Raw genomic sequence first — 115,343 nt, forward strand, 5'->3', positions numbered from 1 at the left:
AAGTATGGTCACGTAAGCATCGGCATCTTCTACTGTATTTGCCAAATTTAATTCCTCCGATCCAGCATTAACAAGCTCTACACTTCCGTCTATGCAATAATTCCCTCCCCTTTGAGTCTTACGAGCTTGCACGGATTCAACAACTAAATCTGGTTCTTTAACTTCCGCGAGACCAGAACATTTTCTATGATCATTATTATTATCGTCATTCCATACGCCCGGCGTCCCGTTAGACTTTATTTCAGTCACATGTACTTCAAATTGGAAGAATCCCCACTTTTTCATGCCTAAATTAATTGGATAATTATCCTCCTTTTCTAATGGTGGACTGCCCTCCGCCAGATTGTACGAAGGGGCGCTCCAATGATAAGCTTCGGCACCGCCACCATAACATCCTTGGGGATCAGTCTGACCAGTTGGTTCCTTATCGAAGTAATACACAGTATAACTATAACTTAAATTATTAACATCTTCGGTGCCTTCATTAATAATTTGAAAATAACCATGTAAGATTCTAGCACCGCTCTGGCTATCTACACTGGCATAGCTTGCACCCTGCTTTATCCATTTTTGATATTGAATTGCTATATTTGTAATAGAAGGCTTTGGTTGGGGCGGTAGCGGAGCTGTGCATGCTGTGCCATCATTCTTTAATAATTGCGCGCCCAATTTCACAGGCAAGTTCGCGGCAATGATAAATTCTGTACCCGGTTTGTTTGGAGAATTATCCGCTTCCTTGCCTTTTAAGGTAAAGGTCAGAGTGTCGTTGTTATTATAAGGATGACCGGCTGTGTCATTCATCGGGATGGTAACATAAAAAAATAATTGTTTTGACTCCTTGGCATAAGAAACTATTTCGGGGGTAGTCAAATTGATGCCTGTTTTTGTTCCCGGACCGTCAGTTAAAGTAAAGGTGCTTTTCACATCTCTAGATGCTGTATTCATCAAATTGACGGTAAGTAACAAATATTCGCCCGGATTAGCTCTCCAATCACCTTCTGTGCTCGCGACACAGCTTGCGTGCAGAGAGCTGCATTTATCCGCCGAGGGGCAAGTATATTGGTATTGGAAAGGCGAAGGAGACGGCGTGCCGGTGGGGGGTTTATACCAGTCGCCTTTATCACCCACCATAATCTTGTAATCTGTGGCATTATAAAAACTATTCATACACATTGAGAGATAACGTGCTGGCTCGTATGTCGCTTGGGGGAAACTATTGCATTGGTCTTTGTTGTATAAAGTCAAATAAGCCGTATCCTGACCAGCTTCGCAGAAATAATCAGGCAGACCTGCTTTATTATTCCTTTCATTGAATTCTGGAATCACACCCTCTTTTTCGGTGAAATTAGCATCCACCTTTTCATCCGCAAAAACCGCAAAGCGCATATTTTTAGCCTCTCTGACTTCAAAATTAGGTATAATAAACTCTGCAATCCCTTTGCTGCCCTTTTTCTCATCGTAAAAATCAAACTCATCGGCGAGAGTCCAAGGGATTTCAGTAACTCGTTGATATTTTTTCTTGATGCAGTCAATATAATTTTTGTAAGAATCATCTGCCGCATTAGCGCCTGGTTGGTTGGTCTCGTCCGGATTCTCAAAATACTTGGCATAAGTTTCCAGTGCGCCGCTTGAGGCCGGTGATTTTGATTCACAGTAACATTCGTCAACCGACAGAATAGGATCTGTTGCGGGTGTGCCGCAATAATTGCCCCGATTCCAGCTCCAGTCCCAAGTCATATGATGTGTCTCTGTTGTCGGTTTGCCGTAGCAAACATAAACGCCCATGGGGATAACCGTGCCCTTTGGAATGGCGCGATCCCCTTGATTTTTAATTTTGAATTTTAAATCTAATTTTGATCCCTGAACCACGCCAGTAGTGCCAGCAGGAGATGTATTTATTTGAAAGTCTAACCCTGCCGGCACCAAATCCGGCTTTTTCAAAATATTGCCATCATCCTCGCTATTGTCGGCAGAGTTTTCGCAACCCCACACATCAGCCGGAAAATCAGTATACCCATCTTTATCATTATCCACGCCGTCGCTGCAGCGCGGAAATACCGGCACGGTCAAATCCTGATGGAAGATGATGCGCCCATATTGGTCCCGAAGGTATAAGGGAACCTTAGCGTTGCCGTCAGATTTAGCATCATCTTTCACGCGCAGGTTGAAATCCTTGTTTAATATTAGAGTTTGCCCCGAGACAATCATGCCAATCTTAATTGAACTTTTATTGTCTCCCGAATCATTCTTGCCGCTTCCGACATATTGAAAAACTGGAGAATTTTCTAAATCAATAAAAAGATCCAAACCGCTAAGACTGCCCGAGTGCAAGGGACGGATATCTTTTAAAGTAACCCCAATTTCAATTTCCTCGCCGGGATTCGCCACTCCTGTGTCATCGCCGTCCGGATGGTCGCCATCGCCGCGCAAATCAGCGGTCTTGAGTCCGTCACTTATTTTATATTCCGCGGTGACCGGTGAAGCCGACACATTCGCAATCTGGACAATGCGGTTATTGAGCTTATTTAAATCCTTATTTTTCGCATCTTTGTCAGAATCAAAAACCATCATCAAAGCGTGGGTGCCGGGCTCAACAGCGGTCCACGTAACTGTGGCAATATCACAAGCCGGCTTGTTGAACCAAGGCTCAGAAGAGCAGTTGATGGGCATTTCTATTGTGTCTTCGTAGACTTTTTTTGCTTTCACACTTGCGATTTCACTTCCTGCTTCATTAACAAGATCGCCAGTATAAAAATTAGCTTTCCCAAAGAAACCTTCCACGCCCCCTTCCACTCCTGCCAAATCATACAAGGTTACATGGACCTTATCCGCGGATTTGTCGAGACCATCATTTCTATAGCGCATTATAATCGGCACTTCCTGACCTTCATAAAATATAGGCGTAGGCGCGAATTGCCGGTCAAAAACATTCATATTCTGATACGGCGGCGGGTCTTGCGGCAGTTCCAGCATATAATTTTGGGCAAGGTAACCCCTGCCGCAGGGAGCGGGGTTAGAGCTATCTGAAGTGAAATATGTTTCTTGATGGCAATTTCTCGCCGCGGTGGTCGGATCAGGTTTATATTTCTCCCCGCTCCAAAGTTGTTTTTCTGTCACTTCGGGTAACTCATATCCTTGAAAAAATTCTGAAGCGCCATTGACTTCTTTTTTGAAAACAATATTAATATAAACGCTTTTTGTTATTTCGCTCCAAATCTGGTTCCTTTCGGCAAGACTTAAATCCGTGCTTAAATCCCAGCGGGCGATATGGACTCCTGCCGGCATATTATTAAAAACCAATTTGCGGTAAAGTTTAATATTTTCATTGGCTGTGTCAGTCGGCCTAAGATAGATTTCCACCGTAACATTGGATTTTTCAGTCAAGCGATAAGGAAATTCTAAAAAATCATAGCGTCCATCCGTGGATAAATTTATTGTTTCAGTCTTGATTTGATTTTCCTCGGGTTTTAAATTACAAAAATTCAAAAGCTCCAAAACCTTACGAATACCTGATTTAAAAGCATAAAAGGTTGCCAAATCGCCAAAAGTGTCTGTAACACCACTTTCAGAAGCCCAATTGCCAACTGCGTCTGTCACTTCTTCAACCACTCCTCCTAATCCTACCGTATCCCCCGCCCTAATAAGCAGCCATTTTGCTGCCCTTCCCAAAAGAGACACGCCTTTCTTTCCTGCTTCTGCGACAGATTTAGTTAAGAGAGGCTCAATTAACTCCTTGTAAACTACAAACTGGGCTAAAGTAGCAACAGAAAGCAAACTTTCTTTCTTATTAACAGAACTTGCTTGAGCTTGGAATTCACCTTGATTATTTTTGATCAAAAGAGACGTATAACCATTGGGGTCAGTCTTTGCCGCTTCCTCTCGGGTTTTATTTAAAGCCTCCAAAGATTCTAAATCTAACGCGCTGACTTGTTTTCTTAACTCTTCCGGCCAAGGATTGCCAACTGTTTCATCTTTATTGGGAACCATTATATAATTTTGCGTGTCAACCCCTTTTCCATCTATTGTCAATCGTTCTCCTTTTTTGTCTCCTACATCAAAAATCCAACAAATCAATTTCTTTCCAAGATCTGAAACCCAGCCCACTATCTCACCCAAAAAATTAGTGTCCACCTGTTTTAAGGCGGCGATTAAACACTGCCCGGCGCTTGGTCTTTGAGGTTCGCCCATTTTCCCCATCGTAGTCCCCAAGTCCGGCTCTATCACTTCAAAGCCGACAGGGCATCCAGCGAGAGCCCCTGTAGTCGCTCTTTTAACTTTAAAATTGACATTGGTAAGGTAAGTCTTGCCTAAATCATAGATAATGCGGGAGACGCCGGAGAGATCAGTGGCGTCGCCTGCGATTTTCAGTTTGCTCTCAATTAAATCATTGACCATCACCTTCACTTTCTGACCTGGCCTTTTAATTAAACCGGTCCAGCCCGAAGCCAAGGGATCAGAAATCGCCCTGGAAGTAAAGGCAATGCTCGCGGGATACACCTCTACAGGCTCTTGCCAAACATTGGGCTTCACTAAAGTTTCAATCACGTCAATCTTATATTGAATATCACAAAACAAAGCAAAGGGAAAATCGGCGTCCCAGCTCCAAATATCATAACGGTAGAAACCATTAGATAATGGATAAACATAATAAGTGCCTTTGCTGGCTAAATTATATCCAGAAATTGCCCCACTTGTTGCCGGGCTCTGAATTGGGGTGTATCCCCAGCCCTTGAGTTTACTATCAAGCTCGCTCTTTTTAAGATTTTCCCCCCTCTTCAGAAAATAAGATTCTATCGCCTCCGGCATATCGGTTACCTTGCGGCCGTCGTTATGACCCTCGGAAATTATATAATCCCGATTTCCCTCCGCTTCAGACGACGCCGCCACATCCATTGTCGTGCCCACGGCGCCCCAGAGCAATCCTTGAGGCGTAGACCAAATTCTTGCCATATTCTTGCTCCAATAATCGCGATCCGAAATAGAAGGGGGGCGGTCCTCTCCGCTCATCTCTTTGGAAACCTTATCCAACTCTTTCAAAACAGAATGGCTTAATTTATTGCCGGTCTCTTTAAGTCCGCGGTAGGCTAAATTCTCCAAGCCCAAGAAAGCGTTTAAGAGGGGCGCGTCTATCTTAGCGTCTCCCACTTCACTAGCGACCCAATTATGGAATTTAGCAAAGCCGAAATCCAAATAAGGCACAAAGACTTGGCGGTTGTAATCCTGCACTAAATATTCGTCTTCAAAGCTCTTGACCACTTGAGAATAAAAGCGGTCTACCACGGTATTAAGGGAATCCTTGATAATTAATTTCAAAAAATCTCCATAATTAAAAGAAGCGAGCCCCGAGAAAAAAGTTTTCATCGGGTCTAAAATCAAGCCTTGCAGCACTCCTTTAGATTGCGTGTCCCCTGTTGCCGCCGTCTCTGCAGCACGGGCTGGCAACGCCCCTCCCAAGGGGCTCCCCAAAAAACCAATCAGCAAAAGAAGCGCAATTCCCTTGCGATGTTTGTAAAGCAAATGATTGTGGAAGAAATTTTTGTCCATTATCTTAATATTGTCATTGCGAGGAGGGCCTTTAAGCCCGACGAAGCAATCTCATCAAGCTATATTAATACAGATTTAGGAGATTGCTTCGGTCGGCATCAGATGCCTCCCTCGCAATGACGACAATTCATTATTATTCTTTGTTATCAGCGCTATATTTCTTAGATAATTCATCTAAATTCTTCTGCATTAATACTTCTAAACTGTCAAAAGACTTCAATTTGCCGATAATAGCATCCGCCTGTCCGGTATCGCTGCTGCGCAAAGAATTTTCATCCGTCACCTCCTCATAGATGCGGATAATGGTTAAAAAGATTTTATGGATTTCTTTAGTATCCCGCGGCACGGCGATTTTCAGCAGCTCCGCATCAATATTCTTGAGCGCGTTATAGGTTTGGTTAATGACAGTATAATCATTCTGGGCAATCTGATTTTTTAAAGTAGCGGCGTCAATACTTTGTAAACCGGAAAAATTTTTTTCAAAAATACCATTGACATCTTGGAAATATTTTTGGATGTCTTCTGCTTTACTGGTATCAAAAATCTTGAGTTCGCTATCAGAGATTTCCGCGGGCGCGGAAACAGGAATCGCGTTAAACATATCCTGCATTGAACTTTGCATAGAGTCGGAACTTAAAATCTTTTTCTGCATTTCCAGTTTTCCCGAGACATCCACATTGCCGGACTGCGCCTTAGCAATATCTTCCTCAGACAAACCCAGCTTTTGCAGGGCGCTGTAATCATTGCCGGTTAAATTGCTAAAGTCCGTTTGCCCGCCTTGGTCCAGCGCGCATTTGCCGCCGGAAGCGCCGGCATCAACCGAACCAGCAGCGCACGAAGCGCTGGTCGTGGACGCGGAGGCAACAGCGGGAGCGGCACCAGAGGCGGAGGGGGTGGGAGCAAAACTCACCGCCGGATTTTTCTTCACGGCTGGAGTCAAAGGATCATAGCCATTTTTTACTTCCACGCCGTCAGGATAACCATCGCCATCCGTATCCTTCTGGAAAGGATTAGTAGCGAGTTTCTCTTCAATCTCGTCCGAGAGTCCGTCTTGGTCAGAATCAATGCTCAAAGGCAAAGAATTCGCGGTAACATTGTTATTGCCTGAAGTATTAAAAACACGGCTGTCAGTTTTGGCGGCGATTTGAGGCACGATTGCCCCTCCCTCTTCTTGCGCGGTCTCTGTCAAAGCCGCGGCTTGCACTGTCGAAATGGAATTTCCCTTTCCGCTTTCGCTCGCTAATGTTTCGCTCATCCTGTTTAAGGAAGCCTGCGTCTCTTCAAGATTAATTTTGCGGTCTAGAAAAATAAAACCCCCAATAGCGCCGGCGATTATGATTAAAATCGCGACAGTGACTACTTGGAGGGTTGACCTTAAAACTGTTTTGGTTTTTTGATTTTGAAGAAAATTAAAACCCCGCACCACTTTCGGTTCAGGGCTTGTAGGATTTGGTTCTTTAATACTCGCGTCTTCAGAATAACCGCGATACCAATTTTCTAAATAAGAAGGCAGTCCTCCCGGTAAAGCCGTTTCCGGCGCATAGCTTCCCGCGTTACTAAAATTGGGGTTCGGATTATTTAAAACCTCAGAATGCCCGGGATAACCCGAGAAATCAAAATGATTTTTCATTTTTGTTTTTGATCGCCTCTAATTTTGGAGGTGAAAAATTTTTATTTTTATTTTAGCGACTCTTGAAAAGCTAATTTTGGCTTCTCAAAAATCAGAGAAAAATCCCCTAGAAGCAGCTTATTTGCCCTCTAGTTATCTAAATATAGTATATCACATCTAAATCTTCAAGTCAATGGGGGGTAATGGGGATAAAAATGAATAATCCCCGCACCTTTAGGCGGGGAGATATCTGTTGGCTCCATAGTCCCCGAGTGAAGCGAGGGGTCCGCCCGCTAATGCCTGAAGCCGCGCCCGACAGCGCAAGACGCAGTCGTTGCGGGCGGGCGCAAGCGATGGCGGGCAGGCTGTGGAGCCAGAATGCAAGACGGAGGTATTAAAGATAAAAGTATTAGCAGAAAATGACGGTCTGCATTTTGGCTCCATAGGGCTAGCGCCACTATGGAGCCAACTATTCAAAAAAAGGCGCGAAAATAAAAAACCCAGTATATACTCTTGAAGTATTATACTGGGAATAAGAAAAATCATTTGGCGTCCATGGCACAACGAAAACCTCTGTCATAACCGGGTCGATCAGGAGTATCTTTATCCCGCCACGCCACGCGTAATAAAAATGGTATGGCGTCGCAAGAGCCTCCTCTTATAACCTTTTCTTTACCGCCGTCCGGACCTTTCGGATTAATCCGGGGTGAATTTGCATAATAGCGGCTATCGTACCAATCGGCACACCATTCAGATACATTGCCTGCCATATCATACAAGCCATAGCCATTGGGAGAAAAGCTACCTACAGGCGCTGTATCTTCATAGCCATCAATTAATTTTTTACCACCAATGGATCCCACGATCTCATATTTTATACCTCCAATACTAAAACTAGCATTACGGTCCCCAAAATTACATTGACTACCATCGGGGTTCTGATCACCCCAAGGGAACTTCTTCCCTACCAGTCTACCTCGCGCCGCTTTTTCCCATTCTGCTTCCGTAGGCAAACGTTTTCCAGCCCATTTAGCATATGCCGAGGCATCATACCAATTAACGCGTACCATAGGTTGATTGGGCGCAGAACTATTCCAAAAATCCGGTGCCTTATGTCCAGTCGCATCTATAAACTTCTTATACTGCGCATTGGTAACTTCATAAACATCTATGTAAAAGGCATCTAAAAAAACTTCATGTGCCGGTGTCTCTGTCTTGGCAACATCTAAAACCCCATTCCACTCCTGTTGAATCGTGTCCCTCCAGCCCGGGTCCTTAATGTCAGCAATCTTAAATTCGCTAAAATCACCATGCCCCATCTCCGACATAAACTCCTCCGCCAAAGTGTTGATATCAGAAGTATTAGTTCCCATCTGAAATTCACCAGCCGGGATTAAGACCATCGGCGCATCTTCTTTAATGACGGGCTCTTGGACTTTATCGTCCCCGTTATCTTTATTCCCATTTTCCACTACTGGGACATCTTTCCCATTTGCCTTTGTGTCATCTCCAATTTCCTTGCCACTGGCGACGGCTTGCTCAATCTCTTTTTGCACTGAAATTACAACCTGTCTATTTCCGTAAACCAAATTCCACTCCCCTATTGGTTCAAGAGGCACAACCGTGAATAAACCTACTAATTCCGTACTTTTTGGTTTAATGACAAACGTGATCTCATTATCTGAATTCAAAAGATAATTCATTGCCGTGCCGATGGATGATTCTACAGAAGTATAGTCAAAAACAAACACTTCTTTTTGGGAATAAATTACAGCGCCCTTCACATCATTTATAATGAACGAAGAGCCATCTATAGTGATCTCTTTGTTACCCAAATTACTGATAGAGACGAGGAACCATGCCTCATAACATTCTTCTCCTGCTATTTTTCCTAAAACAAAATCTGGTTTCGCTTCTGCAAGCACTATTGCCTGCACCTCTATCTCCACCTGCGGATTAGAGTCTTCGGACACTATCGGATTCAAATTATCTCCACAACCAACCAACAACACTGCAAGAAACAAAATAACGGAAAATTTTAATCTTAACATTTCAATCACCTTTTTATCCTTTATGAACTTCATTGTTAACGATAGTATAACTAAGACAAAAAATTGTTAAAAGAGCACCTCCCTAGCAAAAACTGCTAGGTAAAATCGGTAAAATCCTGAATCTTTATTAAGCTTTCATTATAGCACTTTTCATAGAATTTGTCAATGTTAAACCCTCTAAAGCTTTTTTGCGGTGGGAAATCTGGTTTTTCTCGGTTGCACTCATTTCCGCCCAAGTCTTGCGAAAGCCTTTAGGAATAAAGATGCAATCCCAGCCAAAATTATTCACTCCCCTCGGTTTCGGGCTAATACTGCCTGCAACCTTGCCTTTGCCGAAACAATATTTTTTGCCGTCATAATAACAGACAACGCATTGGGCATAAGCGCGGCGGTCTTTTAAATCCTTCAGCAAATCCGCGAATTTATTCCAGCCCATTGTCTTCTCCACCCATTTAGCCAAAGCGCCCGGAAAACCATTTAGGGCGCGGATATATAGTCCCGTGTCTTCCACCAAACAAGGCTTCTTAACCTTCTCATATGCCAGTTTTGCCTTGAAGCGCGAAATCTCATCCACCTCTACAGCTTGAATTTCGGGCAAATCCAAACTAATCTGCTTGAGCGGCATTTTAAGAATTGCTTTGGCTTCTAAAAATTTATTTCTGCTGCTAGTAACGAAGTATAGCATAGTATAAATTGTTCTAATTATTCTAATTGTTCTAATTTCTAAACAAATCCTAATAACTAATATCTAAATGTCCAAAAATTGGTCATTGGTCATTATTTAGGATTTAGGTCAATTAGAGTAATTAGAAATTATTTAATGATAATTACATTGTCTTTTTAAAACACATTTCTCGCATTTTGGTTTGGGATGGCAAAATTCCTTTATGTGTTTCACGATTAAAGCGTGGAATTCCTGATATAATTTTACCTTATTTCCTCTTAAAGTTAAATCTTTACGGACAAAATCCTGAATTGCCGCGTAAGTCGCTTTTCCAGGAATAAGACCCAAGCGCGAAAATAATCTTTTGGTGTAAGCGTCCACTACAAAACTTGGTTTTCCCAAGGCATAAAGAAGTATGGAATCCGCTGTTTCCTCGCCAATGCCTTTTATCGCGAGAAAATATCGGCGCAATCGCTCCAAAGAATCATTCTCCTGCCAAGGCTCCTTCAAAATTTTTTTGACCAAATTTTTAATATACCCTGCTTTTTGGTTATAATAGCCTGCCGGCTTAACGCACCTGGCAAGGCTGCGCTTGGGTGTATTTTGCAATTTATGCCAATCTAAGAGCCTTGCCCCGGATAAATTTGCTAAAGCGAGCTCTACATTTTTCCAGGCGGTGTTCTGCGTTAAAATCGCGCCGAGCATAATCTCAAGCTGGGCGCCAGATAAACCGCGTTCACTCTTCTTTCTTGTTCCGCAAGAAATAGGCCACCAATGCTGGGCGCCGTAATAACATAACAAAAGCGTATATAAATTATTTAAAGATATCTTCGTTGGCATCTATTGCGATAATTTTTAATTTCTAATTTTCAATTTTTATTCAATTTCTAATTACTTAATTTCTAAACTGGTTGCCATATTTAGAAATTTGTCACTTCTAACTGGGTTTGAAAATTTATTCATTGAAAATTTAATAGAAATTAGAAATTGAAAATTGCAAATTATTTCCTCCCCACCGTTACAAGATTCTGCCCCTTCCATCTATCCGTCTTTATTCCATCCTTTTCATAATAATTTTCTACAACCCGCAAGCCAGCATTTTGCAAAAGCCTCCCTATTTCCCTTTTAGTAAATCCGTGGTAATATCTTTTTTCTTTATAAAGGACATCATTAAAATCCATTTTATTTTTCCCCAACACTTTCTTTAAATTATAACGCAGTCGCAGGGAACAAAACTTGGTTTGGAAAAGATTCCAATTCGTGAGCAACACTAATCCGCCAGCTTTGACTAACTTTGCCGCATTGCAAAGAGCCTCTTGCCGCAACGCGCGGCTTGGGATATGGTGCAAAACCGCAATTAACACAGCTACATCAAAAGACTGCGGAGGCAGTTTTAGGTCTAAAATATTTCCTGCCTGGAATTCTGCGCTGCCGTAATCCCTTTTTGCTTCTTGCAATAATCTTTTACTTGCATCTACGCCAAGATAACTTGCCCCTTTCTGCGAAACTAAAGGATAAAGCCTGCCGTTGCCGCAGCCCAAATCTAACACTCTATCACCTTTTTTGATATAGTTAGCGAAAGAGATAAAAAGCGGCCAATCCCGCTGGCGCGAGGCGGAAAAATCCTGCGCCCGCTGTTCATAATAATCCTGGGTTTTTTCAATTAATTTTTGGGCGAAAACAGCATCCATAAATCATTGTTTCATTGTCCAATTGTTCCATTGCTTAAAAAATGACAACAATGAAACAATGAAGCAATAGAACAATGGCCAATAATTATGAATAAAATCAATCAATTAGCTATTGAACGCGCTATTGACGAAAAAATTAAATCAAAGGCAGAATTAAACGGTTTAAAGCGCAGAATTCTGAAAAAAACACACGGTCAATTTCCGCGCGATTTGGATTTATTGAAAACCTATCGCGCCCTTTTAAGGCAAAAAAAAATAAAAAGAAACCCAGCCTTAGAAAATTTATTAACCACCCGTGCTGTCCGCACGCTCTCCGGCATTGCCGCGATCACAGTTTTAACCAAGCCTTTTAAATGCAAGGGGCGATGTATTTACTGCCCGCAGGAAGAAGGGATGCCGAAAAGCTATCTTAAGAATGAACCGGCGGCGAGCCGCGCTTTTTTAACCGCTTTTGACCCCTCTCTGCAAGTCAAAACCCGGCTTGCTTCTCTCACTCTCACAGGGCACAATACGGAAAAAATTGAACTTATTATTTTGGGCGGCTCTTTCGCGGCTTACCCCAAAGCATACCAAAGGATTTTTATGCAAAGATGCATTGAGATGTTAAACGGACGGAAAAGCCGCAACCTTGCGCGAGCCCAAAAACAGAATGAAACTGCCTGCCACCGCTTGGTAGGTCTTTCTATTGAGGTAAGACCAGACGAAGTCAACCTGAAAAATCTAAAGTGGTGGCGCAGCTTGGGCGTAACGCGCGTGGAAATCGGCGTCCAGACCATTCACGACGATATCCTTAAAAAATGCCGGCGCGGCCACAGCGTCAAGGCGACGGCGCTCGCCACGCGACTGCTCAAAGACTGGGGCTTTAAGGTTGTTTATCACTTAATGCCTAATCTGCCCTGCTCCACGCCCCAAAAAGATTTAAAAGTATTCCAGACTTTATTTTCCGATGCCCGTTTTCAGCCAGACCAAATCAAAATCTATCCCGTAGTCGTTTTAAAGACCGCGCCCCTTTACAAGGTCTGGAAGGCTGGGTGTTTCCAGCCTTATTCCGCCGCCACGCTCAACCATCTGCTCATTAAAATCAAAAAGGGCGTGCCGCCCTATGTCCGCATTATCCGTTTAATCCGCGATATTCCGAGCAACTCAATCATTGCGGGCAATAAAATCACGAATCTGCGCCAGATTTTAAAAGAGAATAACGTGCAATGCCGTTGCATCCGCTGCCGCGAAGCCAAAAACGCGCCCTTGGGCAAAATCTATCCGCGCATACTAAAATATCCAGCCTCTTCCGGCACTGAATATTATTTAAGCTACGAAAATAAAAGTAAAACCACGCTTTACGCGCACCTCCGCCTGCGTTTTCCCTCGCTCAAATCTGCCTTCCATACTTGCGCCATTATCCGCGAGGTGCATACCTACGGTCAAGTAGCATCGCTTCAAACTCAAAATCAGTCTGCCACACAGCACCACGGTTTGGGCAAAAGGTTGATTAAAAAAGCAGAACAAATTGCGCAAAAGAATGGTTATCAAAGAATTATGGTGATCGCTGGAATTGGAGTAAGAGAATATTATCGGAGACTAGGATATAAATCAGGCAAATTTGGCTATATGGTTAAAAGCATAAAAACCCGATTCTTATAACTTGTAACCTATAACTCAAGTAATATCATCCTTGCGTTACAAGTTTCAAGTTACAAGAATAAGGTTTCCAGATTTTAGTAGTTATAGATTTGACTTTTTACTTTTTAATAAGTTTATCCAATCCACCACGCCCAGCTCCTGCGCCCTCGCTGTCCTTTTGACTCCCGCGGCTTTAAGCCAAGAGGTTACCTCTTCATCCGTTAAAAGATAACCATTTTTTAAATTATTATGGATTTGTTTTCTGGGACTCGCAAAGCCAATTTTAATTAAACGAAAAAACTCCGCTTCTTTGTTATCCATCTCCTCGGCAGTAACGCGCAAAAACCCGCGGCGATTATACCAGTGAAGTTCGCGGGCAAGCTCGGAGTGCGGATACATCCTGATCCTTAAAATCGCTGAATCTACCTCCGGCGGAGGTGAAAATTTATCGCGGCTTACATAATCCACAATTTCCGGGCTGCCAAAGGTCTGCACCGCGACTGTTAAAACACTCATTTTCCCAGGGCGGGCGCAAACCCGTTTCGCCACTTCCTTTTGCACCAACAAGACCATCATTTTAGGTCTTTTTTTACTGGCGGTAAATTTTCTTAAAATCTTCCCCGTGATGTAAAAAGGGATGTTGCCAATAACTTTATAATCTTTGGCAAACTTAAAATTGAAAATGGAAAACTTGATGATGTCGTCCGGAACTATTACCACGGCGCGGAAAGGCTTGAATTTGCGTTCCAACTCGCGAGCCAAATCTCTGTCTAATTCCACGGCGACAACTTTGCGCGCCCGCATCGCCAATTTTTGGGTAAGGTCGCCCTTGCCCGGACCAATTTCCAAGATGACATCGCTCCGCCGCACCTCCCCCGCGTCCACGATTTTATTTAAAATCGTCTCGTCAAACAAAAAATGCTGACCGAGTTTTGGTTTGATTGTTTTTTGTTTTCTGGAGTTAAAATTTTTCATAAAGTCAATAATGAATTGTCTATGTTCATACTAACAAAATCAGAATCAGGAAGCAATAAAACAGCTTTTTTAAATTTAAGCTGTTTTAAATGATTTTTTCATTTTTAATTTTTCATTTTACATTTGAACGTTAGCGATTGTGCCCGGGGCGGGACTCGCCCCGTCGCTAAAGCTCCTTGAAACCTTGCGGTTTCAATGCTTCCACATCGGGGAAACTACCGTTTCCCCGACCCCTTTCCCGGGTTCTCGTCCCTATTCCTTTAAACCTTGTATTTTTGAAAAAAACGAATAGACGCAAAGCGATATCTTTTTTGTGCCCGGGGCGGGACTCGAACCCGCAAGGTCTCGCGACCACAAGATTTTAAGTCTTGCGTGTATACCAGTTCCACCACCCGGGCGAAATAAATTAAAAATTGAAAATGAAAAATTTAAAATTGTCATCGCTTCGCGAGATCTCGTCATCAAGATCTGGCAAAGCCAGACACCCACGAATCACGGTTTTGTCCCGCTATGCGGGATCTCGCGCAGCGAGACAGACCGTTAATCTTTTGAGGCCTAGGTGGGATTTGCACCCACGAATCACGGTTTTGCAGACCGTTGCGTTAACTACTTCGCCACTAGGCCATATTCAACTTTCAGCAAATCCTTCTGTTGGTGAGTTTTATAGAATTTCTCCATTTCCATTGCCTCACTACGGGTCGGAAATTCCTTATAAACTAACAACCGCCACGGACAATATGCTTTAGTTGATTTTACCTTAACGCTGTTATGTCGTTTAAATCTAACTTTCACATTTTCCGTACTGCCTACATACAAATTATTATTTTTTAGGCTAAGTAAAAAATATACATAATACATAGAAATCACGGTTTTGTCCCGCTATGCGGGATCTCGTCATCAAGATCTGGCAAAGCCAGACAAAGTGAGACAGACTGTTGCCTTACTACTTGCCTACTCGCCAAATAAAAAAACAAAAGATGTCTCTTAAAGACATCTCCATTTTAGCATTTATACGGTTTTGGTCAAACAATAAAAAAGGAAGCAGGCAGTAGGAATAAGGAATTATGAATAATAAATAATTCCTTTATCTCTTTATTTCTAATTCATGATTCCTAATTCCTAATTCACATTTTCCAAGATCTCCACTTCCAATTTGCGCGCGCCAAAAAATTTTGCCTTCAAATAACTGGGAAACCAGACATCAACGCGACCCCAATGTCTTCCCGCCATCCGATCCTGGACTTCAAAAACCTGATCACCAAAAATGGATGGAATCTTAAACTTGGTGCCAAAGGGTAAAAAATTCGCCGCCGCGATCCCTTCACGCACTCTTTCGCCGGAAGCGGTAATAAAAGGCGTGGCGTCGCATTGAGCCACAGTAGACGAATAGCCAGTAACCACAATCGGATAGATGCCGGGGCTAACGAGGGATTCTTTACTGTAAAAACGCTCTTTGATAATACTGTCTACTGTTTTTTTGTCAAAATAAAACCTGCCTTCCACATCAATAGGCGTTAAAGGCTGATGCTTTTGCGGTCTTAGAATTTCTCCTATTCGCGCCGCGTCTCTCCCGACCCATCCTTGAACCAATCTGTCTATCTTTTGCGAAGATAAAAAAACCTTCTGGATATCCTGCTCGGGTATCCCTAAGAACAGTGTAAAAGCCAAAAAGACCAAAAGGGAAATGGCGTAATATTTCATTGATTTTTAAAAATTTTTGTTTTTATTTTAGGTTGCGCCCTTATCTCTTTGAAACCTACTTTTATTTTATCATAATTAGCATAAAAAGTCAATCCAGTTAGAAACTCGTGCGGGGCATGGTTTCTAACGGGGTCAAAAAGAAAAACCCCAACTGATTGGGGCTTTTCTTATAGAACTTCAATTTTTATCTGTTTTAAGCCGAACTGTATAGCTTCTCCGCGGCTCGGCATCCAGAAGTCAACGCGAGTGCTATACCGCGCGTTCATTCGGTCTTGCACCTCAAAGACCTTGTCGCCGTAAAGCTCCGGAACCTTCACTTTGGTCCCAAAAGGCAAGAAGTTAGTAGCGATAATACCATCGCGGACATGCTGACCCGACGCCGTAATAAACGGGGTGGAGTCGCACTGATCCACGGTGGAAGAATAAGCCGTGGCGGAAACAATATACGCGCCGGGCTTTGCTTCTCTCCTTGTCCGCTGTGGTGATTTAATAGAAATTATGTTTTTTGACTGATATTCGGCTAATTTTTGATCCAATTCCTCTTTGGATAAATATGTCTTATCCTCTAAAGAAATATGGGTTAACGCGCCAGACGCAGGCTCTTCCTTATTCCAATCAAAGGGACCAAAACCGGCAGTGACTAAAAAGACTGGTAAAATAATGAGTCCTTTGAGAGTAAAATTTGCTCTAATAAACCTCATTGGGCTTCAATTAATGAATTAATTCCCGCCTTTAGCCGTAAAAAAGGCCTAGTAAAGCGAGATTTTAGCTAATCTTAGGCAATCCCAAGGAACCGATCCCCTAAGCGCCTAATTTCGCTAAAATAAGGTTAAATCATCCTGAATTTCTAGTTGTTTTAACTAATATAAGCCAAAACAAAAAAATCCTTGACAGATTTAAGAAAGTATTGTAGCATATCTTTTCTTAAAAGTCAAGGATCTATAACAAAAAACAGCTTCTCGATAAAGAAAGCTGTTTTCTGTTTTTTGGATATGAGCAAAAATTTTTGAGCGGGTGAGCGGAATTGAACCGCCTTCTCATCCTTGGCAAGGATGTATAATAACCGTTATACGACACCCGCTTCGTCGGCCTTTCGGCCTCCTCAGCGTAAACTAAACTCTTTTATTAAATTTTCTTTTTTCTCTCTCCTCCAACCTTTGATTTCTTTTTCTCTACTATGTGCTTGCTGGCGAATTCCAAAACTTTCCACATAAACCAATTTGACTGGTAATTTGTTTTTTGTGAATGGAGTCAATCCGAGATTGTGTTCTTTTATCCTTTTCGCTAAATTCCAAGTGATGCCAGTATACAAACAATCATCTTGGCAACGTAAAATATAAACAAAATACATAAAATCAAACTAAGTACAACAAAAAAAGTTTACACCGAGTAAACCTAAGGTTTACGAGGTGCCGAGGGGCAGAATCGGACTGCCGACACGATGATTTTCCATATTTTCTCTTGAATTTCTTCAAGGATTGGACTATATCTTCTGCCTCTTTTTAATCAAAAAGAGGAGCTGGGCGCTATTTGCAGGATTATTGTCGGGGCTCACCTGCTAGTCTCTACACCTTCTCCTTAAAATTATCCCCTTAAGGAGCTTGGCTCGGGATTACCATATCCTTTTTTACGAGATTTAGGCTCCCCCGAATTCACCCAGTTTTCAATCCCGAATTACTTCGGGTTGGACCGAAAATTCAGTCATCTGCTCTACCACTGAGCTACCTCGGCAAGTTGGTAATCAGTAATCGGTAATTCGTAATTAGGGTAAACCCAGCACTGTCCGCCTTTAGCGGACTGGTGCGTGGGTAAACTCGCCCTTTGGGCGAGAAATTCCTGATTACTAGTTACTGATTACCGATTACTAATTACTATTTTCTAACCCATTGACATAAACATAATATCCTAAACTACCCAGGTTGTAAACCCCGCACCGAATCTTTTTCTAATAAAAAACAGGGCTGATTAGCATAAAATCCAATTCAGTCTGCCTGATTCACTAATATTGTAACTTCTGGTACAGAGTAAACTCTAAGATTATAATACCCTCCTCCTTTTCCCCAATCTTTCGTGAACCCCCAGCCATTCCAAGAAAGAACATTTAAATTTTGGGAGGTTTTACTTTCAGGATGCTCGTATGCTCCTTCCAAAGCGACCAGTTCTGATTTCTGATCCTTATTGAAATCTCCCGCCTCAATCTCTAAAAGAGGTTTATCTAAAATTGACGAGCCCCAGATTAAATCAAGCGCGCCCTGCCCGCCATCGCGAGCTTCAGGCGAGGCGGGCGTGGCTCTTTTCAGATTATATAAAAACAAGTGGCTTCCCCAATGTTCTTTGTTTTCCGTATTCGCAAGGGGCGAGTTCTCCGCGTAATCCCCTTTTTTCCACAGGGCTAAAGCAAGGTCGGGTTTGGCGTCGCCGTTAAAATCGCCAACCGTATAATCATTAACCACCCAAGCGGGATCGCTTTCCCAAATCTTTGTTTCATTTTGAAAAACTTTAACCAAGCCTTGATCCAAAGTAATCTTTTCTTCTTTGGTATCCTGATCTAAATCTTGATTAAGGAGAGAAGGAATCCCCGCAAAGACAGCCCCGCTTTTCAAGCCTAAACTTATCCCTTCCTGATACGCTCCATTTTGAAAAGAAAAGGAAGGCTGTTCGTCTAAAGCAATGCCCAACATTTTAAGGAGCCTGTTCTGTTCGCTTGGAGAAACAAACTGGGGCTGACTGTAATCAAAAATTTTGACGGGTAAAAAATTCAGCTCTACTACGCCATCGCGGTCCAGATAAATGTCCGCGACCATCCCCTCCCGCGTCTCCTCACTCCACATCTGGTCAAAAACAAAATTACCCAAAGAATAGATAATATATTTGCCTTTATATTTTTCCACGGTCTGAAACCAATGCGGATGATGGCCAATCACTAAATCCGCGCCCGCGTCAATCGCTTGGCGGGCAAAAGCGATTTGCCTCTCGTTGGGGGCGCGCTTATACTCTGTGCCCGCGTGCATAGAAACAATCACCAAATCCGCTTCTTTTTTCGCTCGCGCTAAATCACTTTTTAAATCCTCTGCGTTCATTATCGCCGCGCCGGCGTTATTCTCCTTGGCTTCGGTGTTGCCAGCGTAAGTATAAGCTAAAAAAGCGATTTTAAGATTATTTCTTTCCACTATTGCCGCTTGATGCGCCTTTTCGCGACTCAATCCGGCGCCAATGCCTTGAATGCCCTCTTGCTCTAATAATTCCAAAGTTTTTTTAAGACCTTTATCCCCTTGGTTCATAATATGGTTATTGGCTAAGGATAAAACATCAAAACCGACCTTGGTCAGCGCTCCCGCGCATTCCGGATCCGCGCGAAAAACCATACTGGGAGTATACACGGGCTCACCGGCAAGCAAGGGCGACTCTAAATTGCCGAAAGTGATATCCGCGTTTTGCAAAAATTGCCCCATTTTCCGAAAAGGATATTGATAATCATTATATTCCACCATCTTTTGGCCTACATTGCGCGAAAGCATCATATCGCCCACTGCCACGAGATGAACTAAAGGATCTGCGGGAACGGGCAGACTCGGCTTTTCTAATACTGCTTCACTTTTCTCTTTAACTTCCGCGGACAGAGGTAATCTTTTTCGGCTCTCTTTAAAGTAAGTGAACGGCTCGTTAATAGGCAAAATTCTAAAAAGCGCCACCCCAATAATGACAATAAGCGGAACGATGGACCAAAATAAAATTTTGGAAAACATAAAAAATAAATCAAAAATCAAATATCCCCTGCTCGCCTCGCGTTAAATATAGTCTACCAATAATCACTCATTTATATCTCTTAAAATAGCATCAATTGGCAGACAAGTTAAAGGCGAGCGGGGCAGGCAAAATGCAATTTGATTTTTGATTTTTACATTTTGATCTATTCAGCAATAAAACTCTCCGTCCATTTCGGTAAACTCGGCATCTTCTGGCTGCTTTCGCCGGATAAAATTTTCCACCATTCTTCGTCTGTTAAACGGTTGGATAAAGGCTGTAGAAATTCATAATGAGAATAAATCCCGCCTTTCGCGATTTTCAGTTTACCTTCCACTGGCGCCACCACATAGATAGGAAAAATATTACCCGTGGCTTCTTCCAGCACGACGCCGTTCGGGTCAGTAGCAACATCGGCGGCAAGCGCTCCAGGATGATCATCTACCTCACTCGCGCTTTGAACATTCATATCCTTCATCACAGAGAGCCAAAGATGCTCCAGCTCCCCGCCGTAAAAGCGGATAAAATTATACTCTTCCTCGGACAAACCCTTGCCTTCCAATTCTTTTTCCGCGATGATTTTGAGCTGATCCGCGATTTCTTTTAATTGGTTAATGCTCTCCCCCTGTTCCTCCGATAAAATCCCGCGCATTTCCAGACCATCCGAAAGCATCTTGGCTAGACCAGCTAACCTTGCATAGACCTCTGGCTCGGGCTCCACATAGCCGCGGTCATCATATTTTTCTGATGGCCCTGCGCCCATTTCGGCATAAACCTGCTTGGCATAAAGAATCGTATCATGCTTTAACTCTGTCCAAGAACCAAGATAGCCATTTAAGTTTTTCCTTACCCAAGCTTCATTTTGCATAAACTCCGGATAGCCTTCTCCCTTAGCAAGCAATATTGGATTTAAGGAATAAAGCCAGCCCCAATAAAGATTCTGGGTCCAAGTTTGTTGGTCAAGGCCTGCTAAATATTCACGCATTTTGCGCATATTTTCAGGATAATTCTGGTAATCATCCGCTCCACCCGCTTTTAGAATGCTGTATGCCTCCTCACTACCCAAGGCCGCTGGAATATCCAACCCCTCCGGCAGCATCCTCCGCTGACCCTTTTTGTTTTCCTTAACCTCGCGGTAAATCAGTCTTTGAAAAATAGAGGCGTCAATCGTAAATCGCTGACCCATCACACGGAAACCTTTAATCTCCTCCTCGCGATCCGGATTAATTGATTCATCAAAAATAGGTATTGAGTTAATCTGTGGCGGCGTCAGCTCCTTGGCTTGTCCCATAAAAATAATGAAGTTGTCTTGCGAGAGCAATTTATCCAGATTAATGTCATCGCCGTAAACCCGCTTTAGAATCTCTAAATATTGGTAAAAAGTGATGTCGTCCGATTTACCGACAAAAAAGTTCGTCGGCTCGTAAATCTTCTCCCAATTCGTGAAATTCGCTTCTTTTTGGCCTAGAGCTAAACTTGCCAAAATCGCGGAGCGGGTTTCATCATCGCTTTTTTGCCTAAAGGTCATCCGACCATACCACATCATTGTTTTAAAATATCTTTGCAAATCTTCGGACTTGGAGTAATGACCGCGCGGAATATACTGCGAATAATCTTCCCTATAATCAGCGCTAGCCTGACCCTTGTTCATTAAAGGCGACTCTGTAATACCCTCGCGCTTCTCTATAAGATTTAGCTCCTCGCCCACCACATCCGCAACCTCGCCCCCCACTGGCGCCGCGGGTTCTAATAGTTTCGTGGCAACTGTGAAAAAGGCAACATTGCGCAAAGCCGCGTTTTCCCAAGCCGTCCCGCGCAAAGCCTCTAATTGCGTTTCCGAAGCAACAAGCATTCCGGCATTAAGCTCCCGCAGGGCCTGAATCAGCTTCTCCTCTTCTAGTTTTTTTAAACTATAGTCAAAAAGAAGGTGAAAATTGTGCAAAACCGAATCCACGGTAATGAAATTGGGCACAGAATCGTAACGGTTGTTTTCATAAATTTGAAAGAACTCCTTATAGCTCCCTTCTGTCACCACGAAAGTATTCTTTTCTAATAAATTCTGCGCCGCCGCAGTCAATTCGCTAAACTGCTCTTTATTTTCCACATTTTCCAAATCCTTTTCTATTTTGTAAGAAGCCACTTTCGGCGTTACGTTTACCTTTTCCGCCTCAAAGCTCGCGAAATTCTGCGCCGCCGCGCCTTTCACCTGCACCAAACTCCCGATATTGCTCTTAAAATCAAGGGCAGTAACTGGCTTTTTTCCCTCTCCTTTGGCTTTAAAATAGCGATTATAGGCAACATAGCCCCCAGCCGAAACCACGGCTAAAAATACCACAGCCGCCGCAGCGATTGCCCACCAAAACCATCTTTTTTTTGGAGAAGGCTCCGGGAGCGAAAGAGAGCTTATTGGAGAAGCGCTCTCCAACTCATTAGGGCTATTACTTGCGGATTCTTGTTTGTTTAATTCTGCTTTGGGTTGTTCTAAAGGAGTCTTTGTTTGTTTCATATTTTTTATTTTAGTTAAAACATTTAATGCCGCGGAGCGCTGCAATGTGGAGACGTTGTGATATAACGTCTCTATAAATCATTATAAGCTCTCCATCATTTAAAGGCAATAAAACGCATTTAATGTCACCCTCAATTTGATCGGGAATCCATATTAGAGACACTATTCCTAGATTTCCGCGCTTCAATTATTATTTTTTATTTTGTATTTTTTATTCATTTTTTATTTAACCATTTCTTATTTCTTAGGTCATTACACTATCTTTCTTAACCAGAGTTTACTTTATTGAAATAAGAATTAAAAAATAAGAAATGAATAAGAAACAAGAAATAACAAATAAGAAATACTGAAGGGAATGACAATAAATATCTAAATTTAATTATTTATGAAACGCGAAAGTCTTGGGACTGCTTCCGAATTTTATTTCCTCTCCCTTTTGAACTATGGTAGAATAATGATATCTTGATATTCAAAATAAAAAAATGAAATACAATCTTAAAACCATCTTGTTCTTTCTTTTAATGTCATCCGCTGTTATTCTAATCTCCTCCCCTGTCGCTCAAGCCGTCTGCCCAGTCTGCACGATCGCGGTTTGCGGCGCCGTGGGCTTGTCGCGCTGGCTCAAAATTGATGATTCTATCACTGGTTTATGGATTGGCGGCTTAACCGTTTCTTTAATCGTCTGGACCGTAACTTGGCTCCGCAAAAAAAATTGGCGATTTCCGGGTATGCCCATTGCGGTCGTTCTCATATATTATTTAATTGTTTGCCTGACCTTATACTTCGCGAAATTTTTAGGCCAGCCCGTTAATTGTTTCTGGGGCGTAGATAAGCTGTTATGGGGCATCATCATCGGCAGTATCTTTTTTTCTGCTGGCGCCTCTTTTTATTCTTATCTGAAGAAAAAAAATGGCGGCAAAGCTTATTTTCCTTTCCAGAAAGTGGTGATGCCAATTATTCCGCTTTTGATTTTAAGCGTGATTTTTTATCTTTTAACCAAAAAATAGAGTTTATTCATCATTGCGAGCAGTTCCTTGCACTCCCCTTGCCTTGAGCGGGGAGACAAGAGGGAAAGGGAATGGCTCTCCCCCTGCCCGAGCCTGCCTGCCGGTAGGCAGGGGGGAGATGAAGGGGGAGGGAGGAAAAATTGTAAAGAAAGACCCCACCTCGCTTTGCTCGCAACGACGGTCATATCTATGCCTACACCTGACATTGAAAAATTAAACCAATTTATTCAAAAAGTGGACCAGATGAAAAAACAGGAAAAGATGGATCTCTCATCGGATCAGGATTTAAGTTTGGCGATTATGAACTTGGTGAGTATTGAAGAGCATTTTTTCTTCACAGGCGCGAAAACGGGTAAAACTGAATATTATGATCTGATTTCCGAGGTAAGGGAAATGCGCAAGGCACTCTTAAAAAAAATCATCAAAGAATATGAGGGTGAAATTTGGTGCATTTCCAAGCATCTCCTCGCCGCTTCCATGCGGCTTATGGAAGTCGGCACAAAACAGCTCGGGATAGGACGCAAGGAAGAAGCTTATAATTTATTTGATAAGGCTTACAAACTTTATTCCCTCTTTTGGGGCTTAAATATGAAATTGATGAAAACCGAGGATTTAAAAAAGATTGACGCGAACGCGCTCAACAAGCACGACAAAGAGAAAAAGGGATTCTTGGGCAAACTCGGGGACTTAGTCAAAAAAGTGGTTGATTGCTGCATTGAATAGAAAACATAACAAAAAAACAGATTACTTTTCATAAGTAATCTGTTTTTTTGTTATATTGCGCTTGTTCTTTATCCATTAATATCAGGGAAATTATCAGTTATAAATTTATCAATGCCAGGAAGGTTTGTTTTGAGATAGTCGGGAGCAGTAGTTTTTAATCTTACTGCTTCAGTGAAGAATTCATCATATTTCAATTTATGTTTGGCGTATGAGGCGGCATATTCTGTTATTGCCCCCGATCTATCAACTAATTCCTTCCATTCTTTCCGTTTATCAGCGTCCAGCAAATAATCGTAGATGTGATGAGCGACTTCGTGCGCCACTGCTCCTAATTTGTATTGTCTCATTTTTTCCTCCGCCGGAACATGTTCCAGATAATCCAACTTTTCCGGCTTCTCGCCGTAAAAACTGTAGAAATATATCGGCGTAGGAATGAATTTTTTACTGAAATTGGGATCAGTATTCCAACGCACAAAGGATTCGGCGCGGAATTTGCGATTTTTGACTTCTGGCATTTGTTTTTCCCATTCCACATAAACATCCACAGGCAACATATAATCAGCGCCACTTATACTCACATTCACCTTATCAGGCGCGTATTTCATTTTTGAAATCAGGCATTTCCGCAATAATTCCCCGCCGAAAACCCGATAAACAAATTCCTTGGCGTCTGGAATATCAGGGTCATTTTCAAAACCAGAAAAATCAATTTCTTTGTCCTTATTTTGCTCTATGGCTTCATTATAACTTTGGGCTTTCAATACTGCTTCCAAAAGCGCGCGCGCTTTTGTTTGCTCATCTTCTTCACTGGCGAGCAAACTCTCATAATCAAAATTTGCCTGCCGCAGAAGGGTGGCAATTTGTTCGTCCCTGTTTTCTTCAATGAAACCTAAAACCCTATCAATCAATTCATCTGATACTTTCGGTAAAGTTTCGTTTTCAAACTTTTCGCAATTTACACCGATGGTATCTAACAGCTCAATAATTTCAGAATCAACTTCCGCATAATCTGCATAATACTCTTTAGCATATTGGGAAAGTTTCTCAATTTGAGCCTTGCTTTCCTGTCCGATAATGAACTCCTGCCTCCTTAATTTTTCCGCGCCTTGGTATTCTTGGGTAGATTTTACTCGCTCTAAAATTTCTCTCCGCTTTGCTTTATCGGGTTCTTGTTTAATTTCCTTTACTAAACTATCTCGATATTTTTGGAATTCAAAATTTTCCATATTTTTATCCAATGAGCTCATTAGCAAATTCTTCTAATATTTCTTTTGAAATCCCGCCAAACTAAATTTTAATTTCTGCACCATTGCCTACCAATTTAATCTTCCCATTTCTCACAAGAATCGCTTGTTCATCTGTAAGTATTTTAACCGGATACTTTGAAGTTGAAATTTCCTTCTTGAGAACTGAAGCATATTCTGGCTTAAAATGTACTGACAGCAGAAAGGGTACTAAGTTTAAAGCTCTCAAATCGGTTAATCCGAATGTATTTCTATCTGGATGTTTCCAATATGCCATTTCTATTGTAGGGCAAGCGATACAACTTCCCGCGCTGACGCCAATATAAATAACGCCTTTTTGAATAAGCTCCTTTACAATCTTGCCAAAGCCGCTCTCTCTAACGCATTTCAATAAATAAAAAGTATTGCCACCTTGAACATAAATAATATCCTGATCGCCAAAGAGCCTCCTTAATTCATCCTCGTTCTTGCCCTCAATATCAATTTCTTGCACATCAAATCCAACATCAGCCATTATTTGGCTGTCTTTTTTAACATAAGAAATGTCATCCTCGGCTTTTGAAGCAGTAGTAATATGGGCAAGTTTTATTTGATTGGCTGGTCTAGGGAGAAGTTTTAAAATTTCTTCCTTGACATTCATACCAGCAGAGGTTAAGAGTAGTGTTTTCATAATCTAGATCGTTGACTCAACAGTACGCCTCGGACGGAACTATGGAGCCAACAAAGATTTTTCTAACATGGTGGACCGAGTGGGAATTGAACCCACGACCTCCTCATTGCAAATGAGGCGTTCTACCACTGAACTACCGGCCCTCGGGATTTATTCTTGATAATTTTATTAAGATCATTGTCTCGCTTTGCGAGATCCCGCGTAGCGGGACAAATGTGGCGCTCTAGCCAACTGAGCTACAGGCCCGTTTCAATTTAAAATTAAAAATGAAAAATTAAAAATTCAAACTTTATTATTCTTGTCATTAAACGAAGTATACTTTTAAGGACAAATTAATCTTTATGGAGATTGCTTCGTCGTCCGCTTTAGGGCGTCCTCCTCGCAATGACGAATACAATAAAATAACAATGCAATAATGAAGCAATGAAACAATAAAAATTATTTCATTAAAAATTGAATAAAAAATTAAAAATTAAGAATTAAAAATTCTTTATACTATTATACAAAAAAAGACCCTTAAAAACAAGGTTCTTTTTTTATCCGCAAAGGAGTTTTCCTTTGGCAATTAAACAGTGATAGGAAACATCTTAAGATTTAAAACACATTTTGTTTAAAACGCCGTGTTTTAAGCTGGCCACTACCGTGTGGCTTTTTGGCGTTTGTTTGATAACAGTATCCCTCGCGGGATACCGCGACAATATTTTTCTCCCTAGAAAGGAGGTGATCCATCGACAGCTTCCGCTACCGATGCCTTGTTACGACTTCGTCCTAATTACCGATCCTACCGTGGATCCACCAAAAGGCGGAACTTCGGGTATTACCGGCTCTTCTGACGTGACGGGCGGTGAGTACAAGACCTGGGAACGTATTCACCGCGACATGGCTGATTCGCGGTTACTAGCGATTCCGGCTTCATGAGGTCGAGTTGCAGACCTCAATCCGAACTGGGGGTGCTTTTGATGGGATTAGCTATAGCGTTACCGCGTCGCGTCCCATTGTTACACCCATTGTAGCACGTGTGTCGCCCAGGGCATCAAAGGCCATGCTGACTTGACGTCGTCCCCACCTTCCTCCGACTATATGCCGGCAGTCTCGCGTGACAATAGTAACACGCGACAGGGGTTGCGTTCATTCCCGGACTTAACCGAACATCTCACGACATGAACTGACGACAGCCATGCAGCACCTGATCCCAAGGTTCCCCCCACAAGAGATCCAAATTCCAAACACTAAGCACCAAATTACAAACAATATCCAATAATCAAAGTTCCAATGACCAAAACAGATTTGGAATTTTGAAAATTGAAATTTAGAATTTATTTGTCTGGCTATGCCAGATCTCGCTAGAAGCGAGAAAATTTGTGATTTGCGATTTGGGATTTCTATCTTGAATCCCTTATGGGGGCACATCTTAGTTTCCTAAGATCTCCTTGAGCGTCTTGCCCTGGTAAGGTTCCTCGCTTACCGTCGAATTAAACCACATGCTCCACCGCTTGTGCAGGTCCCCGTCTATTCCTTTGAGTTTTAGCCTTGCGGCCGTACTTCCCAGGCGGGACACTTAACGCGTTAGCTTACGACACTGAAGGGGTCGAGCCTCCAATGCCTAGTGTCCATCGTTTACAGCGTGGACTACTGGGATATCTAACCCCATTCGCTCCCCACGCTTTCGTCCTATGAGCGTCAGAATCGTTCTAGTAAGCTGCCTTCGCTATTGGTGTTCCTGCCGATATTAACGCATATCACTACTACACCGGCAGTTCCGCTTACTTCTCCCGACCTCTAGTCTTGAAAGTATCCGACCCTTTCCCTTGGTTAAGCCAAGGTCTTTAAGGTTAGACTTTTCAGACCGCCTAGGGACGCTTTACGCCCAATAAATCCGGATAACGCTTGGACCACTCGAATTACCGCGACTGCTGGCACGAGTTTAGTCGGTCCTTATTCGTAGGGTACACTCAACCGCACCTCGCTGGGCTCGGTGGCGGTAATTCCTAATTTCTAATTTTTAATTTCTAATCAAATCCCAATGACCAAATGACCAATGACCAAACTTTAGACATTAGACATTTAGACATTAGAAATTGATTAGAAATTAGGTCAATTAGGAATTAGAAATTCCGAACCGAACGCAGTGAGGTACGGTTTGTTCCCCTATAAAAGCAGTTTACACTGAAGAACAGCTTCTTCCTGCACGCGGCGTCGCTCCTTCACCCTATTTCGGGCATTGAGGAAGATTCTCGACTGCAGCCTCCCGTAGGAGTCAGGGCAGTGTTTCAGTCCCCGTGTGCGAGGGCATCCTCTTAGACCTCGTAACCGTCATAGCCTTGGTGAGCCTTTACCCCACCAACTAGCTGATAGTCCGCAGGCCCTTCCTGAAGCGATAAATCATTTACCATAACTAATGAATAGCTATGGCACATCGGGAATTAGTCCGCCTTTCGGCGAATTATGCCCGTCTTCAGGGTAGGTTACCAACGTGTTACTCACCCGTTTGCCACTGGCCGCACCTCGCTACGCTCGGGCGGAATTTACCAATTTTCAATTTTCAATTTTCAATCAATTTTCAATTTTCAAACATTACCGCAACTTAATCTGTTTGAAAATTAAATCATTAATTTATTTGATATTGATTGAAAAATTCGAAAATTTGTAAATTGAAAATTCCGTGCCAAACACAGTGAGGCACGGCCCGTTGACTTGCATGCCTTATCCACGCCGCCAGCGTTCATCCTGAGCTAGGATCAAACTCTCAAAAAAGATAATCAGCAATTAACTCATAAAAGCTAGATCACTGATTATATAAATAGACGTTCCTATCACTATTTAATTGTCAAGGTTCAAAAATATTTTTGCTCTTGAACTAGAGCATAATTTATATTAATCTATGGATAATGGTTTGTCAAGTTTTAAAACAGGGCTAATTTTAGCACAAAATGCAAGCCTTAGATTTATTGCTCAAAACATTGACAAAAGTATTAAAATGTGCTAAAATTAAAGTATTGAAATTCATCATTATTGCGAGGAATCCGCCACCTTTTTTGAAAAAGGTGAGGGGGCTCCTAGCAATGATGAATGTTCTTATTTTGTACTTTGTCTGTAGTTAGATAATAAGGAGGGATAAAGGATGAATTTGCCGGATTACCGCAAACTCCAAGACTCCCAATGGAAGACCGAGAAGCCAATGGTTTGGCCCATTGTGCTTCTTATAATTTTCTTGATGGTTTTTTTCGCGATCGGAGCAGGAGTCTGGGTCCATAGCGGCACGAAGGATGGGCTCGGAAAGGATATTGGCATTGCCGACGCAGTCGGCTTTGCCCTATGGTTTATAATTTTCCGCATCAAACGAGGAGCGGAGAAGGCGAAATTTTACGGGAGATACCGCTAAATCTCTCCTCAATCAGCCGTGTTCACAAACGGCTGTTTTTTATTTTTTATTTTTCTCCCTCCACTCTTTTATTTTCTGATGATTGCCGGATAAAAGCACCTGCGGAACTTTCAAGCCTTGAAAATTCTCGGGGCGGGTGTAATGGGGGTATTCAATATTATTTTCGGGCAGAGAAAATGATTCCTCATTCAAGGATTCCGCGTTGCCTAAAACTCCGGGAATGAGCCGGCTCACTGCGTCCACAATCACCATCGCGGGAAGCTCGCCGCCGGTTAAAACAAAGTTGCCGATGGATATCTCTTCATCCACAAAATAATCCGCCACTCTTTGATCCACGCCTTCATAATGCCCGCAAACAAAAATCAATTTTTTAAAATGGCTAAGATCGCGAGCCATTTTCTGGTTAAAAGTCTTGCCACGGCTGGAAAGCAGAATTACCCGGCTGGAAGAATTGTGGCGGGAGATGCCCTCGGGGCTAACTCTCTTCGGGAGAATCTTTTTTAAAGCGCGATGGATAGGCTCAATTTTCATCACCATCCCAGCGCCGCCTCCGTAGGGCACATCATCCGTGGTTTTATGTTTGTCGCGCGCGTAATCCCGCAAATTATGAATCTTAATTTTGACCAATCCTTTATTCTGGGCGCGCCCTAAAATACTCCCGCTAAAATAGGAGTCAAAAATTTTGGGGAAGATTGTGAGAATGTCAAAAGTCATTGTGTTAGTAATCGGTAATCAGTAATTAGTAATTAGGGAAGATTTTATCGGCCGAAGGCCGATTTGTTTTAGTTACCAATTACCAGTTACTAATTACTGATTACTAGTTAATATATCCATTAAACCAAAAACCGCTTGTTTTAGCAAGCGGTCTCTAGCGTATCGAAAGCTTGAATTAAAAGCTTATCTTTACAGTTTCAGATCATCAACTACGTCAGTAGCTTGATCTTTCGGAGCTTCACTTCTGCCACGGCCTCGGGTAGAACCCTCGGGCTCAAGAATCTTGAGGTTTACACGGGCATTGTTTTTTGCTCCGACCACTCTTAAAAGAGTTCGGATTGAAGATGCAGTCTGGCCGTTGCGTCCGATGATTTGACCCATATCCGCAGGGTCAACCTCTAAAGTGATCAGCACTCCCATTTCGTCAACTGTGCGATTAGCTTTCACTTTATCCGGATTATCAACTAGCATCTGCACTACATACTCCAGGAACTCTAAATCCTTTTCTTTGGCCATACTTCTTTTTGGACTTACTTAACTTATTATTTCAATAAATAAAGTGAAGGTCGACCTAAAAAGCTTTCACTTTATTCACTGTTAACAAAATACACTATTTTTTCAATTTTGTCAAGGAAAAACTATCTCATCACATTTAAAGGATTGACCGCTCCTTGACTTGTTCTAATCTCAAGGTGCAAATGAGGACCCGTGGACCAGCCGGTAGAACCCATATAGCCGATTAATTCTCCAGCCTTCACGTTTCCAACAGTCCTTTTATAACTGGATAAATGGGCATAAAGCGTTTCAGTACCATTAGGATGAGAAATAATAATGTTTTTACCATAACCGCCTCGCCAACCGGAAAAAGTAATGGAACCACTGGCAGCGGCATAAATAGGCGAACCAATATCGCCATCAATATCAACACCATGATGACGATAACTGTAATACTGGTTGATTCTATGTGAAGTCGTAGGCCAAATCCAACCCCCTTTGCTTTTCGCGGGAATGGAAGGAGATTCCTTTTCCTCATTTTGAGGCTCGTAAACCAAAGCGCGGGAAGATTCTTCGCTCGGCGCATACTGCGGGGGAGGCGGGATCTTCCCGCCCGGAATCATTAAACTTTGACCGATTTGAATATTCGCCTCACTTCCTAAATTATTATATTCAACAATCTTCTGGAGATCCCCTTGATAAGTCTTGGAAATTTCACCCAAGGTATCACCGGATTTAACAGTATATAAAACCCCTGAAACGGGAGGAATCTTTAAAATATCGCCCGGGCGGATATAAGACGTTTCGGAAAGGTTGTTAGCGGAAAGAATAGTGGCTACGCTCAACCCATATTGCAAAGCAATGGAACTTACCGATTCTCCAGGGGTCACGATGTGCTGCACCACCTCTGTGCGCGCTTCTTCCACGGGTCCGGCTTTTACCTCTTGTTCCAAAAGAGGCAAAGGAATCAAGGCATTACCTTGCACTGTCGGGAGAGCCGCAGGATCGGATGCGGATCCTCCTCTCTCTTCGCTATTATCCGCCGCAGCCAAAACGGTAGCTGACACTTCCGAGGTGAAACCGCCTATGCCGCGAGGGAGAGCTTCTGGATCATTGCGGCTTTCCACCAAACGTTCCTCTTCGCTTTTTAAAATACCGCTGAATAAAATACTCGTACCCTGTCTTTCCTCGCCTTGGTTTTGATCCTTGCGACCCTCTATATTATTCCAAACCACCAATAAAGCAATCAAAATTACCGTTAAATGCACAACATAAGAAGGCGCGAAGGGGAGAAAATTTCGGGGAGCCTTTTGCAAAGAGCTCCGTTTAATATGATTTTTGAAAAAAATAAAAGACCTTTCTGCTTTCTTTGCTAAACTACCTGAAAGATGAACCTTATTTATCGTGGGATCAACCTGCACCTGAGAAAGGGTTTTGTCTAATTTTTGATTAAATTGTTTGCCTGCTTCCTCTATTTCTTCTGGATTTGTCTGATATTGTTTCCTTCTTTTCCTTGCCGTCCAACTTAAGAAAGAAATTATATTTTGAGACAATATAACTCACTCCTCTTTAAGCGAATTAGATATCCTTAAAATGCATCCAAAACTGCTAATTTATAGCTTAGCATAGGGATTAAACCCTGTCAAAAGATTTATCCCCACTCTTATAGATAGAGAACCATTGCTCCCTGCACCATACGTGATGCAGTGTTCTATTGTTCAATTGTTAAAATAAATTATTCAGGACACAACATCTTGATTACCTTTTTATTCCGAATTAAACTCTGAATGTAATCGCGATAGACAGGACTCTTAAACTTATCTTTTGCCTCTGATGTCTTGGGATAAAGTTTCAACATTTCATTTATTTCCGCTTCTATCTCTTTGTCTGCGACACGGACTTTCTCGCGACGCGCGATTTCCCGCAGTACCAAGCTCGTTTGAATCCTTTTCTCCGCGGCCCTGTCCCAAGCCTGCAACAGATCGGCGCGGCTTTTTTTGATGCTTTTTAAATAATCCTCAAACCTGCCTCCTTGACTCTCTATATCTTTCTTTAGTTCCTGCATCATCCTTTCTTTTTCCGCGTCTAATAGAACAGGAGGGATTTCTATTTTTACCGAAGCGCATACCTTGTCTAAAACTTTGAGTTCATATTTTTCCCGCGCCTTCATTTCTGCCTCTGTTTGAAGATTTGTCCGCAGTTTCTTTTTTAAAATCGCTAAAGAAGTAAAACGCGGACCTATGCTCTGCGCGAATTCGTCGCTCAATTCAGGGATTTTGACCTCTTGCACCAGATTCATTTTGACCTTGAAGCGCGCTAAACGCCCGGCGAGACGCTGATGCAAATATTCCTTCGGAAACCTTAAATTAAACGCCTTTTCATCACCCTTCTTCATCCCTAGAATTTGATCCTCAAAGCCTGGCACAAATTGCCCTTGCCCTAAAATTAAAGGGTGATTTTGGCTGACTCCCCCCTCAACAAGGTTGTTTTTAAAATAACATTTGAAGTCAATTTCCACGCGGTCTCCCTTTCGCGCTTCACGGGAAACAGTAATATACGCGGCGCGCATCTCCTGCAACTTCTTCACCAAGTCCTCTGCGTCTTGCGCCGTCACTTTTTTTACTTTCGGCTTAGCAACTTTTACGTTCTTATAACTGCCTAAAATTACTTCCGGCATCACGGCTACCACTGCTTTAAAAAGCAAGGGATTGTCCGGCGCTATTTTTAAAATACTTATCTGGGGTTTGCCCAGAACATCCATCTTCTTTTCGGTAAATGCTTCTTTAAGAAAAGAAGGCAAGCCTAACTTCACGGCTTCTTCCCAAAGCTGCGCCCTGCCCACCTGTCTTTCCACCAATGCTCTAGGAGCGGCGCCGGGGCGAAATCCGTTGATTTTGATTCCCCGCGCAATCTCCCGGCTGGCAGATTCTAAAAAGGGCTTAATTTCCTCCGTGTCCACTTCCATATTTAATTCCACTTGCGATTGAGGTAATTTTTTGGATTCAATTTTCATTCTGTTTAATTTTAATCCCCCCTACTTAATCTCTGAAAAGATAAAAAGGAGTGAAAACCCCTTTTTTACCCGAGAGCGGAGTCCTCCAAAAAAGCTTTGGGGAGTTATTTAATGAATCATTTTAACAAGCAAAGGAGCAATAAGTAAGGCAACAATAGCCATTAGTTTAATTAAAATATTCAAGGCGGGACCAGAAGTGTCTTTAAAGGGGTCGCCGACCGTATCGCCCACCACGGCTGCTTTATGGCTATCAGAACCCTTGCCGCCTAAATGGCCTTTTTCAATGTATTTCTTGGCATTATCCCAGGCGCCGCCGGCGTTAGCCATCATCACGGCTAGCAAAAATCCAGTTACTGTCGCGCCCGCCAGAAGACCGCCTAAGGCGGCGGCTCCCATCCCAAAACCAACCACAAGCGGCGCGCCGATAGTGACAATGCTGGGCAGAACCATCTTCTTGAGAGCCGCGCTGGTGGATATAGAGACACAGCGGCTGTAATCTGGTTTTGCTTTGCCTTCCATTAAACCCTCAATCTCCCGAAATTGGCGGCGCACCTCTGCCACCATTTCCATTGCCGCGCTACCGACTGCCCGCATGCTCAAAGCTGAAAAAAAGAAAGGAAGCGCGCCCCCAATAAACATTCCCGCCATCACTCTGGGATCGCTAATATCAATAAATTTAAGACCAATACTTTCAGTATAGCTTGCGAATAAAGCTAGAGCGGTCAAAGCAGCGGATCCAATGGCAAATCCTTTACCCATAGCGGCAGTGGTGTTGCCCACAGCGTCCAGACTTTCGGCGCGCTCTCTCACCTCCCTGCCCATACCCGCCATTTCCGCAATGCCGGCGGCATTATCCGCGACGGGACCATAGGTATCCGCCGCGAGCGTGATCCCTAAAGTAGAAAGCATACCCACAGCGGCAATGGCAATGCCATACAGGCCAAACAAAGCATAGCTTGCCCAGATGCCTAAGGCAATCACCAAAACTGGAATAATCGTGCTTAACATCCCCAAAGAAAGTCCTTGAATAATATTGGTAGCCGCTCCCGTCTCTGAACTCTCCGCGATTCTTTGGGTAGGCTTATTATTATCTGAAGTGTAATATTCGGTCACATAACCAATAATTACGCCTGCCACTACCCCCACTAAGGTGGCGTAAAAAATTTTGATGTCGTCAACAATGTGAAAAACCTCTACCACCAAATAAGATCCGACAATCATCAAGAGAGCGGCGCCATAAATGCCGCGATTTAAAATACTGCTCACTTTCTTGGCACCACGAGAGACCTGAACGATAATGTTGCCAAAAAGGGAAGCTAAAATACCTACTGCGGCTAAAAGCAAGGGCAGAGCTACGGCATCACCCTGCAAAGTCGCTGGAAAGACCAAAACAGCGATTGCCATCGCCGCAATAATAGAATCCACATAAGATTCGAAAAGATCAGCGCCCATACCCGCCACATCGCCCACATTATCGCCCACATTATCCGCTATTACCGCCGGGTTGCGCGGATCATCCTCGGGAATGCCTTTTTCTATTTTGCCGACTAAATCTGCCCCCACATCCGCGGCCTTGGTGTAAATCCCGCCTCCTACTCTCGCGAACAAGGCGATGGAAGAAGCGCCAAAGCCAAAACCATAAATAATCCTAGGGTCGCGCACGAGCCAGTATAATAAAGCTACGCCCAAAAGCCCCACGGAAACCACGGATAATCCCATCACCGAACCCGAGGAAAAAGCAAGCGACAGACCATCTTTCACGCTTTTTGCTGAAGCCTGAGCAGTCCGCACATTGGCGCGCGTCGCAATCCGCATGCCGATATTGCCTACCAGCGCCGAAAAAATCGCTCCCAACAAAAAAGCTCCGGCGGTTTTGTAACCCAACACAATATACAAAACAAAACCAAAAGCTAAAACAAAAACGGCGATGATTTTATACTCTTTATGCAAAAAAGCCATCGCTCCTTCATGAATTGCCGCGGCGATCTCGCGCATTTTTTCCGTGCCTGCATCCTGACGCAAAATTTTCATAGCCAGAAAGAAAGCGAACAAAAGACCCAAAAGAGCAATAATAACGGAAAAGATAATAGCAGACATGATTTTTTGAAAAATTTAATAATGATAATCTAAAATTATAGTTTGTATATTTAAAAAGTCAATGTACAATGAATCAAAGTCTCACGCTTCGGGTGATCACCCATCAGTCAAGGCAGTAAGAACAAGCATAAATACAAAGCATTTTTTATTTCTTATTTCTTGTTTCTTATTCATTTCTTATTTAACTATTTCTTATTTATTTTTAAAAATTCATAAAACAAAAAACAAAAAATAAGAAACGAATAAGAAATAAAAAATACAAAATAAGAAATATTAAGAATGCTAAAGAATGAACTCCGCCAACCTCTTTTTACTAAAGTTGCAAAAGGTCAAAGTCTTAAAAAATTAAAAATGGGAATTGCGTTGATAATTTATAATCCCTCCTGACTACTTTTCTCCTTTGATTTAGCCTTAGTCTTACTTTTCTTCTCTTTGGATTTCACTTTTTCTTCAACTTTCTTCTCTGCCTCCTTTTCTGGTTCTTCAGACTTTATTTCTTCCGCCTTGGGTTCTTCTGTTTTTGTTTCTTTTACCTTCGGTTCTTCCACAATTTCCTTTTTCACACTTTCTTTCTCTACGGCTTTCACATCTATCTTCCAATCCGTGAGCTTGGCGGCGAGGCGCACATTCTGCCCTTCTTTGCCAATCGCCAAAGACAATTGATCGGGTGCGACAAAAACGCGAGCCAGCCTTTCTTTTTCATTTAATTGGACACGAGACACTTTAGCCGGAGCAAGGGCATTGGTCACAAAACGCGCCTGATCTTCGCTCCATTCAATAATATCAATTTTTTCGCCATTAATTTCATTAATCACGGCTTGCACCCTGGACCCGCGCTGACCTACGCAAGCGCCGATAGGATCCACCTCTCTGTCGCTGCTTGTAACCGCGATTTTACTGCGCAAACCCGCTTCTCTAGCCACGATTTTAATTTTCACTACCCCAGAATTCACCTCTGGCACTTCCAGACCAAAAAGGATCTTAATAATTTCCGGGCTGGTGCGCGACAGAATAATTTCCGGCCCCTTCGCTCCCTCCCGCACTTCGGTAATATAAACTTTTAGCCTCTGGTTCACTTGGTAACGCTCGTTGCGCACCTGCTCCGAAGGCGGAACAAAACCGGTAGTCTGCCCTAAATCCACAAAAATCGTGCTCCCTTCCACTCTTTGGATCACTCCGTTCACAAGCTCGCCCTCCCGCCCCTTGAAGGCGAGAAACAGCGCATCGCGCTCGGCTTCGCGAATCCTTTGGATAATTACCTGTTTCGCGGTCTGGGCTGCCACCCGACCATAATCGCCAGGGGGGTCTATGGGAGTGATAAGCTCATCGCCCACTTTTATTTTTTTCTTCTTTTGCTTGGCCTCCGAGAGAATAATCTCTTTCCGCGGATCTTTGATTTCGGCATCGTCCGCCACTACCTCTTTCACGTCAAAAAGGTCAAAATTGCCGGTTTTAGGATTATATTTGGCTCTGGCATTTTCATTGGGTTTTCCATAATCCTTGCGGTAAGCCGCGGCGAGCGCCGCCTCCACGGTTCCGAAAACGACATCACGGCTAATCCCCTTTTCATCGCAGATTTGATTAATTGCCGCGTCAAATTCTTTGTTGATAAAATTGTTCATAAAGACATTTTAATTTTTAGAATGTTGTAAAAAATAATTTTATAAAAATATCCTGTCCAAAACAGGATTTGCTGACCATTCACAATCTCACTATTTGAAGTATAGCACAGGGCTTTAAAAAGGCAACTATTTCATTGTTTTATTGCTTGCCCTGCACCACGTAGGGTGCAGGGCTCAATTGTTCTATTGTTGATCACATCGTTTTTTAAGAGCAATGCTTTAATAATAACCAAACAATTGAACAATGAAACAATGAAGCAATGGAATTATTCTTCCACCGCATTCTTAAAATGTTCCAAGTGCGCCGACCTTTTCGGATAATCCAAAGTAATGCCGACCACGTCAATGCGAAAATCCTGTTCCATTCCTTTATGATTCAGATAAGCGTAAGCGGTCTTTAATAATTTTCTTTGTTTAAAAAAATCAACCGCTTCCTGCGGTTCGCCAAAATCCCCATCTGTCCTTGTCTTAACCTCCACAAAAACCAACATCTTGGCTTTCTTGTCCCAAGCTAAAATATCAATCTCCCCCTCTCTATTTTGAAAATTGCGCTCCAAAATTTTATAGCCTTTTTTCTCCAGATAACGACAAGCCAAATTCTCGCCTAGCCTCCCCACTCTTTGCTTCCTCAACATAATCCTAAAATTATTTTTTGTAGACCAACGCGTAATGATAAGGGCTCGGATCCCAAGAATCAAGCAAATCTAAGCCCAAATCTTGAGCAAGCTCCTTCACCTTGTGTTCTGAAATTCTATTGTTCGGCAAAGGCCCAAAGGGCAAATCCTGGAGTTTCCAATCAATGATTAAAATCTTGCCATCTTCCTTGGTGATCCGTTTCGCCTCTTTGAAAATTTCCTGTGGTTTATCGTTTTGAAACAAAACGTCAACCAGCATAGCTAAGTCCAAAGTGTTATCGGGTAACTTTGTACTTTGATAAACCTCCAAGTCCGCCCAAACCATTTTTACAATATCATCCAAACCCTCCATATGCGCCTTATCTTCCACCCCCGATAAAGCAGAGTGCTGAATATCAATAGCATAAGCCACCCCTTTCTCGCCAACAATCTTTGCCGCCGGCAGGATGAAAAAACCCGCCCCGCAGCCTAAATCCGCGGTTTTCATTCCTTGTTTTAAACCCACGCGGTCTAAAACTTCTTCTGGTTTAATAAAACCTTCAATTCTAGGCATAAGAGTAAAAATTTTTAATTTTTGATTTTTAATTTTTAACGAATTTTTATTTGCTTAATTCTTATTGTCATTACCATAAGACAATAATCCAATAAATAAATAAAAATTAGCTAAAAAATAAGAAATAAAAATTAAAAATTATCTAACAACATCTTGATCGGTCCGAAACTCTTTCTATGAATCGCGCACGGTCCGAATTGCGCCAACTTTTCTCTATGTTCTATTGTACCATAACCTTTATGGGAATCAAAGCCATATTGGGGATATTTTTGGTGGAGGGCAAACATAATCCTGTCCCGCGTCACCTTGGCAATAATGGAAGCGGCGGCGATTAAACGTTCCGAACCATCTCCTTTCACAACTGTCTTTTGAACATAAGGAAAAGCGGGAATTTCAAGATTGCCGTCCACTAAAACGCAATCAACTTTTTTGCGAAGCCCTAAAGCCAAATTTCGCACTGCTATTCTCATTGCCCGAAAAGTGGCGCCCAAGATATTCAGTTCATCAATTAAATATGGGCTCGCCGCCCCTAAACCATATTGGCCTTCAGCTGCGATTAGCCTAAAAAGTTCCTCCCGCTTTTCCGGGTTGATTTTTTTAGAATCGGCAATCTCTTTCAAAAAAAGATTACCCTGCGCATTATAAGGCAGAAAAACCGCCGCCGCGATGACCGGCCCGGCCCAAGGGCCTCTGCCCGCTTCATCAACGCCAATGATAATTTTTTGACCGTCATTGATTAATTTTTTTTCAATTTCGGAGAGTAAGGACATTTTATTACCTTGAATTGCGAAATGCGATTAGATTATATATAGCCTCCATTGTCAGGGGAGAGGAATTCAACTCCCCTCTAATCTCCCCTTATCCTCCTTCCTGACATTTCTTTAATGAGTCTGTTGTATTCTTATTACAATGAACAAATCCAACTAAATTCTTTCACCTCCTATGATTTAGTTGTGGAATCTAATATAGACCTTCAACACGGCAAAAAAAGTATTAATCTATTATAAAGGAAATTCATCTAAAAATCCATATTAAACCAAACAAAATATTTGACAAAAAAACTCCTTGGCTTTCCGCAAGGAGCAATGGATATTATTCTGCATTCTCTCTAAAGAGCTTCATCTCGCCTACGCCCAGACGGTTCACTTTAAAGATCAAATTTCTCCCTCCCCTTTTGTCTGCGCAAGTGAGTACCCCTTCATATTTTTCACCTGGCGTATCAGAAGAAGAAACTTTAAGCTCATTGCCTGTCTTGACAATGGCTAAGATTTTTACGATTTGCCAAGGATTATAAGCGGGCTGATCCGTGTTCCATATTTGCTGGTCTATAATCATCCCATCGCTAGCCGTGATTTCCAGCCCTCTTCCCTTCGCATACAGCACCACTAATAAATGGACTCTGGAATGCGACTTCAAATTTGGAGCGGCTAAAATTCTTTTTCCGCCTCTCTTTTTCTGGAGATTAACATATCTCACCAGATTTTTCACGGATTTTCGAGAAAACCAAGGCACAATCGGCTTACGGACAACTTTTATTTTTAGAAGCTCTTCTATACAAGCTTCTTGAACGGGAATGAATGTCTCCCCCACCTGAATTCCAGGCGGGTATCGGTCTAAGGGAATTTCAATCCCGCCCATTATACCTACTTCTTGCAGGTTCAGTTCTTTAAAGGGTGAAAACCAATACACAGTGGCACAACGCAAATTCATTATTAATTTCCTCCTATACTTCGGTAAAGACCCTATAGAAATGCCTTCTGATTCTGTTTATTATTCCTTTATTAGGGATCGTTTGCCACTTTGGCTTGAATTCCGCAAGCTTTTTGAAATGATCAAAGTCACCATAATAACCAAAGTTATCTTCATCTTGTGCTAGCATTACGCGGAATTCATCAGAAACTCTCCGCAACATTTTCTCCCGCTCTTCTTCCGGCTGATTCATAATAACACCTCTTTTTTCAGCAAAAAGATTGCTGATTTAAGCTTAATAGAACTACTTTTTACATCTTTATAAAAAGAACAAATGTGAAAATTTTATGGGATTTTTCTGTTTTTTAAAAAATTACTTAATTCCTGCTTATAAAAATCAATTCTGGATTGATATTCTTCTGTTTGCTTCGCAAATCTAACGGGGCAGGTATTTTTTATGAGGTTCTTCGACAGTTTTTCTCTTGGCAGCAGATTCTTTTTTAGCTTCTCGGTCTAGACCCTGCCATTTACCTCCGCGTTTAAATGACCAAATCGCATCGTATGCAAAATCCTTTCGCGTCAACTCTGACTTATCTTTTATTGAGAAGTCAAAAAATATAAAAGCTGGTATTTCGGGAGTCGGCTTTGGCTGATCGAATGGAGGAAGTACGAATTCAAATGCAACCGGAATTCCAGAGCGATATCTGGACCGAAACTTGGGAAAATAAGAATCTTTGCCTACTTCGCATCGTTTGCCAAGTACGAGTGTTAAATGATGCTCTGTAACTTCGTCTACAAGTGAAGAATTGCGAAGCTTATCTCGAGCGCTTTGAAAGAAATTCTGTGCTATGGGTCTTTTCGGACTCGGGTAGCATAAGAAGATATATTCGTTGGGTTTGGTAACCACAACAATAATTTGCACATTTTTTGAGTCATCCTCATAATTTCCTTAAGTCCATTTCAGAAAAAGACCTTCAAGCTTTTTTGCATATTCCAAATCAGTTATCATCATTGAGACCAATGGGATATTATATTTACCACCCGGTGGCGTGGCGTACCCGAAGCCAACACCGACCCATTTATCTGGGTCCAATTCAAAATCGGGTAAGAGATGAATAAATGCATGAGGATGTGCAAACGCCGTCTTTTCCAAGAGCAATGATATCAAATACACCACGCAACCAAATGCAAAAGCGACCCACACAGAATCAAAAATAATGAATGCGGATAATAGTGTTATGGCTGTAGAAAAGTATTTGAGAAATTTAATCTTTCCCCTGTGATGCTCGGGAATAACGATTTTGAAGTGCTTGTTTTTTCTACGCAGCTGATACTCAAATCGAAAACGATTGAAACGCAGTCGCAATCTTCGAATGAATTGATAAAGTTTCTCGATAATCATGTTTTGGACGGCAAATTCTTAAGAAACTGGAACTTTACCCTTAAGTAGTTTCTTAATAATTTTGGGAGCGAACAATACACCAATTACATAAAAAGCAATTAAAGCAAAAAACAGGTATTTATTTGTAAGCAATGACGCCCCTATGAAAATAGTTACAGAAACTGGCACAATCATTCCAAGAAATGACACAAGAATAAAAGTTGGATATTTCATTTTCGCTATCCCCGAAATATATGCTATCAAGTCTGTATCAGTGCTCGGTAGAAAACGGGAAATAAAAACTGCCTGCCATCCAATTTTTTCTGTATATTTTTTTAACTTTTCTTGCTCTTCTTCATTAATTAGCTTTATATATATTCCTTTTCTTATTTTTGTTCCTAGCCAGTAATTTATGGTCGAACCAATTATTCTTGCGATAAGGCCAAATACTAATGCTTTCCAGAACCCAAAAACAATACCGCCAGCTATCGGGACGACGTCATTTGGTATTGGTGGCGCAATTACCACAACAATACTTAACAAAACGTAGACCAAAATCGCCCATTTTTCATAAGAAAGAACAAAAGTTTTGATACTTTCGGGTTCGGTAAATAGTTTAGAAAAAGGTGTCCATATGAGTATCGGTACTAAAAAGATAACAAAAATAATGAGTGCAGATAGTAGTAATAACATCCACAGTCGGTGCTTAAAATATATTTCTTTAAGTTTTATATGTGTATGATTAAAAAAATTTTCCCTAAACAAAACCGCCAACTGATTTTTCGCCCAACCCGCCTGCTCACAAGCCTGTGCCCCTCAAGAAGAGTCGCCCCGAGATGAACTCGGGGCGCCACGGGTTCATCCCGTGGCGAACCATAATCTCCGCAGTACTAAGCATACGTTAAAACATAGATTGAATGCAGGGTAAAAGTCCCTTGTTTCCCGCCCGCCTGGCTCGTCTGGTGCCCTCATCTGGAATCGGACCAGAATCTAGGGCTTAGGAGTCCCTTGTTCTATCCATTGAACTATGAGGGCGTCAGGCGAGTCGGGCGGGTATCCGTTGAACTACAGGGGCAAAGGCACTGGCGGGCAAATCAAAGTAAAAAGTGAATGATGTTATGTCTACTCAATTATATTCTCAAACTCATTGCTTGTAAATTTTTCTGATGCTAGAATAAGGAGAATAACTAAAAATAGAAAATGAAAATTAAGACTAAAAATAGCATCACTTTTTTGAAATATTTTTTCTTTTTTCTTTTTGCCTTATCTATCCCCTTCCAGAAACGGCATATCTTTTTTTATTACCCTATTGCGGGAGAATTTAATGAATGGACGGCAATCAGTATTTATGTTTCAGATATTCTTTTATTCTTAAGTTTGATTTTTTGGCTTGGCGAACTTGTTATTTCTAGAAATCATTTAAGATTACGGAATATTATAACCCCTCTTTATCTCCCCTTGTCAGGGGAGAAACATACCCCCCTGATAAGGGGGGTTAGGGGGGTCTTAAATTATTTCCGTGAGGGCATACTAAATCTTAAAAAGAAAAATAAATTATTGATTATTGGTTACTGGCTGCTGGTTACCCTGCTCGCCATTGCTTTTTTTTCCTTAATTAATGCCCAAAATTTAAACATTGCCCTCTTCCGCCTATTAAAATTAGGAGAAGTAATTCTCCTATTTATTTTTATTGTCTCCAACTTTGGCTCCAGAAAATTACGGTTGCTTTTATATTTATTTTTACTGACTAGCGGAATAGCACAGGGAATAATTGCAGTAGGACAGTATTTTCACCAACATTCTCTGGGTCTCAAAATTTTAGGCGAGAATGACCTTGCCCCTAACATAATTGGCGTGGCAAAGATAGTCGTCAATGGCGGCAAAATTATCCGGGCTTACGGCGCCTTCCCCCACCCCAACATTTTAGGCGGCTTTTTAATCGCCACTATTTTATTTTGTTTTTACCTCTGGACCAAAATACCAAGAGTAAAATGGGGCAAATTTCTAAAAATCATTCTTCTTTTTATTCTTTCTCTCTTTACCATCACCATCACCCTCACCTTTTCCCGCACGGCTTGGCTAGGGCTCATCATTGCTTTATTAGGCTTGCTCATCATTAACCTCCACAAAATCAAAAACTACGCTCCCCCACTAGGTATCATTATTATTACCGCCCTAACCTTATTTTACTTTCTCCAACCCCAAATTCTAACTCGTCAAACGATTAGTGATTCTTCTGGGGATTTCGCTCTGTCCAATCGCGCGTTTTTAAACCAAATTGCTTTGCTCGCAATTGCCAAACACCCATTTTTAGGGGTTGGCATAGGCAATTTCGTGCTAAGCATCTCCGATTTTACGAAGGCGGACCTGCCGGCTTGGCGCTATCAACCAAGCCACAATCTCTATTTAGCTATGGCTTCAGAGACGGGGCTCCCCAGTTTATTAATCTTTCTAACCTTTTTATACCTAACCATCACTCACGCTCTCGGGCAGATTAGAAACGACCCTGAAATCGGAATTATATTTTGGATTTTTATTGCTTACCTCTTTATTAGCTGCTTAGACCACTACTTTTATGATCTCCAACAAGGAATGCTCTTATTTTGGCTTATCTTAGGGATTATTTGGGCAATTTCTTTACAAAAACTAAATAATATTGCATAATCAGATTCTTTTCTGCATCTCATTTTTTTAGTAGTTTAACCTGTGGATAACTCCATCTACTTATCCATATACTACATTTTTCATTTAACACAAGCCAAAATATATATATTGACAAATGCATAGAAGATGTTACTATCCGATATGTAAAAAAATATTAAAAAATGTTCCACGTGGAACATTTTTGATTTCCTTAAATTACGAAATTTCCGTAGAATTATAAAATATTCCTCCCCTTGGGAAGCGGGAGACCAGGAGGGGTCTCAAATAAATATAACTCCCACCCCCTCCATCTCCCCCTCAGGCAGGGGGGGTGAGTTTCGTAATTCACAGCATATTAAAATGAAACCTTGCTTATTGTATACCTAAACTCCACAAAAGCTTAAATTTTTGTTCCTCCATCTTTGCCAAATCAGGACTTTGAACAACCACACCTATCAATTCTTTAATTGAGGATATAAGGGCTATTTTATCCTGAAAAATAAACATAGAACTAGGAAAAAAATAACCATCAGGCAAGAATCTGGTCTCCCGTAAATTCTCCTTAGCTGTCTTTTTTAAAAGCAATGCGTCTTTATCAAAAAAAACCAGTGCTTTAAATTTAATGTCTTTCTTCAATCGTGAAGGAATATAATGCTCATAATCATATTCTCGGCTAATAATCTTATAAATATCTTTCACAGAGCCAATATACATAATTTCGCTATGCGGTTTCTCTAATGTTTGTTCCAAAATACTAAAGCACCCCTCTCTGCCCTCATAAAAACGCACTTCCGGCCTTCTCTCCTCCAAATTTTTCGCTAATGCTTCCAATTGCGGCATTATCTCCCTTAAAGCGCTTTGCCTTTCTTTAAGAATAAAATTCAATTTTTGCGGTTCCTCCGCGATAAATTTCTTGGTATTCTTGGACTGATAATAACTCATCAGCCCTTTTTGGATTAAAGAATCAACCACGACATAAACAGTGGTTCTTTTAATTTTGGACTTACGGGCAATATCGGGAATTTTTGAGGGACCGAGCTCCAAGTTCGCCAAATATATCCTGGCTTCTTTCTCGGTCAAACCTATTTTCTGAAGATGCTTTAACATCCTTATTTGTCAATAATGTTGTCAACTTAATTTTATGTTATCATAGGGTAAATATAGTGTCAATATATGAAACTTGACAAAAGTATTGACAAGACTTTTAAGATCATATAAACTAACCGGTTACTAATATAAACCGTTCTTTTTACACAATTCACCCTAAAGGAGGAAGTTTTATGAAATTCGCTTTACTGATAATGCTTGGGTTGTTGTTTCTGATAGTGGCTGTTATAACTTGGGATCATGCTATCAGCTCCTCTGAACTCAAAATTCTAGCAATCTATCTAATGCTGGCCGGAGCAGGCGGTTTTATCTATGCTCACTATCCTCACAAGAGCAAGAAAAAACCACTGACTGAAAATCCACAGAATTGCACAACATGTCAAAAGCAGGAGAAGGAGAGAAATAAAATTATAGAACAAACAACGAGTGCGACGAGTAAAGAAGAGATAGATCTAGACAAAATGGCAGAGGAGATTATGAATAGTCCTAACAAAATAGACTCACTCATAACCAAAGCGGAGGAATTGGGCAGACAATATGCCTTTGATGAAATCTCCGAATTGTATAAGAGGATTAAAATCCACCTAACACAAGAGGAAAAGATTGAATTATTGAAAGAACTACGAGTAAAAAATTTTGTGGAGCCCTTTCGAAGGAGGATTGGATTATGAAGAATCTTGTTCTGATATGTATAGCTATGGGGTCTCTTATTTTATTGTTGGTTATTGGAGTTTTAGTGTTGCCAATTTCGGTAATGCTGTCAGCCACCCCTTTTCAACGGGAAATTCTAAGAATATCTTGTATTATTTGTGCTATCGTAGCGCTCTTTTGCGAAATTTGGGTCTGGCTAAATATAAGAAAACAAGACAAATTCAAGGAGAAACAGGATCTTGAAAAGGAACAAATAAGACGGGCAAGATTTAGAAAGCAAATGGAAATTATTGAACAAGCGCAGAATGTCCCATTGTCCAAGACAGTAGAATGTTGCGATTTAGACAAAATGATAAAAGAGATTGTGAATAGTCCTAACAAAATAGATTCACTAATAGCTAAAGTGCGAGTATTATGTTCACAATTCAAATTTGATAAAATCCCAGAATTATTTGAGAGGGCTAACTTAACTAAAGAGGAAAAACTTGAGCTAGATAAAAAATTGCGTGCAATGGGATTCTAAAAAAAATATGACCATCATCAAACTAGATGATGGTTTTTTTATTTGTAGTATTGCGAAGCTCATTACTTCTACCTTCCGCAAAGAAATTTAACAACCCACCCCTAACCCTCCCTTGTCAGGGAGGGAGAAAATCTTTCCCCCTGCCTACCGGCAGGTAGGCAGGGGAGAAGTTTTATCCTCCCTTGGCGAAGTAATATTCCCAATAATGCTTACAAAAATAATAAAAACAGGTTTCAAACCTGCTTTTTGCTCTAAGAATCACTGAAAATGATTTTGAAGATAGGGGTTTTGTCAAAAACGCATTGCGCGATACAAATAGTCCACTCCCAATGCAAAAAGATTGGTTTTTAATTTAAAAACATACAAAACAATCAAAAAGACGGTAAATCCCAAGGAGAGATACATTGCTTGGCGCAAATCCTGAAGCGAGGAATGCAACAAAACGGGGTTAGCGATTTTCTTCTCCGGCTTAAAATTCCCCAGCGGCTCTTGGAGAATCCCTGGTTGCCCTTCCTCTTCAGGCTTCAATAATTCGTCTATTCGCGTTTCCTCCTGCACCTTCTCAATTCCAGGTGCGGGGACTCTTTCATTTTGGATCACTGGCGCGCCAGACAGATGATGCATCTTACGAAACTTGCGGCTTTTGTTTTTGTGAAAACGATTTTTATGGCTCATGGGATTACTACTTTATTTGTTGATGAAATGCATCTTTGTCTATTAGTGATCTCCTAAATCTGTATAAATGCATCTCGATGAGATTGCTTCGTCGTCCCTCGACAAGCTCGGGACTCCTCGCAATGACGACTCCAAAATAAATATAGCATAATCAAGGAGCGAAGACAATAAAAAAACGTTACCAAAGTTCTGGTAACGTAAGAGATAAACATTACGACCACCCATAATAATCTGAAAGGGAATATGGGCTCTCCATCTCAAACAAGTAGCCACTGGGGTCAATACAAATCTCTTCGCAGTAATGGAGATTATAACTGTAATTCCCCTTCTTGGCCTTCGCGAGGTAGGTAACATTGATATAGGTATCAGCCTTTGGCTCCACGGTCACGGTTTCAGTATAGCCAACCGTGAATTCCGCAGAACTATAATGCTTGCCATTGTAATAAAAGTCCCCCTGAATCCTAATACTGATACTTTCTACCCCATAAGTTTCATTTTTAACATTCAACTCATAGCCAGATTCATCCACGGGCGAGAGCCCGACATAACAGCCAGGAAAACACACTACCAACACTAAAACTAACCATATCATCTTTCGCATTTCTTCACCTCATTGTAAATCAAGTAACCCAATATAGTAGCATAGCACCACCATTTAAATCCTTTTTATGATGGTTTTATCATATCACAAATACTTTAAAATGTCAAATAAATTGTTGCGGTTCAATATCTTGAAAACACTTTGTACCTTGAATTACGCAACTTCCATAAAGTAATAAAATATTCCTCCCTCTTAGACCTGTGGGAGGTGGGGGTCTGGATCAGAACCTCCCCTAACCCCTCCTTGGAAAGGAGGGGATAATCCTCCCCTTTCTAAGGGGAGGAAGGATGGGGTTCTGAAGCTCCCACCCCCTCTATCTCCCCCCTGCTTACCGGCAGGCAGGCTCGTGCAGGGGGAGTGAGTCTCGTAATTCAAGGCTTTGTAAATATTTCATAAGGAGTTTAAGATTTGCCCTCACTTCTTGACTCTTGATTCTAGCTTCTATATTCTAGCCTCTATTCTTTAAATTGACAAACAAGCCCAAATGAAGATATAATAAACTAGAAATTAATCTTGAAATCAATGGTTTGGATTTTGATCCCGCTTATTTTAATTCTTTTATTAGCGATCTGGACTTTCTATCTGCATCACTATCTTTTTAAAATCCGCAGCGCGAGCAGAGAATTGTTCAAACAAGCCAAGGGGAGTAATTTGGAAGAAATCTTAAATCTGCAGAACCAGCATCTCAAGAAACATTCCGAAGAATTAAAAGATCTGCAAAATTTTACCCGCGAACTGGAAAAAAATCTAGGCTTCACTATTCAAAAAACTAATATCGTCCGATTTAACGCCTTTCCCGGGGAAGGCGGCGACCAAAGTTTCAGCATTGCCCTTTTAGACCAACACCAAAACGGCGTAGTAGTCTCTAATCTCCGCAACAGAAACAATGATCGCATCTACGCCAAACCAGTCAAAAATGGCCAATCGCCATATCATTTAACCAAAGAGGAATTAGAAGCCATTAACCCAAGGAAATAGGAAGACTCGCTTTTTTGAAAGTCTTCCAAAAATCCTTCTAAAATCTTTATGAGTGAAAAAAATCACGAAGAAACTCAAGCGGAAACCATTGTGGGACCTTCGGTTAAAGTAGAGGGGGAGTTGTCCTCCGAGGGCAATGTTCGGATTGACGGACAAGTGGCAGGCAATGTGCAAACCAGCCAAAATTTAGCCGTGGGGGAACAGGCTGTTATTTCCGCAAACGTGAAAGCCTTGAACGCGGTAATCGCGGGCAAAATTAAAGGTAATATTACCGTAGAGGAAGCTTTGGAAATTACTGAAACTGGACAAGTGGAAGGCGACATCACAGCCAAGATTATTTCCATTTCTCCGGGCGCTATTTTCCAAGGTCAATGCCAAATGCCTCTTCCCACTGACCGAGAAACGGAAATTGAAGTGGAAGAGGTGATGGAATAAATAAGGGAATTTTTAATTTTCAATTTCTAATTTTTATTAAATTTCTAATTTTTGCATTTTTAAACCAAATTTTTAATTTTGATTTCTTAATTTTTAGCTAATTTTTATTGTATTATTGCCTTATTTTCTTTCAATAAAAATTAAGCAAATAAAAATTAGTTAAAAATCAAAAATTAAAAAATAGAAATTGAGAATTCTCCAATGTATTACTATATCTACGATTCTTTCTTAGAAAATCCTAAATATCGTAAAATCCTGGACCGGATTGAAATTAGACTGTCCGATCTTGCCATTGCGGGCGAAGCAAGCCATGTCCGTCCTTTAAGAAACCTAGAGGAGATTGTTTTAGAAGGACTAATACAGGGAAAACGCACAATTATCGCCGTAGGCAATGATTACACATTCAAAAAAATCGCGCATACTGTTTTAAACCAGAGTGAAACCCCTCTCTCTGAAATCACGATCGGTGTCATCCCAGTCGGGCAGCCAAACTTTATCAGCCAAGGTCTCGGAGTGCCCATAAACGAGCCGGCTTGCGAAGTTATTTCCGGACGGATTATTAAAATTATTGACGTCGGGAAGGTTAATTCCGAATATTTTCTCACCCAAGCGGTTTGCGGTTTCGGGGGACGGGATGAGGAACGCAATAAAAAAGGGGACCTATCTTATCTTCAATCCCTGCGTTATCGGCCCCAGGATGTTATTCTTAAAATTGACAGTAAATTTCAAGTCCGCCTGAACTTATTTCACGCCGCCTTCGTAAATTTATCTTTAAAAAGGGAAGCCTTACCTCTTGCCAATCCTTGCGACGGAATTTTGAATGTGTTTGTGACTGCGAATCTTTCCCGCTTCTCTCTTTTAAAAAAACTAAAGCTCATAGAATCAGAAAAATATTCTTTGCTTCCTAAGACTTCTGTGTTTCGCGCGAGTAAAATTGAAATCTTGTCTCCGCGCCAAGAGCAAATTGATATCTTGGGCGATTTGCAAAAAATAGGCCGCACGCCGGCGACTATTACAATTTTGCCCCGTAAATTAAGAGTGATTGTGGGGAAAGAAAGAGCATTTAATTAATTTATAGACCTTTTGCAAAATAACCTTTTCTACTGCAATTGCTAGATTTCGGCTGCAAATGTTTCAGGGCTCGTCGCTGTATTTTAGAGTAAAATACAGCTTCCTCCCGCCCGCCTCGCCTGAAGCGAAGCGATGGCGGGCGCGGCGCCCTTCAACATTTTCGCTCGAAATCCGTCAATTTCGTAACGAAAAAATTATTTCACAAAAGGTCTATGGGCAAACACCGCCAAAATATTAAAAAATATTTTAAAGAACCGTTTTATAATATCTCGGGTATTTTTGCGGATTATCTGCCGGTGCCTGTGCGCTGGCTCATCGGCCTTGCGATCGCGGGATTAGTTTTAGTTTTTACCGGCTTCTGGGGCTTGGTTAAATTGATTTTATGTCTCTTCTGGATCAGCGCTATTTTCTTAATTGCGGCTTTGATTTATCAGATTGTTAAGAATAAGAAGAAGTAAATTCCATTGCTCTATTGCTCAATTGTGCAATTGTTATAAAAAGCAAATTTTCCCTGATTTACAATAGAACCCTGCGCCACGTAGGGTGCAGGGCAAGCAATCGAACAATAAAACCATCAAAAGGGAAGGTTAATGGTTAAAATTTATGGATTTAAATAAAGCTCCCAAGATAGTTGTAATTCCTAGTATGGTCAGGGTCAAAAACTTGGCTTCTGTTTTGAATTTGCCTGTCGCGCGGGTAATGCAAGAACTCATTAAAAACAATATTTACACCACCATCAATGAAGAGCTTGATTATGAAACCGCCGCCATCATTGCCGAAGATTTAGGATATCAGGTAGCGCCTCAAGGCAAAGCAGAGGAAAACCTCAAAGAACCGGTTGGAGAAAATATTTCCAATAAAGAGATCTTAAAACTTTCAACACGACCGCCAGTAGTAGCAGTGATGGGGCATGTGGACCACGGCAAAACCACTCTTTTGGATTATATTCGCAAAACTAATGTGGCAGGCGGAGAGGCAGGAGGGATTACCCAAAATATCGGCGCTTACCAAATTCAATATAAAAAACATCGGATCACTTTTATTGATACCCCCGGACACGAGGCTTTTCAAAGCATGCGGGCGCGAGGAGCGCGCCTCACTGATCTTGCTATTTTGGTTGTCGCCGCGGATGACGGGGTGAAGCCGCAAACCAAGGAAGCAATTACTCATATCCGAAACGCTAAAATCCCGATGATCATAGCGATTAATAAAATGGATAAGCAAGATGCTAAAGTGGATAAGGTAAAACAAGAACTGGCTCAAGAAGGCGTGCAAATTGAAGAATGGGGAGGCGATGTGCCTCTTGTGGAAATCTCGGCAAAAACGGGTCAAGGCGTAGAGGAACTTCTAAAAACTATTATCGTCGTCGCGGAAATGGAGGAGTTAAAAGCCCCTCTTTCCGGTCCTGCTCTAGGCACAATCATTGAGTCTCATCTTTCTTCTCGGCAGGGACCAGAAACCTCGGTTTTGGTGCAATCCGGCACTTTTAAGATAGGGGATATAATCACCGCAGCATCTGCGCAAGGAAAAATCAAAATGATGGAGGACTACCGCGGTCAAATAATTCGAAAGGCAGGACCTTCCGAGCCCGTCAAGATTGTTGGGTTTAAGGAAGTGCCAGAGGTCGGCAGTATCGTGCAGAACGGAGAAGAATCCTTAATTAATCGCGAGAAATTCACCCCTCAAGAAAAGAAAATACTGACGCTCATCAACCAAAAAGCATCGAACCCCAAAATTAAAAAATTAAATCTTGTTATCAAGGCCGGCAGCCAAGGATCCAAAGAGGCAATTCTGGAAAACTTGGCTCGCGTGCAATCTTCCGAGGTCGCGCCCTATATTATTCAAGAGGGGGTAGGCAATATAACAGAATCGGATGTCTTGAAAAGCCACATCACCAACGCCAAACTTATTGGTTTCGAGGTGAAGACCACTACCGTGGCTAAGAAATTGGCTAGGCAGCTCGAACTGAAAATTAATATTTACGAGATTATCTATGAACTCATTGACGCCATAAAAGAAGGTCTGGAAGAAATACTTGAACCGGAGGAGGAGATAGTGGAATTGGGCAAGTTAGAGATACTCGCCATCTTTCACACTGAAAAGGGCAAGATGATCGTAGGCGGTAAAGTCACGCAAGGAACGATCCAAAGAGAGAGCCATATCCGCGTTCAAAGAAAAGGTCAAATGATTGGAGAAGGAACTATAACGGAGTTGCAAAGCAACAAGCAAAAAGTAAAAGAGGTCAAAAATGGCCAAGAATGCGGCATTAAATTCCTGGGCGACGTGAAGATTGAAATTGGAGATATCCTGGAATTTTATAAAATAGAAAAGAAAAAGAAAACACTATAAATAAATCAAAATGCAAAATTCAAAATGCAAAATTGCAATTCAAAATTAAAAATGATGCTTTAGATTGTAATTTTGAACTTTACACTTTGAATTTTGAACTGATTTGTCCCACCGCATTCTTCAATTAAATAGCTTAATCCAACAAGAGCTTAGCCGCGCTTTTTTAACGGAAGTCTTTTTGAATCGTCACGCATTAACCACTATCACCAAGGTGGAGACTTCCCGCGACTTAGATCACGCGAAAATCTGGGTCTCCGTTCTACCCTTTGAAAAAGGTCAAAACATTCTCAAGACTTTACAAAAAAACGCGGGCAGGCTACAATCCTTTCTCAACGCAAGGTTAGTCTTAAGAAAAATACCCCGCCTTAAATTTGTCTTGGACGCAACTGAATTAAAAGCAGACAGGATTAACAGACTTCTTAACGCGGAATTTCCCAAAGGGGTTTAATTTTATTTAATCTGAACAAGCGGGCTTCAAATAAGCCACGCCCTCCATAAAAAATATAATGCACAGAAAAGATTTTAATTTAGTGATTAAAGCCTTAAAAGGATATAACACTTTTCTCATCGCGAGCCATGAAAATCCGGATGGAGATTCTGTGGGCTCAATTCTGGCTCTCTGTATGGCTTTGGAAAAGATGAAGAAGGAAGTTTCGCTATTTACCCCAGACCCTATTCCGGAAAATTTACAGTTTCTGCCCCAAAGCGCCAGAATCATCAGCTCTTCTCCCAAAAAAAACTTTGATGTCGTAATTGCTTTGGACGCGAGCGACGTTAAACGTCTGCATTTAAAATGGTCCAATATCAAGCATCAAATCCTTGTTAATATTGACCATCATCCGCAAAAAAAACCATTCGGCGATCTGAATTTAATCGCCCCCCTTGCCTCCTCCACCTCGGAAATTATTTATTTGATCATTAAAGCCCTTAAAAGTATAGACGCTAAAATTGCCACTTGTCTTTTAACAGGAATATTTACGGATACGGGCAGCTTCCAACACGCCAATACCTCTCCTTATACCATGGAGATCGCCGCCCACCTGATGAAAAAGGGGGCAAACCTAAATAAAATCGCGCGCGCCACCTATCAAAGCAAGTCTCTTTCCGCGCTCAAGGTGTGGGGCTTAGCTCTCGCCCGCATCAAACAGGATCGCAAAAAGGGGGTAACCCTTTCCGCAATTACACGGAAAGACCTCAAAGAATTAGGCGCTAAACCAGAAGATCTAGAGGGCGTCGTAAATATAATCAATACGGCTCGGGGAACCAAATACGCCATGCTCTTAATGGAACAGAAAGGGAATAAAATTCGCGCCAGTCTTCGTTCGGAATTAGGCAGGGGAGTGAACGTGGCGCGGATCGCGGAACGTTACGGCGGCGGCGGGCACCCCTTGGCTTCAGGATTTACCATTAAAGGCAAGTTAATGAAAAGGAAGGGGAAGTGGGTTATCAAGAAATGAAAAATTGAAAATGAAAAGCGAAAAATGATAATTTAAAATTAAAAAATTTTAGATTTTTATTTGTGGTTTTTCATTTTTAATTTTTAGTTTTCAATTTGAAACATGCAGCTTATTCCTACTGTAATTGAAAAAACGCATTACGGCGAGCGGGCTTTTGATATCTATTCGCGGCTTCTAAAGGAACGGATTATTTTTTTAGGAAGCTCAATTAACGACGCGGTAGCGAATACTGTGATTGCCCAGCTCTTGTTTTTAAATTCTGAAGATCAAGATAAGGATATCCAGCTTTTTATTAATTCGCCCGGAGGTTCAGTCACGGCTGGTCTCGCGATCTACGACACAATGCAGTATGTGAAGCCTGAAATCTCCACGATTTGCATCGGTATGGCGGCGTCAATGGCAGCGACTCTGCTTGCCGCGGGCGAGAAGGGTAAACGTTTCACCCTGCCCAACAGCGAAATCTTGCTGCATCAAATTATGGGCGGGGCAGAGGGTCAAGCGAGCGATGTCGCCATTCGCGCGGGGCAAATTTTGAAAGTGAAAGACCGCTTGAATAAAATATTAGCCAAACATACCAGCCAACCCTTATCTAAAATTGAAAAAGACACCGACCGCGACTTTTATATGACCAGCGAGGAAGCAGTCAAATACGGGATTGCGGACAAGGTAATCAAAAAATAGAAGCAAGAAGCTAGAATTAAGAATCAAGAGTAAAAATACATATAAGGCAATATGGTTAAAATCTTGAAAACCCGAACAAACAAGAGAAAGGAGGTTGTAATGCACTGGATAATAAAACTTGAATCTAGATTTATTGAAGCAAAAGCATTGAAAGAAGATTTGAAAAATTTAAATTTATCTAATGATGTTCATTTAGAGCAGAATACTGATACTGGAGGGAGAATAACTGCCGTCAGGATGTATATTCGGGAAGATAGAAGCAGAAATTTGATCCATCGAAAAATCAGAGAAGCTATACCGCTCTTTAATGGTTATGGTTATAAAGTGGAAAGAATAGAATAAAGGGCAGACGGAGAAATTGATCTCCGTTTTTTATTTTAATATTTAACTTATATGAATTATCTCTATTATCGTTAATCGGACGCGATATTTTTGTTATTTGCAATAAAAAAGAACGTTATAATAAGCTTTGACGGTCTTGGTAAAAAATTACAGCGAGAATTTTTGAATTACTTTAGCGATATTAAAAAGGAAACCGAAAAGAAAATAAGCTAATTCAAATGCTATGACCAGAAAAAATGATATGCCAAAAATTTCAATCACTTTATTCTCTAGTGACAGAATGCGAAATTTTTTGATGAAATTATGCACCTTAATCCCATGATTGAGCCAGAGAAGATAAGTAACGTACAGGCATCCTGTGATAAAAGCTTGACAAACAATTATAATCGCGATACTACCATAAGGAACGTAATTAGTAGAAAGGACCAGAACAATGGAAAAAGGTATACCAATAATTAAAGCTTTAAACAATAACTTCACTTTATGATCTAGACTAGATAACCTAGAAAAAACATTCTTAAAGAATAATTTTGCTTCCATATCGACCTCCCTGATAAAAATTGGGTAAAGAACGCCCGAAAAAAGACTGGTTATCGTGATTGGGAAACAGTAAAGTTATTTGGCGGCACCACCTCCCTCTTCCTGATAATTTAGATTGCAAAGAACCGATTTTCAAAAAGATTAGTATAGTATTATTTCATAAAAGGCTTAAATGGGCAAGAAGGCGTAGAAAGTTCTACGCCTTTATAAAACTTAAAAAACAAGCCCTTACAATGGCTTGTTTTTTAATCCACACTTTTTACTTTTTACTTTTTTTACACCCAGGTTATGCTCGCGACTTTATCTTCGTTTTTGAAACGCATCAGGGTTACGCCTTGGGTAGAGCGAGATTGTTTGGAAATGGTGTTAATCAGCATCCGAATGACCTGACCGCGCGCGGATATCAGAATTAAGTCCTGTTCTTCTTTGCCTAAAATCTTCATCGCCACTAAATTTCCGTTTTTCGCCGTGATTTTTGCGGTTTTAATCCCTTTCCCGCCCCGCTTTTGGACTTTGTATAGATTCAAAGGCGTGCGTTTGCCATAACCTTTTTCCGTCACCACTAACACCTGAAAACCCGTAATCGCGTATTGGCGCGGGATAATTTCCATAGCAATTACAGCGTCCTCTTGTCCTAGAGTAATGCCTTTGACCCCTGCCGCGGTCCGACCCATCGGTCTAATATCCGCCTCGCGAAAACGAACAGATTGACCTCGCCGCGTCGCAAGCATCACTTCATCCGACCCGGTGGAGGCTTCCGCCCATTCCAGAACGTCGCCTTTGCGCAAACGAATCGCCACCAAGCCACTTCGGCGGACATTGGCATATTCAGAGAGTTTGGTCTTCTTCACCACTCCCTGCTCCGTCGCCATCACTAAATACTTAAATTTGTGTTCTTTGGGAATCGCGACCATCGCGGTGACTTTTTCCTCTGCCGCCACTTGGATAAAATTCACAAGGAGCTGACCCTTAGCGGCGCGGCCTGATTCCGGAATCTCGTGAGCCTTAAGCTGAAAAACGCGGCCACGATCCGTGAAAAAGTATAAATCTGAATGAGTGGTAGTTACGAAACAACAGCGCATCACATCTTCTTCCTTAACCTTTTGGCCGGCGACGCCCTTGCCTCCTCGGCTCTGCGCCCGATAAACGTCAGGCTTCATCCGCTTAACATAGCCGCCGCGCGTCAGGCTAAGAATGGTTTCCTCATCGGCAATCAAATCTTCATCGGAAAATTCGCCCACTTTTTTCTTAAAAACGCGCGTCCTGCGTTCATCGCCATATTTTTCTTTAAGCATTTTCAATTCTTCCTTGACCACGCCCCAAATCCTTTTCTCGGAAGCGAGAATGCCTTCCAATTCAGCGATGAGCGTCCGCTTTTCTTTTAATTCATCTAGAATTTTCTTCCGCTCTAAACCCGCCAAAGAAGACAAGCGCATTTCTAAAATCGCGGTCGTCTGCTCCTCTGTAAACTTAAATTTCTTCATTAAATTGCGATGCGCCAGTTCTTTGGTTTTACTCTCCCGAATGGTGGTGATCACGGCATCTAATTTATCCAAAGCCTTCTTTAAGCCTTCCAAAATATGCTCTCGCGCTTTCGCTTCCGCCAGATTAAAACGGGTGCGGCGGGTCACTACCTCCTTGCGATGGTCCAAATAACATTCTAAAATATTTTCCAAAGGTAAAACCCGCGGTTGAATACCATCCACGAGCGCGAGCATATTCACATGAAAAGTAGACTGCAGGGAGGTTAAAACAAAAAGACGATTCAAAACCTTCTGGGGGTAGGCTTCTTTTTTTAAAAAAATCACGAGCCGTATCCCTTCGCGGTCTGATTCGTCGCGGATATCGCGGATGCCTTGGATCTTTTTGTTCTTCACAAGCTCCGCGATTTTTTCAATAAGTAAGGTTTTATTTACTTGGTAGGGAAGTTCAGTAATAATAATATCAAAACCGCCCTTCTTGGTTTCTATAATCTGTGTTTTCGCGCGCATCACAATTGATCCTCGCCCCAGAGCGTATGCTTGGCGAATAGCGCTATAATCGTAAATCTGACCTCCGGTCGGAAAATCCGGCCCTTTAATATATTGCAGTAAATCCTCAACAGTGGCGCTTTCACGATGGTCAATTAAATAAGTAAGAGCGTCTACAACCTCGCCTAAATTATGCGGGGGGATATTCGTCGCCATTCCCACCGCGATCCCGATTGTTCCGTTTAAAATGAGTTCCGGAAAAAGGCCGGGCAAAACAGAGGGTTCTCTGCGCGTGCCGTCATAGTTATCCCGCCAGGGGACCGTCTCTTTATTTAAGTCGCGCATCATCTCCTCGGCAAAGGTCTGCATCCGCGCCTCGGTATAGCGCATCGCCGCCGGAGGATCGCCATCTATGGAGCCAAAATTTCCCTGGCTGTCGATTAAGGGATAGCGCATCTTGAATTGCTGCGCCAGATGCACCATAGAAGGATAAACAATCATCTCACCGTGGGGATGATAATTGCCCGAAACATCGCCGCAGATCTTGGCGCTCTTCCTAAAACGTCCGCGCGGGGAAAGCCCTAAGTCGTTCAAGGTTACCAAAATCCGCCGTTGGACCGGCTTTAAACCATCGCGCACATCAGGAAGCGCCCGATCAATAATGACGCTCATTGCGTAATCCAAATAAGATTCCTCCATTTCTTCTGTAATTTGACGCGATTTTATGTAACCAAGTTCCATAAATTTGGAATAAGGAATAAGGAATCATGAATTGAGAATAAAGAAATCTTTCCATTTTACTATTCCTGATTCATAATTCACAATTCCTAATTCCCTTCTATTCTGAACACAAAATTAGACTGCTCTCTCGCTCCTTCGCTTTGGACGCCCATAATGGATAAAGTGAAAGGCTTGCCCGGATCTAGGGCGGAAAAATGCAAGGCGCCGCTTACTTCGCTTTTAGCCGCAACCAAATCCGGCAGAGGGTAATCCACTACTTTTTCTCTTTCTAATTCTGAAAATTCTTTTCCCTCCTGAATAATCTTGATTTTACTCTCTCCGGAAGGGCGCAATAAAACCCGCTCCTCCCCTGTATTGCTAATAAATATATAGACCCAGGTTATCTTCTCCTTAAAAACTATATTCACAAGCGTAATTTCCACATTTCCCTTGTTCTGGGTTTCCCCTACCTCTTTGCGGAGCAAAACAGAGCCGCTGTCTTCGCTTTGAAATTGCTCCTTCGCACTACCCAGTCCTGAATCTAATCGCATCCCTTCCTTGCCCTTCTCTAATATCTCTCCCAACCCTCCTAGGTTCTGGCTTACTTTCTGACTATTGATTCTGAAATTAAAAGTCTGCAACCAAAAAATACCAATACCGACCGCGCAAACAGCCACCAATAAAAAAACCACTTTTTGTTTAAAAGCAACTGATTTATTCTGCAAGCTCACTGTTTTTTTAATATTTTAATCTCGGTTTCCTCGCTAGTTAAGTCTTTTTTTCTGATCTTCAATTTATCCAGCTGCGACTCGGGCGATATCCCCATTTCTTCGCAGAATTTATTCAAAGGTTCAAGAGCTCTTTCTTTTTTCGCTCCGGGTAGATCATAATGCATAGGAATCACTAAACGCGGTTCAATTTGGCTTATGAGTTCGGGGATTTTGTCGCAAGATAAGGCATGTTTACTACCCGCAGAAACAAAAAGAATATCCACATCGCCCAAGGCGTCAACCATTTCCTCGGAGAGAAGATGCCCTAAATCGCCAAGGTGCACCAAAACCATACCTTCCACAACATAGCGGTAGATAATATTACCGCCGCGCTCTTTACCCTCTTTACCATCGTGAAAGGCGGGAAAACCTACAATGTAGACATCTTTCACCTCATACTCACCCGGGCTATCAATAATAAAAGGCTCGCCGATAATCCCTGAAACATAATTATGGTCATGATGGTTATGGCTCACAGTCACAATATCAGCCTTGCTTTTTATACCCCTTAAACCCGTTTCAGGACCAAAAGGATCGGTAAGCAGAACCAGGTCTTTGATTTGAATTTTGAAACAAGAAAATCCAAGCCAGGAGATAATCATATTTCTTTCGGTAATTAGTAATTAGTAATCAGTAATTGGTAATCAGTAATCAGGGAATTATTGGCCCGAAGGGCCAAAAAAATTACCAATTACTAATTACGGATTACTAGTTTATTTTAACATAAGGTATTTGGTTTGACAACAATCATCTTTACAGATATAATGGGCAATAGAACAAGAACTTAAGAGGTAGTGTCCACTTTACCTATCATTTTTTATGAAAAAAATCGAGGATAAAAAACCCGAAAAAACTGAATTAAAATCACCAAGGAAAAATTCTTTAGGCGCTTTTTTAGCGAAAAAAGAGAAGAATAAAGAAGACTCAACAATGCACAAATTACTCAAAGAGAAAACGAACCTCTTTAAGATACCTCAAGTGGGAGAAATCATTAAAGGTAAAGTGATGCGCCAAGCAAAGAATGAGATAGAAGTAGACGTGGAAGGTATTGGCGTGGGCGTTATTCGCGGTCCCGAACTTTATCAAAATCCTGATCAGGAAATGAAAATCGGGGACCAAATCGTCGCTACTATTCTGGAGGTGGAAAATGAGGACGGCAGAATGGAGCTCTCTTCAAAAAGAGCCTACCGCGACGCCGCTTGGGAGGAGATTAATAAAATTATTGAAAACCACGAAACCATTGAGGTCAGAATCACCCAGGCGAATAAAGGCGGACTCTTAACCCAAGTGAAGGGGATCGCGGCCTTCCTGCCAGTTTCCCAACTGCATCATGAACACTACCCGAGGGTGGAAGACGCGGATCGCAATAAAATACTCACTAAATTGAACAAACTCGTAAATCAAACCTTGAAGGTTAAAATTATTGATGCCAACGCGGAGGAAGATCGTCTGATCATCTCGGAAAAACAAGCTACCTCCGAGGAGCAGAGGGATATTTTGGACAAACTCAAAGCCGGCGATGTCGTAGAGGGGGAAATTACGGGCGTGGTTAATTTCGGCGCCTTTATGCGTTTTAATGATCTAGAAGGATTGATCCATATTTCGGAATTAGCCTGGCAACGGATTGAGAATCCCGAAGACATTGTTAAAGTCGGAGACAAGGTCAAAGCTAAAATCATCAGCATTGACGCTAATCGCATCTCTCTTTCCTTAAAATCCCTGCAAAAAGATCCTTGGGAGAAAAAAATTAAAAAATATAAAGTCGGCAATACCGTAGAGGGAGAAATCACCAAATTGTCTCCTTTCGGCGCCTTTGTGCAACTGGATGAGGATATTCATGGTCTCGCGCACATCTCCGAAATTACAGACGATCCATCGCAGCTGGAGAATATGGTCAAGATAGGGGAAAAAAGAAAATTTAAAATTCTTTCCATTGAACCTCAAGAACACCGCTTGGGTTTATCCATGAAGGCTTTGACCGAAGAAAAATCCCCAAAGGAAACTAAAACTCCCAAAGCAGCAAAGAAAAAAATGGCTAAAAAAAAGAAGGCGCCCGCTAAAGCTAAAAAATAATTTTCGTAATATTTTTTTCTCTTTTCAGCTATTTCCGAGCAAGACAAAAAGCTCGGATTTATAATATCAACATCTTGTAACTTATAACGTGTAACTTATAACTCAAGAAAATGCTAATACCTTGCGTTACAAGTTTCAAGTTACAAGTTATAAAATAATGATTATACTCAATAAAGTTCAAGAAGCAATTGAAAACCACAGACTAATCAAAGACGGTGGAACGATTATCGTCGCTTGCTCTGGCGGTCCGGATTCGGTTTGCCTGACTCACATCTTGTGGCAATTACAAAAAAAGTTGGGATTCAAAATCATTCTGGCGCATTTAAACCACAACTTACGGGGGAAAGAAAGCGATAGCGATAGCTGTTTTGTCCAAAAATTAGCAAAAGAACTAAACCTGCCCTTGGAAAATAAAAAGTTGCGGAGAAAGCCAAAAAACGAAGCAACCGCAAGAGAAGCCCGCTATACTTTCCTCGAACAAGTAAGAAAAAAACACGAGGGGCAGAGCATCGCGGCAGCGCACACGGCTGACGACCAAGCAGAAACTATTCTTTTGAACCTCTTGCGCGGAGCGGGGCTCGCCGGACTCGCGGGCATGCGGCATAAAAACAACTTCCTGATCCGTCCGCTTTTAGAATGCGGACGCGGAGAAATCCTCGGCTATCTTAAAGAAAACCGCCTTGCTTATCGCAACGACTCGTCAAATTTTGATTTAAAATATACCCGCAATAAAATCCGACACAAGCTCTTGCCTCTTCTGAAAAAAGAATACAATCCGCAAATTAGGAAAAATCTCCTCAAACTCGGAGAAGTGAGCCGCGCCGCAGAAGAGTATATTAGCGAGGAGGCTAAAAATTTTATCTGCCGCAATTCCAATCCTCTTCCCCTCAAATCTTGGCAAACCCTGCCTCCTATTTTAAAAACAGAAACCTTGAGGCAGATGATCGGCTCTGTCTTGGGTGGAGCCAAAGACATTTACGCCGTCCATCTAGAAGAGATGGTAAAAATGCTGGAAAGCCCCCGCGGCAATAAAAAAAAGAACCTGCCGCGTGGGTTGCAGATTCTCAAGAAAGATGGTAGAATCTTAGTGTTTAGGGGGGATAAATTTAATGATTGGCGAATTTAAAATCCCTTGTAATAACTTGTAGGACTTAACAGCATTTTCCGTTAAAACCCACTCATCCGGAATATTATGCAGACTACCCATAGGGTCGTGATCATGGCAGAGATCGGACTTTAGGTTTCCCACTCCTTCCCTCAAGTCGCATTCATTTCTTGCCGCTTTCGGATCATCTTGAATGTTCTCTAAACGGCTGATTTCTCTTTCCGCTTGAGCAATAAGCCCTCGCGCTTTTTTCATTGTAATCTTCACGGGTTGCCTCCTTTGAAAATACGGTTAGTATATAAAGAAAAGAGCCAATCTACACAATTTTATAACTTTAAAACCTGTGATGCGAATTATTAAACATAATAAATAACCCTATTTTTGTCAATAAAATATGAAAAAAATGAAAAACATTGTTAAAAATTTATTAATCGCCTTTGTGGTTTTTCTGTTTATCGCGGGCTTTTTCTCGCTCTACAATGCCCCAGGCTTTGAGCAACGCAAACAGGTCTCTTTAACCGCTTTAGCCCAAGAGATTAAAGATGACAAGGTAAAAATCATTGAGATTCAAGAAGACCAATTAAATATTGAGCTTAGGGACAATACCAAACAGGAAAGCCAAAAAGAAGTAGGGGTGTCTTTATTCGATTCTTTAAACGGCTTTGACGTGCCTAAAGACAAAATTGACCAAGTGGAAATTAATGTCAAGGATCTATCCGGCACTAAATTCTGGCTTAATACGGTTTTACCTTTTTTACTGCCTATTCTTTTGATCGGCGGCTTTATCTGGTTTATGTTCCGAGGAGTGCAGCGCGGCAACCGCAACGCGCTCTCCTTTGGTGAAGCCCGCGTCCGCGAGCAAAAACCCGAAGACCCTAAAAAGCGAAAAACCACCTTCGATGATGTGGCAGGCTGCCACGAAGCCAAGGAGGAATTAAAAGAAGTGGTGGATTTTTTGAAAAATCCACGCAAGTACCTCGCAATGGGAGCGCGCATTCCTAAAGGCGCAATGCTCATCGGTCCGCCAGGGACAGGTAAAACCCTTCTTGCCCGAGCCGTGGCAGGGGAGGCGAACGTGCCTTTTTTCCATATGTCTGGCTCGGAATTTGTGGAGATGTTCGTTGGCGTCGGCGCGAGCCGCGTCCGCGACCTTTTCGCAAAGGCAAAAAAGGCGGCGCCAGCGATTGTTTTCGTAGACGAAATTGACGCCGTGGGACGCCAACGCGGCGCTGGCCTCGGAGGCTCACACGACGAGCGTGAACAGACTTTAAATCAAATCTTGGTGGAGATGGATGGTTTTGAGCAAGACACTAACGTGATTGTCGTTGCCGCCACCAATAGACCAGATGTTTTAGATCCAGCGCTGCTTAGACCCGGACGTTTCGACCGCCGTATTGTTTTAGATCTGCCGGATATAAACGACCGCATTGCGATTTTAAAAGTGCACATTAAAGGCAAACCTCTGACGGCTAATGTTGATTTGCGCGAAGTTGCCGAGCGCACGCCGGGTTTTTCCGGCGCGGATTTGGCAAATATGGTAAACGAAGGGGCGATTGCCGCCGCCCGCCACAATCAAAAAGAGGTGAAGCAAAAGGACTTTTTGGAGGCGATTGAAAAAGTGCTTTTGGGCCCAGAGCGCAAAAGTCATGTCTTAAATAAAAGGGAAAAACGGATCACAGCCTATCACGAGGCAGGGCACGCGCTGGTTACCCATATCCTGCCCCATGCTGACCCGGTGCATAAAATTTCCATCATCTCCCGCGGTCTTGCCGCGGGCTACACCCTGAAGCTCCCTTCCGAGGATCGCAAACTGCACTCCAAATCCGAGTTTTTAGACGAACTCTCTGTACTCCTCGCGGGTCAAATCGCGGAAAAAGAAATATTTAATGAATTAACCACGGGCGCGGCTAACGATCTGCGCGAGGCAACGCGGCTTGCTAGAAGCCTCGTTATGGAATACGGGATGAGCGACCTTGGACCGATGACCTTTGGCGAGCGCGAGGAACTTATTTTCCTTGGCCGCACTATTTCCGAAAACCGCGACTATGGCGAGGCTGTCGCCAGCCAAATTGACGCGGAAGTGAAAAAATTTATCCAAAACGCGTCCCAATCCGCCACAAAGGTTATTCAAAATCAGAAAGAAAAATTAGAACTTATCGCCCAAACCCTGATTAAAAAAGAAACAATTGAAAGAGCGGAGTTTGAAAAGTTAATGAAAGGAGAGCCAAAAACAGAGCCTAAAACGCAAAAGAAGGAAAGGAAAATGCAGGAAAACGAGAAGGTTGAAAAGATAGAAGCGCTATAGAGAATTTCTAATTTTCAATTTCTAATTTCTATTAAATTTTTAATAGGTTAATTTTCAAATACTTGTTTTAAAAGGAAGTTTAAAAATTAAAACATTAGAAATTTAATGAAAATTTGTGCTTGAAAATTGAAAATTAAAAAAAGGGTCCGTAGCTCAGTGGTAGAGCGCCCGGCTCATAACCGGTTGGTCATAGGTTCGATCCCTATCGGACCCACAATAAAAAGTGAAAAGTTAAAAGTTACAATTAAAAATTAAAGGTTCAAAATTTAAAATTGTAATTTTTAATTTTTCATTTTACATTTTTAATTTATTCCGGGCCCATGGCTCAGTTGGTAGAGCGCCTCCATGGCATGGAGGAGGTCACCGGTCCGAATCCGGTTGGGTCCACTCGAATTTTGAAACTTATACAACATAAAACGCGGAACATAAAAAATTTCCCAAGAAGGGAAATTTTTGGTATAGAATCAAAATCAAATCAAAATTGACCCCGTTAGAAACATACCCCGCAGCTTGGCTAGCGGTTAACGTAGAAATATAGATAACTCGTGCGGTTGGGTTTCATGCCCCGCGCGAGTTTCTAACGGGGTTGACAAAAAATTTTTGTAATGTTATATAGATATGTCTTGCTAAACTCAAAACAATTGTTCATTCATTAAAGGAGGGAAAAGATGCCTAACAAGATAGGAAGGAAAAATTCCAGACCGAGGCATATGGAGGTATTAGAGATTCCGATTGATCCTAGAACTGGAAAAAAGGCGGATTGGGTGGGAATTAACCGAGGCAAACAGGTGATAGGATTTTTTATTACTGTTGAACAAGAAAGCATAACGCCCGGGGCAAGAACCAACAGGGGCTGGAAATATTACCCTATCCCAGAGGAGGCATATTATGTTCTCTTTAATGTGACACCTGACGACCATCCAAAGATGAGAGACAATATAATCAAAATCGCGGAATTCCGCGATCAAAATAAGCAAAAGATGGAAACTTCTCGCGTGGAATCAAAATAAACGCGAGTTTTTTTAAATAAAAAACCTGCAGTTTTTAGCTACAGGTTGTTTTTTTGTACCAAAGTAATTTTTGAAAAAAAATCCTTGTATGCTGGCGCCACTCCGATATGGAAGGTCATACTCCTTAATGATTCCATAGTGGCGTCTAAAGCGCCAGCCCACTCAAGGTCGTCTAAAATGAATTTGAGACATTCCCTTTCGTGAGAGGAAATATTTTTATAAGAAATATCAAACGCCATTCCAGAGCAGTGCGTGGGCAGTTCTATTCTGGCATTAACATTGGAGCGAGAAAGAATCTTCTGGTATGCCAGCGTGCGCACCAAGGAAGTGATTTCCAAGGGTGTAAATTTCCCTCCAGATGCTTCAACAAGGCGCCGCGTTTCATAAGCGATATATATAATCGCCCCTGCAGCTTCTTTTGAAATCTGCTCGTATAATTTCCGATTGTTCGGGTCTTTCTTGCCAACATCATTCCGGACAAGAAATCCAAAGTAATCAGGATTATTCGGTAATTGGACGAGCCCAGCATCTTGCAGGTCTTGGGGTATTTTATATTTTAGATCATCCTTTTTGACCCAAAGCCACAACCTGCTTGGAACCCTATCCCTCCCTTTGATAGGACTTTGATAGTTTTTCCAGAGTTCCCTGAAAGCTCCCGGACTTTGACGATATAATGTGAGCAATTCTTCTGCCCTTTTGATACGAAACCAATAAGTAGGCGAAGAATCGCGAGCTAGATGCTTTTTGACCCCTAAATACAGTGGTCGGTTATACGCCGGACTGCACTTAAAGAATATCTCTGACATAGTAATAGGTCCAGAGATTCCGGAAGATCCTTTGGCAAGGTTTATAAGTTCATTAGTCCCGCCTTCGCCGCAATGATAAGCGGCTATGGCTAAATCACGACCACCGAACTTTCCTTCTAATCTTTGAAGATATTGAGCCGCTGCAGGAATGGCTAATTCAGGAACCATCCTATCATCCCTTATAATTGTTTGATAAGGAATTCTTTGCCGTTTGGTTATATATCTTATTTTCTTCCCCTTTTTTGTCCTGACCTTGACGGCAATCCTTTTGGAAACAATTTTATATCTGGTACCTCTTTCTATCTTCAGACCCATTTGTTTTGCCGTGCCTTCAGCAATCTGCATCGGACCTTTAGGACCAGTGGGGCTTTGAACCGCAAGACCCCAGCTTTCTAAGAAGCAAATAGCCTCTAGGGTCTTTTTGGGGAAACTGCTGACTCGTTCAGCTTTTCTAAAGGCGCTTTGAAGCTTTTTTGAGCTTACCACACGCTTAGCCCCTTCTAGGGATTCAGGGTGGCGCAAAATGACAAAGGTTTGGCTTTCAATCATTTGCCTTGTCCTTTGACCTAAAATTTCATTAGTCATATTTGCCCTCGAAATTCCGATCCCGTCAATCTGTTCCGGCGGCACGAAATATCTTGGTTTTTTCTCCTCTTGGCAACTAATTAACAATGAACAAAGAAAAATCACAACAATAAAAGTAAATCTCTTCATAGCGTCCGTCCTCCCTTATCTATTACGATCTATATCTATAAAACATTCAAAACAATTTTTCAGTGATTGAAAAATGATTATGGCACATTTATTGAAAAAATGCAAGGAAAAGTACATCGTCATTGCGAGGGATCCGCCCAGGGTGGATTTTATAATTCAAGATATATTAAAAAGCAGAGAAACAAGATTCTCTGCTTGAAGTTTTGGATTAAGTAAAGTGCTTCTGCACTCTGCTTAATACCTCTTGGTATAAACATTGCGGGATAGACTTGCCATCCTTGGGCGGACAATGGCAGTTGAACATCCCGTGACGGGCATAATTTTCACTTCTGTGCCAGATATCCGCTAAAGATTCTTTGCGGACATCCTCACTGAATACAGTTACGTCATCGCCAGGGCAGCGCAGAACAATCCCACGCGAAGTGATATACATTCCGCAGGCAACCTGGTTGCAGGGGTGACCGCCAGCGTAAGCGGAAACCCCATTCTCTGAAAGTTCTTTAAGCGTATTTACACCCTTTTCAATATTATAAATATTGATCCGGGTATACAGTGCGATGAGCTCTTCTTCCCGCGGCGTAAGGTCTTTCCACGATTCCCGCGCTCTACCCGCGCACATAGAAACAGTAGTTACGGGGTAGATATTGCGCTCCCGAGCAAAGACATAAATGTCATAAATTTCGTGAATATTCTGCTTAGTGATTGGAACAATGGCAAGGCACAGCCTTGTTGGCTGACCCTGATTAAATCCGGCTTCTGCTAGAAGTTCTAGAGCGCGGTTGCGCTTTTCAGTATAACCTTGAACGCCGACCATTTCATCTTGCAAAGCTGGATCAAAGGAATTAAAGCCGACATTAAGACTCACACCCAGATCCTTGATGACACTGACCAACTCCCGAGCAGAAAGATTGAAATATTTATTGGCTAGCGCGTCATCGCCTAAGACATGGGCTTTCGTAAAAATATTGACCTTAATGCCTAAACTTTTTAATTGTTCCAAAAAAATTAGAAAATACTTATCCTCAAAAGGCTCGCCGGCACCTAAAATCTTAATGCTTTCTAAACCAAGTTCTTGGGCCTGACTATTAATCAAATATAATATCTCTATAGGCAGTAAACAAGGATTTGAACTACGGTTTACAGCGCCATTGCGCCGGAAACAATGAGGACAATTTAAGGAACAATACTCGCCGAAATCAAGATCCAGAGTGAGTAATTTGCCGGTATTTTGCGCAAGATATTCTTTACTAAAACTCCAGCCATCCACATCATTAACAAAGTTATTTGGCACCTGCTCTTTGCCGGGGCAAATAGGATTGATTTGATGGGGAAAAATGGACCTGCGTTTAGAGAAATCATTTTGCGTAAGGGCTGAACTTATCGCAATAATTATTTGCTTGGTGTTATCCTTATTTTTGCGCGGAATATCGGGTAAATTAACGCCTTCTTGCTCACTCTCATAGCGATCAGAAAGATTAGTAGCCCTGTTCCGATCAAGCCAAGTAAAACCGTCAGGAATCGCACCTTTGCAGGTCAAGATAAAATTCTTGTCATCCACTTTGGTCAGTTCAACTTCAATATTGGTTTCATAACCTTTTTCACTTAGGACGTGTAAAATCGTGGGTCCGGTTTGGAAACCATAACCATAAATCAAAAACTGAACAGCAGAAGTGTTATAGCCGGCAAAAAGCGGCATTACCAGATTGATTGTTAAACACACGATAGCCGCCAAAATAAACCAAAAATTTCTTTTCATTTTCAATTACCTCCTTAAAAAACATGCAGAATTTCAACAAGAGAAGTTTTGAAGGGGAGAGGATAAAATGGCGGTCTTTTATCCTCTCCTTGAGATTATGCTGTCTGTAGCACCTTTGCCTCTATATTTTTATAGAAATTTTGAGGCAAAGAGAAACCATCACGGGCAACACAATGATAATTGTATCGCTTGCCGTACTTGGCTCGCTGATAGTTGGAAGATTTCATCCAAACATCCCGTAAGGATGTTTCTTGACGAATATCACGAGTGAAGATAGTGCTCTGATCCACTCTACCGGGACAGAGATTGACCTGTCCAGATAGATTCAGGAAGAATCCGGCGGCGGTTTGATTACAAACATGGCATCCAGGATATAAGGACACCCCATCTTCCACAAAAGTTTCCTTGGAGATAAGATTTTTTTGGACTGCCCAGATGTAAATCTTGGCCCACAGATCTTCAAGTTCCGAAATATACTCTTTATGCTTTTTCTCGAGTTCCAACTCGTCTAGCCCTTTACCACTGATAGTTGTTGGACAGGTCAACATATAAATATTTCTCGGTCTTGCCCATGAATACAGATCGAAAATTTCATCTACATTCTCTGGTTTTACTGGCGCGGCGATCATCGCTAAACGAGTCGCTTCGCCTTCGTAGTATTCATTAAATCCAGCTTTAACTAGATTTAATAACGCCTGATCTCTAAAATCCACATAATTTTTCAGCAATGCAGACGATTTATACTTATCTACACCTGTGAAACTTTCTTGCATCTCACGATTAAAAGAATTAAAGCCAAGTAAAATGCTAACTTTCAATTCTTTAATTCGTTGCGTTAACTCCAATCCGGAATAAATTCCACGATGGCTATTATACTTTCTGGCTAACTCATCGCAACCTAATACATGTCCTTTGCTAAAAACTGCTACTCCAACATCTAATTTGGTCATTTCTTCCAGAAATTCAAGAAATCTTGAATTCTGGAATGGTTCGCCCCTGCCCAAGATCTTGATTTGCTTTAAACCAAGCGTTTTCGCTTCTTGAACATAGCCCACTATTTCCTCGTGGGTGAGAGGGTTATTGGCGAGGTCAAAACGCTTGTCCCTGCGAAAACAATGCGGACAGGCAAGTCCGCAAGTATTGCCAATATCAAGGTCCATAGTTAATAATCGCGCTGTCCCGTCTGGAAGGGTAGAATGTAATTCCTCTTTACTAATATTGCCCCACCATTTGACGTTATTCTTATAACCTTCAGGGAATTGGCCGGGGAACATTACAGGAATTTTGGCAGTGAGCAGATCCAAAGACGAATCGCGTCTTTGAATTATGGCTAACACATAAAGCATTGTTGGCTCTGCCTTCATTGCTGCGACCTTTTTGACAGAGACCTGAACATGCGGCTTGGACTCAACTGGGATTTCTAGCCAACCAGCGCCTTCGCCTTTAAACGAAAACTTGCCAGAATTCTTACCATCTATTGAAATAATTTCTCCGTAATTGACACTAACTTCATTACTTGTTCCGTCCAGCGTTAAAAACGACAGACAACCCTCTCCGGTTGTATCAATGCCTTTTACTGCCAGCGAGTGGCTAATATCCAAAGACACATTCATCGCCACGAGCATAACCGACACGAGAATAATTAATATTCTTTTCATTTTCAATTACCTCCTCATTTAAACTGGGTTACAACCTCATCTACATTGTCTTTGACTCGCTCGCAAATCTGCTTTTTGATTTCCGCAATGGTATCGGGATCCAAGCCCAGCTCTTTTGCTTTTTCCTTTAATTCATTAAGCAGGAAATATATTTCCATAAGGGCGTAGCCAAATCCCATGCTGTAATTATTCCGAGCCACGCCATCGCAGATAGTCTTCATATAATTTGGCACATTTTCTTCCATCCTTCTATCCTCCTATTTCCTCTTTTAAGGGTGAGCGTTAAACATTTATTTGACAAAGTTCATTTTTTGTTTTGTTATGACATTATAGCATATCTAAATATAATTGTCAATAGTTTTGGTCAAATTGACTTAATTATTTGTCTTTAAAATGGAGATAAAAATGATAATTAAATATTTTGTTGAAAGGTCTTGACACAAAAATAGGGGGAGTATATAATAAAAACAAGGGTAAACCCCCTTAATCCCCCTTATCAGGGGGAAAATTAATTTCCCTCCCTGATAATGGAGGGTTGGGTTAATTCTTCCCCAGAATAAAAAATACTCATAACAACAAACATCTATGCCTAAAATTGACTCAAGTTTACAAGCCGCTCTATCTGACCTTGGTTTTAGCGACAAGGAAACCAAGGTGTATTTAGCTTTGCTTGAAATAGGAAGAGGAACCGTGAGCGCGATTGCCCGCACTGCGAGTATTAACCGCACCACGGGATATAATATCTTGGATGTTCTAGTGAGCAAGGGTTTAGCGCGCATTTCCGGCAAAGAGCCGAAAGAGGAATATGTGGCGGAAGCGCCGAATGTGATTACCAAACTTTTGAAAGAAAAAATCGCCGCGTATGAAGCGCAACTAAAAAAAGCGGCAAAACTTGTGCCGCAACTAGCGACGATCCACAATATTGTTGACCGACCGAAGGTAAAATTTTATGAAGGGAAAGAAGGATTAATTGAAGTTTATGAAGATACTTTAACCTCCACCGAAGAAATCAGAGCTTATGCTACTTTGGATGATATGTATCAGGCCTTGCCTAATTATTTTCCCGACTATTTTAAGAGGCGAGCGAAAAAGAAGATTCCAATTAAAGCTATTATTCCTTTTACAAAAGTGGCTACCGAAAGAATGAAATACAACAAAGAAGAGATGAGAACTGCAGCTTTAATTCCTGAGAGACAATTTCGCTTTTCACCCGAGATCAACATCTATGACAATAAAGTAATGATCGCCTCTTGGCGGGAAAAACTGGGGATTATTATTGAGAGCGCGGAAATAGCAGACGCGATGAAAAAAATTTATGAGCTGGCTTGGGCGGAAGCAAAAAGATTGGATCGGGAGACGCGAGAGTCTCCTCCCATTGGCTTGAGGAAGGATTAAAAAAAAGTCTATCTAAAGAATAGAAAGGTTATCCTCCCACCCCCTCCATCTCCCCCTCGGGCAGGGGGAGTGCAATCTCCTCACGGAATGGCTCTTGCGTTACGCGTTATATGTTATAAGTTACACGAAGATGTGCTAAAATAAATTCACCCCTAATTCATGCTTCCTGATTTATGCTTCCATTCAAAAACCAAGAAAAAAAACTCGTCAAAAAAGCCCAAAGGGATCCTGAAGCCTTTGTGGAGCTTTATAATTTTTATTTTCCCAAAATCTTCCGCTTTGCCGCTTACCGCGTGAGCAGCCTTGAGGATACGGAAGATGTGGTGGCGGATATTTTTGAAAAAGCTTTGAAATACCTCTCCCGTTTCCGCTGGAGGGAAAACGCTAACTTTGGCTCCTGGCTTTTCCAAATCGCCCGCAATACCATTATTGACTATTACAAAAAAAACTCTCGCGGGCGGTTGGTAAACCTTGCGGATTTGCCCGAAATCGCCTCCCACGAAATCCTACCTTCCGACGCGGTAAAGCGCAAAGAAGGCTTCCAAGAACTGCAAAAATTAGTAAATACACTGCCCGCTCGGCAAGCCGAGATCGTCGCTTTGCGTTTTTTTGCTGAAAGGCGGAATAAAGAAATAGCCCAAATCCTCAAGATCTCGGAAAAAACCGTCGCCTCTAACCTCTGCCGCGCCCTGCGCACTCTCCACCGCCGTTACCAAAATTTGCAGTAATTAAACTAGCAACCTTGTTATAATATATATAAACTTATGTCTAAAAAAAATAATCCTGTGAACCCCGTTGGATGTTCACTATCTAACGGAGCCGACAGAGTCAACAATCAAAGCCTTTTAAATGAGATTGAGAAGATGCTCTCCGCGCCGCAAGGTCGGAATCACCTTAAGAATAATGCCTTGCTCGGTTTTTGCGCCCGACTTATTGCCACGCGACCTGAAGCGCGCGATAACTACCGCCAATATCTCAAACAAAGGCTCTCTGCGCTATACCCTCGGAAACGGAAGATAGACTGGAAACAAAAAATAGCGGCTTTGCGCCTCCTCCCATTGCGCCAGCTATTTACATTAAGGACAGCGTCTCTCTGCCTCTCCCTGATTTTACTTATTGTCCTCGGAGTGATAAATGGACAGAACCCCTTACTCCAAAAAACTTCCGAGGTTTCTTTAAGCCCAAGAACCATAGATAATGCCGCGCTCTCGGAAACAGACCGTATCACCCCCGTGAAAAAAACTTTGTTTTTAACCTCGGAAAAAATAAACTCCGAAAAAAATTACCGCGTCCTCAAAGAATATCAAGAATTTAAACTCATAGAATACACCCTTTTTGACGGCTCTAAAATTATTGCCGTAAAAAACATCTTGCTTTAAGGGGAACATCCCGAGAAATAAACCTCACAGAAATAAAAACACCTTTATTTAAGGGTGTTTTTATGTTTTGTAATTTAAAATTCCAATTCCAAAATCACAAATTCTAAATAAACTTGAGTTCGAATCGGGAATCAGGAATCATGAATGAGGAATTGAATTTTATAATTTATTCTTCTTTATTCCTGATTCATAATTCATAATTCATGATTCCAGAGACTACTCCCCGCAAAATGGATTTCTTAAATCCCCAATCCCTGACACGGGTCTTTGCTCATTTTGCCGCATTCTGTCGCTCACTTCATAATAAAGCCGCGTATTGACCTTTAATTCTTTAACCTCCCCCCCTTTGTCCTTCATCGCGAGAACATTGTCGTTCAGAAAGAAAATAACCATTAAACCCACTACTAAAATAATCAACATCATTATACAAACCGAAATCAAATTGCGACGTTTTTGCACAAAAGAAATGAAGTTCTGGCTGTTTATGGAAGGAAAATTCATAAAATCAATTAGAAATGTTAGTGGTATAGACTTCCGCTTCAACTGATGCCTGGATAAGGTCTGCCTGCGGCTCAATCTCGAGGGGGGGACTAGATGTCTTTGTTTCTTTATTTTTGAGAGTAAAACTCGCAAGGCGAGGATTGGTATAATAGTTTAGATTCTCTAGAGACTGTAAATATTTCACAAAATTGGGAAAACTGCCTTCTAAATTCAACCTGTAAACCAAAGGCTCCACAGCGCGGCTTGGAGCAGTTTCTTTAGATTTTACCTTGCTATCTTCTCCTTCTTCTCCAGAAGGGGCGCTTTTCTTTGGCATTTCTTTCTTCTCCAGGTCAATTTTTTGCACCATACCCGTTTCTTGGGCAATCTTTTCCAACTTCTGGATGAAAACAATAAAGCTTGTCTGATCTAAAAATGTTTCATTGATTAAGAAAACGTCTGGTGCCACTTTCTCGTAATCCGCAGAGAATTTATCAAAATTGCTCGCATTATAATCAAGCTCATTAAGCTCCTGCCTCTTTTCTACAATCTCGTTGCTTAAATTTTTAATATCTTGCACCACAAAATAATAGATTAAAAGACCGCCGCCCGCCCAAACGCACAAAGTAGCAAGAATGAAAATAATTAATTTCTTTTTTGGAAAAAAGGTAGACATATAAAAATTTACTTTAAATATTCTTCCTTAACTTTAAATTTTAACTGAAAATCCACATCCTCACGGCTTTCCAAATTAGAAAGGGGAGACTCAATGTCTTTAAAAAACGCGCTTTCGGCAAGATTCTTTTGGAAACGCAATAAACTATCCCGCGTCTCCGCCACGCCCTGTATTTCCACGCCACCTCCATCCTTCTGAACCTGAAGACGGATTATTCTAACTTCGGGGGGCGTCAAACGGGTCAGCTCAACTAAAAAGGGACTAAAACGGATGTGTTGGAATTGAAGAGCCGCAATCTTTTCAAGGTTGTTGTTGAATTGGTTGATCTTATCCTCTAAAGCGGAAAATCCAGAGGCGGCAGAAGCGCTCTTTTTTTGCTCCAGATCTCCCTCTAAAATTTTTAAATTATGGCGCAACAAAAAGTCAGCGCCAAGGAGCAGGGCTAAAACCAAAATCCCAAAAATGGAAAGCACCAAGACTCTCCTGAAAAGAAATGAATGCAGTCTTGTTAATTTTAAGTCTTTAATATTTTGAGGAGGGAGAAGATTGATGGTAATCATAAAACAAGTTCAAAATTCAAAGTTCCCGCCTGCCATCACCTGCTGGCGAAGCCAATGGCGGGCAGGCAAAATTCAAAGTTACAATTTCATTTACAATCAACTTTAAACTTTGCACTTTGAACTCTTAACTAAACCCCTTCCATCCCCCTTAAAGCTAAGCCTATAGCCGTGGCATAGCCCAAAGAATCCTTACGGCTAACTTCCGGCAAATACTTGCTCTTGGGGGCTAAGATATTCACCCAAGGATCCCCTAAAACAACTTCCTTTTTTAAAATTATCTTGAGCTCTGGAACGAGGCCTTTCAATTTCGCGCCACCGCCGCAAAGAACCACCTTGCTTAAAATTTGCCCTTGGGGAAAATGATCTTGGTAGAATCTCAATGCCGTTTCAATTTCTCGAGCTAAAGCCTCTAACCCCCCTTTTAAACTTTGATAAATCTTTGCCTCAATCCCGCTCTCTTTCGCGTTCAAACCATAAATTTTTTTCATCCCTTCGGCTTCGGTTATGCTGATTTTTAAATCCCGCATCAAGTTATTGGTAAAAGTTTCGCCCGCCGGCTCCACGGAGGCTGTAAATTGGAGAGTCGCGCGGTCATAAATAATCAAACTGGTCCGGCTAATGCCAATATCCACAAGAAGATAACAAGCATTATCTCCTTCGCGAACGAGACTGCGCGCGGTAGCCGCTGATTCCACCTCGCAAGCAATAGGAATGAGATCTGCTCTCCGTAAAACATTGATATAGCTGTCCACCAGTTTCTTGGGCGAAGCGGCGACTAAGACCTCTAAATGATCAGGGGATTCGCCCACTTTCTGCCAATCTAAATAAACCTCGCTGCCGGAAAGCGGAATGTGCTGTTCTGATTCCCATTTGACCGCCTCCGCCAATTCCTCTTCGGGCAAACGAGGTAATTTAATAATCCGCACAAAAGATTCATATTCTGGCACACAAGCAACCACAAACCGAGTTTTTATCCTGCCTTTACGCGCCTTTACCCTGCTCTCATTTATTGCCGCAACCAAAAGATCTTCCTTCACCACCCTGCCCTTAATAACCGTCCCTTCCTGCAAAAGGAATTCACAAAAATTAGAAAGTTCAATATTTTTTCCTTCTCTTTTTAGTTCAATCAATTTTAAACTTTGATCCGAGAGATCTAAACCAAAAGCATGCATTGAATAAATCTTAAATCTCAAAAGTCAAAAGGCAAAAGTATAGTAGAAATAGAAGACTTTTAACTTTTACCTTGCAGATTTACCTTTTGAGATTTAACTTTTAACTTTTTTCAATATTCTTCCTCCCAATGTTCAATCGTGACCACGGGGGAATCGGTAGGCGGACCGAAAAGGCTTTTATTCAGAATCTCATCATTATAAGTAATATTCATATCGCTCCAAAAGTTTAAAAAGTCAACCTCCCGACCAATAATTGAACCCGTAATATTCACCTCGCCCGTAAAGCTTAAATTTTGGATGCGCACCCCATCCATAGCGTAAAGCACGCCTTCAATATTGACATCCCCGCTGAAAGGACGACCCAGAATTTCCACAGAACCCTTAGCGATAAATCCCGAACCTTTGCCTGGAGTATTATTCACTTCCAAATGAATGGGTTCAGAACGAGCCCCTCCTGTGTCGCCGTAAATAATATTGCCATCCGCCACTAGAATACCATTCAACACCAAGGAATCGCCCCGCTTCAAACGCACATCACCCTCTACATAATTCACATCGCTATTTAAAACCAATGGATTATTATTGTCTAAAAGCGTGCGGAATTCATCTTCGGTATAAACCGCGCCCGCGCGGCTTTTGTAAGAATTGGGGTCGTCCGAGTCAAAATCAAGCATTGGCATTGCCACATGGTCGGGCGGCGCGGCACATGGAGAACACCCAACCACAGGACAATTCACCGCGCCACAGCCTTCCGTGGCATTAAGATTTGACCAGGAGTAAAGATGAATCTCATCGGCAGTTAAAGCCTGTCCATCAATATTAGCCCCACTCCAAGCGAATAAATCTAAATCATCATTTGCAAACATATCCCCGCCCGTGATATTCACCACGCTCATATTAATATTGGTGTCCACATCGCTATAGGTTGCCATTCCCGCCAGAGGGCTCGGATTTACAGCCCGCACGACCTTTGTTTTGACAATTCTTTGTGCGGTAGCGCCGGTTAAAGTTAATTTTCCTATAGAGATAATATCCGCCCTTCCCGGATCTGTAGCCTCAATTTGCACCTCGTAGGCACCTCCGCTCGCTAACCCGCTGTCGCGCGTCAAAGTGCGGCTGATATTTCCATCTTCAAATTCCTGCCGCCAATCAGAATCATTGCGCAGTTTATAGACCGCCTCATTAATACCGGCTTCGGCTAAATAATAGGTTTCAAAAGCCGAACCCTGGCTTAAAGAAATCCTTCTCTCCAAGGTAACAAGCGTAAAAAAGGTTGCGCCAACCAATAAAAGGACGCCTAAAATTAAAATAATCGTAATCAAAGCAAAGCCTGATCTGTATTGATTTTTTCTATAAAATCCTATTTCCATTATACAATTTTAAAACTTAAATAAAAAGATATCTTCATCTTAAATTGCGTCCGCAAACACCCGTTAAAAAATCCACCTTCTCTTCCAAAGAGAGAGCGGTAAGCATAATATGCACCAGCCTGTCTTCCCCCCAAAATATTAAATGATCAATGTATTCCGCTATAACCTCATCGGCATCTACCGCTTTTTCCGCGCTATGGCCAAATTCATCTACCGCGCTCCAGACCACCCACGAGTCCGGGTCAGCGGAAAAATAATAATGACTGCGCTCACGATGCAAACTGCCGTCCAGCACATAGTAACGAATATATTGTATAGGCTCCAGGGTATGACCGTCTTGGAACATAATCTCCGCCGGCGGGGGACTATCCGGGTCATCGGAAACAGGAGGCAGATCGGTCACCAATTCTTGAGATTGCCGCAAATCACGGGTGATGCGATCCAGGGCGACGCGACCGTTTTGGGCTAATTCCACCTTTTTGTTTTCTTTCTCCGTAAAGCGCAAAGCTAAATCATAAGAAGCATAGGCAAGTAAAACAACAACTAAACCTACACTGATAGCCACTAAGATTTCGGCTAGCGTAAAACCTTTTTGGGAATTTAAATTAACCATTTTACGAATTTTCAATTTCTAATTTTCAATTTTTATTAAATTTCTAATGATTTAATTTTTAAACTTCCTTATTAAGAAATGAGTGTTTGAAAATTGATTCATTGAAAATTTAATAGAAATTAGACATTGAAAATTAAAAATTAATACCTGCTAATATCTACTAACCAAAGTTACCCAACTTTTTTGTTTATCCTGGATTCCTTCCCGCCAATAAACCGTTACTTCTATTTTTTTCATCCCCTCATCTTCGGAGACCTCGTTTAAATCTCCGTCCACATGATGAATTTCGGTTTGGATTTCAAAATAATGAAGCTGGCTTGTGGTATCTTCAACAGCCGAAGCGCGGGCCTCCACAACACCGGTTTCAAGCGCATTGTAAGGTTTGGCTATGTATTCCTCCATTTTCCCCTGGGCGAGGAAGGCGACCTGCGTGTCGTGGCGCGCGATTGTTGCTAACTTGGAACCCAGAGGTAAAAATTGCAAAACCGCTAAAAAAGCAATCAAAAAAATAGCGAGAGCAACCACGGCTTCAATTAAGGTAAAGCCCTGTGCCATTATGGATTTACATCCGTGGCGTTCCAACGCGGGGGTAAAGGCGTAATTATGTTTATTGGACATAAATTATGCTAATTGTTCTAATTGACCTAATTGTTCTAAATAATGACCAAACCCCAATGTCTAATGTCTAAAATTTTGGTCATTTCACCATTGGTCATTGGGATTTAGTTAGAAATTAGAAATTAGAACAATTAGAATAATTTTAATGGAATCTTGCCGCGCCCGCTCTGGAAGCTTCGCTTCAAGCGAGGCGGGTTGGCACTTTGGATTAATAGTTGATAAAGCCCGCGGGACGCACATCAATGGTCTTCACTTCATCATAACGATTAGCAAGGTCAATCTGACCCGCGTCCACCACTCCGCCCGCCGTGGTGAACTGAATCTCTGGATTGCTTAAATCGCGCAATTCCCGAATCTCAATATCGGAATCCAGGGTTTCGGTTTGGATCGTCTCCGGCAAATAACCGCCAGGATTTTCAGGATCTGGATTTAAACGGATAATCTCATAATTCCTCTTGCCTACTAAATCAAACCACACTAAATAGGTTATCTGCTCCGTAACTGTTTTCTGCTGCGCCAATCTTAAATTCTGGACAACTTTCTCGGTCTCGCGAGAGAGTTTGTAGGTCGGCGCGAATCTCCGAAAACTAAAAAGCGTAATCGCGGCTAGGATAGAAAAGATAGACAATACGATTAATAATTCTATTAAGGTAAATGCCTTATGGTTATAGTGACTGTAATATCTACCCATTTTGAAATAAAGAGTTAAAAGTTCAAAGTGCAAAGTGAAAAGTTGAATTCAAAGTTTAAAGTTTCTTTTGCAAAGCGATTGCTTCGCAATAATTTTGCACTTTGAACCGCCCACCCGCAACGCTTTGCTTGCATGGCGGGCGCGGCAACTTTGAATTTTGAACCTTGAATTTTGCACTAATTATAAGACGCTCGTTAACGAATAGATCGGCAAAATCACCGCTATAGCCATCGCGCCTACTGCCGCGCCTATAACAAGCATCAAAACCGGCTCAACAATCGTGGAAATATTCTTCATTGTTTGATCCACGTCTTCTTCATAAAACTCGGCTAATTTGACTAAAATTTCATCCAAGGCGCCCGTCTCCTCTCCCACTTCAATCACCTGGGTCACGATAGGCGGGAAGAGAAGCTTATTATGAGATAGAGCCTTGCTTAAAGCAGTCCCTTTCTGGACCTCCACAATGGAGGCCTTCACTGCTTTTTGATAATACACATTGCCTAGCGCATCTGACACTACATTTAAAGCCTCTAAAATCGGCAGCCCGGAAGCGAGCAGTGAAGCGAGGTTGCGAATAAAACGGGCAAGGTTAATCTTTTTAACGACTTTGCCGATAACCGGCAGAAAAAGATAAATTCGGTGAAAAATCAAACGCCCTGTACGGCTGCGTATCGCCTTGAAGGCGAGGAAGCCAAATAATACAATGCCCCCTAAAATCCACCAGACATACGCGCCCATAAATTTGCTGGTCGCGATCAAGATCCGCGTCGGCAGGGGAAGACGGGCGTCAAATTCTTCAAAAATGGTAACTAATTTCGGTAAAACAAAGGTCATCATCAAAAAACCAATACCGCCCATCGCCACTAAGACTACGGCTGGATAAGTCATTGCGCCCGTTACTTTCTTAACTAAATCACGATCTTTTTTTAGTTGCACGGCAAGCTGATTTAAAGCTTGGGTTAATGTGCCGGAAACCTCCCCGGTTTTAACCACATTCACGTATAAATCAGGAAAAACCTTCGGATGCCTGGCGAGAGCATCACAAAAAGTTACGCCTGTTTCCACGCTTCTGTATAAATCTTGAATTACTCTTTTGAACTTACGGTTGGCTGTCTGGCTCACTAAAATATGGAGCGCCTTGACAAGCGACAGTCCGGCTTTCAGCATCACTTCCAGATACTGCGTGAATAATACCTTATCCATTAGGGAAATAAAACCGATTTGAGTTAAAATTTTCTGCAAAAAAAGAACTTTCCCTTTTTTTCCCTTCTCGTCAAAGTGGGTTAGCAAAAAACCTTGACTATAAAGCCACTCCGCAAGTTTAGCTTCAGAATCCAAATCAATTTCGCCCTTTTTGACATTGCCCTCTTTATCGCGAGCCGAATAAATGTATAAAGGCATAATGGAGAATTTTCAATTTCTAATTTTTAATTTTTATTAAATTTATAATTAACTAATTTTTAAACTTGTGTCAATCAGGAGGTAAGGGTTTGAAAATTAACTCATTAAAAATTTAATAGAAATTAGAAATTGAAAATTAGAAATTACTCTTTGGTTACCCTCAACACCTCTTCCAGGGTTGTCACGCCCATCTTGGCTTTGTAAAACCCGTCTTCAATCATCCTCGTCATTCCCTCACTGATGGCTTGCTTTTCAATTTCTTCCGTGGGCGCCCGCTTTGTCGCTAAACTCTGAATAGCCTCGCTGACTTCCAAAACCTCAAAAATTCCTAAACGTCCTTTATAACCAGTGTTATTGCATTGGGCGCAGCCCCGTCCACGGTAGAATAATAAAGAATCCGGGGTGATCTTGCTGGACACGATAGCCCCTTCGCGGACCATAATCTCTAAGATTTTCTTCAGATTCACCTCACTCTCCAAATTCTGCCAAGCCGCGCGATCAAGATGGAAACTTTCAATACAATTACTGCAAATCTTGCGCACCAATCTCTGGGCGATGATCACATTTAAGGTGGAAGCAAGAAGAAACGGCTCAATCTTCATGTCAATCAGGCGGGGAATCGCCCCAGCGGCGTTGTTCGTATGCAAAGTGGACAATACCAAATGACCAGTGAGAGAAGAATGAATCGCCATTTCCGCGGTCTCGCTGTCACGAATCTCTCCCACCATAATAATATCTGGATCTTGCCGGAGGAGCGACCTTAGGCCATTGGCAAAAGTATAACCGATTTTGGGCGCCACCTGGCTCTGATTAATGCGGGGCATATGGTATTCAATGGGATCTTCAATGGTGCAAATATTCACCTCGGGAGTATTGAGAATGTTTAGAATACTGTAAAGCGTGGTAGTTTTACCCGATCCCGTGGGACCCGTAGAAAGAATCATGCCGTGAGGCCGATTGATATTTAATTTGACAATCTTTAAAGCATTGAGACGCAAACCCATTTCTTCCATAGTGAACGGCTTGGCGGATTCAAAAAGGAGACGCATTACAATCTTCTCTCCATTAAAAACAGGAATTACGGAAACACGGAAAGAAATTTTATATTCCTCATTTTCAATCTTAAACCGCCCATCTTGAGGCAGGCGATGTTCATCAATTTTGAGGTCAGAAAGCACTTTAATCCGCGCCACCACCCCTGCCAAGATCTTTTTGGGCAGACTCATCACATCCCTTAAAACCCCATCCACCCTATAGCGCACCACAATTTCTCCCTCTAAAGGTTCAATGTGAATATCAGAAGCGTTCTCGTAGATGGCATATTCCAAAAGCGTGTCCACGATTTTGACTACGGGCAGCTCTTTGGCCATTTTTCTTAAATCCTCGGCGTCTTCTGGCTCCCGAATGCCTTGTTTGTCAATAATTTCGGAGAATTCTGTTTTCAGGCTCTTGCGATACTGCTTTAAAACTTCACTGATACTGGTAGGTGTCGTCAGAAAAACCTCAATCTTCATTCCTGTCTTCTTCTCCATAAATTCAATGGTTTGCAAATCCGTGGGGTCTACCATCGCCAGTTTTAATTTCTCTTTGTCTTTCTCAAAAGCCACTACCTGATAGTTGCGCGCGATCGGCTCGGGAATGGAAAGAAGAACCTCCTTGGGAATTTTTTTCTTCTCAAGATTAACATAAGGAACCTTGGATGTTTCCGCATAATGTTCTGCTAATACCTCTTCGCTAACCATTCCTTGTTTAACCAGTTCGGCGGCTAAAGTCACCTTATCCTGCTTTGCTTGAAGGCTGGCCGCGCGAATTTTCTCCGCCGTCACTAAATTATTCTCGGTTAAAATTTTAATCAGTTCTTCGTCTTTGAAAAACATTGAAATAGAGTCAAAGCGCAAAAGTCAAAGGTTAAAAGTAATATAAAAGACTTTTAACTTTTGAGTCGCAGTTTTACCTTTTGCCTTTTAACTTTTTATTTTCGATGATTCCGAAAAATCAGGCTTTCTTCCGTCATCTCTTGAGGCTTTTTAAAACCCAAATAGTCCAAAATTGTCGGCGCAATGTTAGCTAGTTTCCCTCTCTTTTTAAGCCTCATCTTCTTGCCTCTGCCAAAATCAGCCAAAATCAAAGGCACGGGGTTGGAGGTGTGAGTTGTTAAAATACTGCCTGTTTTGAGATTAATCATTTCTTCCACATTGCCATGATCGGCGGTAATCAGCATTGTGCCTTTCATTTTTTTCACTATGCTTGCCAGCCTCAACAATTCCCGGTCCAGAAACTCCAAAGCGAAGATCGCCGCTTTCAGATTTCCTGTGTGCCCTAACATATCAGGGTTCGCATAGTTTAAGACCACGAAATTCGCGAGCATACCCTTTAAAGACGCGAGCACCTTATCCGTTACCTCTCGGGCTTTCATTTCCGGCTGCTCTACGTAACTTTTTACCCGCAAGGAGGGGATCCTCACTCGCTCTTCCCGATCCACGGGCTTGGAAAAGCCTCCATTCAAAAAATAAGTGACATGGGGAAACTTTTCAGATTCGGCAATATAAAGCTGATGATAGTCTGAATTCTGGCCCACCACATTCGGCAGAGTTTTATAAAACAGTCTCCCGGGGTAGGCAATTAAAGCGTCGTCTAAACCCGGGCCGAATTCCGTCATCGTCACAAAACATAAGCCCTTCAAGACCTTTTTGCGCTTAAATCCTCTGAAACCTTCCTTAATAAACGCCTCGGTAATCTGTTTAGCGCGGTCTGTTCTTAAATTAAAAAATATGACACCGTCATCGTCCTCAATTAAAACAGGCGGCGAGTCTGTAACCACAGTAGGGGGTATAAACTCATCCGTGATTCCTTGAGTGTAATAGTTTTGCACCATCTGCAAAACATTGCTTGTTTTTTCTCCAATACCCAGGGTTAAATTGTCATAAACCATCTCCACTCTTTCCCAATCGCGAATGCGATCCATCGCATAATAACGACCGGCAATACTGACAATTTTGCCTATTCCCATCCTTATCATCCGCGCCTCTAAATTCCTTAGGTATTCCAGAGCGGAGATAGGGGGCGCATCGCGTCCGTCCGTAAATAAATGAAGATAAACCTGGCGCAAACCTTCTTTTTTTACCAAGTCCAGAAAAGCATAAAGATGGCGCTGGTCCGCGTGGGCGCTCTGCGCTCCCGTCAAAAGACCAAATAAATGCAACCGGCTATTCTTGGCTTTAACATAACGAATGGCTTGGAGGAAAGCTGGGTTTTTAAAAAAAGTGCCGTTCGCGATAGAATCATTGACGACCACTGAATCTTGCTTCACGATCCGCCCCGCACCTATATTCGTATGCCCCGCTTCAGAATTGCCAACCTGCCCCTTGGGAAGACCCACGGCGAGACCAGAGGCGCTAAGAATAGCGCGCGGATACACGGCCCACAAATGATTGAAGTAAGGAATCCGGGCTTGCCGCACAGCATTGCCTTTTTGGTTCCGAGATAAACCCCAACCATCTAAAATCACTAAAACAAATGGCCGCAGAGCAGGAGACATTTTATCCTTACCCATAAAATATTTTCCTTAGCATATTAGGTCATTTAAATTATATCACAAATTTCCTTGTTTTCAAAAATTAAAATGTGTTATAATAAAAAAAGATTGCGGTTGTCCATTAAATTCTAAAAAAATAAATGCACAAAAATCAAAAAGGGGAAACCTCTTTCGCAATTTATTTGATTAACGGAGCAGTCGCTTCCTTAATTGCCGTGGTCGCTTATTTTAACGGACCGGATCTGCCTGTAATCGTAGGCTATTTTGTTCTTATCGCTCTGACTAGCCTTTTCTACAACTATAAAGTATGCCTTACGACTGCCGCCTGCAGCATGTTAAGTTACGGTTTGATTATCGGCTATTTTATTCAAAAACAAATCATTCCTTTTTCAATCTCTGAACTCTTGATCCAACTCACCTATTTTTTGTCGGTCACGGCGATTGTTTCCTGGTTAGTCTTTAAACTGCAAAGAGCCATGCCCAGCAGCGCCCCTTCATTTGAGGCGCAGGACAAAACGCGCACTCTCCTTAATAGCCTCCCTGACGGCGCTATTCTCTTAAATCACAAAAAGCAAATTATTTTAGTCAACCATCAGGCAGAAAAAATCTTAGGGATTAAAGAAAATAAGATATTAAGCACTAAAAACATTGGGAGCTTTACCCATCCCTCTTACCAGAATCTTTATAAAATATTAACCCTAGGCAAGGAATCAGGTTCTTTTTCGCAGGAGGAAATAACCCTGGAGAAGCCGCGCAAAATGGTTTTACAAGTTATGACCGCGCCTATTGAGCAAGACAAAAAACAACTCGGGTTACTAAAAATGATTCGCGATATTACCCATGAGAAAGAGGTGGATACAATGAAATCAGAATTAATCTCCATTGTTTCTCACCAATTGCGCACCCCCCTCTCCGCCGTAAAATGGGGGATTAAAATGCTGCTGGACGGAGACGCGGGAGAGGTAAGCAAAGAGCAAAAAGATATTCTCGCCAAAGGATATCGCTCCAATGAACGGATGATTCATCTCGTGAACGACCTCTTAAATATATCCCGCATTGAAGAAGGGCGATTTCAATATAAATTCGCCGCGAGCTCTATTGAAAATCTGGTAGATACCACAATCAAAGAATTTTCGTATTTTTTAGAAGAGAAACAAATTTCCCTAAAATGCCAAAAGGGTGAAAAACCCGCGCCTCCTGTCTGGATGGATCTAACGAAGATCCATGTAGTTTTGCAGAATCTACTAAGCAACGCCATCAATTATACTCCTAATGGAGGAGAAATCATAATTAATCTCAAGGTGCAAGATCCATTCATTGAGGTCAGTATCAAGGATAATGGCATGGGCATCCCAGAAGACCAAAAATCATCTCTTTTCCAAAGATTCTTTCGCGCCGACAACGCGATCCGGACGCAAACAGAAGGTTCCGGACTAGGGCTCTTTATTGCCCGAAACATCATTGAAAACCATAAAGGCCGCATCTGGGCGGAAAGTGAAGAAAATAAAGGTTCAACTTTTTATTTCACCCTTCCTATCACAAAATAATTCCATGATTTTTGCAGTAGGGATAGGTTTTGAACCTGCCTGACGGTAGGCAGGCCTGCCTCTACAATCAGATATATATTTATTATTTACCCCATTAGAAATAAATTTCTAACGGGGTCTAAAGAACAAAATATGCCATATGATGATCGCAGCGTAAAAACAAAAAAAATAATGATTATTGAGGACGAGAAAGCCCTTTTATCCCTGATGGAAAAAAAATTAAGCAAAGGAGGGTATATACCCATTACCGCTCCCACGGGCACAGAGGGTTTAAAAAAAATCAGGGAATATAAACCAGATTTAATTCTTCTGGATATTGTTATTCCGGATAAAAATGGATACGAGGTTCTAGAAGAAATACATAATGACCCTTTCCTCAATCAAATCCCGGTGATTATTATTTCCAACTCGGAACCTGATGAGAAAAAAATATTCGCTCTCGGGGCGCGCGACTATTTAGTCAAAGCTGATCTCACTCCCGAAGACATTCTTAAAAAAATAGAAACTTATTTCAATAAAGAGGAAAGCCCAAAACCCGTCTCCGCTGCGCAAAAAGGCGAAGGAGAAGCGTGTAAAATCGTCCTTATTGAAGATGACGCAATCTTAAGGGATTTATGCCTGATTAAACTGCAAAAAGAAAATTTCACGGTCATTACGGCTATTGAGGGGCAGGAGGGTTTGCATAAAATTGAAGAGGAAAAACCCGATGTCGTCCTTCTGGATATTATCTTACCGGGTATGGATGGCTTTGAAGTCCTCAAAAGGATGCGCGCTTTACAAAATAAAGCGGTGGCGAAAACACCAGTAATCCTCTTAACCAATTTAGGGCAGGAAAATGACATCAAAAAGGGGGAAGCCTTAGGCGCAGAGGATTATATTATTAAAGCAAACTCTACGACAGAAGAAATTATTGATAAAGTCAGAAAGGTGATTCAAAAGTCAGAAAAAGGAAAAAAATAGATATTCTGTGGGATTATAACAAAAACCCCTCTGAAAAACAGAGGTGGTTTTTGTGATATACAGTTTTTCGGATTGGAGCGGGTGAAGGGAGTCGTCCTGTCATACGACAGGACGCCCCGTCGAATGACGGGGCGAACCCATACCTAGCGGGTCCGCCGTACGAATTTTGAGCGGGATACCAGATTCGAACTGGCTTCTCCACCTTGGAAGGGTGGCATACTACCATTGTACTAATCCCGCACTTCGCAAGCCCTGGGCTTGCTCAGTGTAAACTCTTTTGCAAAAAATTGAAAATGAAAAATGCAAAACTACAGTTAAGAAATTGTATTTTTTCGTGCTGTCTTTTTAAGTTCTAAACATATTTTTAATAAATTCAACTTCGTCGCGTGAGAATTGAAGATTCTTTGGTCGGATATCTCCCTCAATAACAATCGGGCATTTTAAGGAAAATATGGGCTCTATAGAGGACAAAAAATTTTTAGTGACAATCCTAATGGACTGGTGGTCGCGCTTTCTGTAGGTGCCGCTAAAGTGAATTTGCGAGATTCTATTTTTGAAGGCATTAACCAGCTTGCCGGTTTCATCCTTGGACCAAAGATAAGCGTGGGCGACATCAAGGCAAAGATTAACTTTGGGATATTTTTTAAAAATTTTTCGGAAGTCAGCAATGGTGATATTTTTCTTTTTAGCTAAGTTTTCAGTGGACACTTTGAACGGAAACATATTTAAGATGCGGGGCGCGGGCAAATCTTGAGGATGGATAATCACGTTTTTGGCGTTAATTCTAGTATATAGTGCGGAAATAATTTTTAATTGCCTAATTACTTCCTGTTCATTATCCGCATCGCGGCTCAAATGAAAAGGGGCGTGAATAGTCACATAATTCAACTTTGTGAGCCACTTCTCGTTGGCGGCAGAGAACTTTGAGGCATACAACTCTTCTTTAGAGGAAAAAGTAATCTCAATACCATCAACTTTAAGATTCTTCATATATGACAATAAGCCATTGCGATCTTTAGAATCCTTCCAGCTCCAAAAATTGCCTGACGCGAAACTAATTATTCTGGACATAATTTTGAAAAAATGGTTTATCTAATCTTGCCGGAGCGGTGGGATTTGCCCTATCATTCGATGGGGCACCCTGTTGAATAACAGGGTGAACCCAAATACAATTATTCCTTTCTTCAATAATAATGAGAACATCTTTTGTCGGGGATGTGAGATTTGAACTCACGACCTCCTGCTCCCAAAGCAGGCGCGCTAGCCACTACGCTAATCCCCGAACACTGTTAATTTACCAAATTTTACCCCTTCCCGTCAAACTATAATAAAACCTCATCAGTAAAATACCAGGATGAGGTTTTATTATAGATAAGATAATCTCTACTGCTTCTTCACAGCATCCTTCAGGCTCTTACCCGCCTTGAATTTCGGAACGGTCACAGCCGGAATGGAAATTTTCTCTGTTGGTCTCTGGGGATTCACGCCCGTTCTCGCTTTGCGATGAGACACTTTGAAAGTGCCGAAACCGGTCATAGTAACTTCTCCGCCGTCCGCCAAAGTCTTCGTTACAATCTCCTCAAAAGCCTCCATCATTTCTTGCACTCGCGCTTTCGGAATTTCGGTTTTGGCCGCCATTTTTTCCACGAGTTCTTGTTTTTTCATTTTTTTTAATGCCCCAAAGTTTAACTTCGGGGTGGTTAATATTCTTCAATGAGCCTCTTATGGCTTATTATAGCATAAACTATACACAAGGCAAATATTCTGTCAAGCCTTAATAGGGAAGAAACGAAATATGGGGGGTAAAATCATACGATTTCAGAATCAAACAGAGTATTTTTTATTTTTTGTTTCTTATTCATATATTTATGAAACTTCCATAAATATTCCTCCCCTTTGGAAAGCGGGAGGCTTAGGAGGGGTTCTGAAAGTTTATCAAGTTTATCTCCCACCCCCTCCACCTCCCCCTCAGGCAGGGGGAGTGAGTTTCGAATTCAAGGTATATTCTTAAAATAAGAAATAATTAAAAGCATCTCACATCTTCACTACTCTTTGAATCCGCTCAATTCTGCCTGACCGTCCGGTTTTACTGTCAATTTCGCAAATAATCGCATTCACCGATACATCTCCCTCCGCGACCTCAAAACAAACAGGCATTTGAGTGAGGAAATTAGCAATTACTAAATCCTTATCCACACCGATCACGGAATCGCGCGCGCCCACCATGCCAATATCGGTAATGTAGGCTGTGCCCTTGGGAAGAATGCGCTCATCCGCCGTCTGAATGTGGGTATGCGTACCCGCGACAAGAGACACCCTACCGTCCAGATACCAACCCAAAGCCATTGCTTCGCTTGTCGCTTCCGCGTGAAAATCCACTAGAATGATTTTGATTTTTTTTTCTTTCAATTCCTCTAAAATTTCATCCGCGCAACGGAAGGGGCAATCAAAATCTTCATTAAAAAAAACACGTCCCACCAGATTCACGACGGCAATCTTTTTGGTTCCAATTTCCATTATCTTGAAACCTCGCCCCGGCGCGCCCGGGGGATAATTGGCGGGCCTTAAAAGATCACTGTCTTTTTCGATTAAAATCTCGTGAGCCTGCTTTTGACTAAAAACGTGGTTTCCGGAAGTAAAAATCTCTATCCCAGATTCGCGCAAAACACTTAAAGTTGCCCGCGTAACCCCTTTGCCGTGGGCTAAATTTTCACAATTAGCTAAAATTAAATCAGGCTCATAAGCCTTCTTTAGTTCAGGTAAAATTTTTTTGACTGCCAGGCGACCCGGACGACCGACAATATCGCCAAAAAAAAGAATGGTCATGAATAATAGTAATCAGTAATTAGTAATCGGTAATTGGTAATTAGTAATTGGTAACTTATAACTAATTAATCTAAATCACCATTTCCAATTATGAGCCGCGAGTTACCCTACCTTGCGTACTCCACCGACCTTGTCTCACGGATCACCGAGACCTTAATTTCTCCCGGATACTTTAACTCTTCTTCAATTTTAGCCGCAATCTCGTGAGACAATTTGACCGCTGCCAGGTCATCAATCTTCTCCGGCGTCACGAAGACACGGATTTCGCGTCCGGCTTGGATGGCATAGCTCTTCTCCACTCCTTCAAAACTATTCGCTACCGCCTCCAAGTCTTCCAAACGATTTAAATAGTCTTCATAAGTATCCTTCCGCGCGCCCACCCGCGCTCCTGAAATGGCGTCCGCGGTCGTGACGATTAAAGCCTCGGAAGAACTATGGGGCACATCTTCATGATGCGACTCCATAGCCTGAATAATCTTCTCATCAATACTAAACTTTTTTAAAATACTCTTACCAATTTCAATATGCGTGCCTTTAATTTCGTGATCCACTGCCTTGCCAATATCATGTAAAAGTCCGGCTTTCTTCGCGAGAGCTGAATCCATTCCCAATTCTTCCGCTAAAAGACGAGCAAGGTGCGAAACCTCTAGAGAATGCTGCAACACATTTTGACCATAGCTAGTCCTGTATTTTAAACGACCTAAAAGCTGAACTAATTGCGGGGGCAAACCCGCCACCCCCGCGTCATAACAGGCTGTTTCGCCCGCTTCCTTCATATCTTGGGCAATCTCTTTCTTGGCTTCCACGATTGTTTCCTCAATCCGAGCCGGGTGGATGCGACCATCAGCAATTAACTTTTCCAGAGTGCGCTTGGCGACCTGACGGCGAATCGGCGAAAAGCCGGAAATTACAATCGTTTCGGGCGTATCGTCAACAATAATCTCCACACCAATCAATTTCTCAATAGTATTAATATTGCGACCTTCGCGTCCAATAATCCGCCCTTTCATGTCGTCAGAGGGCAAGGAAAGAGTGGTAGATGTGGATTCTGCCGCGTGCGAAGAAGCGCACCTCTGAATCGCCAAAGACAAGATTTCTTTTGCCTTGCGACTGACCTCTTCCTGCTCTGTTTGTTCCAATTTTTTGATTCTTTGAAGCAATCGCTCTTTCATTCCTTCCTCTGTCATCTCCAAGAGCACATTTTTAGCTTCTTCCAGCGACAAATTCGCCACTTTCTCTAATGTAGCCAGCTGTTTTCGCTTGAGCTGAATGATTTCCCGTTTCGCCTCCCGAATTTGATTTCTTTCTTTTTCTAAATATCTTTGATTTTTATCTAAATTGCCCAGCCTTTGGTCTAAAAGCTCCTCCCTTTGCACAAGCCTCCGCTCCAAGACCAAAATACTCTGCCTGCGTTCTTTATCTTCGCGTTTGGTCTCTTCCGTGTATTTGAAGGCTTGATCTTTAGCGGCTAAAAGGATCTCCTTAGCCTTTGTTTTAGCTTCTTCTAGCGCCTTTTGAGAACGCGCTTCGCTGGAATCCTGACGTCTTTGCGCTAAAACTTTGCGCAAAAAGTAACCCCCCGCTAAGCCCAAAATAGCGGCGAGAGGGAAAATGATAATATTGAACATTGTTTTTAGACATTGATAATCGGGAAACAGCTTGAAATAAATTTGGTATTCACTTTTAAATTGATGCAAAGGGGATTAATTTCAACGCTATTTTCATTATCATATTATTATCTTAGATAAGTTTAAGTTTAACACGGATTTTGCCTCAAGGCAAATTTCGTTTTGCCTCAAGGCAAATTTTGACAAAGCGGAATAATTCAGGTAAGATAAAGGCATAAAAATCCTAAAATTTGAAACATGAAAGATGAAACATAATTAAAATGCTTCAAATTTCATGATTTATGTCACACGATTATGGCTTTACCCAAGAAAAAAATGAGCAGAGCGCGGAGACACAAACGCCGCGGCCAGCAAAAAATTAACCCCACCCTTCTCATTCTATGCGGTAAATGCCGCAAAATGATCCTACCCCATAGGGTTTGCCAATATTGCGGCACCTATAAAGGAAGGCTTATTATAGATTTAGAAGCAAAAGCCAAAAAGAAAAAAAAAGAAGCAAAAAGAAAAAAACAAAACTTAAGAATAGAACTTTATGGCTAATCGACATCTCCTGCGCACAATTGCGATGCAATGCCTTTATGAATGGGATTTTTCGGGTCAGAACCAGAAAAAAATCCAATTGATCATTCAACATAATACTAAAGAGTTCGCACCGGGCATCAGTGATTTTGATTTTGTCAAAAAGCTCGTGGCCGGGGTCATTAAAAATCAAGAAAAGATTGACGCGCTTATTGAAAAACACGCGCCCGAATGGCCCCTGAATCAAATTACCACTGTAGACCGGAATATCCTGCGCCTCGGCATTTTCGAGCTCAAATTTGACAACGATGTCCCGCCTAAGGTAGCAATTAATGAAGCGATTGAGCTCGGCAAGGCTTACGGCGGACCCTCTTCGGGCAAGTTTATTAACGGAGTTTTAGGCACAATCTACCGCAAAATGATTGAAAAAGGGGACGTGAAAGAGGAAAAATAGAATTTCTTCGTTGTTTTATCAAAATAATAAATCCAAAATCCAAACATCAAATTTCAAATCAAATCCAAAATCCTAATCCCAAAATTTTGAGTTTCGGATTTTGAGCTTTGAGCTTGATTTGGCATTTGGGCTTTGAAATTTGGATTTAAGCCCTATGAAAAAATTTTCTGCCCTGGAAAAAAATTTAGATGTGAAATTTAAAAATCAAGACTTATTGAAACAGGCTCTTGTCCATCGCTCCTATATTAACGAAAATCCCGGATTTCGCCTCCCCCACAATGAAAGATTGGAATTCTTGGGCGACGCGGTCTTGGAACTTATAGTAACGGAAAATCTTTTTAATCATTACAATAACCCTGAAGGAGAAATGACCAATTGGCGCTCCAGCCTGGTCAACAGCAAAATATTGGCCATTGTCTCCCGCGACCTCGGCGTGGAAGATTTTCTCTATTTGTCTAAAGGCGAGACGCGCGACACAGGCAAGGCGCGGGAATATATTTTAGGCAATGCCTTTGAAGCCATCACCGGCGCGATTTATTTAGATCAAGGCTATGCTGTCACGAGGAGATTTATAAAAAACAAGCTGCTGACGCATCTGCCTAAAATTCTGGCTGAAAAATTATACATTGATCCCAAGTCGCATTTTCAAGAACTTACGCAAGAAAAAGAAGGCGTTACTCCTGAATACAAAGTTTTAGAAGAGAGAGGTCCGGATCACGCGAAACACTTTGAGGTGGGGGTTTACGTGGGAAAAATGATGATGGGCAAGGGCAAAGGCACTTCTAAACAATTGGCGCAGGTGGAAGCGGCGAAAGACGCGCTGGAAAGATATAAAAAATAAAATGTCATAGGTTAAAATTTCTAATTTCTAATTTTTCTGGCTTCGCCAGATCTCGCATAGCGAGACAATTTTTATTAAATTTTTAATAAAATAATTTCTAAACTTTAAGAATGAATTGCCTAGCCGCCAGTTAGGCTAGCGGGAATAGCTTTTCCATTATAAATGGTAAATGAGTTACGAGAATTTGATCTTTATTTGTTTAAAAATTAAGTAAATAGAAATTTAATAAAAATTAGAAATTGAAAATTAAAAATTACTTAAAAACACTCCAAGATTTGTTTGAGAGTCTAAGAGTTAATCAAGCCGTTGGCAAAATAGCAATTTTAGGGGTATTATTTGCCGCTATTTTTTTGTCTTTTTCCGTCTCTCGCGCCCAAAACACCGCTCCCGAACGGACAATCACAATCATTGACAACGGCCTTTATTTCCAGGTTAAAACAGAGAAAAATTTAGTTTCGGAAATCCTGGTTGATTTGGACCTATCCTTAAATCCTGAAGATAGAATTTATCCCAGCCTAAACGAAGAAGCCCTCTGGCGCATTATCATTGAAAGGGCAACCCCAATCACAATCCTTGCTGATGGAAAGGCAAAATCTCTTGTTACCTTTGCTAAAACCGCGGGGGCGGCATTAGAAGAAGCCCAAATCACATTGAATCCTGATGATGAAGTGAATTATGCTGCGGACACGTCCCTTTTTTCCAATATGGAGATTGTAGTGACCAGAATCAAACTTGGCACTGTCACCAAAGATGTGTCCATACCATTCCAAACTGTGAATAAAAAAGACGACACGCTGCTCTGGGGAAAATTCAAAATCGCCCAGGAAGGAAAAACAGGGCTCAAAGAACAGGTATATAAAGTAATCTATAAAAACGGCGAAGAAGCAAAACGGATTTTGGAAAAAGAAACCATTTTGCAAAAACCTCAAGATAAGATTATCCTGGAGGGAACAAAAATAGTGCTAGGGGAGGCGAATTACGGCATCGCCAGCTTCTACCGCTATGGCGATAAATTGACTTGCGCGTCCACGCGTTTTCCCATGGGAACACCCTTGCGGGTCACGAACACGGCAAACGGACAAGCGGTAATTGTAACCGTGAATGATTATGGCCCTTTTGTGCTGGGACGGATTGTGGATTTAAACATACCGGCATTTGAAAAAATCGCGCCCCTCGGAACAGGATTGGCAAGAGTGAAGGTGGAGGAAATAATAGATTGAAATTATTCTAATTAACCTAATTGTTCTAATTATTCTAAAGAATGACCAAATCTTGAATTACCCAATGATTTACCTTGATGATTGTTTTTGTTAATTGGGATTTAGACATTGGGATTTATTTAGGTTAATTAGGTCAATTAGAACAATTAGAATAATTTTGGAGGTGAAGGGATAAAGTATATCACGGTGAATACCGTGGCTTGAATTCCCAAAATAATTTTCACATTTTGATTTGTTATTTTACATTTTTCACATGTTTCTTCATAAACTCATTATCAGCGGTTTCAAATCTTTCGCTCATCGCACCAGCCTTTCTTTTGACCGCGGAATTACTGCCATTGTCGGACCAAACGGGTCGGGGAAATCCAACATTGTGGACGCTATCCGCTGGGCTTTAGGAGAACAGTCTAAAAAATCATTGCGCGGGAAAAAGGGCGATGATATTATTTTCGCCGGCTCAAGGACTAAAACTCCTTTGGGATTAGCCCAAGTAGCTTTAACCTTGGAAAACACGACCCAAAAAATTCCCGTCAACTCTGGAAAAGAGGAGGGGGTAAACTTTTCCGAAATCACAATTAAGAGAAAATTCTACCGTAATGGCGAGGGAGAATATTTATTGAATAACAGCTCTGTGCGCCTAAAAGATATTGAAGAACTATTAGCGCAAAACAACATCAGCCAAAAAGGATATATTATCAGCCAAGGAATGATTGATCGCGTAGTGGTCTTGAGTCCCCAAGAAAAAAGAGAGCTTTTGGAGGAAGTTTCAGGGATTAAACCCTTGGAACTCAAAAGAATTGAGACCCAGAAAAAACTTGAGACAACGCGGGATAATCTTGTCCGCGTGCGCGCCCTTGTGGCGGAAATCGAGCCGCACTTGAAAAGGCTTGCCAAACAAGCGCGAGAGGCGAGGAATAAAGAAAAGATTACCCAAAAACTCCAGAAATTACAAAAAATCTGGTATACTAAAATCCGACAAAATCAAGAAAAGGCGCGCCAAAAAATAGGCAAAGAGAGGGCAGAAATAGAGGGAATAATCAAAAATCTTGAAACCCAAATCCAAAATTTACAAAAAATGGTGTCTATAATGGAGGTAAAACAAAAAAAAGACCAAGAAAACTGGCACCTCTGTTATCAAAATCAGGTAAAACTAGGGAGGCAAAAAAGCGCCCTAGCCGAAGAGCTTGCCACTCTCCGCGGCACTCTAGTTGCCGAAAAACTCCGCCCGCGCGAGCAGCAGCAGGAAATTAACCGCGCGCGTTTGGAGATCCAAAGGATTGACGCTGAAATTATCTCCTCCCAGAAACAAAACGCGCTACTCCAGAATAATCTAGAAAAAACCCAAAAAGAAATTGAAAAACTAGAAAAAGAGGGAAAAAAAATAGAAGCCGAAGGAGTGGCGCGGCCGAACCCAACCACATTGCAAACTGCCTTGGAAAATTTACAAAACAAACAAAATAGCTTTCTGGACAACTTTAAACACGGCACTGATATTGCCTCTCTGAAATCCCAAGCGCAAGAAATTTTAAGGCTCATTCAACGCTTAGCAAACTGGCTGAAAACCGCGGCAACGCTGCCCGAAGAACAAAGCGGAAAGCGGAAACTAGAAATGTTAATGGAAGACAAAGGCAGAAAAGAAGAGCAAGCTCATTCCCTCTTTTTAAAATCGCGCACGGAAGAAGAAAAAATTCTTTTTTTGAATTTCCAAAAAAAGAGCTGGGAGGGCAAAATCAATCTTGGACATAAACAGAAAGGGGGAGAATCCCCCGCGGACGCCCAAAATATTGCCAAACTCCAGCAAAAAATCACTCTACTTAGCAAAGAAATGCAAAAAAAAGAAGGAGAGGAGCGAATTTTGGAAGAAAAAATCGCCCAACTTCTCAAATTAGATACAGCGCGCAAAAACAAACTCTTCGCGCTGGAGCGCGAATCGCGCGAGAAACAAGACGCGATGGTGAAACTTGGTCAGGAAAAAGCCCGCGTGGAATTGGAAGAAGCGAAACTCAACCTGGAAAAACAGGAACTCACCCGCGAAATTGAAAAAGAATTAGGGGACAAATGGGGTCGTATTGATATTACATCTAAAAAAGAATCTCCGCCTAATCTGGATTATGAACTCCAGATTAATAAACTAAAGAAAAAAATGCTCTCGGCAGGCAGTATTGACCCTGAAATTATTACTGAATACGAACAAACACGCAGCCGGTATGATTTCTTAAACCAGCAAGCGGAGGACTTGGAAAAAGCCTCTTCAGGCTTAGATAAGCTTATTCATCGCCTAAGCCGCATCATTCAAAAGAGATTCAGCATTGCTTTTAAAACCATCAACCTTGCTTTCAAAAAATATTTCCGGATGATTTTTGGCCGCGGCGGAAAAGCAAGCCTGAAAGCGGATCCCGAAGGGGGAATTATAATTGAGGCTTGTCCGCCGGGGAAAAAATTAAAAAGCCTATCCGTCCTTTCGGGCGGAGAAAAGGCTTTGGCTGGCCTCTCTTTAATTTTCGGGATCATTGAACTCGCGAGACCCCCTTTCTGCATTTTAGATGAAGTGGACGCGGCGCTAGACGAAACAAATTCCCACCGCTTTGCCCGCATTTTAAAGATATTAGCCCGAGGAACTCAATTTATCTGCGTCACCCATAACCGCGCAACAATGAAAGCGGCAAAAATGCTGTATGGAGTGACGATGAATGAAGAGGGAGTGTCAAGATTGCTGTCTATGAAGCTGGAGAAATAGCAATAAAATTTCTAATTGCTTTAATTGTTCTAATTATTCTAAATAATGACCAAATCCCAATGACCAATACCCAAAAGATTATTTGGGATTTAGACATTGGGAATTGGGATTTAGTTAGGTCAATTAGGTTAATTAGAATAATTAGAATAATTCCACTTGCTTTTTATATTATCTTGGGCTAAAATAGCACCATATCCATTATTAACCATTAAATTCTTATGTTAAGAATTCGTCTAACCCGCCGGGGGAAAAGGAACCGTCCCTTTTTCAGGATTGTCGTTTCCGAAGCGCGAGCGCCAATCAAGGGGCGCTTTATTGAGGTGCTGGGGGGATTGGATCCCCTTGGAAAAAAAGTAAGCCTCAAGGAAGAAAGAATAAAATATTGGCTCTCCTGCGGCGCCAAACCTTCGGATACTGTGCATAATCTTTTAGTGGACCATAAAATTATTACCGGCGCGAAAATTAAAAAGTTCGCCCACAGGAAGAAAAAAGGCGAGGAAGCAAGGAAGGAAGAAGGAACACAGCAGAACGTAGAAAAAGAAGAAAAACCAGCCGAAGCTGAAAAAGAAAAGCAGGAAGATGCAGCAACGCAAAAAGAAACCGCCGATAAAGAGGAAAAAACCGAGCCCGCGCAAAAGGCGCCCAAAGAAGAGCCTAAACCCGAAGAAACGGAAGGCGCGACAAATTCCAAGGTTGAACCGCTGCCCACGATAGAAACAAAGCCCTAAATCCCGCGGAAGTGATACAGCTAAATAGAGACCAAGCCGTCTCTATTTTTGGTTTGTTATATTTTCAATTTTTAATTTATCCGCTATAATGATAAAGGAATCCTTCGGCAATTTAGAATTTAACTAAACTTAATAAAAACAAAAATTATGAACCCTCAAATTTTGGAAAAGGATATTATTGAGCTTTTAGGTCTGGAGAATTTACCCGAAGACAAAAAAGCCGCGCTTCTCGCGAAAATGGCGGAAACTGTCCTGAACCGCATTAGCCTGCGCATTCTGGATCAGCTCTCTGACGCCGACCAAAAAAAGTTCAGCACATTACTGAAACAAAAAACTTCTGACGAAAAAATAGACCAATTTCTGAAAAACAAAATTAAGAATCTGGACGAAATTCGGACGGCGGAAATTTTACGCTTCAAGCAGGAGTTAAACGAAGACGCAGAATATATCCAACAGAAATTAACCTCATAAAAAACAAAAATATATGGTAAAAAATACGGAAGGCGAGGGGGAAGAAGCGCCTTTAGAAAAAGATAAGGGGCGAAAAAAAAGAAGAGAGGTAAAAAATAAACACAAAAACAAATCAGAGCCCTTGGACCCTGACGAGGAAAAAGATATTCCAGAGGAAACGGAGAAAAAGAAAGGAATTACCCCCGATAAAGTGCGGGCGATTTTAGATAATTTAGGGCGAGAATTGCCTCCGGAAAAATTGGAAATCATGACAAAGGGAGGAAAGGAAATTACGGTGCGCTTTCATCCTGATCTCGCGGAAAATAATTTTCCGGGTTTAATTTCCAAATTAGAAACCGAGAAGGGCGTTAAAATCATTCCTAAATGGGATGATGGAGTGGACATGGAAAAGGGGTTTGTGATTGTGTCCGAAACAGTCCCTGAAAAGCCAGAAACGGCTTTAGAACCAGCGGAGCAAGAGCTCCCACCCCCTCCATCTCCCCCTCTGGCAGGGGGAGAGCCACTCCCACCCCCTCCAAATACAGAAAAAGAGCAAAAGACCCCAGACGGGAACACCCCCGAAAAAAGCGCTAGCGAACCAGAGGAAAAAGGCAATGGAGAGCCACTCCCACCCCCTCTTGCCTCCCCGCTCGAGGCAGGGGGAGAAGAATCTCTTTTAGAAGAGATCAAATCTAAACAAGAAGAAACCGAGCCTAAACAGAAAGAGGTAAAGATTGAGGAGGTTATTTTGGAAAAAACGGCGGCAAAGACCGAGACAGAAAAAAAAACAGAAAAAAAAGAAATCCCGCCGCGGGTTCAAGAAGTTTTAGACCGCTTAAACGCGGAGTTGGAAAAGCATAACGATGTAGAGGAAGTTAATGTTGTTTTTAATTATAAACTGGCAAATAGCCCCCTGGGTGCAGATATTAAAAAGCTCCGACCCCAAAGCTACAAAAAAATTCAAATAATCAACTATTGGAAAGAAAAAGGGGGCGTTTTTCCTCTTGGTTTTATAATTGAAGAAATAAAAAAGGGGAAATCCGAAGAAAAAGAAGCAACCCCCGAAAAAAAACCCGAGGAAAAGCCGCTCCCACCCCCTCTTGCCTCCCCGCTCGAGGCAGGGGGAGAAGAATCTCTTTTAAAAGAAATCAAATCTAAACAAGAAAAGACCAAGCCCCCACAAAAAACAGAAGAAAAGAATGTCCCTCCGAAAGAAGAAAAAAAAGAAACAGAAATTCCTCAAAATGTGGAAGTATTACTTTCACTCTTAGATTCAAAAATAGCCGAATTTCAAACAGCCCATCCAGAAGTAAAAGACATTGACATTCTTTTTAGCGAGGAACTTATAAAAAAACTGGGGGTAGAATATGGCGATGAAAAACAACAAGCAATCTGGCAAAAGATTGACTCCATCAAAGAAAAAGGATTCAATGTGCTAAATCGTATTTTTGAAGACAAGAAGATACCCGAAGAAGAGGCGGTAAGGATTGAGAAGGTTGTTTTGAAAAAAGCAGGGGCAGAGACCAAAACAAAAAGAAAAATAACCCCCACGGAAAAAGGCGAGATAAAGGAAGAGCCTTCCCGGGAAAAAACCACTCCCACCCCCTTTAACTCCCCCTCCCTCCTTCGTCCGCCAGAGGCGGACTTCGGCGGGCAAGCAGGCAGGGGGAGCGCCACAGAAAAACCGCGAGAACCAATATTCGCGGCGCGGAAAACAGAGGATAAAACGAAAGGACCCAGAGCAGATGAGGAGAAGCAGAAACCGGGCAAAGTGGCGCGAGAGGCAGAGACCCTAATGGAAATACAACCCTCTCCATCCCGCGTGTCAGAAGAACGGCTTACTGAAAAGCGCAAAGAATATTTAGAAGCCAAAAGACTGCGCGGCAAATTTATTGGCCGCGGCGAATTTAAAGGCAAAGAGGGAGAAGCGAAACTTGCTCAAATCGGTGAAGAATATAGCAAAATGCGCGCTGAATACATTCGCGGCAAAGCGTCAGAAGTATTGAAAGAACAGAAGCTGCCCGCGACGGAATTGAAAACAAAGGTCGTGGAAAAGCTTCTGGAAGAATACAACAAAGAGGACGGGGAACGGGAAAAATTGATTGTGGGCAGGGAAAAAGGCTTAGGGCAGAGGTTTAAAGAATGGTGGCGCCGCCATCCTAAAGCGCGAATGCTCGTTGGTTATGGCTTAACCGGCGCTTCGGTAGGGAGTATGCTTTCAGGGCAGCTCTGGCTGACTCCTTGGCTTATCGGCGCCCGAGCCGCTTTTGCAGGGACGGGCGCGGCTCTAGGCACCGAAGGGATGTTATCCCGCTATTCTAAAACCTTAGGCGAAAAAGGGCTTGTGAATGAGTTAGTTAAATTTAACAAAGAAGAAAAGGCTAAGCTCAAAAAAATCAAAGACAAAGGAGAACAGGAAAAAGCGCGCCAAAAAATGATTAACGATAACATTGCTAAAATCTCGCCCGAGAATTTAGCGCGCGAAATGGGGCGCGTCAAAGCCCTGCAAGAGAAAAAGGGGGTAAAACTAGAGAAGATAGGACCATACGGCGCAGTGCTTTCGGCTCTCCGGGCGCGGGAGCAAGAGCTTTTAAAGAAACGGATAACAGAAGCAATGGAAAAAGGAGAAAAGACTAAAGAAGATTTGCTTTTTGAAGCTATAAACTCCGGTTTGGAAAGAGAAGCAAGGGAAATGGACGAAAATGTAGAAAAGGCGGGAGAGGCGGAAAGAAAAAAGGCAATCAAAAGGTGGGTCTTCAGCAGTAGCGCCGGAGCAATCACAGCCGGACTCACCGCTTGGTGGGGATTTCACAGGCTTGGAGAAATTTCAGGCAAGGGAAAAATAGCAGGGAGCGCGGCTCACGCAAAAACGGCTCTGGGTCCGCCAGCGCCAGAGGGGTTGGCAAAAAATTTTGAGGTTGTTGCCGCCAAGGGCGACTCGGTCTGGAAAATGGCAAAGCGCGCTTTGGCGGAAAAATATGGCAGCCGCTTTACCAATCTTGACGAAGCGCGCCGCACTTATGTCATTGACGCCGTAAAAGATAAAATCGCGAAAAACCCCGCGCGTTTTGGTCTAATTGATATAGACAGGGTAAAAATTGGCCAAAAAATAGATTTTGGCGGATTAATAAATAATAAGAGTTTAATGGAAGAAACCTTTGGCAAAGCGGGACGTCTAACGGGAGAACAAGCAAAGAATATTTTAATCAATAATGAGACAGTGCAAGAATTTCACCATCTCCATCCGGAAATTCGGTTGGACAGCGAAAATATAGATTCAATTTTGGCAGGCAGAGGGAGAGAAATCCTGGGAACGGAACCCGCGGCGGCGCAGACAGATATCAGCGCGCCAGAAATTGCTCCCGAAGAAACCCCGAGCTTGGAAGAAAGCGCGATTCCTACTGAAACTGAAGCTGCAAAAACAGAAACGCCGCAGATAGAAGAGACGCAAAGTCCAAAGACGGAAACCCCTTCTCCGGAAGTTGCTCCAGAGCAAGATATATCCGAAGCAATGATTCAAGAAATTCCCGACTGGACTCCGGAAAAGATTGCCAAGACCACTCTGCCCTTGATTCAAAAAAATCCAAAACTGAATACGGTCAAGGGAATTTTAGAACATTATCTAGCTAATCTAAAAAACGGCGAGATTTTTTTACCCGAGCAAGAACAAGCCAATACTGCTATCAAAGAAATAACTAAAAGAACCGAGGGACTCGGAGAGAGCGTGGCGGAAAGATACGAAAAAATCCTGTTGGAAAACACCAAAGTTTTCATAGGCATTGCCACGATGGGGAGAGAATAGACCCCCCTCTTTTCTCTGTTGGCTCCATAGTCCCGAGCGGAAGCGAGGGCTGTGGAGCCATAATGCTTCATAAAGACCCCCTCCAGAACCTCCCCTCACCCCTCCTTGGAAAGGAGGGGATAATCAGAACCCCCTCTTCGCTCCCCCTTTAAAAGGGGGAGATAGTATGTCCTCCCCTTTCCAAGGGGAGGGTGGGAGGGGTCTAAAAATACCACATAAAAAAAATAAGCCCAGAGTCAACGTATGATGTTGAACTCTGGGCTTTTTGGTTTCAAATTATTTTGCAGCCGGTGCAGGCGGGTCAGATGGTGGAACTATTCTATTTACATCCACCAATTTTGCGCCATTACCTTCCGCTGCTTTCTGGATTAGTTCCTCTTTCCAATAGCACGATCTCAAGTAGACTTGGGCTATGCCATGGGCAGATTCGCCTTTGTAGCCGCGCTTTTGGTACCGCTCTAGCAGAGAGGCATACAGCTCCGCTCGTGCTTCATCCTTATTGTTCGTATTAAAGGCACGGGTCAGAGCCTGGCTTGTGGCTTCAGCATCTGCTTTGGCGACGTCAATTTTGACCTCCAAACACTTTGTTGCTGCATCCAAGTCAACCTTGGTGACAAATCCTTTTGTGTCTGGAATCAATGCCGTGGCTGTTGCCTCGGCAGTTGCCTTAGCTTCAGCTCTGACTACTGACATATCAATAGCGGGAATTTGAATTCCAGTGGCAGTTGTCAAAGCCTTGATAGCAGTCTCTGAAGCTAAACTAGCCGTATCAGACGCGGTTTGGGCTAACCCTTTCGCCTCACCAGCAGTTTTCTGCGCTCCTTCCGCAATCTTGCGAACCTCGGCGAGCTCGGTTTCCAACTTACTTACTTTTTCTGTGAGCTCTTTTAAGGTCTTAGCAATTGCTTCATCACAGATTTTCTTGATCTGATCTGGGCAAAGTGGAGTAGCTGGATCAATAATTCTCCAACCGCGCTTTTTTAGAGCAGCAGCGAGGGCGTTCTCAAAAGGTTTAGGCTCCATATTGCCCGCGACAATAGGGGACAACATCTTTTCAATGTCCTCTATGTCTGGCTTTTTCCCATTCGCATCTACGACCTGGCTATAGAGAGCCCAGGCTAAAGCACGATTTCCGATCCTGCGGGCTTGGTTGTCCTGATCGTTAATAATAGTCGTGCCGCCGCCAGGACTGCCTTGCCCTTGCTTAGGAAGATTCTGCACCTGGGTTTTTAAGCCAGAGATCGCAGTATCCATACCTTTAAGGATGTTAGTGATTCGCGTGATATCCTGATCCTGCTCCTTGACAACCTTGACCAATTTCCCAAAGTCCCCTGGATCAACCTTATCCGCAGCCTGCGCCGCAAGGAGGGGGAGAAACAGCGAAATCAATACGAGAACAATAAACTTTTTCATTATAGATTTCTCCTTTCCTTGCTTACTGAACTGGATACTTTTGTTCCAGATCATCTAGTACCTTACTACGCTCTGACTTTTGACCCTGTTGCGGAGCTGGTGGCGGTGGCGGTGGAGGATTAATTTTCTCCTCTTTTTTCGGTATTGAGAAATAGAAAGCCCCATCCTGGACTCCCTTACCGCTAACGGACACAGCGTAAAAACCGGGTTCCGTTATGGTCTCTTTCGGGGTCCATACTGCTTCACCCTCACTGCCAAATGACTCCGTGGAGCCTTTTACCTCTTCTGCCGGACTATTCACTTTGACTTTCAAATGTTTAGCCTTGTCGGGATCGGAAACTTTAAATTTGATGCTCTCAAGTATTCCAGTGTTTACTGTAGAATCCGATGGCCAGGTCATTGTGACCGTCGCCAATGTTTCTGGCACCTTTTCGCCGCCGCAACCGCGGACAGAGAAAAAGATTATAAGACCAATAACCGCTAAAACACCGATTACGACATAACCCCAACGAGGGAATTTGAATCCGCCGCCTTGTGCGCCTTGTGCCGCGTTTCTCTGTGCCATTCTGTCTCTTAACATTATTTGACCTCCTTTTCTGGATTTGTAATCCTAACTGCTGTCTCATATATCGTTTTAGCTCTCGGAACACTGTCGAGACCACAATTCGCGATAAACGTAGCTTGGTCCGTATTCACTATATTTTGGGCGCTATTAAAGCCTTTTCCGCTCATTGATTTCGCTGTTTCCTCATCAATATTGAGCTCAATAATCAAAGTTTCCCAAGGCTCAATTAGATTGAGTTTTTTTCTGATGGGCAAAAGTTCCTCATCTAACGAGGGTATTAAACGATCCTGCCAATCCTCCAACCCAGAGACCCTTTTTTGTAGGACGCCGACCCAAATAATTAAAGCCACTATTAGTATCCCAACTATCCATTCCATTTTCATTCTCCTTTTATAATTTCACGCAACTAAAATTAACCTAGAAACACAAACACTCAAACTTTCTTTTAAAAACACGCCTCCTTCCTTTAAATTGCCATAAAATTTTGAAACCAATTTACAAAGAACAAATTCCCGTTTTTCAGGAATTCACGCTTCAAGCGCTCTAAAACCAAAGATTACCGATAAAGCCGAGGTTTTTAAAAGGCTGAAGCCTAAATTCCCAAGCTGAATTTTAACACTTATTTATAGCATATCTGAAAAACTTTGTCAAGGATTTTTACCTGAAAATCCAAAGTAATCCAGATTTTGGCTAAAATAAGGCACAAATGGAATAGGGAATTAGGAATCATGAATCAGGGATAGACCCCCTCCCCGCCCGCCATCGCTTCGCTCAGGCGAGGCGGGCGGGCACCTCCCCCTTCCGCCCAAGGCGGACAGGCAGGGCAGGGGGGAGTGAGAATCTTCCCCTCCTTGGAAGAAAGGAGGGGATAATAAATCCTCCCCTCAACCCGTGGGAGGTTTTTTAAAAAGGGGTCTCTAATAATTCTGCGGAACGATCCTATACAGGGGCTTGACAGATTTTTTAAACCTGCTAAAATCATTTTTTAGATAAAAAGCCTAAAAAATCTTGACAGATTTTCAGATATAGTGCTAAGCTTAAAATCGGGATAAATAAAACAGCAAGAAATATCAAGAAGTAAGGAGGGCTCTTGTAGCTCTTTTTAAAATTCAGAAGTAACGCCCGCCCAAGTTTTGCAAAGCAAAATTTAAGCGGGAATGCATAGACAATGGATTATTTGAAATAAGAGTAGTCCACTGTCTGTTCATTAACAAAAATATTTTTTCGCGCTATGGCAGATGCCTTTGTCGTATCCCTCCGCGTGGCTACTATGGAGGCAAGAAGCAAAGAGCATCTGCCATAGCCTTTATCGTCTCACAAGTGTAGTTTCTTAAAGTCTAGGTCGTGCCTGACATTGAGGAGTGAGCCCTAGCAACAACCAAAGATGGTTTTGTAGGTGCAGATCACAAATCAACGAAGGCGCGAGTATAGCCGCTTTCAATTCCTAGCCATTATAGAAAGCGGCTATACCCCTTAATCTTCAGAAAGGAGGGAGAAAAAAGGGGCTTAGTGTTCCGTTCGGTTAGTAAATAATGTATCTAAATGATCTAAAGGTTCGAAAAAAGTTGGCATCTAATTAAGAGAGCCAAAAAGAGGAGAAATTGAAATGAGAAAGATACTGATTTCTATGTTCGTTCTGGTTTGTATGATGGCATTCACTGGTATAGCTCTGGCTAGTAATACTGCTTCGTGGACGTTCGATATTAAAGTACAGGTGCAACCTTGGATCCAGAAAAACTCCGGTAATCCTAGCTTAATGAAGATGGCGGATCTGGAGCAGGATAAGGATAAAACGGAAACCACTTTCGGGTGGTATGAAAGTTTTTATAGCAACGTTCCGTTCACGAAGACATTCACAGGAACTAATCCAGCCGGTGATGCTTATCCAATTTTTGCACGTGAAGAAAGAGCGGTAGGTGGAGCTGGACTAGGAACTTATGATAGACTTTCCACACGTATAACATTTGAAACAGTGGTCAACGGAATACTGGGAGGAGAAGTAGGACGAGACGATCAAAGTGCGGTGTTTAATGCAGGAACCCAGAATAGTGCAGGCGTACCCGCGGGTACAGGTTGGACGCAAGGCGGCTTTGATCCTAATGTTTATTCAAACCCCAATGCTTCTATAACTTTCGGCACTCCGCACGATGGCGAAGTTTGGGAGAAGTTCTTTGTTAAGGCGGATAGAAAAATGCCAGATTATGCCACTGATAATGCATGGTATCAATCAGCGGATGCTGGTATTTATGCATTAACAATCACCGAAACCTTAGTTGGTCAAAATACAGTGCAGTCATCGGATGCTTACGAGGTCTTCCCATAATCTAATGACATCCGGAAGATCATTTAATGCTAAATGAGCACAGAGCAGTTTAGGAAAAAAAAGTTTTTCCTACTCTGCTCTATTTTTTTATTCAAAAACTTGACGTAATTTATTGTATGTGCTAATATTTCAGGTCCTATATCAGGTTAGAACTTTGACAATTAGCTACAGAATTAGAAAACGCAAGGGGAAAATTGTATCGTATTGTACTAAATTCTAGGGAGAAGGGAGGTTTTGAAAAATGCAAAGGCAAAAAATCTGGACAAGCGCTATGGTTTTTACTGTTCTACTAGCAGTAGCAGCTTCTTTGGTCTTCGCTTTTGTGGAGATTAAAGAGCAAACTAATCTAAACGGCGTTATCAGCGAGCCGGGAAACACCGCCTCAATGCGGAAAGGCAAGACACTCTTGGTAGAAAGCAATCAGGATGTCAAAATCGCTTTTTCCACTACAGGAGACATTAAAAGGGAGGAACGAGGTTCAGATGGCAAGGGTTTGAACCGTTTTGATGAAATCAAAAAAACAACGGTCAAGCTGGGGATTTCCGGAGAAAACGACTATGAGTGGCAAGGCAATCTGGAAGATCTGAATGGCTTAACAACCGACACTATTACCCCAGACCAAGATGATAGAATCTGGTGGAATTTGAAAGTTAAGGCGAAAACAAGTTTGTTGAGCTTTGATAAGGATAAGGAGTGGGACGCATCCTTGGATGCGGGAATTTATCAAACAAGTATCACTATCACCGTAATCACAGTGGGGCAACCGCCGCGTCCATCTTTGGAATTTATTCCTGATGTCGCGGAAGGCGGATCGTCATTATTCTGCGTGGAAATCCACAATAGTGGAACCGAAAAGAAAGACAGCGCGGAAAATGTCCGAGTCAGAATGAGAGTTTTAAACGGCGCGAAGTATGTTAAGGCACTGGATTATAACCCCAAGATTGGTAATATTGAAAGCGAAGAGAGTAAAGGTTTCTTGTTTACTATCATCACTAATACCAAGTGGGACAGTGCGCCTCTGGACACAGAAATTAAGGTGGAAATAGAAATTGTCCGAGAGGACAACTGGCCCGAACACAATGAAGGCAAGATCGCCTATTATAGCTTGGTGAAATAAGGAGGTGGAATAATGAAAAGGTTTGTGACGTTTAGTATTGGATTCTTTTTAGTGTTGGTCTTCAGTGGTAATATTCTCGCGGAAAAGGTGGGACCGCCGCGAATTTACATCACCGTCCATAAAGGCAAAGCCGAGACTGCTATTCTCTCTTTGCAGGGAGTGGTACTGAATGAAAAGGTCTTCCTTTACCTCTGCGACATCACTGTTGACCGCAAAGGCAACTACAGCTTTGAAAATCTAAAGGGGTGGAAATATTCCGCCTTGGACTGGGTAAAACTTTATAAGCTCTCTGTCGCGGAGGAAAAAGTTATAGAAGACCCAAATCATCCCATAATTATTACTTCTCCAGCCCAAGAAGAAGCAAGATTACCTAAGAAACGAGTGGTAGCTTACTTTCCTTATGAAGAAAAAGACGTTCTCTCTTTAAGAAAGGAAGCGATCACCTATATGGGGATCAAAGTGCAGGTTCCATTTGATGTGAAACCCGGGCAATATTACGCGGGAATAATGTCGGAACCGGTTGATTTCCAAACGCTTAGGGGGATCGTGGACGGCAAAGCTATTCAAGTTCAAAAGAAGACTCGGATCGCTATCCCTGTAATTATTACTGTCCCGGGCGGGGTAGTGAAAAAAACAGGCAAGATTGCGACAGATCCAGAAACTTCTTTACCTGTGCTTCACGCAGATGTACAGCAGAAAGAGATTAGAATTTCCGCCACTTTTGAAAACACAGGGAACATAATAGAATACGCCAAAGGGGAAGCGCGGATTGTCGGTAAAATAGACGGCAGAACCTATGCGGTTGTGCCGATGAAAGCATTAAACCCTTCATCGGTTGATGGCGCGGGAGAAATTTTTCCGGAAACATTAAGAGACTTTGAAGGCATTGTTTCACGACCTCTGCCTGCGGGAGATTATAAGGTAAAATTGGCAATCAACTATGGCGTCAAATTTCGGGAAGCGAGGGCTGAAGCCGAAATCACTGTTTCCGAAGCTGTCGCCCAAAGCCAAAAAGATCTCTTGATGCTGGCGGTGGAGCCTGCTTTTTTAAATTTACGGATAAAACCAGGACAAACCACGATGGAAAGCATAGAGTTAACGAATTTGGATTATCAGCCCCTTTCAATAAAAGCGGCGATTGTGCCTGAAGGATTGTCTTGGCTACAGATTAACCGGAGCGACAAAATAGAAGTTGATCTGCTTGCCAACCAGATGAAAAAGATTGTTTGCAGAATAAGCGTGCCCCGGGACGAAAAAACGGGAGAAGCGCAAGTAAAAAGAGCAAAAATTATACTTGTGCCTGAAAGAGGTAAAACAGTGTCCATAGATGTAGAAATCGTTCCTGGTTCAGGAACAAAAGGTGATTGAAACCAAGGAGATGGGTAAGATGATGGTCAAGAAGAGTTTATTGATAGCAATGTTTATTAGTTTATGTATTCTAATAATGGCTGCTGCGGAAGAACAAGTCGTAATTGACCCTGGTCCGACAGTTGCAACCGGGATTACATTGGGAAATACACCAATCGTCCCGAAACTAGATTATGTGGAAACAGAAATCCGAACCATAAGTCAAGAATTGAGTGCGGCTACTGGTATCCAAATCCTTGTGGATCAAAATGTAGAAGGGACAGTCACGATTGGCCCTCTGGAACAAGTTCCCTTGGAAACAGCGTTAGATCTAATCTGCGCTTCGGGGGGTTTGGAATGGGTAAAAGCAAAAAATTATTATTTAATTCTTATGCCGGACCCAGATAATATGGCTTTCAAATCGCATGTAGTAACTGAAGGGGTAAAAATCAACAACCTGGATGCCAGAAGCATACCCGACCTACTCAAACAGTACGACTTTTACTTAAAAGTAGACCCGCTTAATAACCAGATCTTTATTACGGCTCTGCCTGGTTCAATGATGAACAGGATAAAAGGGGCGATTGAGAGAGTGGACACAGCCGTGCTTAAAGAAGTGGAAATCCGTCTGGTTACTTTGGAGTATTCTCGGCGCGATAAGGAAGAGATTGGCTTGGATAGTCTTAACGCACTCCTCACCGAAGATGCGGCAAAAAGAGATATCTACGGCATTCAAATCGGCGAGAATACATTCGGCGCCACAAATGCCGAGATAGCACCATTACTCCGACTAAAAATCTTAGCAAGCCGAGAGGAAATCAAAATCACGGGCGATCAGAAAGCGACCGTTCGTGAAGGTAAAATTGCCAAAATCAACTTTAGTAAAAAAGGCGATATCTTCCTGACAACTGGGATCGGGGGGGTTGCTAATAATAACTTTTACAATTTGGAAAAGGCAACCGTGCAGGCAGAGCAAGGCGTAGAGACAGAAATCCTGCGGGTTACTTCTGATAATCACATCCTTATAAATGTAAAAGGCATTTTGGAATACATTCAAGAGACACCTGATGCGATAAAGACCGGTCAAGCCATCTGGACTGAAAGCGGCAAGGTGGATACTCAAGTAAATATGCAAAACTACAGGACAATCTGGATTGGCACTTTACGTCGCGAAGTAAACAAGCAAACACGGGAAATAACTGGGAGAGGTAAGGATAACCGAGAGATTGAAATCGCTTTCCTTTTGACTGCAAATGTCGTTGGCACAAAACCACCTGCCCCTCTAGAGATAGAGGCGAAGATTGAAAAATTCTTTGCTGCAAAAGAAAAAGGCACAATACACCCTCAATTCTCGTTTGGTGTTGGCGGTTGGGTGCAAAGAGCTGAAGATGCTTGGATTCCTTCCAGAGATTCTGTTGATCCTATTCCAATAGGAGAGATAAAAGTGAAACTCTGGGAAAACCTCAATATATTTGGCGGTGGTGGCGCAAAAGGGAAAAAGAACCTCGGATATTTCGGTGTTCAGTATGGCGACTTTCTAACCATCGGTGCTGGGGGAATTAAAACCAATCAGTTATCAAGCGTTAAGCCGTTTCTAACTACTGGTGTGTCTTTAGGCACTGATCGTGTAAGGTTAAATATAGAAGCTGTCTATCTTCCTGACGCCCCCAAACAAAGCGGCATTAAAGCTGGAATCAACTTCCGTTTCGGGGGATTTGCTACTAAACAAGTTTCTCAAGCCACAGAAAACGCAGAGGTGGAGCCAGTTGCAGAAGCTCCGATTGCCAAAGGGGCGACCCAGATCATTGAAAAGGAAAAAATAATAGAGAAAGAAATTCTTGTGCCCTTGGCTGATCCCGAAGAATGGAATAAAGCCATTGAACGGGGCAAACAAGAACAAGAAGTAAAGTGATAAAAGAGGCGGAAGGGAGACTCTAAAAAAATTCTTTTCGCCTCATCTAAATAAAAGAAAGGATGGAAAGAAAATGAGAACAGTCAGGGTGATTGTCGTTATTGTAATAATACTTTTACTAGCCGGCGGAGGAGTATATCTCTTCTGGCCTAAGACCTCTGAAACGAATACTTTGGATCAGGAGCTAGCAGATTTAAAGGCTGCAAACGCCACTCTGGTCACGGAAAAGACTGAAACCGCAAATAAAATTTCCGAACTGGAGAAGGCAAAAAAAAGCCTGACCGAGGCTAATACCACATTAACCAGTCAGGTTGCAAATCTAGCTGGCGATCGTGATGCAATAAAGCAAAGCGAACTTTACTTTGCCAAGGTCTACCGCGAAGGACTAGCTGTAAACGAAAAAGCCAATAAAGATAATGGAGTATTACGCAAAGAAATTGAACGGCTTAAAGCGGAAAATAAACAGCTAGTGGAGGACAATAAACTCCTGCAAACTCAATATAATGAACTCCTCACAGAAAAGAAAGCAGCCGAGGCAGCGAGAAAAGTTGCGGAAGATAAAGTGGCTGGTCTAAACAGAGATATTGACGCCGCAAAGCAAGGACAAGATGCCGCGGAAATGAAAGCAGTAAAAGCCGAACAGAATCTTACGAGGCTAGAAGCGGAAAAGGCAAAAGCGCAAAGCGAAATGGTGACCTTGAACGCTAAAATCGCTAACGATTTGGTGGATAAAAAGGCGCTTCAAGATCAGCTTGACACTGCCAAAAAGGCGCTGGAGGCGATGGAAGGACGGCTGGGAGAGTCTGACAAATTAGTCGCTAAATCACCGACGATGGATACGGTAAAGGAAAACTTGGCTCTAAAAGCCGAAATTAGATTCCTTTATGCGACAATCCTCGTGGCTACCTCATCCGAGAAGAATCTCTCGGACGAAAGCAGAAGAAAGGCGACTAACCTGATGGTTAGGTTGACCTACCAATCAGACGCGGATCTGCGCTTTAAAGCGGCTGCCAAAGTTATGGAAGAAATGCCACTAGATGGCGCCGAAAGCGTTGACCAGCTCCACACACGTTGGGGAGCCTGGAGAAAAACGCAAGAATAAATAGTACCTTGAATCATTACCCATAAGCTTTAGCCTATTAAATATTAGACTTCAAGCTTATGGGATTTTTTTATTTTAATATTACTTTACCTCCCTCGCGAGGAGAAATGAAAAGTGAAACCCCCTAAATCCCCTTTATCAGGGGGATTTTAATTTCTTCCTTCTGTGACCCACGCGCTCTAGGAGAGAGTTGTTGGCTCCATAGTGGCGTTAGCCCTATGGAGTCAGGATGCAAGCCGTAAAGAAAAAATATGATCAGACTTTAATGCTGTTTCGCATTGCGGCTCCACAGCCTGCCCGCCATCGCTTGCGCTTCAGGCGTTAGCGGGCGGGCCCCTCGCTTCGCTCGGGGACTATGGAGCCAACAGACCCCCTCCAACTCCCCCTTGGTAAGGGGGAGTGAAATCAAGCCTCTCGCAATGACAATAATTCATTGATTCAAAGTGATAAAAAAAAGCGCCTATTTTATGAAAATAAGGCGCGGATTGAAGGAAAATTGACTCTTATAGTCGCTGCGATGTAATAGACTGAATAGGCAATGGCAACAACTACATAGCAGGTACTAATAACCTTGGGTCTTGCCCAAGATCTTTTAAGAGCCAATTCTGCAATAAAAACGGGAATGAACAAGAAAATAAACATTTTCACGGCTGCAAAAAGGGTAACCCCTCCTTGAGCCAAAGACCATTTCAGGATAGGGTTTGTCTCCTCGCAAACCCCCGTGGTGATGCCGATTACGGTGGTAAGAAGATCCACCAGACCGATTAAAAGAACGATTTTGCCATATTTACTGATTTTCATCTTTCCACTTCCTCTAAAGAATGCCCTATATAAAGAATTAAAAACTCATAATGTCAAACCATATTAGATATGAGACTATAATACCATTTTCTTACCTATTTGTCAAGAAAAACTAGAGTAGCCCCTTCGCCTCACAATCTCCAAGTAAAAAAAGGAGCCCCAGTTTCTTGCTGCCAGTCTAGGGGGAGGCTTACTATGACAAAACAAGATATGGGGCACAGGGAACCTTAGATAGAAAAATACCGCTTCCACCACCCAAGGATAAAGCGGCTCCATCCAGATTTCTGTTATATTCACTATATTACCCTTAAAAAATTATGTCAACCCCAAATAATGATTTTAGTTTTCATGCTGGCGATATTGCAGAGCTTCGGCAATATGTTCGCTTTTAATATGTTCCGCGTCTTCTAAATCCGCGATAGTCCGCGCCAACCGCAAAATGCGGTAATAGGAACGGGCAGAGAGATGGAAACTCTCCACCGCGTTCTTTAAAAGCGCGCGGGAAGTGGAATCTAAAACGCAAAACCCGCGAATCTCGGGGTTGCCCATCTCGCCATTGGCTATAATTCTCTGCTTCTGCTGACTATTTTTAAACCGCTCTTCTTGAATGGCGCGCGCTTTTTGCACCCGCTCCCGCACGAGGGCGGAGCTTTCGGCTAACTCTTCACTCGCCAATTTTTCATATTTTACCCGCGGCACTTCTAAGTGCAGGTCAATACGGTCAAGAAGGGGACCCGAAATTCTTTTTTGGTAGCGGATGATTTCACTCGGCGAACAAACGCAGGGTCGCTCTGGATCGGATAAATAGCCGCAGGGACAAGGATTCATCGCGGCGACGAGCGTAAATTTGGCTGGAAAAGACATGGAACCTTGAGCGCGGGAAATCGTGATTACGCCGTCTTCCAGGGGCTGCCTTAAATTTTCCAAAACATTGCGGGAAAACTCCGGAAATTCGTCCAGAAAAAGGACGCCTCGGTGGGCTAAACTAATTTCTCCGGGTTTGGGATAAGCGCCGCCTCCCACCAGAGAAACCCCCGAAGCGGTATGGTGCGGAGCGCGGAAAGGACGCTCCAAAATTAATGGTTTATCCTTGGGGAGCAGACCCGAGACAGAATAAATCCGCGTTACTTCTAAAGCTTCAATCAAGGTCATTTTCGGTAAAATAGATGGAAAAGAACGAGCAAGCAGGGTTTTACCGCTCCCGGGCGGTCCGTTCATCAAGATATTATGCCCGCCCGCGGCGGCAATTTCCAGAGCCCTTTTGACATGCTCCTGACCGTGGACACAGGCAAAATCAACCTCATAAAGAGCATTGGTTTCTAAATTCTTTAAATTCAAAGGCGCCACAGGCGTGATAGAATTTATTCCCTCCAAATGGTCTTTCAACCCTAGAAGATTAGCCACCGGATAAACATTTAAACCGCGCACGAGCGCCGCTTCTTTAGCGTTTTCCTCGGGCACGAATAATTCCATAAAACCCTCGCGCTTCGCCTCAATCGCGATGGATAAAACGCCGTTCACGGGACGCACCTCTCCTTTTAAGGAAAGTTCGCCCACAAAAAGCTTTTCTTTGGTATCAAAACCCAGCTGTCCCGTGGTGGAAAGAAGGCTTAAAGCAATCGGCAGGTCATAGGCAGGACCTTCTTTTTTTAAATCCGCGGGAGCCAGATTCACGGTTATCCTTTGCCTGGGGAAGGCAAGACCCGAATTCTTAATCGCGGAGAAGACTCGGTCCCGCGATTCAGAGACCGCCGCGTCCGGCAAGCCCACTACTGAAAAACGGAACATTCCTCGACTCACATCGGATTCCACCTCCACAAGCTCCGAGGATAAACCGATAACGGAACAAGAGTGAATTTTAGTGAGCATAAAATAGAAATTTCTAATTTTAAATTTTCAATTTCTATTAAATTTCTAATGACTAAATTTTCAAACCCCGTTAGAAATGAAAAATTTCTAAACGGGGCAAACAGTTTAAAAATTAATTCATTGAAAATTTAATGAAAATTGAAAATTGAAAATTTTTCAAATTACGCCCTGCGAATTGCCTTTACTAATAAAATCACTACTCCTGCAACAATCATTATATCCGCGACATTAAACACCGGCCAAAATGCCAAGTTCAAATAATCTATCACATAACCAAAGCGGAGGCGGTCAAGCACGTTAGAGAACGCGCCTGCTCCCAACAGCACTAAACCGCAAAGAGAGGAAAAATCTTTTTTTTGCCAAAATTTCCGCCCCCAGTAATATAAAAACACGCAAAGCAATGCCGTAATTAAATAAAAAAACACGACAGACCACGCGCCATCGCTGGACGGGGCGGGCAGGGGAATCCCGAAAGCAATGCCGTAATTACGGTAAAATTCCAAAGAAAAAAAATGACCTAAAATAAAAAAATTGGGTCTGCCCGCGAGAACATAGCCAGCCCAATTTTTTAAAATTTGGTCTAAGATGAATAACCCTCCCGCCAGTGCAAAACACCACTTAAGTTTGCGCATAAAAATATAGGAATGAGTAAAACGTAATGGATAATGTGTAATTTATCAGCCTGCAACCCACTATTCTCTTATTGCGCATTACGGGTATTACGCATTGCACATCATTTCTTCTGCGCGCATTCTAAACAAATCGGCGCCCTCGGAAAAACCTCCAACCTTTTTGGATTGATCGGCTGCGCGCATTTTTCGCAGATGCCATAAGTGCCTGCCTTCATTTTGGCTAGGGCATTGTTAATCTTAAGCAGGTCCACCTCCAGAGTGCCATGCAGCGCCAACCGATCATAGTATTCAGTCACCTCCATCGCGTTTTCATCAGGCTTAGTGCCGAAAGAGGGGAATTTAGCGTCATAATCACCCTTTACCTTTTTATCTTTAACCGCGATTTTCTTT

103 protein-coding genes, 9 tRNA genes and 1 rRNA gene (2 of these 113 running past the window's edge) are annotated in these 115,343 nt (G+C 42.2%); 41 read left to right on the forward strand and 72 right to left on the reverse strand.

All coding sequences use genetic code 11. The annotated features are described in order from the left end of the window. Nucleotides 1-5,517: the 5' portion of a hypothetical protein gene (locus PHW01_01770; protein ID MDD5626725.1), read on the reverse strand. Its footprint begins 336 nt before the window's first position; only the first 5,517 of its 5,853 coding nucleotides appear in the window; it begins with the start codon at nucleotides 5,515-5,517; its stop codon lies off the left edge, out of view. Here PHW01_01770 and PHW01_01775 point away from each other — a divergent pair. Next, nucleotides 5,503-5,664: a hypothetical protein gene (locus tag PHW01_01775; protein ID MDD5626726.1), complete on the forward strand. Its 162-nt coding sequence runs from the start codon at nucleotides 5,503-5,505 to the stop codon at nucleotides 5,662-5,664. The two genes, PHW01_01770 and PHW01_01775, sit on opposite strands and share 15 nt — an antisense overlap. A gap of 13 nt (nucleotides 5,665-5,677) precedes the next feature. On the opposite strand, the gene PHW01_01780 is transcribed toward PHW01_01775, so the two are convergent. From PHW01_01780 to PHW01_01805, 6 genes are all read right to left on the reverse strand, one after another. Then, a complete protein-coding gene (locus PHW01_01780; GenBank protein MDD5626727.1) occupies nucleotides 5,678-7,174 on the reverse strand; it encodes a hypothetical protein in 1,497 nt (498 codons plus the stop codon). Nucleotides 7,175-7,387: 213 nt separating this feature from the next. Next, nucleotides 7,388-7,597 (reverse strand): hypothetical protein, encoded by a 210-nt coding sequence (locus PHW01_01785; GenBank protein MDD5626728.1) that lies wholly within the window; start codon nucleotides 7,595-7,597, stop codon nucleotides 7,388-7,390. 98 nt (nucleotides 7,598-7,695) lie between these two features. Beyond that, nucleotides 7,696-9,237, reverse strand: coding sequence for a formylglycine-generating enzyme family protein (locus tag PHW01_01790; protein MDD5626729.1), 1,542 nt, complete (start codon nucleotides 9,235-9,237; stop codon nucleotides 7,696-7,698). 94 nt (nucleotides 9,238-9,331) lie between these two features. Then, nucleotides 9,332-9,889: an RdgB/HAM1 family non-canonical purine NTP pyrophosphatase gene (rdgB, locus tag PHW01_01795; GenBank protein MDD5626730.1), complete on the reverse strand. Its 558-nt coding sequence runs from the start codon at nucleotides 9,887-9,889 to the stop codon at nucleotides 9,332-9,334. A 132-nt stretch (nucleotides 9,890-10,021) separates the two neighbouring features. Then, the gene (locus tag PHW01_01800) at nucleotides 10,022-10,708 is read right to left on the reverse strand and encodes an endonuclease (GenBank protein ID MDD5626731.1); all 687 of its coding nucleotides are present in this window, start codon (nucleotides 10,706-10,708) and stop codon (nucleotides 10,022-10,024) included. Nucleotides 10,709-10,869: 161 nt separating this feature from the next. Further along, nucleotides 10,870-11,559 carry a class I SAM-dependent methyltransferase gene (locus PHW01_01805; protein ID MDD5626732.1) on the reverse strand — a complete coding sequence of 230 codons (690 nt, stop codon included), beginning with the start codon at nucleotides 11,557-11,559 and terminating at the stop codon, nucleotides 10,870-10,872. A gap of 87 nt (nucleotides 11,560-11,646) precedes the next feature. Here PHW01_01805 and PHW01_01810 point away from each other — a divergent pair, with 87 nt between their 5' ends. Then, entirely contained in the window at nucleotides 11,647-13,200 is a 1,554-nt protein-coding gene (locus PHW01_01810) for a tRNA uridine(34) 5-carboxymethylaminomethyl modification radical SAM/GNAT enzyme Elp3 (GenBank protein MDD5626733.1), read from the forward strand. Between the two features lie 81 nt (nucleotides 13,201-13,281). Here the strand turns inward: PHW01_01810 and rsmA are convergent, their stop codons facing one another. The 10 genes from rsmA to PHW01_01860 form a co-directional block, all read right to left on the reverse strand. Further along, nucleotides 13,282-14,154, reverse strand: coding sequence for a 16S rRNA (adenine(1518)-N(6)/adenine(1519)-N(6))-dimethyltransferase RsmA (rsmA, locus tag PHW01_01815; GenBank protein ID MDD5626734.1), 873 nt, complete (start codon nucleotides 14,152-14,154; stop codon nucleotides 13,282-13,284). A gap of 314 nt (nucleotides 14,155-14,468) precedes the next feature. Continuing rightward, nucleotides 14,469-14,552, reverse strand: a tRNA-Leu gene (locus PHW01_01820). 153 nt (nucleotides 14,553-14,705) lie between these two features. Then, nucleotides 14,706-14,778, reverse strand: a tRNA-Cys gene (locus PHW01_01825). Next, on the reverse strand, nucleotides 14,761-15,012 hold the full coding sequence (locus tag PHW01_01830; GenBank protein MDD5626735.1) for a GIY-YIG nuclease family protein: 252 nt from the start codon (nucleotides 15,010-15,012) through the stop codon (nucleotides 14,761-14,763). The genes PHW01_01825 and PHW01_01830 overlap by 18 nt, the downstream gene beginning before the upstream one ends. Nucleotides 15,013-15,273: 261 nt before the next feature. Further along, a complete protein-coding gene (locus tag PHW01_01835) occupies nucleotides 15,274-15,855 on the reverse strand; it encodes a hypothetical protein (protein MDD5626736.1) in 582 nt (193 codons plus the stop codon). Between the two features lie 167 nt (nucleotides 15,856-16,022). Next, entirely contained in the window at nucleotides 16,023-16,556 is a 534-nt protein-coding gene (locus tag PHW01_01840) for a hypothetical protein (GenBank protein ID MDD5626737.1), read from the reverse strand. Between the two features lie 308 nt (nucleotides 16,557-16,864). Further along, a tRNA-Gly gene (locus PHW01_01845) sits at nucleotides 16,865-16,936 on the reverse strand. A gap of 21 nt (nucleotides 16,937-16,957) precedes the next feature. Further along, the gene (locus PHW01_01850; protein MDD5626738.1) at nucleotides 16,958-17,206 is read right to left on the reverse strand and encodes a GIY-YIG nuclease family protein; all 249 of its coding nucleotides are present in this window, start codon (nucleotides 17,204-17,206) and stop codon (nucleotides 16,958-16,960) included. Between the two features lie 631 nt (nucleotides 17,207-17,837). After that, the gene (locus PHW01_01855) at nucleotides 17,838-19,601 is read right to left on the reverse strand and encodes a CapA family protein (GenBank protein ID MDD5626739.1); all 1,764 of its coding nucleotides are present in this window, start codon (nucleotides 19,599-19,601) and stop codon (nucleotides 17,838-17,840) included. Between the two features lie 164 nt (nucleotides 19,602-19,765). Next, nucleotides 19,766-22,105, reverse strand: coding sequence for a DUF3160 domain-containing protein (locus tag PHW01_01860; protein ID MDD5626740.1), 2,340 nt, complete (start codon nucleotides 22,103-22,105; stop codon nucleotides 19,766-19,768). A gap of 482 nt (nucleotides 22,106-22,587) precedes the next feature. On the opposite strand from PHW01_01860, the gene PHW01_01865 reads away from it, so the two are divergent. Together PHW01_01865 and PHW01_01870 are read left to right on the forward strand one after the other, a co-directional pair. Beyond that, a complete protein-coding gene (locus PHW01_01865) occupies nucleotides 22,588-23,112 on the forward strand; it encodes a hypothetical protein (GenBank protein ID MDD5626741.1) in 525 nt (174 codons plus the stop codon). 27 nt (nucleotides 23,113-23,139) lie between these two features. Further along, a complete protein-coding gene (locus PHW01_01870; GenBank protein ID MDD5626742.1) occupies nucleotides 23,140-23,835 on the forward strand; it encodes a hypothetical protein in 696 nt (231 codons plus the stop codon). Nucleotides 23,836-23,903: 68 nt separating this feature from the next. Here PHW01_01870 and PHW01_01875 read toward each other — a convergent pair whose 3' ends face one another. The 4 genes from PHW01_01875 to PHW01_01890 form a co-directional block, all read right to left on the reverse strand. Then, a complete protein-coding gene (locus tag PHW01_01875) occupies nucleotides 23,904-25,061 on the reverse strand; it encodes a hypothetical protein (GenBank protein ID MDD5626743.1) in 1,158 nt (385 codons plus the stop codon). 61 nt (nucleotides 25,062-25,122) lie between these two features. Further along, complete coding sequence (locus tag PHW01_01880) at nucleotides 25,123-25,749, reverse strand: Type 1 glutamine amidotransferase-like domain-containing protein (protein MDD5626744.1); 627 nt, start codon at nucleotides 25,747-25,749, stop codon at nucleotides 25,123-25,125. 68 nt (nucleotides 25,750-25,817) lie between these two features. Continuing rightward, nucleotides 25,818-25,892: transfer RNA gene (locus tag PHW01_01885), tRNA-Ala, on the reverse strand. 570 nt (nucleotides 25,893-26,462) lie between these two features. Beyond that, nucleotides 26,463-28,503: ribosomal RNA gene (locus PHW01_01890) — 16S ribosomal RNA — on the reverse strand. A gap of 367 nt (nucleotides 28,504-28,870) precedes the next feature. On the opposite strand from PHW01_01890, the gene PHW01_01895 reads away from it, so the two are divergent. Beyond that, the gene (locus tag PHW01_01895; protein MDD5626745.1) at nucleotides 28,871-29,131 is read left to right on the forward strand and encodes a hypothetical protein; all 261 of its coding nucleotides are present in this window, start codon (nucleotides 28,871-28,873) and stop codon (nucleotides 29,129-29,131) included. Nucleotides 29,132-29,170: 39 nt separating this feature from the next. Here PHW01_01895 and trmD read toward each other — a convergent pair whose 3' ends face one another. The 15 genes from trmD to PHW01_01970 form a co-directional block, all read right to left on the reverse strand. Further along, nucleotides 29,171-29,845 (reverse strand): tRNA (guanosine(37)-N1)-methyltransferase TrmD, encoded by a 675-nt coding sequence (trmD, locus tag PHW01_01900; GenBank protein ID MDD5626746.1) that lies wholly within the window; start codon nucleotides 29,843-29,845, stop codon nucleotides 29,171-29,173. Between the two features lie 189 nt (nucleotides 29,846-30,034). After that, entirely contained in the window at nucleotides 30,035-30,361 is a 327-nt protein-coding gene (locus tag PHW01_01905; protein ID MDD5626747.1) for a KH domain-containing protein, read from the reverse strand. Between the two features lie 122 nt (nucleotides 30,362-30,483). Next, entirely contained in the window at nucleotides 30,484-31,893 is a 1,410-nt protein-coding gene (locus PHW01_01910; GenBank protein ID MDD5626748.1) for a M23 family metallopeptidase, read from the reverse strand. A gap of 182 nt (nucleotides 31,894-32,075) precedes the next feature. Further along, nucleotides 32,076-33,353 (reverse strand): trigger factor, encoded by a 1,278-nt coding sequence (tig, locus tag PHW01_01915; GenBank protein ID MDD5626749.1) that lies wholly within the window; start codon nucleotides 33,351-33,353, stop codon nucleotides 32,076-32,078. Nucleotides 33,354-33,461: 108 nt separating this feature from the next. Further along, nucleotides 33,462-35,450 (reverse strand): sodium-translocating pyrophosphatase, encoded by a 1,989-nt coding sequence (locus PHW01_01920; GenBank protein ID MDD5626750.1) that lies wholly within the window; start codon nucleotides 35,448-35,450, stop codon nucleotides 33,462-33,464. 371 nt (nucleotides 35,451-35,821) lie between these two features. After that, complete coding sequence (gene nusA / locus PHW01_01925) at nucleotides 35,822-37,072, reverse strand: transcription termination factor NusA (protein MDD5626751.1); 1,251 nt, start codon at nucleotides 37,070-37,072, stop codon at nucleotides 35,822-35,824. 266 nt (nucleotides 37,073-37,338) lie between these two features. Continuing rightward, nucleotides 37,339-37,707: a YraN family protein gene (locus tag PHW01_01930; GenBank protein ID MDD5626752.1), complete on the reverse strand. Its 369-nt coding sequence runs from the start codon at nucleotides 37,705-37,707 to the stop codon at nucleotides 37,339-37,341. A gap of 10 nt (nucleotides 37,708-37,717) precedes the next feature. After that, nucleotides 37,718-38,260: a class I SAM-dependent methyltransferase gene (locus tag PHW01_01935; GenBank protein MDD5626753.1), complete on the reverse strand. Its 543-nt coding sequence runs from the start codon at nucleotides 38,258-38,260 to the stop codon at nucleotides 37,718-37,720. A 131-nt stretch (nucleotides 38,261-38,391) separates the two neighbouring features. Beyond that, a complete protein-coding gene (locus tag PHW01_01940) occupies nucleotides 38,392-39,030 on the reverse strand; it encodes a ribonuclease HII (protein MDD5626754.1) in 639 nt (212 codons plus the stop codon). 322 nt (nucleotides 39,031-39,352) lie between these two features. Then, nucleotides 39,353-39,970: a hypothetical protein gene (locus tag PHW01_01945; protein MDD5626755.1), complete on the reverse strand. Its 618-nt coding sequence runs from the start codon at nucleotides 39,968-39,970 to the stop codon at nucleotides 39,353-39,355. 13 nt (nucleotides 39,971-39,983) lie between these two features. Further along, a complete protein-coding gene (locus tag PHW01_01950) occupies nucleotides 39,984-40,202 on the reverse strand; it encodes a hypothetical protein (GenBank protein ID MDD5626756.1) in 219 nt (72 codons plus the stop codon). A 183-nt stretch (nucleotides 40,203-40,385) separates the two neighbouring features. Beyond that, complete coding sequence (locus tag PHW01_01955; GenBank protein ID MDD5626757.1) at nucleotides 40,386-40,871, reverse strand: hypothetical protein; 486 nt, start codon at nucleotides 40,869-40,871, stop codon at nucleotides 40,386-40,388. Between the two features lie 27 nt (nucleotides 40,872-40,898). Next, entirely contained in the window at nucleotides 40,899-41,351 is a 453-nt protein-coding gene (locus PHW01_01960; protein MDD5626758.1) for a hypothetical protein, read from the reverse strand. A gap of 18 nt (nucleotides 41,352-41,369) precedes the next feature. Continuing rightward, nucleotides 41,370-42,023 (reverse strand): VTT domain-containing protein, encoded by a 654-nt coding sequence (locus tag PHW01_01965; GenBank protein ID MDD5626759.1) that lies wholly within the window; start codon nucleotides 42,021-42,023, stop codon nucleotides 41,370-41,372. A 267-nt stretch (nucleotides 42,024-42,290) separates the two neighbouring features. Continuing rightward, nucleotides 42,291-42,365: transfer RNA gene (locus PHW01_01970), tRNA-Arg, on the reverse strand. A gap of 165 nt (nucleotides 42,366-42,530) precedes the next feature. On the opposite strand from PHW01_01970, the gene PHW01_01975 reads away from it, so the two are divergent. Next, nucleotides 42,531-43,994 (forward strand): O-antigen ligase family protein, encoded by a 1,464-nt coding sequence (locus PHW01_01975; GenBank protein MDD5626760.1) that lies wholly within the window; start codon nucleotides 42,531-42,533, stop codon nucleotides 43,992-43,994. Between the two features lie 351 nt (nucleotides 43,995-44,345). Here PHW01_01975 and PHW01_01980 read toward each other — a convergent pair whose 3' ends face one another. Continuing rightward, nucleotides 44,346-45,080, reverse strand: coding sequence for a helix-turn-helix domain-containing protein (locus tag PHW01_01980; GenBank protein ID MDD5626761.1), 735 nt, complete (start codon nucleotides 45,078-45,080; stop codon nucleotides 44,346-44,348). A 173-nt stretch (nucleotides 45,081-45,253) separates the two neighbouring features. On the opposite strand from PHW01_01980, the gene PHW01_01985 reads away from it, so the two are divergent. Then, entirely contained in the window at nucleotides 45,254-45,751 is a 498-nt protein-coding gene (locus PHW01_01985; protein ID MDD5626762.1) for a hypothetical protein, read from the forward strand. Next, complete coding sequence (locus PHW01_01990) at nucleotides 45,748-46,254, forward strand: hypothetical protein (protein MDD5626763.1); 507 nt, start codon at nucleotides 45,748-45,750, stop codon at nucleotides 46,252-46,254. The genes PHW01_01985 and PHW01_01990 overlap by 4 nt, the downstream gene beginning before the upstream one ends. 291 nt (nucleotides 46,255-46,545) lie before the next feature. Here the strand turns inward: PHW01_01990 and PHW01_01995 are convergent, their stop codons facing one another. Together PHW01_01995 and PHW01_02000 are read right to left on the reverse strand one after the other, a co-directional pair. Then, nucleotides 46,546-46,929 carry a hypothetical protein gene (locus PHW01_01995; GenBank protein ID MDD5626764.1) on the reverse strand — a complete coding sequence of 128 codons (384 nt, stop codon included), beginning with the start codon at nucleotides 46,927-46,929 and terminating at the stop codon, nucleotides 46,546-46,548. A gap of 211 nt (nucleotides 46,930-47,140) precedes the next feature. Beyond that, nucleotides 47,141-47,530 (reverse strand): hypothetical protein, encoded by a 390-nt coding sequence (locus PHW01_02000; protein ID MDD5626765.1) that lies wholly within the window; start codon nucleotides 47,528-47,530, stop codon nucleotides 47,141-47,143. A 522-nt stretch (nucleotides 47,531-48,052) separates the two neighbouring features. Between PHW01_02000 and PHW01_02005 the strand changes: the two genes are divergently transcribed. From PHW01_02005 to PHW01_02045, 9 genes are all read left to right on the forward strand, one after another. Further along, nucleotides 48,053-48,508: a DUF4446 family protein gene (locus PHW01_02005; protein MDD5626766.1), complete on the forward strand. Its 456-nt coding sequence runs from the start codon at nucleotides 48,053-48,055 to the stop codon at nucleotides 48,506-48,508. Between the two features lie 48 nt (nucleotides 48,509-48,556). Continuing rightward, nucleotides 48,557-48,943: a polymer-forming cytoskeletal protein gene (locus PHW01_02010; protein ID MDD5626767.1), complete on the forward strand. Its 387-nt coding sequence runs from the start codon at nucleotides 48,557-48,559 to the stop codon at nucleotides 48,941-48,943. Between the two features lie 201 nt (nucleotides 48,944-49,144). After that, nucleotides 49,145-50,014: a diacylglycerol kinase family protein gene (locus PHW01_02015; protein ID MDD5626768.1), complete on the forward strand. Its 870-nt coding sequence runs from the start codon at nucleotides 49,145-49,147 to the stop codon at nucleotides 50,012-50,014. A gap of 212 nt (nucleotides 50,015-50,226) precedes the next feature. Further along, nucleotides 50,227-50,472, forward strand: coding sequence for a hypothetical protein (locus tag PHW01_02020; protein MDD5626769.1), 246 nt, complete (start codon nucleotides 50,227-50,229; stop codon nucleotides 50,470-50,472). Between the two features lie 145 nt (nucleotides 50,473-50,617). Beyond that, on the forward strand, nucleotides 50,618-52,363 hold the full coding sequence (gene infB / locus PHW01_02025) for a translation initiation factor IF-2 (GenBank protein MDD5626770.1): 1,746 nt from the start codon (nucleotides 50,618-50,620) through the stop codon (nucleotides 52,361-52,363). Between the two features lie 103 nt (nucleotides 52,364-52,466). Then, nucleotides 52,467-52,811, forward strand: a complete 345-nt coding sequence (gene rbfA / locus PHW01_02030; GenBank protein ID MDD5626771.1) for a 30S ribosome-binding factor RbfA — start codon at nucleotides 52,467-52,469, stop codon at nucleotides 52,809-52,811. A gap of 58 nt (nucleotides 52,812-52,869) precedes the next feature. Then, nucleotides 52,870-53,820: a bifunctional oligoribonuclease/PAP phosphatase NrnA gene (locus PHW01_02035; GenBank protein ID MDD5626772.1), complete on the forward strand. Its 951-nt coding sequence runs from the start codon at nucleotides 52,870-52,872 to the stop codon at nucleotides 53,818-53,820. Nucleotides 53,821-53,922: 102 nt separating this feature from the next. Continuing rightward, nucleotides 53,923-54,501, forward strand: a complete 579-nt coding sequence (gene clpP, locus PHW01_02040) for an ATP-dependent Clp endopeptidase proteolytic subunit ClpP (GenBank protein MDD5626773.1) — start codon at nucleotides 53,923-53,925, stop codon at nucleotides 54,499-54,501. 51 nt (nucleotides 54,502-54,552) lie between these two features. Further along, nucleotides 54,553-54,843 carry a hypothetical protein gene (locus tag PHW01_02045; protein ID MDD5626774.1) on the forward strand — a complete coding sequence of 97 codons (291 nt, stop codon included), beginning with the start codon at nucleotides 54,553-54,555 and terminating at the stop codon, nucleotides 54,841-54,843. A 147-nt stretch (nucleotides 54,844-54,990) separates the two neighbouring features. Here PHW01_02045 and PHW01_02050 read toward each other — a convergent pair whose 3' ends face one another. From PHW01_02050 to PHW01_02065, 4 genes are all read right to left on the reverse strand, one after another. Further along, nucleotides 54,991-55,383: a hypothetical protein gene (locus PHW01_02050; protein MDD5626775.1), complete on the reverse strand. Its 393-nt coding sequence runs from the start codon at nucleotides 55,381-55,383 to the stop codon at nucleotides 54,991-54,993. Between the two features lie 275 nt (nucleotides 55,384-55,658). Next, nucleotides 55,659-58,094, reverse strand: coding sequence for a DNA gyrase subunit A (gene gyrA / locus PHW01_02055; GenBank protein ID MDD5626776.1), 2,436 nt, complete (start codon nucleotides 58,092-58,094; stop codon nucleotides 55,659-55,661). An 86-nt stretch (nucleotides 58,095-58,180) separates the two neighbouring features. After that, on the reverse strand, nucleotides 58,181-58,798 hold the full coding sequence (locus PHW01_02060; protein MDD5626777.1) for a hypothetical protein: 618 nt from the start codon (nucleotides 58,796-58,798) through the stop codon (nucleotides 58,181-58,183). A 2-nt stretch (nucleotides 58,799-58,800) separates the two neighbouring features. Next, a complete protein-coding gene (locus PHW01_02065; GenBank protein ID MDD5626778.1) occupies nucleotides 58,801-59,445 on the reverse strand; it encodes an MBL fold metallo-hydrolase in 645 nt (214 codons plus the stop codon). A 217-nt stretch (nucleotides 59,446-59,662) separates the two neighbouring features. Here PHW01_02065 and PHW01_02070 point away from each other — a divergent pair, with 217 nt between their 5' ends. Both PHW01_02070 and tilS read left to right on the forward strand, forming a co-directional pair. After that, complete coding sequence (locus PHW01_02070; GenBank protein MDD5626779.1) at nucleotides 59,663-60,916, forward strand: S1 RNA-binding domain-containing protein; 1,254 nt, start codon at nucleotides 59,663-59,665, stop codon at nucleotides 60,914-60,916. A 157-nt stretch (nucleotides 60,917-61,073) separates the two neighbouring features. Then, nucleotides 61,074-62,042 (forward strand): tRNA lysidine(34) synthetase TilS, encoded by a 969-nt coding sequence (tilS, locus tag PHW01_02075; protein MDD5626780.1) that lies wholly within the window; start codon nucleotides 61,074-61,076, stop codon nucleotides 62,040-62,042. Here tilS and PHW01_02080 read toward each other — a convergent pair. Further along, entirely contained in the window at nucleotides 62,001-62,276 is a 276-nt protein-coding gene (locus PHW01_02080) for a hypothetical protein (protein ID MDD5626781.1), read from the reverse strand. The two genes, tilS and PHW01_02080, sit on opposite strands and share 42 nt — an antisense overlap. A gap of 148 nt (nucleotides 62,277-62,424) precedes the next feature. Between PHW01_02080 and ftsH the strand changes: the two genes are divergently transcribed. The 4 genes from ftsH (at nucleotide 62,425) to PHW01_02100 (ending at nucleotide 65,336) form a co-directional block, all read left to right on the forward strand. Next, a complete protein-coding gene (gene ftsH / locus PHW01_02085; GenBank protein ID MDD5626782.1) occupies nucleotides 62,425-64,326 on the forward strand; it encodes an ATP-dependent zinc metalloprotease FtsH in 1,902 nt (633 codons plus the stop codon). Nucleotides 64,327-64,468: 142 nt separating this feature from the next. Continuing rightward, a tRNA-Ile gene (locus PHW01_02090) sits at nucleotides 64,469-64,540 on the forward strand. 100 nt (nucleotides 64,541-64,640) lie between these two features. Continuing rightward, a tRNA-Ala gene (locus PHW01_02095) sits at nucleotides 64,641-64,713 on the forward strand. A 281-nt stretch (nucleotides 64,714-64,994) separates the two neighbouring features. After that, the gene (locus PHW01_02100) at nucleotides 64,995-65,336 is read left to right on the forward strand and encodes a hypothetical protein (protein MDD5626783.1); all 342 of its coding nucleotides are present in this window, start codon (nucleotides 64,995-64,997) and stop codon (nucleotides 65,334-65,336) included. 38 nt (nucleotides 65,337-65,374) lie between these two features. Here the strand turns inward: PHW01_02100 and PHW01_02105 are convergent, their stop codons facing one another. The 4 genes from PHW01_02105 to PHW01_02120 all read right to left on the reverse strand — a co-directional run bounded on the left by PHW01_02105 (nucleotide 65,375) and on the right by PHW01_02120 (nucleotide 70,515). Further along, nucleotides 65,375-66,856 (reverse strand): DUF5715 family protein, encoded by a 1,482-nt coding sequence (locus tag PHW01_02105; GenBank protein ID MDD5626784.1) that lies wholly within the window; start codon nucleotides 66,854-66,856, stop codon nucleotides 65,375-65,377. Between the two features lie 208 nt (nucleotides 66,857-67,064). Next, nucleotides 67,065-68,612 (reverse strand): radical SAM protein, encoded by a 1,548-nt coding sequence (locus PHW01_02110; GenBank protein MDD5626785.1) that lies wholly within the window; start codon nucleotides 68,610-68,612, stop codon nucleotides 67,065-67,067. 95 nt (nucleotides 68,613-68,707) lie between these two features. After that, the gene (locus tag PHW01_02115; protein MDD5626786.1) at nucleotides 68,708-70,270 is read right to left on the reverse strand and encodes a radical SAM protein; all 1,563 of its coding nucleotides are present in this window, start codon (nucleotides 70,268-70,270) and stop codon (nucleotides 68,708-68,710) included. A 14-nt stretch (nucleotides 70,271-70,284) separates the two neighbouring features. Continuing rightward, nucleotides 70,285-70,515 (reverse strand): hypothetical protein, encoded by a 231-nt coding sequence (locus PHW01_02120; GenBank protein ID MDD5626787.1) that lies wholly within the window; start codon nucleotides 70,513-70,515, stop codon nucleotides 70,285-70,287. A gap of 340 nt (nucleotides 70,516-70,855) precedes the next feature. Between PHW01_02120 and PHW01_02125 the strand changes: the two genes are divergently transcribed. The 3 genes from PHW01_02125 (at nucleotide 70,856) to PHW01_02135 (ending at nucleotide 73,044) form a co-directional block, all read left to right on the forward strand. After that, nucleotides 70,856-71,665 carry a helix-turn-helix domain-containing protein gene (locus tag PHW01_02125; GenBank protein ID MDD5626788.1) on the forward strand — a complete coding sequence of 270 codons (810 nt, stop codon included), beginning with the start codon at nucleotides 70,856-70,858 and terminating at the stop codon, nucleotides 71,663-71,665. A 173-nt stretch (nucleotides 71,666-71,838) separates the two neighbouring features. Beyond that, nucleotides 71,839-72,393, forward strand: coding sequence for a sigma-70 family RNA polymerase sigma factor (locus tag PHW01_02130; protein MDD5626789.1), 555 nt, complete (start codon nucleotides 71,839-71,841; stop codon nucleotides 72,391-72,393). A 36-nt stretch (nucleotides 72,394-72,429) separates the two neighbouring features. Further along, nucleotides 72,430-73,044, forward strand: coding sequence for a hypothetical protein (locus tag PHW01_02135; GenBank protein MDD5626790.1), 615 nt, complete (start codon nucleotides 72,430-72,432; stop codon nucleotides 73,042-73,044). Between the two features lie 216 nt (nucleotides 73,045-73,260). Here PHW01_02135 and PHW01_02140 read toward each other — a convergent pair whose 3' ends face one another. From PHW01_02140 to gpmI, 11 genes are all read right to left on the reverse strand, one after another. Next, nucleotides 73,261-73,545, reverse strand: coding sequence for a hypothetical protein (locus PHW01_02140; GenBank protein MDD5626791.1), 285 nt, complete (start codon nucleotides 73,543-73,545; stop codon nucleotides 73,261-73,263). Between the two features lie 4 nt (nucleotides 73,546-73,549). Next, on the reverse strand, nucleotides 73,550-74,200 hold the full coding sequence (locus PHW01_02145) for a hypothetical protein (GenBank protein MDD5626792.1): 651 nt from the start codon (nucleotides 74,198-74,200) through the stop codon (nucleotides 73,550-73,552). An 8-nt stretch (nucleotides 74,201-74,208) separates the two neighbouring features. Continuing rightward, on the reverse strand, nucleotides 74,209-74,760 hold the full coding sequence (locus PHW01_02150) for a PilN domain-containing protein (GenBank protein ID MDD5626793.1): 552 nt from the start codon (nucleotides 74,758-74,760) through the stop codon (nucleotides 74,209-74,211). Between the two features lie 128 nt (nucleotides 74,761-74,888). Beyond that, nucleotides 74,889-75,932, reverse strand: coding sequence for a type IV pilus assembly protein PilM (pilM, locus tag PHW01_02155; GenBank protein ID MDD5626794.1), 1,044 nt, complete (start codon nucleotides 75,930-75,932; stop codon nucleotides 74,889-74,891). A gap of 110 nt (nucleotides 75,933-76,042) precedes the next feature. Next, nucleotides 76,043-77,302 (reverse strand): hypothetical protein, encoded by a 1,260-nt coding sequence (locus tag PHW01_02160; protein ID MDD5626795.1) that lies wholly within the window; start codon nucleotides 77,300-77,302, stop codon nucleotides 76,043-76,045. 34 nt (nucleotides 77,303-77,336) lie between these two features. Next, on the reverse strand, nucleotides 77,337-77,915 hold the full coding sequence (locus tag PHW01_02165) for a prepilin-type N-terminal cleavage/methylation domain-containing protein (GenBank protein ID MDD5626796.1): 579 nt from the start codon (nucleotides 77,913-77,915) through the stop codon (nucleotides 77,337-77,339). A gap of 150 nt (nucleotides 77,916-78,065) precedes the next feature. Further along, nucleotides 78,066-78,533 (reverse strand): type II secretion system protein, encoded by a 468-nt coding sequence (locus tag PHW01_02170; GenBank protein ID MDD5626797.1) that lies wholly within the window; start codon nucleotides 78,531-78,533, stop codon nucleotides 78,066-78,068. A 208-nt stretch (nucleotides 78,534-78,741) separates the two neighbouring features. Continuing rightward, a complete protein-coding gene (locus PHW01_02175; protein MDD5626798.1) occupies nucleotides 78,742-79,224 on the reverse strand; it encodes a type II secretion system protein in 483 nt (160 codons plus the stop codon). A gap of 180 nt (nucleotides 79,225-79,404) precedes the next feature. Then, nucleotides 79,405-80,625, reverse strand: coding sequence for a type II secretion system F family protein (locus PHW01_02180; GenBank protein MDD5626799.1), 1,221 nt, complete (start codon nucleotides 80,623-80,625; stop codon nucleotides 79,405-79,407). Nucleotides 80,626-80,768: 143 nt separating this feature from the next. After that, nucleotides 80,769-82,502, reverse strand: coding sequence for a GspE/PulE family protein (locus PHW01_02185; protein ID MDD5626800.1), 1,734 nt, complete (start codon nucleotides 82,500-82,502; stop codon nucleotides 80,769-80,771). A gap of 95 nt (nucleotides 82,503-82,597) precedes the next feature. Next, entirely contained in the window at nucleotides 82,598-84,178 is a 1,581-nt protein-coding gene (gene gpmI / locus PHW01_02190) for a 2,3-bisphosphoglycerate-independent phosphoglycerate mutase (protein ID MDD5626801.1), read from the reverse strand. A gap of 122 nt (nucleotides 84,179-84,300) precedes the next feature. On the opposite strand from gpmI, the gene PHW01_02195 reads away from it, so the two are divergent. Beyond that, nucleotides 84,301-85,707 carry an ATP-binding protein gene (locus tag PHW01_02195; protein MDD5626802.1) on the forward strand — a complete coding sequence of 469 codons (1,407 nt, stop codon included), beginning with the start codon at nucleotides 84,301-84,303 and terminating at the stop codon, nucleotides 85,705-85,707. A 132-nt stretch (nucleotides 85,708-85,839) separates the two neighbouring features. Next, on the forward strand, nucleotides 85,840-86,667 hold the full coding sequence (locus PHW01_02200) for a response regulator (protein MDD5626803.1): 828 nt from the start codon (nucleotides 85,840-85,842) through the stop codon (nucleotides 86,665-86,667). A gap of 169 nt (nucleotides 86,668-86,836) precedes the next feature. Here PHW01_02200 and PHW01_02205 read toward each other — a convergent pair. From PHW01_02205 to rny, 6 genes are all read right to left on the reverse strand, one after another. Beyond that, a tRNA-Gly gene (locus tag PHW01_02205) sits at nucleotides 86,837-86,907 on the reverse strand. A gap of 105 nt (nucleotides 86,908-87,012) precedes the next feature. Further along, on the reverse strand, nucleotides 87,013-87,738 hold the full coding sequence (locus tag PHW01_02210; GenBank protein ID MDD5626804.1) for a hypothetical protein: 726 nt from the start codon (nucleotides 87,736-87,738) through the stop codon (nucleotides 87,013-87,015). A 138-nt stretch (nucleotides 87,739-87,876) separates the two neighbouring features. After that, nucleotides 87,877-87,949, reverse strand: a tRNA-Pro gene (locus PHW01_02215). A 101-nt stretch (nucleotides 87,950-88,050) separates the two neighbouring features. After that, on the reverse strand, nucleotides 88,051-88,332 hold the full coding sequence (locus PHW01_02220) for an HU family DNA-binding protein (protein ID MDD5626805.1): 282 nt from the start codon (nucleotides 88,330-88,332) through the stop codon (nucleotides 88,051-88,053). A 369-nt stretch (nucleotides 88,333-88,701) separates the two neighbouring features. After that, nucleotides 88,702-89,493, reverse strand: coding sequence for a TIGR00282 family metallophosphoesterase (locus tag PHW01_02225; protein MDD5626806.1), 792 nt, complete (start codon nucleotides 89,491-89,493; stop codon nucleotides 88,702-88,704). A 107-nt stretch (nucleotides 89,494-89,600) separates the two neighbouring features. Next, nucleotides 89,601-91,121, reverse strand: a complete 1,521-nt coding sequence (gene rny / locus PHW01_02230; GenBank protein MDD5626807.1) for a ribonuclease Y — start codon at nucleotides 91,119-91,121, stop codon at nucleotides 89,601-89,603. Between the two features lie 294 nt (nucleotides 91,122-91,415). Between rny and rpmF the strand changes: the two genes are divergently transcribed. The 8 genes from rpmF to PHW01_02270 all read left to right on the forward strand — a co-directional run bounded on the left by rpmF (nucleotide 91,416) and on the right by PHW01_02270 (nucleotide 101,872). Then, nucleotides 91,416-91,661 (forward strand): 50S ribosomal protein L32, encoded by a 246-nt coding sequence (rpmF, locus tag PHW01_02235; GenBank protein ID MDD5626808.1) that lies wholly within the window; start codon nucleotides 91,416-91,418, stop codon nucleotides 91,659-91,661. Then, nucleotides 91,654-92,094 carry a transcription antitermination factor NusB gene (nusB, locus tag PHW01_02240; GenBank protein ID MDD5626809.1) on the forward strand — a complete coding sequence of 147 codons (441 nt, stop codon included), beginning with the start codon at nucleotides 91,654-91,656 and terminating at the stop codon, nucleotides 92,092-92,094. The genes rpmF and nusB overlap by 8 nt, the downstream gene beginning before the upstream one ends. Nucleotides 92,095-92,248: 154 nt before the next feature. Beyond that, on the forward strand, nucleotides 92,249-92,935 hold the full coding sequence (rnc, locus tag PHW01_02245; GenBank protein MDD5626810.1) for a ribonuclease III: 687 nt from the start codon (nucleotides 92,249-92,251) through the stop codon (nucleotides 92,933-92,935). Between the two features lie 239 nt (nucleotides 92,936-93,174). Beyond that, complete coding sequence (locus PHW01_02250) at nucleotides 93,175-94,155, forward strand: G5 domain-containing protein (GenBank protein MDD5626811.1); 981 nt, start codon at nucleotides 93,175-93,177, stop codon at nucleotides 94,153-94,155. Between the two features lie 253 nt (nucleotides 94,156-94,408). Beyond that, nucleotides 94,409-96,892 carry an AAA family ATPase gene (locus tag PHW01_02255; protein MDD5626812.1) on the forward strand — a complete coding sequence of 828 codons (2,484 nt, stop codon included), beginning with the start codon at nucleotides 94,409-94,411 and terminating at the stop codon, nucleotides 96,890-96,892. A gap of 218 nt (nucleotides 96,893-97,110) precedes the next feature. Then, the gene (rpsP, locus tag PHW01_02260; protein MDD5626813.1) at nucleotides 97,111-97,620 is read left to right on the forward strand and encodes a 30S ribosomal protein S16; all 510 of its coding nucleotides are present in this window, start codon (nucleotides 97,111-97,113) and stop codon (nucleotides 97,618-97,620) included. A 147-nt stretch (nucleotides 97,621-97,767) separates the two neighbouring features. Further along, on the forward strand, nucleotides 97,768-98,091 hold the full coding sequence (locus tag PHW01_02265; GenBank protein MDD5626814.1) for a DUF5663 domain-containing protein: 324 nt from the start codon (nucleotides 97,768-97,770) through the stop codon (nucleotides 98,089-98,091). A gap of 13 nt (nucleotides 98,092-98,104) precedes the next feature. Continuing rightward, nucleotides 98,105-101,872 (forward strand): hypothetical protein, encoded by a 3,768-nt coding sequence (locus tag PHW01_02270; GenBank protein MDD5626815.1) that lies wholly within the window; start codon nucleotides 98,105-98,107, stop codon nucleotides 101,870-101,872. 276 nt (nucleotides 101,873-102,148) lie between these two features. Here PHW01_02270 and PHW01_02275 read toward each other — a convergent pair whose 3' ends face one another. The 3 genes from PHW01_02275 to PHW01_02285 are packed head-to-tail and all read right to left on the reverse strand — an operon-like array spanning nucleotide 102,149 to nucleotide 104,227. Continuing rightward, nucleotides 102,149-103,285: a hypothetical protein gene (locus PHW01_02275; GenBank protein MDD5626816.1), complete on the reverse strand. Its 1,137-nt coding sequence runs from the start codon at nucleotides 103,283-103,285 to the stop codon at nucleotides 102,149-102,151. A 22-nt stretch (nucleotides 103,286-103,307) separates the two neighbouring features. After that, the gene (locus tag PHW01_02280) at nucleotides 103,308-103,865 is read right to left on the reverse strand and encodes a hypothetical protein (GenBank protein ID MDD5626817.1); all 558 of its coding nucleotides are present in this window, start codon (nucleotides 103,863-103,865) and stop codon (nucleotides 103,308-103,310) included. Next, nucleotides 103,865-104,227 carry a hypothetical protein gene (locus PHW01_02285; GenBank protein MDD5626818.1) on the reverse strand — a complete coding sequence of 121 codons (363 nt, stop codon included), beginning with the start codon at nucleotides 104,225-104,227 and terminating at the stop codon, nucleotides 103,865-103,867. Before PHW01_02285 ends, PHW01_02280 begins: the two co-directional genes overlap by 1 nt. Before the next feature lie 1,229 nt (nucleotides 104,228-105,456). Here PHW01_02285 and PHW01_02290 point away from each other — a divergent pair. The 5 genes from PHW01_02290 to PHW01_02310 all read left to right on the forward strand — a co-directional run bounded on the left by PHW01_02290 (nucleotide 105,457) and on the right by PHW01_02310 (nucleotide 111,651). Beyond that, entirely contained in the window at nucleotides 105,457-106,173 is a 717-nt protein-coding gene (locus tag PHW01_02290; GenBank protein MDD5626819.1) for a hypothetical protein, read from the forward strand. A 241-nt stretch (nucleotides 106,174-106,414) separates the two neighbouring features. Beyond that, nucleotides 106,415-107,290 (forward strand): hypothetical protein, encoded by an 876-nt coding sequence (locus PHW01_02295; protein ID MDD5626820.1) that lies wholly within the window; start codon nucleotides 106,415-106,417, stop codon nucleotides 107,288-107,290. A 12-nt stretch (nucleotides 107,291-107,302) separates the two neighbouring features. Next, entirely contained in the window at nucleotides 107,303-108,658 is a 1,356-nt protein-coding gene (locus PHW01_02300) for a hypothetical protein (protein ID MDD5626821.1), read from the forward strand. Beyond that, nucleotides 108,651-110,549 carry a hypothetical protein gene (locus PHW01_02305; GenBank protein MDD5626822.1) on the forward strand — a complete coding sequence of 633 codons (1,899 nt, stop codon included), beginning with the start codon at nucleotides 108,651-108,653 and terminating at the stop codon, nucleotides 110,547-110,549. The genes PHW01_02300 and PHW01_02305 overlap by 8 nt, the downstream gene beginning before the upstream one ends. Before the next feature lie 73 nt (nucleotides 110,550-110,622). Beyond that, nucleotides 110,623-111,651: a hypothetical protein gene (locus PHW01_02310; GenBank protein MDD5626823.1), complete on the forward strand. Its 1,029-nt coding sequence runs from the start codon at nucleotides 110,623-110,625 to the stop codon at nucleotides 111,649-111,651. 465 nt (nucleotides 111,652-112,116) lie between these two features. Here the strand turns inward: PHW01_02310 and PHW01_02315 are convergent, their stop codons facing one another. The 4 genes from PHW01_02315 to PHW01_02330 form a co-directional block, all read right to left on the reverse strand. Next, nucleotides 112,117-112,452, reverse strand: a complete 336-nt coding sequence (locus tag PHW01_02315) for a DUF5658 family protein (protein ID MDD5626824.1) — start codon at nucleotides 112,450-112,452, stop codon at nucleotides 112,117-112,119. A gap of 339 nt (nucleotides 112,453-112,791) precedes the next feature. Further along, on the reverse strand, nucleotides 112,792-114,321 hold the full coding sequence (locus PHW01_02320) for a YifB family Mg chelatase-like AAA ATPase (protein ID MDD5626825.1): 1,530 nt from the start codon (nucleotides 114,319-114,321) through the stop codon (nucleotides 112,792-112,794). A gap of 161 nt (nucleotides 114,322-114,482) precedes the next feature. Further along, on the reverse strand, nucleotides 114,483-114,953 hold the full coding sequence (locus PHW01_02325; protein MDD5626826.1) for a signal peptidase II: 471 nt from the start codon (nucleotides 114,951-114,953) through the stop codon (nucleotides 114,483-114,485). A gap of 101 nt (nucleotides 114,954-115,054) precedes the next feature. Next, nucleotides 115,055-115,343 carry the 3' portion of a TraR/DksA C4-type zinc finger protein gene (locus PHW01_02330; GenBank protein MDD5626827.1) on the reverse strand. Its footprint extends 173 nt past the window's final position, so 289 of the gene's 462 nt are visible here — the last part of the coding sequence; the start codon falls outside the window, past its right edge; its stop codon occupies nucleotides 115,055-115,057.

This window comes from Patescibacteria group bacterium, from assembly GCA_028717685.1.
Lineage (GTDB): Bacteria > Patescibacteriota > JAQUNI01 > JAQUNI01 > JAQUNI01 > JAQUNI01.

Excerpts from the sequence above, each read along its gene's own strand:
- PHW01_02310 (MDD5626823.1), top strand. The coding sequence starts at position 110,623 with ATGAGAACAGTCAGGGTGATTGTCGTTATTGTAATAATACTTTTACTA.
- PHW01_01935 (MDD5626753.1), bottom strand. The coding sequence starts at position 38,260 with ATGCCTAGAATTGAAGGTTTTATTAAACCAGAAGAAGTTTTAGACCGC.
- PHW01_01995 (MDD5626764.1), bottom strand. The coding sequence starts at position 46,929 with ATGAGCCATAAAAATCGTTTTCACAAAAACAAAAGCCGCAAGTTTCGT.
- PHW01_02135 (MDD5626790.1), top strand. The coding sequence starts at position 72,430 with ATGTCTAAAAAAAATAATCCTGTGAACCCCGTTGGATGTTCACTATCT.
- PHW01_01930 (MDD5626752.1), bottom strand. The coding sequence starts at position 37,707 with ATGTTGAGGAAGCAAAGAGTGGGGAGGCTAGGCGAGAATTTGGCTTGT.
- PHW01_02105 (MDD5626784.1), bottom strand. The coding sequence starts at position 66,856 with ATGAAGAGATTTACTTTTATTGTTGTGATTTTTCTTTGTTCATTGTTA.
- rny (MDD5626807.1), bottom strand. The coding sequence starts at position 91,121 with ATGTTCAATATTATCATTTTCCCTCTCGCCGCTATTTTGGGCTTAGCG.
- PHW01_02010 (MDD5626767.1), top strand. The coding sequence starts at position 48,557 with ATGAGTGAAAAAAATCACGAAGAAACTCAAGCGGAAACCATTGTGGGA.
- PHW01_02325 (MDD5626826.1), bottom strand. The coding sequence starts at position 114,953 with ATGCGCAAACTTAAGTGGTGTTTTGCACTGGCGGGAGGGTTATTCATC.
- rdgB (MDD5626730.1), bottom strand. The coding sequence starts at position 9,889 with ATGCTATACTTCGTTACTAGCAGCAGAAATAAATTTTTAGAAGCCAAA.
- PHW01_02265 (MDD5626814.1), top strand. The coding sequence starts at position 97,768 with ATGAACCCTCAAATTTTGGAAAAGGATATTATTGAGCTTTTAGGTCTG.
- rpsP (MDD5626813.1), top strand. The coding sequence starts at position 97,111 with ATGTTAAGAATTCGTCTAACCCGCCGGGGGAAAAGGAACCGTCCCTTT.
- PHW01_02165 (MDD5626796.1), bottom strand. The coding sequence starts at position 77,915 with ATGGTTAATTTAAATTCCCAAAAAGGTTTTACGCTAGCCGAAATCTTA.
- PHW01_02115 (MDD5626786.1), bottom strand. The coding sequence starts at position 70,270 with ATGAAAAGAATATTAATTATTCTCGTGTCGGTTATGCTCGTGGCGATG.
- PHW01_02185 (MDD5626800.1), bottom strand. The coding sequence starts at position 82,502 with ATGTTTTTCAAAGACGAAGAACTGATTAAAATTTTAACCGAGAATAAT.
- PHW01_01805 (MDD5626732.1), bottom strand. The coding sequence starts at position 11,559 with ATGGATGCTGTTTTCGCCCAAAAATTAATTGAAAAAACCCAGGATTAT.
- infB (MDD5626770.1), top strand. The coding sequence starts at position 50,618 with ATGGATTTAAATAAAGCTCCCAAGATAGTTGTAATTCCTAGTATGGTC.
- ftsH (MDD5626782.1), top strand. The coding sequence starts at position 62,425 with ATGAAAAACATTGTTAAAAATTTATTAATCGCCTTTGTGGTTTTTCTG.
- tig (MDD5626749.1), bottom strand. The coding sequence starts at position 33,353 with ATGAAAATTGAATCCAAAAAATTACCTCAATCGCAAGTGGAATTAAAT.
- PHW01_01895 (MDD5626745.1), top strand. The coding sequence starts at position 28,871 with ATGAATTTGCCGGATTACCGCAAACTCCAAGACTCCCAATGGAAGACC.
- PHW01_02080 (MDD5626781.1), bottom strand. The coding sequence starts at position 62,276 with ATGAAAAAAGCGCGAGGGCTTATTGCTCAAGCGGAAAGAGAAATCAGC.
- PHW01_01920 (MDD5626750.1), bottom strand. The coding sequence starts at position 35,450 with ATGTCTGCTATTATCTTTTCCGTTATTATTGCTCTTTTGGGTCTTTTG.
- PHW01_02220 (MDD5626805.1), bottom strand. The coding sequence starts at position 88,332 with ATGAAAAAACAAGAACTCGTGGAAAAAATGGCGGCCAAAACCGAAATT.
- PHW01_02020 (MDD5626769.1), top strand. The coding sequence starts at position 50,227 with ATGGGCAAACACCGCCAAAATATTAAAAAATATTTTAAAGAACCGTTT.
- PHW01_01985 (MDD5626762.1), top strand. The coding sequence starts at position 45,254 with ATGAAATTCGCTTTACTGATAATGCTTGGGTTGTTGTTTCTGATAGTG.
- rsmA (MDD5626734.1), bottom strand. The coding sequence starts at position 14,154 with ATGAAAAATTTTAACTCCAGAAAACAAAAAACAATCAAACCAAAACTC.
- PHW01_02175 (MDD5626798.1), bottom strand. The coding sequence starts at position 79,224 with ATGGGTAGATATTACAGTCACTATAACCATAAGGCATTTACCTTAATA.
- PHW01_01905 (MDD5626747.1), bottom strand. The coding sequence starts at position 30,361 with ATGGCCAAAGAAAAGGATTTAGAGTTCCTGGAGTATGTAGTGCAGATG.
- trmD (MDD5626746.1), bottom strand. The coding sequence starts at position 29,845 with ATGACTTTTGACATTCTCACAATCTTCCCCAAAATTTTTGACTCCTAT.
- PHW01_01830 (MDD5626735.1), bottom strand. The coding sequence starts at position 15,012 with ATGTATTATGTATATTTTTTACTTAGCCTAAAAAATAATAATTTGTAT.
- PHW01_01980 (MDD5626761.1), bottom strand. The coding sequence starts at position 45,080 with ATGTTAAAGCATCTTCAGAAAATAGGTTTGACCGAGAAAGAAGCCAGG.
- PHW01_02315 (MDD5626824.1), bottom strand. The coding sequence starts at position 112,452 with ATGAAAATCAGTAAATATGGCAAAATCGTTCTTTTAATCGGTCTGGTG.
- PHW01_02210 (MDD5626804.1), bottom strand. The coding sequence starts at position 87,738 with ATGTCCAGAATAATTAGTTTCGCGTCAGGCAATTTTTGGAGCTGGAAG.
- PHW01_02280 (MDD5626817.1), bottom strand. The coding sequence starts at position 103,865 with ATGTTAAGAGACAGAATGGCACAGAGAAACGCGGCACAAGGCGCACAA.
- tilS (MDD5626780.1), top strand. The coding sequence starts at position 61,074 with ATGATTATACTCAATAAAGTTCAAGAAGCAATTGAAAACCACAGACTA.
- PHW01_02150 (MDD5626793.1), bottom strand. The coding sequence starts at position 74,760 with ATGATTACCATCAATCTTCTCCCTCCTCAAAATATTAAAGACTTAAAA.
- PHW01_02285 (MDD5626818.1), bottom strand. The coding sequence starts at position 104,227 with ATGGAATGGATAGTTGGGATACTAATAGTGGCTTTAATTATTTGGGTC.
- PHW01_02300 (MDD5626821.1), top strand. The coding sequence starts at position 107,303 with ATGAAAAGGTTTGTGACGTTTAGTATTGGATTCTTTTTAGTGTTGGTC.
- PHW01_01840 (MDD5626737.1), bottom strand. The coding sequence starts at position 16,556 with ATGAGGTTTATTAGAGCAAATTTTACTCTCAAAGGACTCATTATTTTA.
- PHW01_01810 (MDD5626733.1), top strand. The coding sequence starts at position 11,647 with ATGAATAAAATCAATCAATTAGCTATTGAACGCGCTATTGACGAAAAA.
- nusB (MDD5626809.1), top strand. The coding sequence starts at position 91,654 with ATGGCTAATCGACATCTCCTGCGCACAATTGCGATGCAATGCCTTTAT.
- PHW01_01785 (MDD5626728.1), bottom strand. The coding sequence starts at position 7,597 with ATGGAGCCAAAATGCAGACCGTCATTTTCTGCTAATACTTTTATCTTT.
- PHW01_02180 (MDD5626799.1), bottom strand. The coding sequence starts at position 80,625 with ATGCCTTTATACATTTATTCGGCTCGCGATAAAGAGGGCAATGTCAAA.
- PHW01_01945 (MDD5626755.1), bottom strand. The coding sequence starts at position 39,970 with ATGAATTTGCGTTGTGCCACTGTGTATTGGTTTTCACCCTTTAAAGAA.
- PHW01_02000 (MDD5626765.1), bottom strand. The coding sequence starts at position 47,530 with ATGCGAAAGATGATATGGTTAGTTTTAGTGTTGGTAGTGTGTTTTCCT.
- PHW01_01975 (MDD5626760.1), top strand. The coding sequence starts at position 42,531 with ATGAAAATTAAGACTAAAAATAGCATCACTTTTTTGAAATATTTTTTC.
- PHW01_02295 (MDD5626820.1), top strand. The coding sequence starts at position 106,415 with ATGCAAAGGCAAAAAATCTGGACAAGCGCTATGGTTTTTACTGTTCTA.
- rpmF (MDD5626808.1), top strand. The coding sequence starts at position 91,416 with ATGGCTTTACCCAAGAAAAAAATGAGCAGAGCGCGGAGACACAAACGC.
- clpP (MDD5626773.1), top strand. The coding sequence starts at position 53,923 with ATGCAGCTTATTCCTACTGTAATTGAAAAAACGCATTACGGCGAGCGG.
- PHW01_01780 (MDD5626727.1), bottom strand. The coding sequence starts at position 7,174 with ATGAAAAATCATTTTGATTTCTCGGGTTATCCCGGGCATTCTGAGGTT.
- PHW01_01865 (MDD5626741.1), top strand. The coding sequence starts at position 22,588 with ATGAAATACAATCTTAAAACCATCTTGTTCTTTCTTTTAATGTCATCC.
- PHW01_02275 (MDD5626816.1), bottom strand. The coding sequence starts at position 103,285 with ATGAAAAAGTTTATTGTTCTCGTATTGATTTCGCTGTTTCTCCCCCTC.
- PHW01_01800 (MDD5626731.1), bottom strand. The coding sequence starts at position 10,708 with ATGCCAACGAAGATATCTTTAAATAATTTATATACGCTTTTGTTATGT.
- gyrA (MDD5626776.1), bottom strand. The coding sequence starts at position 58,094 with ATGGAACTTGGTTACATAAAATCGCGTCAAATTACAGAAGAAATGGAG.
- PHW01_02320 (MDD5626825.1), bottom strand. The coding sequence starts at position 114,321 with ATGCTCACTAAAATTCACTCTTGTTCCGTTATCGGTTTATCCTCGGAG.
- PHW01_02255 (MDD5626812.1), top strand. The coding sequence starts at position 94,409 with ATGTTTCTTCATAAACTCATTATCAGCGGTTTCAAATCTTTCGCTCAT.
- PHW01_02035 (MDD5626772.1), top strand. The coding sequence starts at position 52,870 with ATGCACAGAAAAGATTTTAATTTAGTGATTAAAGCCTTAAAAGGATAT.
- PHW01_02005 (MDD5626766.1), top strand. The coding sequence starts at position 48,053 with ATGGTTTGGATTTTGATCCCGCTTATTTTAATTCTTTTATTAGCGATC.
- PHW01_01880 (MDD5626744.1), bottom strand. The coding sequence starts at position 25,749 with ATGAAAACACTACTCTTAACCTCTGCTGGTATGAATGTCAAGGAAGAA.
- PHW01_02200 (MDD5626803.1), top strand. The coding sequence starts at position 85,840 with ATGCCATATGATGATCGCAGCGTAAAAACAAAAAAAATAATGATTATT.
- PHW01_02170 (MDD5626797.1), bottom strand. The coding sequence starts at position 78,533 with ATGTCCAATAAACATAATTACGCCTTTACCCCCGCGTTGGAACGCCAC.
- rnc (MDD5626810.1), top strand. The coding sequence starts at position 92,249 with ATGAAAAAATTTTCTGCCCTGGAAAAAAATTTAGATGTGAAATTTAAA.
- PHW01_01835 (MDD5626736.1), bottom strand. The coding sequence starts at position 15,855 with ATGAAATATTACGCCATTTCCCTTTTGGTCTTTTTGGCTTTTACACTG.
- PHW01_01860 (MDD5626740.1), bottom strand. The coding sequence starts at position 22,105 with ATGAAACAAACAAAGACTCCTTTAGAACAACCCAAAGCAGAATTAAAC.
- PHW01_01950 (MDD5626756.1), bottom strand. The coding sequence starts at position 40,202 with ATGAATCAGCCGGAAGAAGAGCGGGAGAAAATGTTGCGGAGAGTTTCT.
- PHW01_02195 (MDD5626802.1), top strand. The coding sequence starts at position 84,301 with ATGCACAAAAATCAAAAAGGGGAAACCTCTTTCGCAATTTATTTGATT.
- PHW01_02110 (MDD5626785.1), bottom strand. The coding sequence starts at position 68,612 with ATGAAAAGAAATTTTTGGTTTATTTTGGCGGCTATCGTGTGTTTAACA.
- pilM (MDD5626794.1), bottom strand. The coding sequence starts at position 75,932 with ATGCATGCTTTTGGTTTAGATCTCTCGGATCAAAGTTTAAAATTGATT.
- PHW01_01790 (MDD5626729.1), bottom strand. The coding sequence starts at position 9,237 with ATGAAGTTCATAAAGGATAAAAAGGTGATTGAAATGTTAAGATTAAAA.
- PHW01_01875 (MDD5626743.1), bottom strand. The coding sequence starts at position 25,061 with ATGGAAAATTTTGAATTCCAAAAATATCGAGATAGTTTAGTAAAGGAA.
- PHW01_01775 (MDD5626726.1), top strand. The coding sequence starts at position 5,503 with ATGTTTGTAAAGCAAATGATTGTGGAAGAAATTTTTGTCCATTATCTT.
- PHW01_01960 (MDD5626758.1), bottom strand. The coding sequence starts at position 41,351 with ATGATTATCGAGAAACTTTATCAATTCATTCGAAGATTGCGACTGCGT.
- PHW01_02290 (MDD5626819.1), top strand. The coding sequence starts at position 105,457 with ATGAGAAAGATACTGATTTCTATGTTCGTTCTGGTTTGTATGATGGCA.
- PHW01_02140 (MDD5626791.1), bottom strand. The coding sequence starts at position 73,545 with ATGAATTTTCCTTCCATAAACAGCCAGAACTTCATTTCTTTTGTGCAA.
- PHW01_01855 (MDD5626739.1), bottom strand. The coding sequence starts at position 19,601 with ATGTTTTCCAAAATTTTATTTTGGTCCATCGTTCCGCTTATTGTCATT.
- PHW01_01850 (MDD5626738.1), bottom strand. The coding sequence starts at position 17,206 with ATGTATTTTGTTTATATTTTACGTTGCCAAGATGATTGTTTGTATACT.
- PHW01_02120 (MDD5626787.1), bottom strand. The coding sequence starts at position 70,515 with ATGGAAGAAAATGTGCCAAATTATATGAAGACTATCTGCGATGGCGTG.
- PHW01_02050 (MDD5626775.1), bottom strand. The coding sequence starts at position 55,383 with ATGGAAGCAAAATTATTCTTTAAGAATGTTTTTTCTAGGTTATCTAGT.
- PHW01_02130 (MDD5626789.1), top strand. The coding sequence starts at position 71,839 with ATGCTTCCATTCAAAAACCAAGAAAAAAAACTCGTCAAAAAAGCCCAA.
- PHW01_02145 (MDD5626792.1), bottom strand. The coding sequence starts at position 74,200 with ATGTCTACCTTTTTTCCAAAAAAGAAATTAATTATTTTCATTCTTGCT.
- PHW01_02045 (MDD5626774.1), top strand. The coding sequence starts at position 54,553 with ATGGTTAAAATCTTGAAAACCCGAACAAACAAGAGAAAGGAGGTTGTA.
- PHW01_02065 (MDD5626778.1), bottom strand. The coding sequence starts at position 59,445 with ATGATTATCTCCTGGCTTGGATTTTCTTGTTTCAAAATTCAAATCAAA.
- nusA (MDD5626751.1), bottom strand. The coding sequence starts at position 37,072 with ATGAACAATTTTATCAACAAAGAATTTGACGCGGCAATTAATCAAATC.
- PHW01_02070 (MDD5626779.1), top strand. The coding sequence starts at position 59,663 with ATGAAAAAAATCGAGGATAAAAAACCCGAAAAAACTGAATTAAAATCA.
- PHW01_02160 (MDD5626795.1), bottom strand. The coding sequence starts at position 77,302 with ATGGAAATAGGATTTTATAGAAAAAATCAATACAGATCAGGCTTTGCT.
- PHW01_02225 (MDD5626806.1), bottom strand. The coding sequence starts at position 89,493 with ATGACCATTCTTTTTTTTGGCGATATTGTCGGTCGTCCGGGTCGCCTG.
- gpmI (MDD5626801.1), bottom strand. The coding sequence starts at position 84,178 with ATGGGTAAGGATAAAATGTCTCCTGCTCTGCGGCCATTTGTTTTAGTG.
- PHW01_01990 (MDD5626763.1), top strand. The coding sequence starts at position 45,748 with ATGAAGAATCTTGTTCTGATATGTATAGCTATGGGGTCTCTTATTTTA.
- PHW01_02100 (MDD5626783.1), top strand. The coding sequence starts at position 64,995 with ATGCCTAACAAGATAGGAAGGAAAAATTCCAGACCGAGGCATATGGAG.
- PHW01_01965 (MDD5626759.1), bottom strand. The coding sequence starts at position 42,023 with ATGTTATTACTACTATCTGCACTCATTATTTTTGTTATCTTTTTAGTA.
- PHW01_02125 (MDD5626788.1), top strand. The coding sequence starts at position 70,856 with ATGCCTAAAATTGACTCAAGTTTACAAGCCGCTCTATCTGACCTTGGT.
- PHW01_02270 (MDD5626815.1), top strand. The coding sequence starts at position 98,105 with ATGGTAAAAAATACGGAAGGCGAGGGGGAAGAAGCGCCTTTAGAAAAA.
- PHW01_01940 (MDD5626754.1), bottom strand. The coding sequence starts at position 39,030 with ATGTCCTTACTCTCCGAAATTGAAAAAAAATTAATCAATGACGGTCAA.
- PHW01_02015 (MDD5626768.1), top strand. The coding sequence starts at position 49,145 with ATGTATTACTATATCTACGATTCTTTCTTAGAAAATCCTAAATATCGT.